The following is a 115,343-nucleotide window of genomic DNA, read 5'->3' as shown; positions in this document are numbered from 1 at the left end:
CGTAAAATAGGCGTAACTTTTAAGCCGAGCGGCCGATTGTGCCTGGGCCAACGTTTCGCATAAGGGAAGATCATGTTTAAATTGCCGGAATCCCCTCAGTAACGTGCCGACTGCTTTGTCAGGCTGTCCGGCTACCAGAAACCCCTGGGCGGAAATCATGATGACCGCGTAATTTTCGGGGTAGTTTGTTTGTAGATTCTGTAATCGTTGCATGGCCGCATCAAATTGTTTATTACCGGTTTCCGCTTCCGCCATAGCCAGTTGAAAATAAACATTTTCAGTATCTTTCCCTAATAACGAACCCAGAAGAGATTGCGCCTCTTTAAATTGATTAATGTGCATCAATGCCAGCGCATGGCCGTATCGGCATGCTGTGTCGCCATTGGTACGTCGGCATTCTTTTTGGTAATAATCAAGAAGTTGCTTGCTGTTTTCAACGGCCGTATTGCGGATTAATTCTTTAAACAGGCGATAATCCGGCGAGTCCGGGTAATGGCGCTTTTTCAGGCGGCTACTGCGGTTTTCAGCTTCCGCAATACGGTCTTCATCCAATGGGTGGGTGCGTAAAATCGCTGGTATATTGGCCGTATAATAATAACGCGAATTACTCTGCATTTTTTTAAAAAAGGCAGCCATGCCGCGTGGGTTGAGTCCGGATTTAATCAGCATGTTAATACCGATACGATCGGCTTGCTTTTCATTCGAACGGGTGAAATTAATGCTGTCCTGGGCAAAACCGTTTAAGGAAGCCATCATGGCGCCGCTCGCGAGGGTGGGATTGATGATCCCAAGGGCGATGGATGCCAGAAGGGAAGCGAGCATGGGGATGCGCATTTGTTTTTGATGCTGAATCATGCTGTAGAGATGATGCAGACGAACATGCGCTATTTCGTGCGCCATGACGGCGGCCAGCTCGTCTTCGTTGTCTGTGGCGAGAATCAGTTGCGTATTAATACCAATATAGCCGCCCGGGCCGGCAAACGCGTTGATTTCATTTGATTTGACAATGAAAAAATAAGGCGTGGGCATTTGTTCAAATTGAGCGAGCCGTTTACCGAGGTGATTAATGTATTGTTTGGCTAATGGTTGACGAACCACGCTGTCTGACTGGTTAATGAGCTCAATAAACTGTTTTTCAAGTTCTTCCAGTTCTTTGGTGGAGTAGGGGTTGTAGGCGTAGGCGGATCCTGCCAACAGATAGGCGCCGATGACAAACAGAATGAATCCATGGCGTGTCATTGTCTTTAAGCGTGTCTTCAGGAAAGAAGCGTAACAACGGATTGACCCGCGAATCATTGGATTATCCCCACAAGAAACTGAAATATGATAAAACAGATTGCATCCGCTTGGCAAAAATTTCGGAACGCACTCTCCTGATCACTCTGCCCTACTACTCTCAAATTGAATAATTTGTTATCATATCCTGATTTTCAGATATTGATTAAACTATGCACAGAAACGGTATGCTGAAGGCGCTGGAACAGGCTTGGCTTGGAAGGGGAAGCTGTTCGCCAAATCCTGGTGTGGGCGCCGTGGCTGTGCGTGATGGTAATATTGTGGCGAGAGCCTGGCATCAGGGGGCCGGTAATCCGCATGCGGAACAAGTCGTATTGCAGCAACTTGCAAAGAACGCGAGAGGCGTTACCTTGTATGTCACCCTGGAACCTTGCAATCACTGGGGCAGAACGCCGCCTTGTGTGGACGCGATTATTAAAGCCGGCGTGTCCACCGTGGTTTACGGATTTCATGATCCGAATCCTGTTGTTGCCGCTAATGACACCCCTTCCCTATTACGTGCTCACGGGATTGAAGTCATTCATTACCCTATGGATGAGATCGATTGTTTTTATCAAAGCTACGCCCATTGGATCAACACCGGAAAACCCTGGGTAACCGCTAAAATGGCGCAGAGCCTGGACGGAAAAATTGCCGGGGTTGATGGGCGGCCTGTGGCATTGTCCAATCCATCATGCGGTGAGTTTACTCATAAGCAACGATTACATACGGATGTGATTGTAACAACGGCCCAAACGGTGATTCGGGATAATCCCCGGCTGAATGTCCGGTTGGGCGACACGCAACGGGGAAAGCCGCTAGCCATTATTGATCGCACGCTGAAACTGCCGGAAAACGCCGCCGTCCTTGAGACGGCAAGCCATTGCCATATTTATCATGATGAACAATATCCGGTGGTTAAGCCGTTGGCCAGGTGCCGTTATCATCCCGTGCCGTCGAGGCATGGTCGTCTGGATTTGGATTTTATTATAACGCATCTGGGGAGGCTGGGCTTTCATGATGTCTGGGTAGAGGCGGGGGGGCGGCTTTTTTCGGCGTTGCACGACGACGGGCTGGTAAATCGAACTTTTTTATATATTGTTCCTGAATTATTAGGTGAAATGGCTACCTCTGGTTATCATGGCGACCAGATTTTCAAAAGAAATCATACCGTTTCATGGCATGCCAGGCAAAATAACATGATATTACGCCTGGATTGGCTGGAGGATGGATGTTTACCGGATTGATTGAACATAGGGCAGAGGTATTGGCTAATAATCCGATTGCAGAGGGTCGGCGGTTGATTATCCGTTCGCCCTGGCCTGCTACGGAGTCGGGGGAGAGCATCGCTGTTAATGGTGTGTGTTTGACCCGGTTGCCATGCCCTGATACGGAGTTGTGGTTTGATCTTTCTCCGGAAACGTTGTACAGAACGACTCTGGGACAGTTAAAAAAAGGAGATGAGGTTAATCTGGAACGAGCCATGACGGCCCATACACGTTTTGGAGGACATTACGTCAGTGGTCACGTTGATACCACAGCCTGTTTGAGCAAGAAGACTTGTGTTGGTGACTATCTGGAACTGGTGGTTGATGATTTTTCCGTAAATGCCGGTTTGTACCTGCTTCCCAAAGGCAGTATCACACTGGACGGGATCAGTTTGACGATTAATCAGGTTGAAAAGGGTTCCATACAATTGATGATAGTACCCCACACGCTTGTCGTGACGACCTTGAAGCAAACTGAAATTGGCCATCGTTTCAATGTGGAGTTTGATTATTTGACCCGAATTGTTGCGCATCAACTCAACATATCGGGACAGTTAAAGAATGAGGTTTATTCATGACCAGCCCTTTTGCCAGTATTGAACTAGCTATCGCTACCCTGAAAGCAGGACGAATGATCATCTTGCTGGATGACGAGAACCGGGAGAACGAAGGTGATTTGGTAATCGCCGCGGAACATGCGACACCGGAAGCCATCAATTTCATGTCTCGATTCGGACGCGGGTTGATTTGCCTGCCGATGTCCGAGGAATTGATTGATAAATTACAGCTTCCCATGATGACCAGCCGCAACCGCTCTCCTTTCGGTACGGGGTTTACCGTGTCCATTGAGGCGGCCAGCGGTGTTGCTACCGGTATATCAGCCGGTGATCGGGCACGAACCATACAAGTCGCCATTGACCCGCAAAGCGGCCCTGACGATGTGATCTCGCCCGGCCATGTTTTTCCCTTGCGTGCCAGAACGGGTGGTGTGTTATGCCGTCAGGGGCAAACCGAAGGCAGCGTGGATCTGGCTCGTTTGTCCGGTTGTATTCCGGCGGCGGTTATTTGTGAAATCATCAATGATGACGGCACTATGAGTCGTCGCGATCAGCTGACTGTGTTTTCCGAAGAACATGATATACCGATGGTTACTATCCATGATTTGATAGAGTACCGCATTCGCCATGAGACATTGATCAGGGCGGAGGCCGTGACGGACATTCCGTTGCAGCAGCATGGACAATTCACCATGACGGTCTTTAATAATGATCTGGACGACGCCGAGCATTTTGCGCTGGTAAAGGCGCCGGTAATACCTGGTAAGGTACCTTTGGTCAGGATTCATTCGGAATGTATTACCGGGGATGTGTTCGGCTCGTGCAAATGCGATTGCGGCGAACAGCTGCAGCGTTCTCTTCATCTTATCGCAAAAGAGGGCGGTGTTTTAGTCTATTTGCGTCAGGAAGGCCGCGGTATCGGCCTGGCCAATAAAGTAAAAGCCTACGCCTTGCAGGAACAAGGTCTCGATACGGTGGATGCCAATATAAAACTGGGTTTTCCGGCTGATAATCGGGATTACGCGGTGGCCTATCAGATCCTGAAGTATCTGGGCATCGACGTGCTTCGTCTGATGACCAATAATCCTCAAAAAGTGAATACGCTGGAAAAATTTGGTTTAAAGGTGAGCGAGCGTGTGCCGTTAGCTATCGAGCCCAGAGAGACCAACAAAAACTATTTAAAAACCAAACAGGTAAAATTAGGTCACTTGATGACTATTGATTAAGGGTTGCTTATTTATGAAATTGATTAACGAAACCACGGCAGAACGCCGTACCTCTTTTCCGATTGCCCTGGTTGTGAGTCAATTTAATAAGGAAATAACCACGGTGTTGCGAGAAGGCGCCTTGCAGCGTCTGCGGGCGTCGGGATTTGATGACAAGGATATTCTGGTGGTGGAAGTGCCGGGCGCTGTTGAAATCCCATTGCTTGCCCGGCGTCTTGCCATGCAGCAAAAAGTGGAAGCCATTATTGCCCTCGGCGCGGTTATCCGGGGGGAAACCAGCCATTATGATTATGTTTGCGAGCAAGTCAGTTCGGGATGTCAGCAAGTGGCTTTGCAATACAATCTCCCGGTTGTTTTTGGTGTGTTAACCACGGAGAATGAAGAGCAGGCCTGGGATCGGTTAGGTGGTCAACATGGTCATAAAGGGGTTGACGCGGCAGATTGCGCCATCGCGATGCACACCATTCTTGGTCAATTATAAACCGGTAAGGGATGGCCTTGCCCACGTTGCCGGAGATTCCTCACCGTGTTCGGGATGATGTTTGCTGGTTACAGTTCCATGGAAACAAACCATAAACCCAAAAGAAATATATAAATATCTGTAAAAAGTGTGTTTTTTATGTTCTTCTTTTGATAAAATTTAATCCCGTTTATGTGAAAATTATTTTAGTCCACCAAAAACCGGGTGGATTTAGCACTTTAAAACGGGGTCACTCATGACAAAATATATTTTTATTACCGGGGGCGTTGTTTCATCCCTGGGTAAAGGCATTGCCGCCGCTTCCCTCGCAGCTATTCTCGAAGCCCGTGGCCTGACGGTTACGCTTATCAAGCTTGATCCCTATATCAACGTTGATCCGGGCACGATGAGTCCTTTTCAACATGGTGAAGTCTTTGTGACCAACGATGGCGCGGAAACGGATCTGGATCTTGGTCATTATGAGCGTTTTGTCCGAACCACCATGACCAAACGTAACAATTTTACCAGTGGAAAAATCTACGAGACCGTTATCAAGAAAGAGCGGCGGGGTGATTATCTGGGTGGAACCGTACAGGTTATTCCGCATATCACCAACGAAATCAGACGTTCCATTAAATTAGGTGCGGATGGCTTTGACGTGGCGATGGTTGAAATCGGCGGCACGGTTGGCGATATAGAATCGCTGCCTTTTCTGGAAGCGATTCGGCAAATGCGTATTGAGTTAGGTACGCAACGTTCCTTGTTTATCCATTTAACCCTGGTTCCCTATATTGCGACGTCCGGAGAAACCAAAACCAAGCCGACCCAACACTCCGTTAAGGAACTACGCTCCATTGGTATCCAGCCGGATATTCTCGTCTGTCGTTCGGAAAAACCGTTATCCATGGCTGACCGCGCTAAAATCGCCCTGTTTACCAATGTGGAAAGGGAAGGGGTGATCTCTCTGGAAGACGCCAAAAGCATTTATCAAATCCCCATGATTCTTCATCAACAAGGATTGGATGACATTGTAGTCAGAAAGCTGGGAATGACGGCGTTAAAGCCCGCCGACCTAAGCGAGTGGCAGGCGGTTGTGGATGCGCAAGCCATACAAACCATGACCATTAAAGTGGGTATGGTCGGAAAATACACGGAACTAAACGACGCTTACAAATCGTTGAACGAGGCGTTGCTGCATGCTGGAATCCATACGCAAACCAAAGTGGAAATCGTGTATATTGATGCGGAACTGGTTGAGAAACACGGTGTGGAGTTACTGAAAAATCTGGATGCCATTTTGGTGCCCGGCGGGTTTGGCGAGCGCGGGATCGAAGGTAAGATACAAGCCATACAATATGCCCGGGAGGAAAAGGTTCCTTTCCTCGGGATCTGCCTTGGCATGCAAACGGCGGTTATTGAATTTGCGCGGCATGTCGCGGGGCTAAAAGAAGCCAATTCCACGGAATTTGATAAAACAACACCCTATCCTGTGATTGCTTTAATCAGTGAATGGGCGGAAGCGGATGGCCGGGTCAATGTTCGTGATGAAAACTCGGATCTGGGCGGGACGATGCGGCTCGGTGCGCAGATTTGTTTGCTGGCTCCGGAATCACAGGCCTTTAACATCTATAAAAAACCGCAAATTATTGAACGTCATCGTCATCGCTATGAGGTGAATAACAGGTATGTGGACAGTTTGATAGGGCATGGTCTGATTGTTTCAGGTCGTTCCGGTGATGAATCGCTGGTTGAAATGATCGAGTTGTCGGATCATCCCTGGTTTATCGCCTGTCAGTTCCATCCCGAATTTACCTCCACGCCTCGTGACGGCCATCCGTTGTTTCAACAGTTTGTCCTGGCGGGACGAACCTATCATCAACAAAAGGATCAAGCATGAATTTATGTGATTTTAGAGTGGGTCTGGATTTACCCTTGTTTTTAATCGCCGGACCCTGTGTGATAGAAAGCGAAAGCATGGCGTTGGAAACAGCCGGTTATCTGAAGGAGTTATGTGCGCAATTAAACATTGCTTTCATTTACAAATCATCCTTTGACAAGGCCAACCGATCATCCATCAACAGTTATCGCGGCCCCGGATTTGAAAAAGGTCTGATGATTCTTGAGAAGGTCAAAGCCGAGGTCGGAGTTCCCGTGCTGACCGATGTGCATGAAGACACGCCTTTACTGGAAGTAGCCAGCGTGGTGGATGTTTTACAGACTCCGGCCTTTTTATGCCGGCAAACCAATTTTATTCAGAAAGTGGCTGCGATGAATAAACCGGTGAATATCAAAAAAGGGCAATTTCTGGCGCCCTGGGAAATGAAGCATGTGGTCGCCAAGGCCAAGGCAACCGGCAATGAGCAGATTATGGTATGCGAGCGTGGTGTCAGCTTTGGATATAACAATCTGGTATCCGATATGCGTTCGCTGCAAATCATGCGTGAAACGCAATGTCCGGTTGTTTATGACGCGACGCATTCCGTGCAATTGCCCGGGGGAAATAACGGCGTATCCGGCGGGCAGCGGGAATTTGTTCCGGCCTTGGCCAGAGCCGCCGTTGCAACGGGTATTTCCGGCCTTTTTATGGAAACGCATCCTGATCCGGACAAGGCGCTCAGTGATGGCCCTAACAGTTGGCCGTTACATCAAATGAAGCCATTACTGGAAACATTGATGGCCATTGACCGTGTTTTTAAAAACAGCCTTAATTCCGATCTGTAAATAAAAGAATCGTAGCCCGTAAGGAGGCCATCGGCCGTATTGCGGGGTATCCTGTTTCAATATTGTGCCGATAGAACAGGTAATTAACCGGGTGAGCGTTAATCACCCAATACAAAAAGTTATCCTATGATGCCTTTTTGTATTAAAGTATTTAACAGACTGGTTCTAAATAGTGTTTGTTTGAGTTTCTTCCGGTTTATAAACATGCAACCAATTGATATTGCCGCCAAGATCATCCATAAGCCCTTTGTTGGATTCCACCATTTTTTTAAAATTCTCCACGTGTTCCTGATACTCAAGCGGGTGCTCTTTCACAAAATCCGGTTGTATACCCAAATCGTTCTGAAACTCGATTATTTCCTCATAATGCTCTGTCATCGTTTCATCTTCATCAGTAGCGAGAAGCGTCGTATTCAGATGCTCGTGCATGACAATGGCAAAAGTACGCCAGATGGGATTGTCAAAACTTAAATCTGAAGCATACAAAAACAATTGAATGGTCTGATAATGGTCTATCGGTTCCTGCTCTTTTGGAATACTTTTCCCCTGCAACCCTAAAAATCCACGGGTATTTAACAGGTTTGATCCTACTTTCAAGCCGATATTTTCATTAAATTTCTTGTTGATTTGGGTATCTTCGTGGATTAAATTGCGATTTTTTAATTCCTTGAGTACATTAAAAAACTGTTGGGCTTTGGGAGTGTAATGCCCACTGTAGTCATCGATGTAATCAAGCCGGCCGTTATTGACTGCAAAAGTACCGCCATAAGCAACATAGCCGCCACTCTGAAAACTGGAGTGATGAAATTTACCCATTTCCGATAATCCGGCAAACAACTCACCTTGTGGCGAAAGCACAAATATCGCTCTCCCTTGTGCGTTGTTATGCGCATGCATTTCGGTGGTATCAAACGGGGCTATAGATAAGGCGGTTTCTTCATCAACAGGTTGATTAAGTTGCCATAAGCGCCCTTCAGAAGGCATTACCCGGAATTCTTCTTTTTCAAGAGGGGTCAGCATTGTAACGTTAAACAATTTATCGTGCACTTTATCTTGTTTGTTGACGTCCAATAGTTTACGGCTTCCCAGTGCTCGAAAATGATCGCTTATCCTGTGAAGTATTTTTTCTTCACGGCTTTGCTCTGTTCTGAATGGTCGCAGATGTTGCAGGGTTGTGTTTGGCAAGTAATTGGGCCATGTCCTCCTCATTGTCCTGCGCTGTTCAATGGTGTTTTCAATATCCGGACTATTACCAATAATTTCAATAAATCTGGCAGCCTGTTCCTGGATTTCAGAAATTTTATTATTGGCCGGCTCATGCGCCTGACAAGCGTCATATAGCGCAATGAGATTATCCAGTCTTTCATAAATGGTTGTATTTTGATACAGACGTCCCAGCGCACTCTGGATTTGAGTGTTTTCGATTCCATTTCCACTACTAAAATTTTCCCACTCCTTAGGTGTAATTATGTTATAAACTGGCATGAACCCACCTGAAAAAAATCACTTTGTTTAATTATAAGGCAATATTATTAAGAAATAATTAAAGAATTTTCTTTGTCATTTAGCCCTTGAAAAATAGATAAAAAAATTATCTTTCTTGCAAAAGCCACTATATTGGCACTTGCATATAAATAAACGAATTAGGTACAATTTGAACAATTTTAAACAAACAGAGAAAAAAATTGAATTCAATTGCAATGCCAACGGTTGATGAAATCAGGGATTCAGGATGGGCTGATTTGCCGCTAATCAATTGCCTGAATCAGTTATATCAGGCAACCGGTCTTCATGAGCGATTGGATTTACTAATTACCATTTATGAGTCTTGTCGAAACGCAGCGCACCCGGAACAAATAAAACTGGGTCATGTAGCCTCGGAAATGATTGGTATAATCTGCAATACCGATGACAGTTATCATGCCTCGCAAGCAAGAAAACGATATAAGGCTATTGATCCATTATATATTCCTAACCAGGATGTTCCTCATTTAAGCTCAACCGATCGGTTTTCCAGCCGTGACGAATTTTTAAAGAAACGACTCATTGAGCACATGGTTGCTAATAAGAAACATTACCTCCATGTACCTGCCCACCTTCAACGGAGTGATAAATTACTAAAAGTAATTCGCCTGAATGAAAAACAGAGAGAAGAATGCCGGGTACTCATAGCCAATGGACATTTGTGGCAATTCAAAATGCCTACCGAAGACAAACCACAGCTTGTTTTGGAAAAATTTGATACAAGCCATCACATTGCCCATTCCAAATACCACGGCAGAGTGATTTTTGTCGTTAGTCCATGGGGGGAATTATTTGCTTCCTCTTCGGAGCTGGGTAAATTTCATCATAGCAGCTTTCTTAATGGCCAGCCGGTGCTCATGGCTGGCATGTTAGAAGCAAGAGAAGGTAGTCTGACTTATATTAATGAACACAGCGGCCATTATTCACCGGGTGTGTTTGCATTCTATAATTTTTTAAAAATGCTGAAATCAAAAGGCGTTATTAACGATGACACCAAAATTCAATTGAAAAGAAATCAGGAGGGCGGGCTTGTTCTTGACGATGGACAGGTTCTAAATACGTCAGGATTTCTTGGCAGAAGAACCCACTCACCAGGACAAACCAATACGGCTCTTATTTCAGCCACGCACAAGATATTAACTCGATACAATGAATTGTTTGAATTAATTATCAGCGATTCCCAAATCGATGAACAATCCCCGCTATTGAGAAGTTTCGCCGTGTCTATGCTTGAATATCTAAGGCAAATTCCAGAGCCTGATGAACAAACTCAGTCTTCAATAGAAGAGCTGCAAGAATTTATTTCCGACGGCATAAAACCAAGTGTTCAAGAGTTAACAACCCATTTAATGACTGTCAAATCATTTTTACTGGGAAAAGGTTTGCCGGATACGGCCTGGATAGATGAGTTTTTGAGCCAGTATCAAAACGATAGAGTCGACGACATGGTGCGTTACTTAGAAAACACTGATTCCGGCTTTATTGAGGCACTTCTTAATGCCTGTATTCATAGCGACTTTGAGCAAACGGATTTGGAAAATATAATAAAAGACAATCACAGTGATCCGGAAACCATAATTATCGCTGTAATGAAGGTACTTTCCAAATGTAAAGTTTCCCCCATGAAACCATTCACCGATATGACTTTAAGTGAATTTTGCGCCTGGACTTTAAGTAAAATCAAACATGGCGATGAGTTAGTTCTTTCAGATTATAATTTAAGCCATTTGAGTATTGCACAGATCAAACTTCTTGATTTAATTACCTGCGTAAAGGGCGTGTCCACACTCAAAATTGCCGGTTGTAAATTAAATGAGTTCTCCTCAGAAAACTGGCTGCCCTGGTGCCAGCTACTCCGAAACCCTAACTACCGAGCGTTACACCTCGCGAGCAACAGCATTGGTACTTTCAATGCTGAGCACCTGCAATCGCTGGTAGATGTTTTTAGTGATAAGGAAAGCAGTATTTTGTCATTGAATCTGGCAGATAACAACCTCAATGGTATGGATGATCAAGCATTTACGCTTTGTGTCGAGTTAATCAACCAATCAACAAATCTAAAAGAACTAAATTTATCGCTATGTGCGGTTCACCGGTTAAGTACCAAGCGCCTGACCCAATTGCTTGATGCTATTTGCAAATCCAATATTCAATTCCTTCACCTGGGGCATTCACCCATGGAGGCTATGAGTAATGAAAATCAAGAGTTGTTCTTTGACAGGCTTTCCAAAAGCAAATTACAGAAAATCCGGATTTCCGGAAAATGGTTAAGTGTTGCATTTATCGATTCACTCCGTGAAAAAATGCAAACCAATTATAACCAATCCTTTCTACAGCCCTGGGGAACAGGCCTACAGGGATTGGCTCTTGCTGAGCTGATGAAAAATAAAACCGCTCTGGAAAATGTTAAGAAAAATAATCCTTTTCTTTACTCAATATTCACAAGAAAAGTTAAGGAGCTAGAAACCAAAGGGGTTGTTTTAACGGAAGAAAGTACATGCCATCGACTTTGAACGATATTTTATTAAATAATAAAAAATTATAACGGCTCGCCATCCCTCGCTTCCCTTGGGATACCCCGGGAAGTTACAAAAATCATTCTGTGAAAATCAAAAGATCATATTGATTTATTGATATTAATAATGACTTAATAAAGATCATATATGATGAGTGCCTGTAGTAGTGGACCGACGAGGTCTTCCCAAAGATTTTTTTAACTCCCCGGGCGTACAAAGCCTGCAGCTTATTTCGGATATGTTATGCGTCGTAAAGATGAAGAAAAGAAACCCTTGATAGATCATGTAACCAAATCCGGTACCGTCAGGCGCTGTACCGATGGCATGGTTCATTCCTTTAAAATTATTATCGCACCCTTGCGGGGCGCGAGTGCCTCGGCTTCCACGTTTAACACGATTGCCGTTCATTACAAACCGGGACTTTGGCTGATTGCCCCTGTAGGGACAGGCGCCATGGTCAGTCTGACTAATGAGGCGGTGTCTGCCCTGACCCGCCGCTACCCGGACAATCGGTTTCTCAAGGCTTTGCATAAAGGTACTTTCTTTACGGATCACGGGATTAACGGTTTTTTTGGTGATTTTGGCTTTGCCTGGTCTATGATCACGACCGTTGCTATTTATGCGGGCGGGGTGAAATATTACAGCAATGACTTCGGTAACATTATCGCACCGGCGCTTGCCGTGTTGCCTGCGGTCATGACCAGACGAAACAATTATACCAACGCTCAAAACAGGCTGACCGAACGAAGCTATGCGAGGCACGCAGCCAGTTTGTTCCGTGGTACCATAGCGCCATCCGGGGTTTTGGGTGTGTTGATGCAACAACAAATCATCGCCGTCAATTCACCAATCCCTACCGCAGTTATGGGAATGACCGGAGTATTAGGTCTGCTGGCGTCTTTATTTAATGAACATTGTCCCGCACTCAGCAAAACACTGTTTGCCATGATTAACATACTTTGTGAAAACCCCTCCCTTGCCGCCGCTTTTTTTCATTTTCCCAACGATATTTACGCCGCCGTTCATCATGATGAAATCAGCGATGAGTTTTTTTTCAGCAATGTTGCCTTAACGAGTACGTTTTTAACGATGTTAACGTTGGTATCATTAATGAATCTGTTTGTTGCTCCGCAAAACAACGAAGAAGCAAGCGTCAGTGAGGTTTATGACGAGGGAAGCGGTCGGGTATTGGAAGACGGATTCGAGACGAAAATCGGTGAGGAAGACAGTGACGAGGAGGAGGATGAGGAAACAATTACTATTGGCTCAGGAATAAGCCCCTCACCTTCGAAAATGTTGCAAAAACACGGTGTGTTTGGCGCCCTTAATATGAGGAGTGATGGTGAGTTGAAAGAAGTCGATCCGGAACTCGGTTTAATAAATTAAATTTGGGGAGAAACCTATGAAAAAAATAATCGCTTTAACCTTATGGTTATGTAGTAGTTTCGCAATGGCGACTACGGACAACAACATGCTTTTTTTACAATCCGCCTCCGCGGGAGAGCTTGTTAAAAATAAAGGCCAGCATTATACGTTGATCTTAAAAAAATCACCGGACTACGTGGGCTATTTTACGGACAGGCCACAGCGTAAGGCCGGGATGGTATCCTTGCGTCAATTTATTGCTTTGTGGCAAAACAAAACCATAAAAAATAATTTTTCCGACGTGCCTCCTAACGCGGCTATCGCGATGAAACTTGCTTCCGGACAACTACAGAATTTTGTCGCGGTCGTTTCCGCACCAGGCTACGACAATAAGACCGTCAGCTACCAGTTGGATGTTATCAGCAAACAACCGTTACAAACCGGAAAAATTGTCCATGCCAATATGTTTTTTGATGATATTCACTGGAATCCGGGTGGCTTTTAAGGCGGTAACTATGGACGCGTCGGGCGAGGCGCCCGTCTCGCCCGACAAATACTATCTTGTTGTATTTGACCCACAAAAAACGGCATAACTGCTCTGTTTTTTATCGGAATAAGCGTTGATGGGGTCGTTGGACGTAGGCTCGTCCTGCGTTACGTTTCATCGGAATTTTAAATCCGTTCAGAAATAACAGGATATGGCACAATTGAAATTTGGCGGAGAGGCAGGGATTCGAACCCTGGGAAGGTTGCCCTTCAACGGTTTTCAAGACCGCCGCAATCGACCGCTCTGCCACCTCTCCGACAGCACGAAATACTAGCGCAAGCCTTTGGTCATTGCAAATAATTTTTTGATATACACGATAAAATGTCATAACTTGCCGTGTAAGTCGAGGCAAGGTTGATTCAACCTTCGTTGTTGGGGCGGTCAAAACTAATCGCCATGATAGTGTTCGCAAATTTCGCATGGATGGGTATAATGGGCGCATTTGCAAAGCATGGCCGTGGTTAGGTGCGGCCGGCGTGTTTTACAGGTAGTTTATATGAAACGATTGAAAGTGTTGCTCCTGCTGAGTTTGTTGATTTCCATGACGGCTTGCTCCTTATGGGGAAATCGCGATGATGAAGACGATAATGGTCCGTATAAGGGTATGACGGCCAAGCAATTGTTTACCGAATCAAAAGACGCGATAGCGAAAGAACAATACCAGAGCGCCATTAAAAAACTGGAAGCGATGGAATCCATGTACCCGTTCAGCGATTATGCGGAACAGGCGCAACTTGATCTGGTGTATGCCTATTATAAAAACAGCGATTACGCGTCCGCGGCTGCCACGTCAGAACGTTTTATCCATCTTTATCCTCGCGCCAAATCGGTGGATTATGCCTATTACATGAAAGGATTGGCCAATTTTCAGCAGACACGCGGTACGTTTGCCCGGCTACTACCTCTCGATGAATCGTGGCGTGATCCCGGTACGCAGTCGCAGGCTTACGCCGATTTTGCGACGTTGATTCAGAAATTTCCCAACAGTCGCTACAAGGCTGATTCCTTGCAACGCATGATTTATTTACGCAATATGTTTGCCGAGCGGGAATTGAACACGTCCAATTATTATTTTGAGCGCAAAATGTTTGTCGCCGCGGCGGAACGGGCGAATTTCCTGATTAAAAATTATCCTCAGGCACCCTCGGTGAAACCGGCACTGGTTCTTCTTTACAAGTCCAACAAAGCCATGGGGCTAAATAAAGCGGCCGAAGACGCCCTGGCCGTATACCGCGCCACTTATCCCAACCAACCGATGGATACGACCGGTTAGGACATAATCGAGAATATTGTCGGGCGAAACGCCCGACGGCTTCCCTTGAGATAAATGAGGGACGTTATCTATCTCAAATAATTTTTAATGCAAACTGCGATCTATTGCCATTTAATGCTATGGTTATTGTCAACCAACAATTGGAGACAAGATATGGCACAATCAGTTAGATTACCTGACGATTTAGTCAATCAAGCCAAAGCTACAGGCAGCGTCATGTCCCGTTCCGGCGCTGGACAAATTGAACACTGGGCGAAGATCGGAAGAATAGCAGAAGAAAACCCCGATCTTACTTATGAATTTATTAAAGACATCTTGCTCGCAAAAGCAGAAGTAGACAACGGAATGGTTGAGGACTATGAATTTGAAAATTAAACAATCAAATTCATTTAAACGAACAATAAAAAAACTTCCAAAGCAGCATAAAACATTATTAGATAATGAGGTGAAGAAACTGACAAAAAATCCATTGTTAGGAGAAAAGAAAAAAGGTGATCTTGATTTTCTTAGAGGCCATACATTTAAATTACATAATCAAGACGTGTTATTAGGATATATGTATGAAGAAGATGTTTTGGTTTTAACGCTGCTTAAATTTGGCTCACATGAAAATTTTTACCGAGATATCAAGAAAGTTTAGCCCCCGTTTTCGTTCAAAAATCCAGGTTCCGTGAACCAATTTTTTTCCGATAGAAAACAAGGCAACTATTGTTGCACACCAACTAATAATGTCTTGTAGCCTTGTAGCCCGTCATGAAGGCTTCGCTGTAATGCGGGAAAACGTTCCTAATTGGCACATGAAACCCGCAATACGGCCGCAGGCCTCCTTACGGGCTACTGTTTTTTCGCAAAAAATGGTGCGAACAAAATTTTTGTCCACGGAACCTAATACTGTTTCCATTTAGTTTTGACAGGTAGCATTACACAAAGTGTGCCATTTCTTGTCATTCCCGCGCAGGCGGGAATTTATGCCTGATATAGCACAGAGCCAATTTAGCCATAGATTCCCGCCTGCGCGGGAATGACAGGTTGGCTTGCACAGAGTGTTTGTCTTTTTGTCATCCCCGCGAAGGCGGGGATCCATACTGAATCAAGCACTGAGCCACATCAGGAATGGTTTCCCGCCTTCGCGGGAATGACAGTTAACCTGTCAAAATTAAATGGAAACAGTACTAGCTAAACGTTGTTCTTAATCAGTTCTGTTGGGTTGCATGATGCAACCCAACACGCTGTTCCATTAAAATACGGGTTCTTCCATATCCCGGGACTGGTTTGACTCGTTCACAGCACTTTCCGTTTCCGTTTCAGTCTGATTCAATCCGGCCAGCAAATCATCGGTTAACGCCCGCAATTCCCCGCACAATAAGGTCAGTGAGGCATCCTGTTGCTGATACTCTTCCTCAAGATGTCGGATGTCATTAAATTCATCGATTAAATAATCCAGACTTTTTATACGTTTGAACGTCAGTTCATGGGTCAGGGTGAATTGAATACGCTCATTCCAGACCAGCGACAACTCCGCCGCGACCAGTCCTTGCGATAACAGACTCAATATTTCTTCCGCCGGCAATTCATAACCTTTGCAGTTCACTCGTTTTTTCTCGTCATTGAGGGAGAAGAGTACACAGTCGGAGGCCAGTTGAAACGGAGCGGGCAGGCAAGCGGGATCGGTTATCCACTGTGCAAAACGCATGGCCAGGTTATCGTTGTGGAACAGGGGTTCCAGATGAATGCCAGGAATGGATTTACGCAATAACGAGGTTAATTGCGAGGCTTGATTATCGCTGGCCGTGTTGACGATCAAACGGTGGCTGCCGGTGTCCAGTATGGCGGACAGACGTTTTTGCACGCAGAACGATTTGGGCAGAAGCTCAAATTCCAGATCTTCGGCCATTTGTGCCTTTTCGGCACGTTTGATGGAACGTCCCTGCTGGGTTTCCAGAGCGTTTATCCGTTCGGCCAGCAGACGGTTTATCACGCCTCTGGGCAGGATGCGCTCTTCCTTACCGAGGCAAATATGGGCACAACCGGCTACTTCATGGACCAGTTCATCCTGACAGGCAGGCAGCCAGCCATAGATGAAACGGGCATGAGGCGGACAGGGTTTCAAGTGTTCTTCAGCCATTAATGCGGCCAGATCCACGTTGTCATCAAGTTCGTAATGATAAATGAGGGCGTTATTGAACCACATGAGTAATCCTTATCGGCAAAATTGCGATGCTATCATGTTTAGGCTCTGTGAACCAAAGTTTTCACAGAGCCTGGGGCGTGTGGACCTATATTTTTTATGGTTGTACATTGAGATGATGTGATTGAGTTTCAGATCAGTAGCCCGTAAGGAGGCCCGCGGCCGTATTGCGGGTTTCACGTCCAACAATATAATCCCGCATTTCGGCTTCGCCTTCATGACGGGCTACAGGAAACGGTAAATCAAGGCACTGGCTTGCCATAATGGAATACAGTAGTGTAGATTAGCCGGCATTTTAATGTGGTGTATAAAATTATGAGCCGATCAGTCATCCTGCAGCAAGCCAAACAGGCGACCATGGTTCGCGGCCATCCCTGGATTTTCCCCAAGGCCATTGCCAGACGCGTCGGTGATCCGGCCACCGGAGAACTGGTTGATATCATCAGTGCGGAGGGTGAAAGGCTGGGGGTTGGTGTTTACAATGACCATTCTCTTTATCAGGTTCGCGTATTAGTCAGGGCGTGGGAGGCAATAGATGGCCGTTCGCTGACATCCATCGTGCGCGCACGTCTTGCCCAGGCCGTGTTACTGCGTCAGGCCTTGAATTTACCCAATAGCCAAACGACGGCGTTTCGATTATGCAACAGCGAAGCCGACGGGTTGTCGGGATTGACCATAGACCGCTTTAACCATCGTTGCGTGGTAGCCAGTTCCGCGTATTGGGTTGAGGCCAACCGATCGATGATCACAGACTGTCTAAAGGAAGTGACAGGCTGTGAGGAAGTACTGTGGCTTTCCCAGGCCAAACCGTTGGCTCAGGATGGCTGGTCAAGTGGTGAGACCGAACTGTTGCCTTCCTTGCAGGATGAGATTCTTGAAGAGGGCATACGGTTTCAGATTGATTTTTCATCGGCGCAAAAAACAGGCCTGTTTCTCGATCAACGCGAAAACCATCAACGCGTGGCCGCGTTATCGCAAGGCAAGCGTGTTCTGGATCTTTACTGCTACAGCGGCGGCTTCGCGCTCCATGCCGCAAAAGCGGGGGCGCTTGAAGTCACAGGGGTAGACAGCTCGAAGCAGGCCATCGAACTGGCTAAACACAACGCGCACCTGAATCATCTGGCAACCGTTGATTTTATAGCCGCGGACGCGAGAGAGTATCTGGTCAGGGCAGGGGAATACGATATGATTATTCTCGATCCGCCGAAACTGGTTCCTTCCAGACGGGATTTGAATCGTGCCAAAAATTATTACCGTTTTCTGCACCGTGAAGTATTCAAAGCGATGAAACCGGGCTCCTTACTGATGACCTGCAATTGCTCAGCCGCGCTCTCCCCGCAGGAGTTCGCCGCGCTGGTCGGCACTCAGGCAGCGATGGTCGGTAAACAATCGCGTATTCTCGGGGTTTACGGCCCGGCAAGTTGTCATCCCACGCTGGCCGCTTTTCCGGAAGGCAATTATTTAACGGCCGTGTTGCTGGGCGTGGTTTGAAACCTGACTTTTTCGGAATCGGAATGCCGTTGTTGCAGGCAAGTCAAAATGTCGTAAAAACTAACTTCGATTGCCTGACAAAGAACAAGCCAGTGATAGAGCAAGTCGGCCGATTCGGCAACATACGCCGATTTATCGTTCTCAACGGCCGCGATAACTGTTTCGACGGCTTCCTCACCCACCTTTTGCGCGCAGCGGGAAATACCGTCCCGTAATAATGCGGCGGTATAGCTTTCACCCGGTTGCAGTCTGGCGCGCTCTGAGATGAGTGTTATCAGCGTTGCCAGAAATGGCCAACCAAAAGATATGGCCGGCTGGAAGCACGTGGTGAAACCAAGGTGACAGGCGGGGCCTTCGGGCAGGACGTGAACAAGCAGGCTGTCGGCATCACAGTCTGTAGCGATGGCCTTCACAGTCATGGTGTGACCGGACGTTTCTCCCTTGCGCCACAATCGTTGTTTACTGCGGCTGTATAGTATCAATTGTCCGACGGACAGGGTTTTTTGCAAGGCTTCTTCATTCATGTAACCCAGCATGAGTACGTCACCGCTATTGACATGCTGGATAACAGCGGGGATCAGGCCATTCATTTTTACCCAGTCCAGGGGTTTTTTTATATTATTTATCATTCTCTTACCTCAATATCTTGTTTGCGAAGCGCCTGTTTCAGTTCCGGAATGCGGATTATCCGGTCATGGAATAAAGTGGCGGCCAGCGCACCGTCAACCCCCGCATCCTGAAATACCGAAACGAAATGGCTGATGCTGCCGGCACCGCCTGACGCGATGAGCGGTACGTCCGTGAGGCTGCGCATGATGGCTAATTGCTCAATGTCATAGCCGCGACGCATGCCGTCCGATTGCATACAGTTTAAAACGATTTCACCGGCGCCCCTGTCCTGAACCTCCCTGATCCAGTCACGGGTTTTGCGCCCGGTATTTCTGGTTTTTCGTTCATCGCCGGTGTATTGAAACACGTAATAATCCTCAACGACCCATTGGCTGTCGATGCCTATAACGACGCATTGACTGCCGAAATGATGGGCCAGGCGATCAATGAAATCAGGGTTTTCCAGAGCAGGGCTGTTCAAAGAGAGCTTGTCGGCACCGGCGTATAACACCGCACGCGCTTTCTCTTCGCTGCGAATACCGCCGGCAACGGTGAATGGAATGGCAAGATCGGAGGCAATTTTAGTAATCCAGCCGGTATCGACGGCGCGTTGCTCGCTGCTGGCGGTAATATCATAAAAAACCAGTTCGTCAGCACCCTCCTGACCATAGCGATTGGCCAGATCAAGTATCTCCCCGATAACCCGGTGATCACGAAATTGCACACCCTTGACAACCTGATTGTCGCGTACGTCCAGACAGGGAATGATGCGTTTCGCTAGCATACCGTGTCTCCCTGCAACGCTGTGATCAGGGAAAAATCCGTTTCATAGAGCAGCCGTCCCAGAATGGCCGCAGACAGTCCGGTGTCTTGCAAGCGGCTGATATCCTCCTGATCCCGAATGCCGCCGGAGGCTTGCCAGCACAGATCGGGAAAGCGGCGAATGGCTTCTTCATACAGGGAAAAATCAGGGCCTTTCATCATCCCGTCACAAGCCACATTGGTACATAATATGGTTTTGACGCCAACGTTTTGATAATACGCCACGATATCCCATAAGGAACAATCGGTTTTTGTCTGCCAGCCGTGAATAACCGGTTTGGGGATCCCTTGTTCCAGACGCACGTCTAAAGCCAGAATGACGCGGTTTATCCCGCAATAGGCCATAATTTCAAGGGTATGTTCGGGATCACTGATGGCAATACTGCCTAAAACCAGTTGATTGATGCCGGCGTTCAAGCAGGATTGCGCACAGGACAGATTGCGAATGCCGCCTCCGGCCTGAACCGTTAATCCAAGAGACTGAATGTCTTTTAACAAGGGAAGCTGTTTGATTTCTCCGGATTTGGCGCCATCCATGTCGACCAGATGGATCCGCCGCACGCCCTGGTCATAATAAGACTGCGCCAGTTCCACCGGTGATGTCTTATAGACGGTAGCCTGATTAAAGTCGCCCTGGCGAAGGCGAACGCATTGGCCTTGTTGTATATCAATGGCGGGGATGAGGATCATGCTCGCTCCTGTTGTAAAAAATTATTCAGTAAGATCAGTCCGGCGTCCGAGGATTTTTCAGGATGAAACTGCATGCCGCAGACGGTTTTGGATTGAACAATGGCGGTGAACGGTTGACTGTAATGGCAAACAGCCAGGGCGTGATCATCGGTAAGCAAGGCGTAACCGTGCACAAAATACACGTATTCCTGACTGGTCAAGCCGCGTTGCAGAGGCGATGGCTGACGCCAGAAAAGCCGATTCCATCCCATGTGGGGAACCGGATGGCAGGGTATCACCGGTAGGCGCCTGATGGTACCCGGGAGAAGCCCCAGACATGCCGTTTGTTGTTCCTCGCTGTATTCAAACAGCAATTGCATCCCTAGACAAATGCCCAGCAATGGCTGCCGGAGTGATTTGAGGGTATCAACCAGACCGTGTTCAATCAAAGCCTGCATCCCGGTATGTGCCGCACCCACTCCGGGCAAGATCACATGGCTTGCCGATTGAATGGTTTTTTTGTCATGGGTTAACTGGTATTCATAACCCAGACGTTTAAGCGCGTAGCCTAACGAGGCCAGATTATTACCACAGACATCGATAACTGCAATCATAAAACACCTTTGGTTGAGGGTAATTCATTGCCCTGGCGGGCAGAGGCCTGGCTCAGCGTTTTTCCCAGCGCCTTGAAACACGCCTCAATCATATGATGGTGATTTTGCCCGGTTACGGAGACGTGGATCCCGGCACCGAGTGCATTGGCGAGCGAGTGGAAAAAATGAGGAATCATTTCCGTGGCCAGACCGCCGACGTATTCCCGGGTAAACGGCGCGTCAAAACGGCAATAGGGGCGCCCGCCAAGATCAATGGCCACACTGGCGAGTGACTCATCCATGGGCAAGGTAAAACCATAGCGCGCTATGCCGAGCTTGTCGCCAAGCGCCTGTTTCAGGACTTCGCCAAGCGTCAGTGCGGTGTCTTCAATGAGATGATGCTCATCCACTTCCGTATCGCCCCGGGCTTCGATGTCCAGATAAAAACCGCCGTGTCTGGCAATCTGTTCCAGCATATGACTGAAAAACGCGATGGGTGTCGTAATGCGGCTGTTTTGTTCACAATCAAGCTCTATAGCCATATCGATTTGCGTTTCACGGGTGTGTCGTTGCACCCGGGCTTTGCGCACCGGCTTGAGAAGATACGAGACAATATCCTGCCAACCGTGCCGGGCGTTAATCGGTAAAAAGGAAACACCCAGATTGTTCGCCAGTTCTTCATCGGTTGTGCGATCGCCTATGACCAGGGAATTGTTTTTATCAAGGTCGTTCTCCGTCATGAACGCGTCCAGCAAACCGGTTTTAGGTTTGCGGCAGCGGCAACCCTCGTCCGCTCGATGCGGACAGATGAACACCTCGCTGAATGCAATACCCTGTGACTGAAAGAGCGTGAGGATAAAATCATGGCATGATTTAAAATCACACTCGGGAAAGTCCGATGTGCCCAGTCCATCCTGATTGCTGACCATCACCAGTTTATACCCCGCTTTGCTTAAAGCAAGCAAGGATGGAATGACATGAGGAATCAAGCGGATTTTATCCAGACTATCCACCTGAAAATCGCCGGGTTCCTCAATGAGTGTGCCGTCGCGGTCAATGAATAATACTTTTTGCATACATCTGTCTCGTCATGTTTTATAGGTGGATAACACAGCCAGCAGGCGGGCGTTTTGCTCAGGATCGCCAACCGTGATGCGAAGCTTGTGGTGTAAATCAGGCGCGCCAGGAAAATGGCGAACGGCTATACCATGTCGCTGGAACAGGTCTTTTAATGCGTGGGCGTGAGCGGTTTGTACCAGCAGGAAATTGGTTCGGCTGGGATAAACCCGCTCTATGAACGGTGACCGGATCAATTGTGCGGCTAGCTGCTCTTTCTGCTGGATGATGTCGTTGATGCGACGCTCATACCAGTCTGCTTCGTTGAGTGCCTGTAACGCCGGTGACAAGACGGCGTTAGATAACAGGTAAGGGGCTGACGTGCGCTGCAACATCTGAATCAGTTGGGGCTGGGCCAGTACGGCGCCCAGGCGCAATCCCGCCATGCCGTAGGCTTTGGACAGGGTGCGCAGTACAACGAGATTATCAAACGAGGACAACAATTGCGCCGCACTGTCGATTTGGGCAAATTCGATATACGCTTCATCGACTACGACCACAGCGCGATGGATGAATTGCTCGCAAATGGTGCGGATAGTTTGTAATTCCAGTAATGTCCCGGTGGGATTATTGGGCTGGCACAACACTATGATCTTGCAATCAGGCTGCCATTGCGCCATGAGTTTTTCCGGCGACAAGGCATAGTCTTTTTTCTCCTCCAGAGGACAGTTGAGGATCCCGGCCTGCTGAAGTTGCGCGTAAAAAGCGTACATGGGAAAGGTTGGCGGGCATTGTAAAATGGCATCCTTACCTGCTCTTAAAAAAAGGCGCATTAAACGGTCAATACCGTCGTCGCTTCCCCGGGTGATTAAAATATGCTCCTGACTAACCTGATAAAGACCGGCCAGTTTTTCCCGCAAGCGGTTTTCCAGGGTGTTATCCGGATAGTGATTGAGGGCAAAATCCGTCACAGCCGGTGGTGCCCAGGGCAGTTCGTTGGCATGCAGTCGGCAGGGTTGCAGGTCGCCGTCCGGCTGGTAGTTTTTTATGTTTCTTAACGCGGGTTGAATGAGATCAAGCACTGACATCATGTTTCTCCTGAATAGATAACCGTTGTTGAACGGCATTGGCGTGCGCGTCCAGTCCTTCCAGTCTGGCCAGGGTACAGGCCGCTTTTCCCAGAGAGGCCAGGCCTTGCGCGGTGATGGCTTGTACGGTCATGGCCGTTAAAAAATCCATTGTGCCCAACCCGCTATGGCTGCGGGCATAACCGCCGGTTGGCAGCACGTGGTTACTGCCGGTGACATAATCACCCAGCGTTTCCGCGCCCCACGGGCCGATAAAAATTGTTCCGGCCGCGGTAATGCCTTTCTCAAGAATATCAGCATCGTTGCGATTGATTATCAAATGTTCAGGTGCATAATCATTGATGAGGCGTGTCGTTTCTTCCCTGTCGTCACAGACGAGAATGACACTGTGTTGCAAGGCCTGCGCAATGACAGGTTTTCTGCTTAAACCGGAAAGCTGTGTGATGAGCGAATCATTAACCCGCTTGGCGAAAGCCTGGCTGTCACAGAGTAAAACGACTTGAGAATCCGGACCATGCTCGGCTTGCGCGAGTAAATCGGCGGCGACCAAATCGGGATTGGCATGGTCATCAGCCGCCACCATGACCTCGGAAGGGCCGGCCGGCATGTCGATGCCTGCGCCATTGGGATCGATGCTCACCAGTGTTTTTGCCGTGGTGACAAAGCGGTTGCCGGGGCCGAAAATTTTGTCGACTTTCGGGATGGTTTCAGTGCCGTAAGCCATGGCGGCAATGGCTTGCGCGCCGCCGACCTTAAACAGGGTATCGATGCCGCATAAACGGGCGGCCACCAGAAGGTGAGGATCAATACCGCCTTGAGAATCGGGTGGTGTGCATACTATTTTCACCGGACAGCCAGCGATAGCGGCGGGTATGGCCTGCATCAGCAGGGAAGAGACCAGAGGGGTGTTACGCCCACCGGGAACGTATAACCCGACGCGTTGTATCGGCTGGTATCGGCGGGTAATGAGCACGCCATCCGTAATTCGTACGGTGGTGGTTTCAGGCCGTGTGGCCTGGTGATAAATACGCAGGTTGTTTATGGCGGTGAGGATGGCCTCTTCGGCTTCGCGATCGATTGCGGCCGATAAAAGTTCCTCCGGCGTTACCCGAACATCACCGATATCCACACCGTCAAACTCACGGGTGAAGGCTCGCATGGCCTTATCGCCACCTTCTTTAACCGCATTAATAATGTTCAGGGTTTGATCTTGCATGGGGTAGGTGTCTTGTGGTCTGGCTAACAATTTGTTTTTTGCAGTCCGGGATAACACGTCACTCTGATAAACGGCTAACATAAAACTCACTCCAGCATTTTTTCAATAGGCAAAACCAGAATGGAACTGGCTCCGAGGGATTGGATCGTTTCCAGGGTGTTCCAGAAAACCCGCTCGCTCGATACCACGTGAACCGCCACTTTGTCGGGATTGGCCGGCAACGGCAGGATGGTCGGGGATTCAGCACCCGGTAATTGGTCACAAATGCGTTGCAAGGCGGTTTGGGGCGCGTGGAAAAGGATGTATTTTCGCTCGGACGCCTGCTGAATCGCCTGAATGCGTCGTTTCAAAAGATCAAACAAGGGCTGCAGGGAATCGGGCAAGGTTGTGGTATTTTGAATGAAGATTGCCTGGCTGGTTAATACGGTATCCACTTCGATGAGTTTGTTTTCCTCAAGCGTTTGCCCGCTGGAGACCAAATCACAAATGGCGTCGGCCATGCCCATGCGCGGCGCCACTTCCACCGAGCCGGACAGGGTTAAAATGTCCGCGCATAGTTTTCGTTCGGATAAATATTGCTTAAGCAATAACGGATAGCTGGTGGCGATGCGTTTGCCGTCCAAACTGCCGCAACCCAGGTAATCAAAGGTGTCCGGTACGGCTATGGATAATCGGCAATAGCAACTGCCCAGGGGAAGAACGGTTTTAAATGATTTGTCCGGCGCGCTCAGAGCCGCTTCTTTCAGCACGTTTTCACCAATGATGCCGCCATCCGCCAGCCCGTCAAAAATCAGAGTGGGGATATCGTCGTCACGTACAAAAAGCAGATCAATCGGGAAATTGTCAACATGGCTGAGCAGAGCGTTGTCCTTGATACGGAACTTTAAGCCGCAGCGTTGCAGAAGCGTGATGGACTCCTGCGCCAGCCGTCCCTTTTTTTGTAAAGCAAGACGTATTCGTGTTTTCAAGATTGCTCCAGACGTTCAGCGATTAAGGCATAGCCGCCACTTCCCATACTCAGGCAACGCGCCACTCTGGTAATGGTGGTGACACTGACGCCGGTCTTGTCGTGGATAGTACGGTAAGGTAAGCCTTCCCTGAGTAACGGCACCACTTGCCAGCGATCGGCCATGGCTTCCAGTTCCGCCGGTGTGCACAAGTCATTAAAGAAAGCCGTCGCTTCCTCTTCGTTCCCCAGTGCACAAATCGCGTGTATCAAATCCTGAATAGATTGATGTGGTTCTCGTCCTTTCATGATAATGTATTAATGTAATGTAACATTATCGCATTGTAAAAGGTTTTTCCTGTTATTGTCAATTCCATTTGACAGAAGGCTTTGTTTGAGATGAGATGTTCCTTTTTAACGGAGAGACCCATGCTTTTAAAAAAGGATGATTCCTGTGTGCTGTTAATTGACGTTCAGGAAAAGCTGGCGCCTTATGTCCTTGAGTCCAAAAAAATGATTGCCCGTTGCCAGTGGCTTATGAAACTGGCCGATGAACTGGGTGTTCCCGTGCTCACCAGTGAACAGTATCCCGGCGGCCTCGGCGCGACGGTGGCGCCGTTGCAACATAGCCGAGCGTCCGTGGCCAAGGTGCATTTTTCCTGCTGGCGGGAACGAAATTACCAGGAAAAGCTGCGCGAGCTTGATAAAAATCAATTGGTGTTAATCGGTATTGAAACCCATGTCTGTGTGTTGCAGACGGCGCTTGATTTACTGGAGGCGGGCTATCAGGTTTATGTTGTGGTGGATGCAGTCAGCAGCCGTCATGAACATGATGTGAAATACGGTCTTAAACGAATGAAACAGGCCGGTGCGGAATTGATTACTTCCGAGATGGTTTTTTTTGAATGGGTGGAGAAGGCGGGAACGCCAGAGTTTAAGGCACTCAGTAAAGCGTATTTACGATAGCATTGGATATGAAATCAGAATAAGGTGAAATCGTTATGAATCTGGATAATCAAGTTGCGGTGGTAACCGGCGGCGCGTCGGGTATGGGAAACGCCTGTGCGCACTGGCTAGGGGAGCGAGGTGTGCGAGTGGTGATCTGGGACAGGGATATTTCCCCCCTCCATGACGGCGACTGTGCCGCGGCGATTGCCTGTGACGTCAGCTCGGAGCAGGAAGTCGGACAAGCCCTGGCAAAAACCATCGCAGAGGTCGGCGTGCCGCGTATCGCGATAAATTGTGCCGGCATCGCACCGGCTAAACGTATGGTCGGCAAGGACGGCCCCATGCCGCTTGCCGATTTCAAAAAGGTGATTGACATTAATCTGATCGGTACGTTTAATGTGATGCGTCTGGTGGCCGCCGCCATGCTGGATCTGGCTATTGATCCCGCCAGTCAGGAGCGGGGGGTGATCATCAACACGGCGTCCATTGCCGCGTACGAGGGGCAGATAGGGCAAATGGCGTACAGCGCCTCCAAGGGCGGGGTGGTGTCCATGACCTTGCCGGCGGCCCGGGAACTGGCCCAACACGCCATTCGTGTCAACACCATAGCTCCCGGACTCATTGCCACACCCCTGCTGCTGAACATGCCGCAAGAGGTGCAGGAGAATCTGGCCGCGACCGTGACGTTTCCCAAACGGTTAGGCCGTCCGGATGAGTTCGCCAGTCTGGCCGCTCATATTATTGAAAATGAACTGATCAACGGCGAGGTGATCCGTCTGGACGGCGCTTTGCGAATGCAGGCTCGTTGAGGCGTTTCAGGTTCCGCGAACAAAATGGTCCCCTACAAACGATCAGTAGCCCGTAAGGAGGCCTCTGGCCGTATTGCGGGTTTGATGTGCCAATTAGGAACGTTACCCCGCATGCAGCGAAGCCCTGAGTGATCCTGACATATTTTTGTTAAAAATACATATCCCTGTATTTTTAACAGTGTTCGCCTGATAAGACCTCTACTTACTATCAGATTACCTTGCTCAGCCCCCTCTCCCCAACCCTCATCCCGCGAAAAAATATCATCGTACTACTCAAATTCCTGGCGCGGGAGAGGGGGCAGATCGAGGTAATCTGAATTTGATCACAAAAACACAGGCACTTCCATTTTTTGTGCAAAAAAATGTCGAGATTCCTCAGGGCTTCGCCTTCATGACGGGCTACAAGAAGGACAAATCACCCGTCTTGTTTTACTTGCCTAATCCACCGATCAATTCCAGTTGGCATTCCATAGATTCGGCTTGACCGTTTGTGAAAAAGCGGTGTGCCATGTGTGCCGGATCTGATGATGGCGCAGTGGCATGTTCATCGCGTTTACTTCTTTGGTGTGCGGCGCGTCCGGCATTATATAATGCCTTGTATTGTTTTTTATGAAAGATCCGGGATTACGGCAGGGGCGCTAACTGGGTTTTTCCCTTGCTGGCCGGAATTATTATCCGGCGCCGGTTGGAAAAACGTGGGGCCGGATTGTTCCGCAAATACGGGTGATGATGCGGTTGTTGGGCTATTATTCTTGTTCGGAAGGTCGTAAAAATAATGCAACGCCTGTTCTATCGTCTCGTATCTTTTTTGCAGAACCCTGTTTTCTTTATCCATTCGGATTAGATCGTTATGTAATTGCTTCACGACGCGTTCGCCTGGTTTCTCGTATTTGAATTGGAAGATGGTGGTACTTATTTTGTTATAAATAGTCCACATGGAGACATAATCTTGCAGATATAGCAGGGCAAACGCCTTGCGAGTCTTTGCATCGGGCAGTTCGGAAAATGTTTTTTTCAACTGCTCGGCTTCTATCAACGCCGGTGATTCCGGCAAATTGGCAAAAAACTTTTTGACGGCGTTTTGTTCCGCTTTTTCCAGATTTGCAAAGAAACTTTTGCTCAGCATCTCTATCCTGACACAGAGCAATTGAATGTCTTTATCTTCCAGCAAATCTTGCGGAAAACCCGTGGTGGGCAGACTGCTCATCCAGCGGGCTTTTGTATTATGTATCACGGCCATCCTGCCTGGGTCTGTGGAAATCAAGCCATTTTGTTCGGCGCGGGATTGATAAAAATCGATATCCCTCATGATGTTTTCTTTTTTGCCTGAGGCCATATCGTTGTGAGTCGAAAGGTAATGGTGCAGGGTGTTTGCCAGTTTCAGATAAAAAGAGCGTGAATCAAGCGTTTTTTCTCTATTCGCTTCAAGCGCCTGGCAAAGCGGATGGTTGGTTGCGGAAGACGACAAGATGTTGTTGACTATCGGCAGGCCGTTCTTGCTTGTCACCATTAATGACGCGTCGTGCTTGATTAACACCGAGAGGCAATCGACCAGGGGGTGTTTTTTGCTATGGTTGGAGAAGCAATAATGCACAGCACTTTTATAACGTTGGCCGTCAATGTCGATAGCCTGACTATTGATGGAGAATTTTCCATACGTCAGCGCAAAATCGAGAAGGGCGGAATTGCCGGTTTTCAGGGCTTCAGCCAGAATGGATTCATCAATGCAGTGATAACTGGTGCCTGTTAAGCCGGCGAGATCATAGCGGTTCTCTGCCAGGAGTTGGGTAAATAATGATTTTCCGTAATGTTTCAGACTCGTTTGCAGGGTAATCAACCGTTCCAGACTGGACGCAGACAGGCGCACGGACGGCTGTTCAAATTCCAGTAAGGCCAGCATTTTCGAGGTTTGATCCTGAATATCAATAAGTTCCGACGGGAGGGATCCCAAATCGTCTTTATCAAGTTCATGAAAGCGCTTAAGTAAATGATGAATGTTTTGTTCGTATTCCTTTGTTGCATTCGATTTAGGGGGTGTTGGTTGTTTTTTTGGGGCGGATTGTTTTCGGCTTGTTGCCTGTGCTTTTCCCGGTTTATCGTTTGTTTTCCCTGGTTTTCCAGGCGATTGTTTCTTGCTGTCCGACGTTGCACTGTCTGCCAAAAGTGCGGCTTTTCTCTGCATAAACGTTTTATTAATCGCTGGATAATGCCTGTCCTCGGTGACATAACCTAAATGATGCGTAATCTTGATTAATATGTCCAGATGGCGTAAGTATTCATCAAAGTTGGTTTTCAAATCAGAAGACAGCGCCGTTGCCTGTTGCTCATAGCGTTCATAGTTTTCTATCAGTTGATTTTTAATGTCACTTTGTTGTGTTTTTAATAATGAGACAGGCCCTTTTACGGATTGTTCCGCCAGCATGGAAAATTGCTGCGCCAGATGGTCGCCTGGTGTAATCGGAATCTCTTTTTGTCTCTTTTCATGGATGTTTTTGCGAGTCATGGTTACAACGGGATCGCCATGTTGGGTATCGTTGTCATTAAAATAAACATGCAGCTTGCAGGTGTTACCCTCATCGTCAAGGAAAGTGGCCGTATAATGATATTGGCTTAACGCCTGGATGCTGTTGTATTGCGCCTGATAGATACTGATATGATGATCTTGCAGGGTATAGGTTTTCTCATCGTCCCTGATGCCTGATTCTTTATGTCCGGGCAGGGCAATTAAAAAATAACGCTTTTCATGTTGGCGGCCTTTTTTTACGACCTTAAAAGGAATATTGGGTTTTTTTGTCGGATCAATGTCAGGATCATGAAGGGAATCAAGGAAATGAAACAGCGAATTTTTAGACATGGTTTTATAGGCTCGTTAATAAGGCCAATAATAATACATTAATTACAAAATAAGATCAATCGCAGATCAGTTGGATAGTATCCGTTGGCGCGCTAGTACCAGGCCATTCATCGGTACCCTCCAAAAAAATATTCAGCGGCTTTCCGCCTGGGCACTCGTTGGTGGTATTTTGCCTGAATTGAAAACAACGACTATGCTTGGAAGAAGCGGTAATGGACTTGCCGAGCCTTCCCATTCGTATCACAGGAGGACGTGATCATGAATAGAATAATTGCTGGTATCGTGGTGCCTTTCCTTTTTATGATCTCTGTTTCTTCGGGTATGGCGCAACAACAATCCGGTGGAAACGGTGATTTACAGGGAGTGTGTCAATTATCCGGCGGACAGTGGATCAGTGGTGAATCCGGAAACTGGGCCTGCTGCTGGGCTGATTGGGGGTGTTACGGCTGCGTAGACGGCGTCTGCAAAATGAAATGCCATACGGTTCGATGCAAAAAAGCCAATGGACAAGCTGTGAAGCCCGGAAATGGTGAAATGAGAGTGAAAGGGTTGGTGCCGGAGGGCATGGTCGCACCCGTTGTTCCTGATAAAGGGAAAGAACAGCCGCAGGTGTCGCCGGGTAATACTTTAAAACAAATTCATTGAGTCCAGGATGGTAGCCCGCAAGGAGGCCGTAAGCCGTATTGCGGGTTTCATGCCAAATATCCTGCTCGGATGTATACAAATGTATATCACCCCGCATTAGGCTCTGTGCACTTATCTTTTATCGGCTGCAAATTGCGATTAATTTGCTCAAAATTTCGCTTGAATTCGTCAAATAGGGCTGGCTATTCTCCTCATTCAAGCGAAATTTTGAGCTAAATTATCTCAATTTTCGCTTCGACAAAAGATAAGTGCACAGAACCTACGGCCTTGCCTTCATGACGGGCTACGTGGAATGTTATTTTTGTTCTGTTTACGCTTTTTGATGGCGGATGGAACCGGCTGTTGGCTTCACATTGCCTGAGGCGGTATACGTATCTGGTTTCCCTGCGTTTTCCTGGCCGGTCAAGGCGCTGACAATCTCTCTGCGGGTTACGAGATTGGATGTGATCACCTGGCCGTTAACGAGGTTAATTTCCCGGCACAGATTGAGTTTTTCAGCAAATTCGTTATTTAGCACATTGATTTTATCGGCGCATTCCTGAGAGCAGGTTATTAGAAAATCATGCAGCGATTGTTTATATCGTGTTATGTCCGTCTGACCTACCAGTTGCATTAACCGCTTTTGCGCGTCTTCCAGTTGACCGGCAAGCGACTGCTTTGTTTCTGACAGGTTTTCGAGTTGTTCAAATTGCCTTTCCGTCAGGGCGATTTTTTCTTCTTCCAGCACCTTGATCAAGGAGTCGGCAAGCGCAATTTCATGCTCCAGTAAACTGATGAAATCCTTTTGTACGTCGGTCATGTAAATTCCTGTTTAGGCCAGTTGAAAGTCGCTATACATGCGTTCGGCAATACGACTGCTTAGAATCTGGTAGCGTCCTGCGTCCAATTGCTCCTTGAGCATTTGAACACGATCGTAATTAATCTCGGAACTGTTTAAAACCATCTCTTTCAGGGCCGAAATCTGTTGCGACACATCGCTCAGGCTAACGGTGCTGGCTTCTGTTGTCACGGACTCTTTGGCCCGGGTATCGGCGCGCGGTAATTTGGTGTCAGGATCTATGAATTTGAAATTACCGGAGTCATTAACAGAATTAACCATAACTTTTCTCTCAAGTACACTCTCCATAGTTATCGGCTCCTTTTGCAAAATCTTTAATATACTTCGGCTAAATTTTAAACTATCACATTATAAATAAAAAGTCACTACCCTGGTTACAGAGTGATGTGTACTTCATTTTTATTAGACACTCTGCCTTCAATAATTCGTTTGGATGACAGATTTTTGACTTTTATCAATTCATCCTGTGCCCCGTCACTCAGGGCAATCCCTTTCATGGAGACCTTGAGATTGTTGCTGATTGCCAGTATGCGTACTTCCTGCCCTTTACGAATAATCCTGGCGGCTTCCAGCGTCGAGGGCATTAAATAACTGCCCTGATTCACGGCCTGTTTGGCAATCTGTCCCGCAACTTGCCCGGGATCTGTGAAATAACCCAGTTTTAGCAGGCTGATATCCATGGGAACCAGATGCAAGTCGTCCTTCTTGATGACCTCGCCCTTTAAAAGGTTATTTTTGGCGACAACGACCGGTTTTTCAATAGTGATGCGAGTGGGTATATAAAGTGTCCAGTGATTGTCAGGCTCCTGACACCGAACCCCTATTGTCGTGGAACCCAGCAGAGCGGTTTGATAGGGGTTGAAGATTTGCAGTTTATCATCGGCGCATTGTTTTAATTGTAATCGGGGATCGGGCGTATCCGCCGTCACTTTAATGGTTCCCTCATATTGTCCGGCAAGCTTGTTTAACAGGTGTTGTTCCACGCGATCTTTCAGTACAATGAGCGATTGAACCGTCCGGGCCTGCAATCCTGACATGGTAAAAAAGAGTAAGGTGGTAAACAATAATCGTTGTAACATCACATCCGTCCTTATATTTTTTCGCGTATCTATCCGCTGCTTTTATAAACGATGATACGCTGCAAGCCCATGCAAGAGACAAGCCAATTTTTTGAGGTGAGTATGTATTTTGTAATTTCAGTGTGGCTGCTGGCGCTGCCGACGTTTTTTTTTAACACTGCAGCCCTGGCCGCTACCCATAATCCCGAGACGTTTCTGGCAAAAATTAAGGGAAGCAAGGATGAGGGGCAACAAATTGTTAAAGAATTTTGCGCCACCTGCCATGCTCCCAAGCCTCTCATCGAGCTCGGGGCTCCCAAAGCCCAGGCGACAAACGACTGGCAGCCGAGGATTAAAAAAGGGCTGAAGCAATTGCTGGCGAACACCAGCGAGGGTATTAATGCGATGCCGTCACGTGGCGGATGTTTTGAATGTACCGACGAGCAGCTTGAACTGGCCATTCTCGTTCTGTTACCCAAAGCGCTTTTGTTAGATAAAAAATGATCAAAAAGAATTTATAAAATTCAACAAGATAAAAAAATAATTAAAAAGTTCTAAACTTATTCAGAATCTTCCCGATAAATAAAAAAAAGAGGGAGGATTGACCAATGAACAAACTATTAATCATTGGACCATGTTGTGTGTTGACTGCAGCTTGTACTTCAATGAACCGCGAGGCCATCGTCGATGATGCGGGCAATACACACTATACTGTGCATCACAGTATGGATAATAAGGGTAGTAGTTATTTTCCTGACAAAAGACAGGCAACCGGGCGCAAGGTTTTTATCTTTGATCCCAAAGCCACGGCCTGGGCTGCTTACGACGCACAAGGCAATCGGGTGAAAACCGGCAGGGCGTCGGGAGGGAAAGATTTTTGTGAAGACATTGGGCGGGGTTGTCATACCGTCACCGGTACCTTCCGTGTTTACTCCAAAAAAGGACCGGATTGCACGTCAAGTCTTTATCCTATAGAGACAGGCGGCGGGGCAAAAATGCCTTACTGTATGCATTTCCACGGCGGTTATTCCATCCATGCCGCTTACGAGGTACCCAACTATAATGCCAGTCACGGCTGTGTTCGGGTTCTACCCAGTGCGGCAAGGTGGTTGAGTCAGAACTTTATCGATGTGGGTACAACCGTGGTTGTGAAACCTTATCATTAATCCATAATTCGATAATACGTAAGCCGCTTGTCAGCGGCTTACTCTTGTAAACGGAAACTTGCCGGGGACAAAGAGCGACCGATTAACGTTCACTTGGGCGCGCCCCTTTTCTCTTGGGACAATATTGAACGATGAAACCCGCAATACGGCCGCTGGCCTCCTTACGGGCTACGGTTCTTTTACAAGAAATATGTAGCCGCCATGAAGGCTTCGCTGTAATGCGGGAAACGCCTGCTCTTTTGTAAAAACATGATGCCCGGACATTTTTGTTCACGAATCCTGGGGTTTATCGCCAGGCCCCAGATAGTGTTTCAATAATTGATTGACTTGTTCCGGATTAGCCTGGCCTTTGGTTTGCTTCATAACCTGCCCTACGAAAAAGGCGAGTATTTTTTCCTTGCCGCCACGATATTCCGCAACCTGTTGCGGATATTGGTTGACAACGGTTTGCACAATAGAATCCAGTAAGATCTCATCGTCAATCTGCCGATAACCTTCTTTGGCAATAATGTCATCAACACGACCTTCCTGACGCCATAATTTATCGAATATCTGGCGGGCTATGGCGTTGGAAATGGTTTTGTTGTGTAAGTGATTTAACAGGCCGGCCATTTCCCTTGCAGGAACAGGTGGTTCGTCAAACGATAGATTATTTTCGTTTAGTGCAGCCGCATAAGGCCCTTTAAGCCAGTTTATAATGGTTTTTTCATCGGCGTCCGTTTGATTGCGGACTTGTTCGAAATAATGGAAATTAGCTGGTGTTGCCAGTATAAACTGGATCTCCTCGTCTTGCAGGCGGACAGACGATTGCTGCAGGTTGTTTTTGATTTCTGCAGGCAATATCGGCATATTGCGTTTTATTTCTTCCAGTTGTTCCTGAGTGATGACTACGGGTAACAAGTCCGGATCGGGGAAATAGCGGTAATCGTTTTCATTTTCCTTGCTGCGTAAAACCTGCGTGGTTTCCGTGACCGGGCAAAACAGGCGGGTTTCCTGAATGATTGGTTGATTCTGTTCCAGCAAATCCTGATGTCTGGCCTGTTCATAAAGAATCGCTTTTTCTATAAAACGAAACGAGTTGAGATTTTTTAGCTCCGTACGTGTGCCTAACTTCTTGGAACCATGGGGTTTTAGAGAAATATTGACGTCACAGCGAAAGGAACCTTCCTGCATATTGCCGTCACAGATCCCGAGGAATCGAACGAGTTGATGAAGCGTTTTAAGATATTGTACGGCCTCTTCGGCAGAATAAATACAGGGTGCCGTCACAATCTCCAAAAGAGGCGTGCCGGCTCTGTTCAGATCAATACCGGAAACATCGTTTTGCAGGTCGTGGAGGGACTTTCCGGCGTCCTCTTCCAGATGAGCCCTTACTATCTCCACCATGGTAACGTTTCCGTTACCCCTGTCGACGGCCAGTTGGCCTTGACTGACTATGGGAGCCTGAAATTGGCTGATTTGATAACCTTTGGGCAAATCGGGATAAAAATAATTTTTACGCTCAAAATAAGAGTGGCTATTGATGCGGGCATTTATAGCCAAACCAAACTGAATCGCCATGGCAACGGCTTTTTGATTGAGAACCGGTAATACACCCGGCAATCCTGCGTCAATAAAACAGGTTTGCGTGTTGGGCTTTGCTCCAAAATCCGTTGCCGCCCCTGAAAATAATTTGGATTTGGTTTTTAGCTGGGCGTGCACTTCCAATCCGATAACAGTGTCCCATTTCATAGATCAACCTCGTTTGTTTGGACAGGCTTTATGCCAGTCAGTCATTTGCTGGAAGCTATGAGCGATATTGAGCAACCGGTCTTCACTGAAATGAGAGCCGATCAGCTGCATGCCTACCGGTAAGCCATCGCTAAATCCGGCCGGTATCGACATGGCCGGCAGGCCGGCGAGGTTGGCGGCGACGGTAAACACGTCGGCGAGGTAATTTTGTACGGGATCGGATATTTTTTCACCGATTTTAAAAGCGCAGGCAGGGGTTGCCGGGCCAAGGATAACATCAACCCCGGACAGGGCGTTCTGCAGTTCGTCTTTGATCAGTCGCCGGATTTTGAGGGCTTGCAGGTAATAATCGTCGAAATACCCGGAGGATAGTACGTAGGTGCCCGTCAGGATTCTTCGTTTGACTTCGACACCAAATCCCTCGCTGCGCGACCGCACGATTAACTCACGAAGAGTGTCGGCAGCGGGGCTTCTATGCCCGAATCGCAGGCCATCGTAACGGGCCAGGTTAGAGGACGCTTCCGCGCAGGCAATCACATAATAACAAGGTACCCAAAGCGGTTGCAGCTTTAAATCCATGTCAATAATGTCCGCTCCGGCCTGACGAAACACCGTAACGGCCTCCCGGATGGCTTTTTGTACGCCGGCATCCACGTTGTCATTAAAAAAACAGCTCGGCAAACCGATGCGCAGTTTTGGGACGGGAGTATCCAGTGCGGCGCAGTAATCAGGAATTGCCCGATTGATGGAGGTTGAATCCCGCTCATCAAAACCGGCCATAGCCTGTAGTACAATGGCCAGATCCTCGGCGCTTCGGGCCATTGGGCCTCCCTGGTCAAGACTGGATGCGAAAGCGACCATACCAAATCTCGAAACAAGGCCATACGTTGGTTTTATGCCGGAAATGCCGCAGAACGACGCCGGTTGTCTGATAGAACCGCCGGTGTCCGAACCTGTCGCAAACGGAATAAGTCCGGCGGCGACGGCGCAGGCTGAACCTCCGGAGGAACCTCCGGGTACGCGAGTGGTGTCCCAGGGATTTTTGACCGGACCGAAATAGCTGTTTTCATTGGAGGAACCCATGGCGAATTCATCCATGTTGGTTTTGCCCACCACGATGGCGCCTTGTTGTTGAATATTGTTGACCACGGCAGCCTGATAGGGCGAACGATAATCGGCCAGCATTTTTGAGCCGCAAGTGGTCGGCAAGGATGTCGTGCAGAAAATATCCTTGTGCGCCATGGGAATTCCGGTCAGCGTACCATGCTGGTTCATGCGCAATTGTTTGTCTGCCACAGCGGCCTGGGCCAGGGCGCTTTCCTCATCTATGGAAATAAAGGCGTTAAGGTGTTTATGCTCGTTGATTTGTTGCAGATAATGCCGGGTCAGTTCGACGCTGGACATGCTGCGTTGCCGTAACTGTGAATGTATCTCGCGCAAGGATAGCATGATGTTATTTTCCTGAATCGATCACTTTGGGGACTAAATAGACCCCATCATCAAAAAGTGGCGCTATTTCAGCCAGCTGGGCCGAGCAATCGCCCTCTGTGACTTCGTCGTTTCGCAATCGCTGATGTTGTTCAAAGGGATGGAACAGGGGGGCTGTTTTACCGGTGTCCATTTGCCGAAGCTGTTGTACAAAATCAATAATGGCATTGATTTCCGCGGTGAGGGAAAGACGGTCCTTTTCTTCGGTGTCAAGGCAGGCCAGCTCTGCAATCGCGTTCAGTTCTTCGCTGGAGATGCTCATTAATACTCCATAAAAATGAAAAATTATAACACCAATTTGTCGCAAACTCGACGTGTATAGCTCTGGTACTTATCTTTGTATCGGCTGCAAAAAAAGGTGGGTGATTTGTCCCTTTTTTGTAGCCGTCATGAAGGCAAAGCCGAAATGCGGGAAAACGTTCATAATTGGCACATCAAACCCGCAATACGGCCGCAGGCCTCCTTGTGGGCTACCGTTCTTTTTTACCGTTTTCACGCGCTGGCATGGAATCAATCTTGCAGAGTATTCGTTTTAAAGTAAAATGATGACATTCTATTTTTTACGGTGAACCGGACGTTGGTATTACAGCAGATAAAAACAGAGGGTGGCGTCTACATCGAGTATGAACAGCAGTCGCTTGCTTACGAAAATGCCATAGAGTCCCTGATTGAACAACTGGATTCACAGAGAGGGGGGTTGTTTGCGTCGAATTTTGAATACCCGGGGCGCTACACCTGTTGGGACATCGGATTTTGCAATCCGCCCCTGGCCATTATTTGCAAACGACAGGATATTTTTTTTCAGGCTCTGAACAAACGCGGCGAGATCGTATTGCAAATGGTATCGGCCGCGCTCACCGACTCAGGACAGTTCACGGTTGTAAGCCGGACCAGGCAACAATTGCAATTGAACGTAGATTCTTCCCGGACAGTGTTCAGTGAAGAGGAACGTAGCCGCCAGCCTTCTGTGTTTACAGTCCTTCGCGCGTTACTGGCGTTTTTTCGATCGCCTGATGAAACGTATTTAAGTCTGTACGGCGCGTTCGGGTATGATTTGATTTTCCAGTTTGAAACGCTGAATGAATGCAAGAAGCGGCAAGACGATCAACGAGATATGGTTCTTTATTTGCCCGATGAAATTTATGTTGTCAATCATCGTAAGGAAGAAGCGTTTATTCGCCGCTATGATTTCCAGTACCAGGGTAAATCAACCCGGGAATTGCCAAGGGAAGGGGTGTTTGTTCCCTATACACCGAAATACAAACCGGAAAATAGCGCTGATCATGCGCCCGGAGAATACGCCGGTATTGTGGAGATAGCCAGGGAGCGGTTTGCCCGGGGGGACTTGTTTGAGGTAGTACCCAGTCAGACGTTCTATACCCATTGCGAGGAGGCGCCATCGGCTATTTTTCGCAAGTTGAGAAAATCCAATCCGTCTCCGTATGGATTTTTTCTGAATCTGGGCGATGAGGAATATCTTGTTGGCGCCTCACCGGAAATGTATGTACGTGTACAGGGCAGGCAAGTGGAGACCTGTCCCATATCGGGAACGATCAAACGCGGCGGTGATGCCATGGAGGATGCGAAAAACATCCAGATTCTTCTCGAGTCGGAAAAGGAAGCGTCGGAACTGACGATGTGTACCGACGTAGATAGAAATGATAAATCAAGGATTTGCGAGGCGGGCAGTGTTCAGGTTATAGGTCGTCGCCAGATAGAAATGTATTCTCGCCTCATCCATACCGTCGATCATGTACGGGGTGTCTTGCGGGAAGGGTTTGACGCGGTAGACGCCTTTTTAACCCATATGTGGGTCGTGACCGTGACCGGCGCTCCCAAGCTGTGGGCCATGAATTTCATTGAGCAGCATGAAAAATCCCCCCGGCGCTGGTATGCCGGGGCGGTAGGCTGGTTCGGTTTTGACGGAAATCTGAATACGGGTCTGGTGTTACGAACGGTACGTATCAAGCAGGGGATAGCTGAAATCAGGGTTGGCGCCACACTTCTCTATGATTCTGATCCCAAGGCGGAAGAAGAGGAAACGCATTTAAAAGCGTCTGCGTTTCTGGACGTTTTACGCCCCGGGCATGGTAAACAAGCGGCGTCTCAAGCGCTTGATCATCCCGGAGCGGGAAAGACGGTGCTTTTGGTGGATCATCAGGATTCTTTTGTGCATACTCTGGCGAACTATATTCGTCAGACCGGCGCTACAGTATTGACCGTACGATCGGAGCACGTTTCCGATTATATGAAGAAGCAGGATTTCGATCTGGTTGTTTTATCTCCAGGCCCCGGCAGGCCGGCTGATTTTAATGTCGCTCGAACCATAGCCCAGGTTCTTGAACGCAATATTCCCCTGTTCGGGGTTTGCCTTGGTTTACAGGGGATCGTGGAATATTTTGGTGGTAAACTGGATGTGTTGTCATATCCTGTGCATGGCAAGGCGTCCGAAATTATTATTAAGGAAGAATCCGGCTTGTTTGCCGGTCTGGGATCTTCCATGACAGCGGGTCGGTATCACTCCTTGTTTGCCCGCTCCGAACAAATGCCGGAATCACTCAAGGTGACGGCAGTAACCAGGGATGGAATAATTATGGCTGTTTCTCACAAGACTTTGCCCGTCAGCGCGGTGCAGTTTCACCCAGAAACAATTTTATCCATGCCCAATCAGGCCGGTTTGCGAATTATTAATAACCTTATGCTCCTGGTTGGTCAATATGGCAAATAAAATTCTTAAAATATACGGGATTTCCATTCTGCTAGGCATACTCACCGGTATAGTCGGTTCGTATTTCAGGGTGGCCATCAAGCTCCTGGATCATGGGTTGCTCCTTGTTTTTGGCTGGGCTACGGCGCATGGCGTTGACAAGGTGTTGCCGTCGGTTTTTTTCTCCACGATCCTGGCTTTTATCGCCTGGTGGATGGTTAAAAAATTCGCGCCTGAAGCTTCCGGAAGCGGGGTACAGGAGATTGAAGGCGTTTTATTGCACGAACGCGGTATTTTCTGGCGGCGCCTGATTCCCGTCAAATTTATCGCAGGGGTTGCCGCCATCAGTGCGAAAATGGTGCTTGGCCGGGAAGGTCCGACTATTCAAATGGGCGGTAATCTTGGGGAAATGCTTGGCGAAATGATGCGGGTTCAGCGTGAAAGGCGCAATACACTGATTGCCGCCGGAGCGGCAGCCGGTCTTGCTACCGCGTTTAACGCGCCTCTGGCCGGTGTTCTTTTTGTTATTGAGGAAATGCGTAACGAATTTAATTTTACCTTTACCAATTTCAAAATGGTCGCCATTGCCTGTGTGATGGCAACCATCACGACTCATCTGATTATCGGGACGGCGCCTGCCATTGCCATGTCCGTGTTTGAGATGCCTGGGTCCAAAGCACTATGGTTGTTTTTTATTTTAGGAATCATTATTGGATTTGCCGGATTGTTTTTCAATGTTTTTCTGATGAAGACCCTTTATCTGAAAGACAAGCTTTCCAACAGGGGGCAGGCGTTGTACGTATCGGGAGCAGGTGCTTTGGTCGGCGCGTTGTTTTGTTACTATCCCGAAGTGGTCGGAGGAGGGTATGAAATCATTCATGAAGCCCTGACCATGTCTCCCACAATGCGTGTATTACTCATCCTCACCGTCATCCGTTTTTTCACAACGATGCTTTGTTACAGTACCAGTGTACCGGGTGGTATTTTTGCACCGATGCTGGCTCTGGGGACATTGTTGGGACTGGCGGTCTATCAGGGGTTGGCCTGGATTTTGCCCGATGCCGAGATTTATCCGGGTATGTTCGCCGTGGCTGGAATGGGAGCCCTGTTTTCCGCCGCGGTGCGTGCGCCGGTTACCGGGATAGTTCTGGTCGTTGAAATGACACAGAATTATTCATTGATTTTACCGATGATGGTCAGTTGCCTGACATCGACAACCATTGTTCAATTGGCGAAAAACCCGCCAATTTATACGCAACTGCTCAAACGGACATTAAAAATGCAGGATGCCAATGAGCTGCGAAGCTCCGAGTGTTGATTAATGCTTAAGTATACACGTAATAAAAAACTGGCATTTTTTTTTATTGTTCCCCAACTCATCGTGACCCTGGCCTTTTTTATCTGGCCTGCGTGTGGTGCGATCATTCAATCCCTGTTTTTTGGTGACGCGTTCGGTTTGCGTGAGCAATTTGCGGGATGGGCCAATTTTACCGATTTACTACGCGATCCGGGCTATGGGAAAGCGGTTCTGGTTACCGGTATTATCGCTTTTTTTGTGACCCTCCTGACGATGGGAAGTGGTTTATTGATGGCAAGTCTTGTTCATGGCCGTTGTAGAAGCCGCAATGTTTACAAAACACTATTATTGTGGCCTTATGCCGTGGCTCCTGCGGTAGCGGCCATCCTCTGGCGATTTCTTTGCCAGCCGTCTCTAGGATGGTTGGCTAATGCCCTGGATTCCCTCGGGATGCCTTTTAATTACCTCATTCATGAGAAACAGGCTATTGCCGTGGTTATTGCAACCGCAAGCTGGCAGCAATTCAGTTATAACTTTCTGTTTTTCTTTGCCGCTCTCCAGGCTGTGCCCCGCTCTCTCGTAGACGCCGCAATTCTGGATGGCGCCTGTGCGTGGCGACGGTTCTGGCAAATTGTTTTTCCCCTCTTGTCTCCGACGACCTTTTTTTTGTTGATCATGAACCTGATTTACGCTTTTTTTGACACATTCGGTATCATTGACGTGATGACCAGCGGCGGGCCTGATAACGGCACGACAACGCTTATCTACAAGGTATACAAGGACGGATTTATCGGTATGGATCCCGGAAGTTCATCGGCGCAATCGGTTTTGCTGATGCTGGTGGTTATCGGTTTGACATTACTGCAGTTTCGTTATGTTGAAAAAAAGGTGCATTACTGATGGCACGGGTAAGACAAGTAGCCGCACATTTACTACTCGTATTTTTCGTGGCGTTGCTCTTTACGCCTTTTTATCTGGCTATTGTCGCGGCAAGCCATGACGCAAAGGCTATGATGCAGGCCCCATTGCCGCGCCTCCCGGGCGGGGAACTGTTTCATAATATCAAAACCGTGTTGCTGGAAGGGGTTGCCGCTACCGGCGGGCAACCGGTCTGGCGTATGCTGCTGAACAGTTTTATCATGGCGACGCTGATAGCCACCGGTAAAATTATTCTGGCTGTTTTTTCAGCTTTTTCACTGGTGTACTTCCGATTGCCCGGTAAAAAATTTTTTTTCGCCCTTATTTTTTCGACTATGATGTTGCCTGTGGAAGTTCGGATCGTGCCTACATTTCAGGTGATTGCCTCGTTTTCCTGGCTCAACACGTATGCGGGATTGACGTTACCGCTCATGGCTTCGGCGACGGCCACGTTTTTGTTTCGCCAGTTTTTCAAGACCATACCCGGTGAGCTGGTTGACGCCTCCAAACTGGACGGCGCCGGCCCCTGGCGTTTTTTTCGTGATATTCTGCTTCCCTTGTCAAAAACCCAGATGGCCGCCTTGTTTATCATTTTATTTATTTACGGCTGGAATCAATACCTCTGGCCCCTGGTTATCACAACAGACAGTAATATGGCAACCGTCGTTATGGGTATACGCTATCTGGCAGGGGTGGCGGATCAGATTCCGCAGTGGCATTATATTATGTCGGTCGCTTTAATTGCCATGCTGCCGCCATGCCTGATTGTTGTAATGATGCAACGCTGGTTTGAAAAGGGGTTAATCCATTAATGGCCACGGTTAATCTGATTAATGTCGGTAAAAAACACGGACAGCACATTATTCTTGACGGGATCAGTCTGCAAATTGAAAAAGGGGAGTTTGTCGCAGTGGTTGGACCGTCCGGTTGCGGAAAATCAACCCTGCTTCGTCTTGTCGCCGGACTGGATACGGTATCACAAGGAAAAATCCTGATTAATGAACAATGCGTTAATGAAATACCACCGTCCCGGCGGGATATGGCTATGGTTTTTCAGAATTACGCCCTGTACCCTCACATGACCGTGTTTCAAAATATGGCCTATGGCTTGAAAATGAGGCGTATGAAAAAAAACGACATTCAACGGCGTGTGCAGGATGTCGCTGATATGCTGCATCTTTCGGACTATCTGCAGCGTAAACCCGGTGAGTTATCCGGGGGACAAAGGCAGCGTGTTGCCATGGGACGGGCCATTGTCCGATCACCGTCTGTTTTTCTGTTTGATGAACCTTTATCCAATCTGGATACCAAACTCCGCACCGAGATGCGCTACGAAATTAAAAAATTACACCGGCAATTACAGACGACTTGCCTGTATGTGACCCATGATCAGACCGAGGCGATGACCATGGCGTCCCGTGTTCTGGTGTTAAATCAGGGGAGGGTGGAGCAGATCGCGGCACCCCAGGATTTATATCGGCAGCCGGCTTCGCTTTTTGTGGCGTCCTTTACCGGACATTACCCGATTAATTTTTTAGACGCGACGGTTGATCTCGCCAATAAACGGATTGTTACGATTATGGGTAACGAATATCCTTTACCTGTCTTGCAGGAAGGAGTTCGCTGCGGTGAGAGGGTCATTCTGGGGGTAAGGCCCGAGCATTTTGAGCTGACCGGCCGAGGTGATCAAAACGCCATTCCCGTACGTATTGAGTTGGTAGATAATATGGGAGCTGATAAACTGATTCATGTGCGAAGTCATTGCGGTCAAACCTATATAGCGGTCAAAACATCCGCAAGCACGGAAGTGAAGGAAGCGGATTTGGCCGTGAAGATGATGATCAATAAAGTTAGTTTGTTTCATAAAGAAACCGGAAAAAGGTTGGGAGGCTGGGATGAGCAGGAAAGGTAAGGCGCTTCGCGAGATTGACAAACCTGTTTATAACTACTGGCAAGCGCTGGTTCTTTCTTTCTACAGCAATCGGTTGTATGTCGATGTCGGTAAGCGCTGGCGTGGATTGGGCTTGCTTTATCTGCTATTGCTGCTGGTAATCATTACGCTCCCGTTTTCCTTGCGTATGACCATCGATTTCAGGGAATATTTCAATACCCAGCTTCTCGACCCCTTGAAAAAACTGCCGAAACTCTACATTCAGAATGGTCAGGTGTCTCTGGATAAACCGATGCCATATATGATACGCAATGAAAACGGCGCGGTGGTCACCATCGTTGATACAACCGGTAAAATCAAGGAAATGACTAACAAATTCCCCGCTTTGTATGTCTTGATTACAAAAGATAAAATTATCTATCGTCTCCCCACGCCCAAATTTTATTTATCCCAGGCCAGTGATGACACCGCCAGTCCTGTTTATGTCCAGCCTATCAGCGACTCGGCCAATCAAGTGTTTGATGGTTCCGAGTGGGCAAATTCCTCCGGAATCAACCGCCTTCTGCTTTTATCGGAACTAACCGTCTATCCAACGATAGTATTGATGTTTTTTGTGATCTATTCCGCATTTTTTCTCGTATTCGCGTTCATGGCGCAACTGATTGCGAAATTATTCATGAAGTTTTCACTTACGTACAGACAGGCCTGTCGCTTGCTGACCGTTTCTTCAACGCCGCAAATTCTTTTGCTGCTTGCCGCGCTGACTTTTAATTTCATGTTTTACGGTTTTGGTCTGCTATTATTAATTTTGTTTGCAGCCTATTTTGGCTTTGCCGTCATTTCCCTGAAACGAGAAAGTCATAAGCTGGCAAGACAGTGAAAGAAATCATTCATTTTGCCCATGGTAACGGTTTTCCTTCCCTGTGCTACAGCCAATTGTTCCATGCGCTGGAGGAGGCTCATTTTACCTGTTGCTTTATTGAGAAAATTGGTCATAATCCCAAATATCCGGTGACTGAAAACTGGCCTTATCTAGTGGATGAAGTGATTGACAGTATTCATAGGCAGTCGAATGAACCGGTCATTGCGGTAGGTCATTCTCTCGGTGGCGTTTTGAGCATGCTTGCCGCCATTAAACAGCCCTCTTTATTTAAAGCGGTCATCATGATCGATTCGCCGTTGTTAGGGCGTCTGAAATCCAATATGGTAAAACTGGCCAAGGTATTGGGTGTTATCGACAGAGTGACACCGGCTCATCGTACCAGAACACGCAGGCAAATCTGGAATGATAAACAACAGTTGATTCAATATCTCAAGAGCAGACCCTTGTTTAAAACATTCAGTGAAGCCTGTTTGCAGGATTATATGGAATTTGGTTTGAAAAAAGGGGATGATGGCCGGTTTCATCTGGTATTTGACAGCCGGATTGAATATTCCATCTATCGTTCCATTCCTCATCATTTATATGAATACGCCGGAAAACTAACGGTGCCGACCGCACTGATTTATGGTTCTCATAGTGATGTGGTCAGCCGGCTTGATGTACATTATATGAAACATAACTTTAATATCAGGTGTTTTAAAATGAAGGGTACGCACATGCTCCCGATGGAAGAACCTGATTTGGTTGCAAACCATATTATTAGGGCACTGGATGCTATACTTTAGACAACATGCTGACAAGAAGTGGATGTGTCCTTTTCCCGAATTTTTAATCTGGTTCATGTAAGAATTAATCTCCCAGGGTGTTCGAGGCTCGGGCGATGGGTGGCTTTTATTATAAAAGGAGAAAACCGTGCTACAGAGTTTGATTATTTTAGCGGTGACAGGGATATCGCTTTGGTTATTGGCAAGGCAAGCATCTATTCTTGTCTGGACAATAAGTTTTGCTATTTTGACGGGTCTGTATATCCGGTATGGATCTCCGGGTTTACCGTCAGAAAGTATTCTTATCATACTTGGAGCGGTGCTTTTACTGGGAGTTATCCGGCCATTGCGCAGGAATCTGCTGTCACGGCGCCTGTTTAAAATAATCAGCAAGGCCATGCCTGCGATGTCTTCCACTGAAAGGGAAGCACTTGAAGCGGGAACGGTAAGCTGGGAAGGCGATTTGTTCAGCGGCGCGCCTGATTTTGAAAAGCTGCTTAAAACACCGCCGGTGTCGTTGTCCTCTGATGAACAGATGTTTATTAATGGTCCCGTCAAGGAATTATGCCGTATGATCGATGACTGGGACATAACCCATAATCGCACGGATATGCCTCCGGAAGTCTGGCAATTTATTAAAGACAAGGGATTTCTTGGCATGATTATCCCTAAACAGTATGGTGGTCTCGGTTTTTCAGCAACGGCTCAAATGACGGTGCTGTCAATTGTTTATGGTCGCTCTGTCACCGTGGCAAGCTCCATTTCCGTACCCAACTCCCTTGGCCCTGCCGAGTTGCTGTTAAAATATGGAACGAAGGAACAGAAAGATTATTATCTTCCCCGCCTTGCCGATGGACGTGAAGTACCCTGTTTCGCCTTGACGGGGCCTAACGCCGGTTCCGATGCCGCATCCATTCCTGATACCGGTATTGTTTGCCGTCAGATGGTTGAGGGCAAGGAAGTGCTGGGTCTTCGTTTAAACTGGAACAAGCGCTACATTACCCTATGCCCGGTAGCGACAGTCATAGGATTGGCTTTTAGAATGTATGATCCGGAAAATATTTTAGGGAAGGGACAGGATATCGGGATTAGTTGTGCGTTGATTCCCGCTAATACACCAGGTGTGGTAAAGGGACGCCGCCATTTCCCTCTGAATACGGGCTTTTTAAATGGGCCAACGCAAGGCAAAGACGTCTTTGTACCTATGGATTGTTTGATTGGTGGTGCGGCCATGGCCGGAACAGGGTGGCGTATGCTGATGGAGTGCCTGAGTGCCGGTCGAGCCATATCTCTTCCCTCAAGCTCAATGGGTGGAACACAGACTGCCGCGCTTGCTTCCGGCGCTTACGCTCGAGTCCGTAAACAGTTTAATACGGCTATCGCCAATTTTGAGGGAATAGAAGAGCCTCTGGCGCGCATCGCGGCCAATACTTATCTGATCGATGCGGCATTGACCATGACGGCCGCGGCTATTGACCACGGCGCCAAACCTTCCGTTGCCGGGGCAATTCTTAAATACCATACGACGGAAAGGGCGAGAAAGGTTTCTTTGGATGCGATGGATATTCACGGTGGTAAAGGGATCTGTCTTGGACCTAAAAATTATTTGGGAAGAGGCTACCAGAATGCGCCCATCAGCATCACGGTGGAAGGTGCTAATATATTAACCCGTAGTTTAATTATTTTTGGCCAGGGCGCTGTGCGTTGTCATCCTTACGTGTTTCATGAAATTGAAAGTGTGCGGGAAAACGATCTTGTGGCGTTTGATCGGGCATTCTGGGGACATGCCGGTTTTGTTCTGGCAAATCTGACCAAATCCCTGCTCTTTATTTTTACGGATGGTCGTCTGACCCGGGCACCTGAAAGCCGCGTGAAGCGATATTACCAATACATCCATCGTTATAGTACCAATCTGGCGTTTATCGCTGATTTTGCAATGGTTGTAATGGGTGGTGAGTTGAAGCGCAAGGAGAAAATATCAGCGCGACTGGGTGATGTCTTGAGCTATCTGTATCTTGCTTCCGCCGTTCTCAAGCGATTCCACGATGATAGGGAACCTGATGCGGATTTGCCTTTGGTGGAGTGGTGCTGCCAGCATCTGTTGCATGAATGTGATTTGGCCATCCAGGGTGTTATGGTTAATTTTAAACCTAAATGGGCCAAAATATTCTTGAAATTAGTGATTAATCCTTTCGGCAATATCAGAAAACAGCCTTCGGACCGTCTTGGCCAGCAATTGGCAAAACTGCTGACTGAACCAAACGAATCCCGGGATCGCTTGACCCGTCTGGTGTTTAAGGAATCATTGGAGAATTGTCCTGTCGGGCAGTTGGAAGCGGCTTTTCATAAAATACATGCCGCAGCCTCTCTGGAGAAAAAAATAACTCATGCGGTGAAGGATGGCATGCTGCAATCATTGACTGTTATTGAGCAGATTGAAGAAGCGGAACAGGCCGGCATTTTGACGAAAGAGGAAGCGAAATGTCTGAAGGAAGCGGAAGAGGCAAGACAGGGTGTGATTGCTGTAGATGATTTCAGCCATGATGAGTTGAGTCGTATGAATCCGTCTATCGTCGCTGAGATAAAAGTTAAGAAAAAAACGGCTGAAAAAGATGATTTGTCCCTGGAGCAAGTCTGATTCTGCTGCTCAATAAAAGACGTGTAGCCCGTAAGAAGGCCTATGGCCGTATTGCGGGTTTTATGCCCATCATCTGAGTATCCATGTGAATGTGAGTCTTATCCCGCATTATGGCGTTGCCTTTTTGACGAGGCACTGGCACTGTTTCCATTTAGTTTTGACAGGTAGCATTGCACAAAGTGTGCCATTTCTTGTCATTCCCGCGCAGGCGGGAATTTATGCCTGATATAGCACAGAGCCAATTTAGCCATAGATTCCCGCCTGCGCGGGAATGACAGGCGCCTGTCAAAACTAATACGCGTTTTTCATACCTTGTTGCGATTCTTCTAAAATGCTTCAATTTATCAAATGAAACGCATTATAATTACCGTGGAATATTCTCTCATGAAAATTTTTATTATCAGCAAATCGATTCCCTGCAACAAAGCCGTCAAGGTTCATGGATATTTTGGTGGACTTCTTGGAGGAATTTATGACAGTAGAAAAATGACTTATACACCTGAAGCGCTTGAAAAATATCTGATTGACGAGGAAAAAATATTGCCTTTTGCTTTTACAAGCCAAGAGAATGCCCAAATGCATATTCAGGATAATGGTTTACATGTTATCACCGATGAATTGTATCGCAGTGGGGCGATACAACAAAAACCAGTCGTTTTTGAGGTGGAAATTGATGATGAATCGTTAGAATCCTGTTTGTTGCCGAGCGGCATGTCATCAGACAAAGAGCATTGTTATGAATTAGCAAGAGTCGATATTAATAATGGAACATTGGTCAGATCGTATTTTAATGATCATGTATACGAGCATAATAAACCAGTCAGCGACGTTAGTACGAAACCCGGATCTTGTTGCTTGAGTTAACGATTGAAATATGAAGCTTATGAAACACCGAATTTGTAATGTTGGAAAACAAGATTATTTACAGTTAATAGAGATATGGGAGAAATCTGTCCGGGCGACACATGAATTTTTACCCGATAAAGCAATCCATGAACTAAAGCCGCTGATCCTGAATCATTATCTTGATGCGGTTTTTCTTCAATGCAGCAAAAATATGGAAGGTGAGATTATTGGATTTATTGGGATTGCTGAACAAAAAATAGAAATGCTTTTTATATCGCCGGATGTACAGGGACATGGTATTGGTTCCGCATTGTGCCAATATGCTATTGAACATCTGGGTGTAACAAAAGTTGATGTTAATGAGCAAAATCCAAGAGCGCGGGAGTTTTATGAGAAAATGGGCTTTAACGTTGTTAATCGCTCGGAATTTGATGGACAGGGGAATCCTTATCCAATTCTGCACATGGAAAAAGAACGGCGTAAGCTTTGACTTAAACTAGGACACGCCCTGGTATTGCCATTCCTGATTGCGATTTGCCGTCTATGAACGGTACTAGTTAACATCAGTGTTGGGCCATGGCCCAACGTATATGTTATTTCGCAATCAATGTCACACGTCTTCCAGTGCTTCTTCCGGCATGGTGACATTTAATTCCAGAACAGCACTGTCGCCCATACGCTCCAGATTGACACTGACTTTGTCACGAGTGATAGGGATGTATTTGGCAATAACGCTGAGAATTTCTTCCTGCAGCTTTGGCAGATAATCCGGCGTATTTCTCTGCGTACGCTCGTGTGAAATAATGATTTGCAACCGTTCCTTGGCAACGGAAGCGGTACTGGTACGCTTTCTCAGATAGCTGAATAGGCTCATGCTGGAACATCCTCCTTGTTTTTGCTGAACAACCGACGCAAAATACCTTTGCGCTCATTGTTTACAAAACGCATGGGCTTGTCTTCACCAAGGAACCGGGTAATGGCGTCTTTGTAGGCAAGGCCGGCGTCACTGGTTTCATCAAGAATAACAGGGGTTCCTGTGTTTGATGCTTTTAAAACCGCTTTGGACTCAGGAATGACGCCAATTAACGGAATGGCAAGTATTTCCTTGACATCATCAACGGACAACATCTCGCCTCTTTCAACACGCTCCGGATCATATCGTGTTACCAGGAGGTGTTCCTGAACAGGTTCTTCGTTATTAATGGCTCGTTTGGTTTTGCTTGCCAGTATGCCGAGAATTCTATCGGAATCCCGGACGGACGAGACTTCGGGATTGGTGACCACTATGGCATGATCGGCAAAGTACATGGCCATCAATGCGCCTGTTTCGATACCTGCCGGGGAGTCGCATACGATGAACTCAAACTCTTCGGCCAGCTCGTTGAGAATTTTCTCAACGCCTTCGATAGTCAGAGCGTCTTTGTCCCGTGTTTGCGAAGCGGGTAAAATGCAGAGATTTGGGATGCGTTTGTCTTTGATTAGCGCCTGATTGAGGTTTGCCTCGCCATTGGTGACATTAATAAAGTCATAAACTACTCGACGCTCGCAGCCCATGATTATATCAAGGTTTCTTAAACCTATATCAAAATCAATAACCACCGTCTTATGTCCGAGCAATGCCAGACCTGATGAAATTGCAGCGGATGAAGTGGTTTTCCCGACACCGCCTTTACCTGAAGTCACTACAATTATTTTAGCCAAAGCCGAACCTTCCTGTAAAAAAAGATATGTTGATTTTTATGGGTTCAGTTTACACGTTATTGATTGTTCAGTTCAAGTACAAAACCATAACAATAATCAGATATTCTCTTTAATTATGTACGGATTTTGCCGGGCAAGATAGTCAGGGCTAATTGATAAATCAATGTGCCGATTAATTGGGCGTTTTTGCAACCGATAAAAAATTAAGTGCGCCGGGCCCGGGTTCTGTAAACAACATTTTTCTCGCACCATTTTTTTACAAAATAGCGGTAGCCGCAAGGAGGCCTGCAGCCGTATTGCGGGTTTTATTCCAAGATTGTGCCGTGAGAACGCGTGAGCGCCTGAGTGAACGTTGTTCCGCATTTCGGCACGGGCTACAGGAAACTATTGTTTTTAACAGTTGTGCGGAATAAACTCGCATTCATGACGAAAAGGAACCTGTAAACTTTGAAGAGTTGTAACATGAATTATCGAAAAATGTTGAAGTCTAAAATCCATCGTGCGCGAGTCACCCATGCTGATTTGGATTACGAAGGCAGTATTACCATTCCGCCGGAATTGCTCACTGCTGCGGATATTCTTCCTTATGAAGCTGTAGCCGTCTGGAACGTTACATCAGGCACCCGCTTTGAAACGTATGCCATTGAGGGGGAGGCAGGCTCCGGTTCTGTCTGTGTCAACGGCGCCGCGGCGCATCTGGTAACCCCAAATGATATAATTATCATAGCGACCTTCATAAAGCTTCATGAGGAATATTGCCGGCAATATAAACCTACGGTGGTTTTTGTAGATAATCAAAATCGCCTTAAAGAAATAAGGCCGGAAGTACGTCCTGTTCTTGACGAGATATGATACATATACCCGTATTCTCGCTCCCCGAGGGAGAATGCGGGTAATATTTCTTGTTACCAACTGCTTGATCCGCAGCATCCCGTAGTGGACATGTAGGTGTTCGTGTAGTCATAGCTGTTGCAACAACTATTAAATCCACAGCCTGAAAGACTTGTTGTTGCAAATATAACAAACGTTATCATTAGCATCTTTTTCATGGGGGCTTCCTTGTCGATACTGTATTGTAAGTATATGACCTGATTTTTAATAATACAAATTGTATTTTTTGAGGGTATATAATAGTAATACGTACTTTGGCGTACCCTGATTGATTTTTGTGACCATGCGATCAAAAAATTAACTTAATGATATTTAATATTCTACGTAATGGTTGTATAATATTCGGTTAATTTAATCGCAGGGGTTTTTATGTCTCTTTCCATTGTGCAACAGGCACTAACTTTTGACGATGTGTTGCTCGTTCCTGCACATTCGCTGGTCCTTCCCAAGGAAGTCTCACTTAAAACCAGACTAACGCGGAATATTGAATTAAATATTCCCCTGGTATCTGCCGCTATGGATACGGTTACTGAAGCAAGGCTTGCCATTGCAATTGCACAGGAGGGCGGCATTGGTATCATTCATAAAAATATGAGTATCCTTGCTCAGGCGGATGAAGTACGGAAAGTTAAAAAGTTTGAAAGCGGTATGGTCAGGGATCCTGTATCAGTCAGTCCTGATACAACTGTAAGGGAATTGCTGGAAGTGATTGCCAAACATAATTTTTCAGGTGTGCCTGTTCTGGACAAGGATTTGCTGGTAGGCATTGTTACGAGTCGGGATATCCGGTTTGAAACGAATTTATCGTTACCCGTTTCAGCGGTTATGACTCCCAAGGAACGTTTGGTCACTGTCAGGGAAGGTGCCGGCAGGGAAGAGGTTCAAGGCTTGCTTCACAAGCACCGTCTGGAAAAACTCCTTGTTGTCAATGACTCGTTCAAGCTGCGTGGTTTGATTACGGTCAAAGACATTCAGAAAGCGAAAGAAAATCCCCTGGCCAGCAAGGACGGCGCCGAGCAGTTGCTGGTTGGCGCGGCAGTCGGTGTCGGGGAGGGAACGGATGAGCGTGTAGAGGCTCTGGTTGACGCCGGTGTTGATGTCATTATTGTTGACACCGCCCATGGTCATTCCCAGGGGGTTCTTGATCGGGTCAGGTGGATGAAGAAACATTTTCCTGATATTGAAGTGATTGGGGGCAATATCGCTACGGCTGCTGCGGCAACAGCTCTGATTGAATCCGGTGTCGACGCCGTGAAAGTGGGTATCGGTCCCGGTTCCATATGCACAACGCGTATTGTGACGGGTGTCGGAGTGCCTCAAATTACCGCGATAGCCAATGTGGCGGATGGGGTACGGGGACAGGTTCCGGTTATCGCCGATGGCGGGATCCGGTTTTCCGGCGATATTTGCAAGGCTTTGGCTGCCGGAGCGAATTCCGTCATGCTGGGAAGCATGTTTGCAGGCACCGAGGAATCACCGGGTGAGATTGAGTTGTATCAGGGACGCACTTATAAAAGCTATCGCGGTATGGGATCGTTGGGAGCCATGTCACAGGCTCAGGGATCGAGCGACAGGTATTTTCAGGATAGTAGCCTGGGCATGGAAAAGCTGGTTCCCGAAGGCATTGAAGGGCGGGTTCCTTACAAAGGACCTGTGCAAACCATCATTCATCAGATGATGGGCGGATTACGATCCTGCATGGGATATACGGGCTGCAATTCTATCGCTGCCTTGCATCAACAAGCACAGTTTGTCCAGGTAACCAATGCCGGCATGCGGGAGTCGCATGTTCACGATGTCAACATTACGAAACAGGCGCCCAATTATCAGGTTGATAACTAGGGCGTGTCCTCATTCTGTTTCGCGAGCTAAAAATTGGGATCATTTAGCGCAAATTGCAGATTGAATGAGGAGAATAGCCAGCCCTGTTTGACGAATTCAAACTGCAATTTGCGCAAATTAGCACAGGTTTTAGCTGTGAAACAGAATGAGGAAACGCCCTAATGGCTAACGATATTAAAAAACATCTGATTATTATTCTTGACTTCGGATCCCAGTACACGCAGCTGATTGCACGTCGTGTCCGCGAGCTTGGTGTTTATTGTGAGATCCATCCGTATGATCTCAATCCGGCAAGTCTGGATGGGCTCGATCTGCGTGGTATTATTTTATCAGGCGGTCCTTCTACGGTGACCCACTCATCCAATCCCAGGGCTCCGGAATGGGTTTTCAGTGCCGGTGTACCGATTCTTGGTATTTGTTATGGCATGCAAACCATGGCCGTTCAGCTAGGCGGCGAGGTGCAGTCGTCCGAACTTCGTGAGTTTGGTTATGCCGAATTACGTCTGCATGGCCATAGCGCGTTGCTAAGTAACATCGAGGATCGTACGGATAGCGATGGTGCCGCTCTTCTGGATGTCTGGATGAGTCATGGTGATAAAGTCACGCGGCTGCCGCCTGATTTTTCAGTGATTTGTGAAACGCGTAACGCGCCTATCGCGGGCATGGCCAATGAAGAACGTCACTGGTATGGCTTGCAGTTTCATCCGGAGGTGACCCACACATTACAGGGAACGCGTATCCTTGAACGCTTTGTGGTTGATATATGCAAGGCCGATACGACGTGGACTGCGGAAAATATTATTAACCAGGCGATACAAAAGGTTCGTGAGCAGGTTGGTGATGATCAGGTACTGCTTGGATTGTCCGGCGGCGTGGATTCCTCGGTGGTTGCGGCTTTACTGCATAAAGCCATAGGGGATAAACTGGTCTGTGTGTTCGTCGATACGGGACTACTCCGATTAAATGAAGCGGAGCAAGTGATGACCATGTTTGGTCAGCATATGGGCATACGAGTGATTGCCGTTAATGGTGAGCAACAATTTCTTGACGCTTTGCAAGGGGTTGATTGTCCAGAGAAAAAGCGCAAAATTATCGGCCGTACCTTTATCGAAATTTTTGACGCCGAAGCGAGCAGGATATCCGGGGTGAAATGGCTGGCTCAGGGAACCATTTATCCGGATGTCATCGAGTCGGCCGCCACCCACACCAATGGCGCTGCGGTCGTCATTAAATCACATCATAACGTCGGTGGTTTGCCGGAAACATTAAATCTCAAGCTTCTTGAACCTGTCCGTGAATTATTTAAGGATGAAGTCCGTAAAATAGGCCTTGAGCTGGGGTTGCCTTACGAAATGGTCTATCGCCATCCATTTCCGGGGCCGGGGCTTGGTGTGCGAATTCTTGGGGAAGTGAAAAAGGAATACGCCGAGATTTTGCGCAAGGCCGACGCAATTTTCCTTGATGAACTGCGCAAGGCTGGCTTGTATCATGAAGTTAGCCAGGCTTTTGCCGTCTTTTTGCCGGTTAAAAGTGTTGGCGTCATGGGGGATGGGCGGCGTTATGATTATGTGATTTGTTTACGAGCCGTTGAAACCGTTGATTTTATGACGGCCCATTGGGCGCAATTACCCTGGGATTTTCTATCGGTCGTGTCTAACCGGATCATTAATGAAGTCAGCGACGTGTCTCGTGTCACTTACGATATTTCCGGAAAACCACCTGCTACTATTGAATGGGAATGAATGACACCTTCTGGATGCAACAAGCCTATCAACTGGCTTTAAAAGCGAAAGACACCGGGGAAGTACCTGTAGGGGCGTTGATCGTTGACCAGCATCAGGCGTTGCTCGGTTCGGGTCATAATCAGGTTATCGGCGCTAATGATCCTACCGCCCACGCGGAAATGATTGCCATTCGAATGGCGGCGGCGAAGCTGGGTAATCACCGCCTCACCAACGCCACGTTGTATGTGACCCTGGAGCCTTGTTCCATGTGCGCCGGAGCCATGGTACAGGCGAGGCTGGCGCGCCTTGTCTTTGCAACCCGGGATTTTAAAGCCGGGGCGGCAGGTTCGGTACATAATTTATTACAGGGGTTTCCGCTTAATCATAAGGTTCTGATTGACGAAGGACCCATGCAATCCGAATGCGCTCACCTGCTGGCGGATTTTTTTATGACACTTCGGGATTAGCGCTTGTCAATTGTGCTATCAGATCATTGGTTAATAATTTTTTTTCCTGTGAGTTTAAGAGCAATCCTTGTTGGGTGGTGATATAGAACATATCTTCAACACGTTCACCGGCGGTTGCAATCTTTGCGTTATGCAAGTGAATGTGGTGCCTCAGAAAAACACGGCTGATAGTGGCCAATAACCCTGGCCTGTCCGTTGTTACCAGAAATAAGCGCGTAAGTTGCTGTTGTTGATCGTCGCTGCAGGTAATTTGCGGTTTTAATTTGAAGTGAGCCTGCCGGCGCGATAAACGACGTTTTGCCGTGACGGGCAATTTCGAGGCATCGGCCAGGTATTTTGCCAGTTCCTGTTGAATGGCCCGTATTCGTTGTTCATCACTGAGTGCGCGGTGCTGCTCGTCCAGAATAATGTAGGTATCCATATCAAAATTATTGTCACAGGTCAGGATGGTGGCTTCCTGAATAGTTGTATGGTGGTTGCTTAACACGGTGGTGGTAATGGTAAATCGTTCATCCCGATGGGGCATATAAATGAAGACTTCCGTACCCCCCTGACTATGGTGAGGCATAATAATAATTAAAGGATACTGCTGGCTGTGAAGGATGGCTTTGGTATGGCGCGCAATCACGGCGGGAGGTTCGTGTAAAAAATATTTTCCCTTGAAATGCAGCCACAGGTTTTGAATGGCGTCGGCAGAAATGCCGTCTTTGGTGAGTATATCCAAAGCCTGCTGTTGTCGCGACCGGATAAAACTATCTTCGTCAATAATGGATTTTTCCTGTTGCATGGCGCGGCGGGCGGAATGATACAATTCCTTTAGCAGGGAGTCTTTCCAGGTATTCCATAATGTGTGGTTAGTGGCGCAAATATCGGCAACCGTGAGCAAGTAAAGGTAATCGAGATATTCCGAAAGAGGCAGGCGCTGGCAAAACAAGGTAATGGTTTTGGGATCGTAAATATCCTGCCTTTGTGCGGTCTGGGACATTAACAGATGATGACGAACCAGCCAGACCAGCAAGGTGCGTTCATATTCATCCAGACCATGTCTTAAAGCGAATGTTTCAGCTTCCTCCGCACCAAGCTCCGAATGATCACCGCCTCTCCCCTTGGCAATATCATGGAAAAGGGCGGCCAGATATAATATTTCCCGTTTTTCAATGTTGGGCATGAGGGTTGCCGCTAATGGAAACGCGTGGTTGTGCTCGGGATCAAGAAATCGCACCAGATTGCGAATGACAAACAAGGTATGTTGATCAACCGTGTAAACATGAAATAAATCGTATTGCATTTGTCCGGTGACAGCGGCAAAACAATCCAGATAATGGCCTAAAACTCCGTAGCGATTCATGTGGCGCAAGGCGTAATAAGGGTTTTTTCCTTCCTTGAATATGGCAATAAAACATTGCGTCGTGGCGGTCGATGTGCGAAATTTTTTATCCATCAGATAGATATTTTGACGAAGAAGCCGTATGGTTCCGGCTCTTACGCCGGAAATATCCGGCCGTTTGGCCAGCCATAGAAACAATTGTAAAAATGTCAGGGGCGCTTGCTGGAATACCCGGGCGTGTCGAACCTCGATAAAATTATTGGAGAGCTGGAAATTCGCGTCTAACGGGGTGATGAATTGTTTCTCATGATGAAGGATGGCTTCGGAAAACCAGTGCAACAACATTTCATTCAGTTCCCGCATGCGTTTGATGTTTTTAAAATACAGTTTCATAAACTGTTCAATGGCTAAAGAGCCTGGTTTATCCTGAAAATCAAATAATTCCGCCAGTTTGATTTGATAGTCAAACAGTAGCCGCTCCTCCTGCTTTCCGGCCAGGACATGGAGTGCAAAACGTACGCGCCATAGAAAATGCTGGCCATTTATAAGTTCTTCGTATTCTTTATCGGCTATAAAACCGCACGCAATGCCATCGGCCAGTTTTTTTATGCCAAAATGACGTTTTCCAAGATAGAGGATCAATTGCAGATCCCGCAATCCTCCGGGGCCTTGCTTGACATTCGGCTCCAGGTTATAGGCCGTTTCGCCGTATTTGATGTCCCGTTGATTTTGCTCTTGCTGCTTGGCGGCAAAAAACTGCGCGCTTGACCACATATGCAGAGGGTGGGTTTGATATTGCAATTCTTCCATCAACGTGCCACGGCCACATAGAAGGTGCATGTCCAGAATGCTGGATATAACGCTTAAATCCTGGCTGGCCAGATCCGCACAGGCTGTGACGGTGGTGATTTGATGACTGATATTCAGTCCGATATCCCAACAATCCTGAATAAAGGCCTGGGCGTGCTGCAATTCGGTTTTGCTGACTTCGTCCGTATGCAGAAGAAGAAGATCGATATCCGAATGCAACTGCAATTCCCGGCGACCATAACTCCCCAGGGCAAGAAGGCAGAATCGGTTATTAATGTGCAGTTTATGTTTTTGAAAGAGGGTTAACAGAAGATTGTCAATAAAACTTACCAGCTTGCGGGTAAGACTGATAATGCTGATTTTATGACAAAACTCATCACACAGCTCATCCTTGAACCGTTTTAGCGACTGTTTTAAAAAAAGGTTATCGTTCTTCATCTCGCAAGGTCAGAATTTCGACCCCTTTCTCGGTAACCAGCAGGGTATGTTCCCATTGGGCTGACAGGCTGTGATCCTTGGTAACCACAGTCCATTTATCGGGTAGTAACCGCGTGTGATGCTTGCCTGTATTAACCATGGGTTCAATGGTAAAGGTCATACCTTCACGCAGGGTTTCGCCGGTTCCCGGAGTGCCATAGTGCAGAACCTGGGGATCTTCATGAAACCCGCGGCCTATGCCGTGGCCGCAATATTCACGGACGACCGAACAACGATTATTTTCAGCGTGTTGCTGAATAGCGTGGCCTATGTCGCCAAGACGCACGCCCGGTTTTACCATGTCAATCCCGATAAAAAGACATTCCTGCGCCAGAGTAACGACATGACTGGCTTTGACGGAAGGTGTGCCTACAAAAAACATCTTGCTTGTGTCACCATGATAACCGTCTTTGATAACGGTGACATCAATATTAATGATGTCGCCGTCCTTGAGGGCTTTTTTGCCGGGAATTCCATGGCAAATCACATGATTTACGGACGTGCAAATCGATTTGGGGAATCCGTTGTAACCCAGCGGTGCGGGAATGGCTTTTTGCACGTTGACAATATAATCATGGCAGATGGTGTTTAATTCATCCGTTGTCACTCCGACCTTTACATGGGGGCCGATCATGGTCAGGACATCCGCTGCCAGGCGACCGGCCACACGCATTTTTTCTATTTCTTCCGGAGTTTTAATCGTTATAGCCATTTTTTAAATCCACAAAAAACACTAATATTAACACAAGGATAGCGTGTTATCATAGTGCCCCATACCCTGTGAGGGATATCCGGTTTGGGATGAAAATAGTCGCGTTAATGGATTTAATCCTGTTCTTTTTTAAAAAACATTTTCTTTTTGGCTTCCCATTTCTGCATCATATCCTGAAAAATTTGTTTTTGTCTGGGATCGAGAAGATTGTATATCTCGTTTTTGGTCATGATGCGTGATTTTAGTGAGGCACGAGTCAAGGCGACCTTTTGATCAATCAATTTGTCAAGAGCGGCCTCGTCCAGTTTTTCACTGGTGATGAGTTGATTCATCTTGAGACGTATCGCCTTGAATTGTTCACGGTTGGCCTGCATCATTTGTCTGCCTTTTGCCTTAATGGCTTTAATTTTGGTTTGCTGGTCATCGGTGAGCTGCAGTTTATTTATCAGCTTGTTCCAACCCGCCTTGCATTGGTGATGGGGTTTCTTGTACGAATCAGCATAGGACATTTGTATCGTTAAAAATGATCCTGCCAGCATGGTAATAAACATTAATCTCCTGATCATTCTATGCTCCTTGCAATTTTTTTGATAGGCAGTCTGGAGTATAGACGATTTATCGGACAATTTCAGATGGAACTTTCCGGATTATTTTTCTTGTCGGGAAGGAGGATGATTGCCGAAAACCCTTGATTGTGTTATAAATACGGCGCTTTTAACGACACACACATTTCGTCACATATCGTAGGGTCCCTCTATCAGGGCTTGTCAACAAGTCCTGGAAGGGTACGGTATGGGAAATGTGGAGGCTTAACCCTGGAGAAATAAAATGAATGTTAGTATGAGAGAATTGCTGGAAGCAGGTGCCCATTTTGGTCACAGAACCCGTTATTGGAACCCTAAAATGGCGCCCTTCATTTTTGGTTCAAGAAATAAAATCCACATTATTAATCTGGAAAAAACCTTGCCGCTAATGAACGACGTTGTTAATTATGTCGGTCGTTTGGCGTCAAACAAGGCCAAAATACTGTTTGTCGGCACTAAAAGAGCGGCTCAGGACAGTATTCGTGAGCACGCAAGACGCTGTGGCATGCCTTACGTGGATCACCGTTGGCTGGGCGGCATGCTGACCAACTACAAAACAGTCCGTCAGTCTATTTTCCGGTTGAAAGAACTGAAGGAAATGCGCGATAAAGGCTTGTTTGCCGGTATGATTAAAAAAGAAGCGTTGATGTTAACCAGAGAGCTTGAAAAACTGGAGCGTGGTTTAGGGGGCATCGAAGACATGGGCGGTTTGCCTGACGCGTTGTTTGTCGTCGACGTTGGTTTTGAAAAAATTGCCGTTGAGGAAGCTCGCCGCTTGAAAATCCCTGTTATTGGTATTGTTGATACGAACAACAGCCCGGACAACATCGACTACATCATTCCCGGTAACGACGATTCCATGCGAGCCGTTGATATTTATGTGCGCTGTATTGCTGATGCTATTTTAGATGGTAAACAGGGTAATACGATCGGTGGTGTATCATCCGATGCTGAATTTGTCGAGGTAGCGACGACTGAGAAAGAGTCCGATAAGGCAGCCGACTGATTTAATTATTGATAGTTCGGGAGCATCTGCGGCGAGGCGGTTCGGTGCTCCTGATATGTGGAGGATATATAATGTCAATTAGCGCGAAGTTAGTAATGCAATTGCGTGAGCGAACGGGCGCCGGTATGATGGAATGTAAAAAATTCCTCGTTGCGACCAATGGTGATATCGAACTGGCTATTTCAGAGATGCGTAAGGCAGGACAGGCCAAGGCGGATAAAAAAGCCGACAGAGTTGCGGCGGAAGGCGTCATTGTTGTTGCCCGCTCCGGCGATCTGCATACGGCGGTAATGCTGGAAATCAACAGTGAAACCGACTTTGTGGCCAGAGATGAAAACTTTACCCGTTTTTCGGATGTTGTTGCCCAGACGGCGTTAAACAGTTCGGCTACGGATGTGGAAGAATTGTCCGCACAAACGATTGCCTCAGGCAATACCCTTGAACAGGCTCGACAAGAGCTGGTCGCCAAAATTGGCGAGAACATTAAAATTCGTCGCATGGTGCGGATGCAATGCGATGGTGTCATAGGATCTTATCTGCACGGCAACCGCATTGGTGTTATGGTGGCTTTGAAAAATGGCGATGAGTCCCTGGCTAAAGATATTGCCATGCATATTGCAGCCAGCCGTCCCATGGTTGTAAACCGGGATCAGGTTCCTGCCGATGCCATAGAAAACGAGCGCGATATTTTTACTGCCCAGGCTCGCGAAAGCGGCAAACCTCAGGAAATTATTGACAAAATGATTGAAGGACGTATCAATAAATTTATTGATGAGGTCAGTTTACTCGGCCAGCCTTTTGTTAAGGATCCGAACATTAAAGTAGGACAACTTTTAAAAGAGAAAAATGCGGAAGTCATTTCTTTTATCCGTTTTGAAGTGGGTGAAGGCATTGAGAAAAAAGAAGACAACTTCGTTGAGGAAGTGATGGCACAGGTTCGCGAATAAAACAATGAATGACAAAACTTCCAAAATAAAATACAGACGCATTTTATTAAAATGCAGTGGCGAGGCGCTGATGGGTAAAGCGCCATTTGGCATTGATCCATCCGTGCTGGATCGTATTGCCGTGGATGTCGATGAACTGATTAAGATGGGTGTGGAAGTAGGCCTGGTGATCGGCGGAGGCAATCTTTTCCGTGGCAAAGCGCTTTCTGAAGCCGGATTGGGACGTGTCACCGGCGATCACATGGGGATGCTGGCCACGGTCATGAACGCGCTTGCTCTGCGCGACGCTCTGGAACGCATTGACTTGCCGGCCCGGATTATGTCTGCCATTCCAATGATGGGGATGGTGGATCCTTATCATCGACGCAAGGCAATAACCCATCTGCGTAATGGCCACGTTGTTATTTTTGCCGCCGGAACCGGAAATCCTTTTTTTACTACTGATTCGGCAGCGTGTCTGAGAGCCATTGAGGTTGGTGCTGATATTGTCCTTAAAGCGACTAAAGTGGATGGCATTTATTCGGATGACCCGATTAAAAATCCGAAAGCCATACGCTATGATTACCTGACTTATAAACAAATATTGCAGGATGGTTTGCAGGTGATGGATGCAACGGCTATTTGCCTATGCCAGGATCATGGTATGCCCTTGCAGGTTTTTAATATGGAAGAACCGCATGCCTTGAAAAAAATCGTTATGGGTGAACGGGTTGGAACTATTGTAGGAGCGAATCATGATCAATGACATCAAACAAGATGCTGAAAAGCGGATGAAAAAAACAGTTGAAACATTGCATAATGATTTAACGAAAATTCGTACGGGTCGTGCAAACACGAGCTTTCTGGATCATATTCATGTCGATTATTATGGAAATCCCACGCCTTTATCGCAAGTGGCTAATGTGACGACCAGTGATTCCAGAACTCTGCTGGTTACTCCCTGGGAAAAAAACATGGTGCCGGTTATTGAAAAAGCCATCCTCACGTCCGATTTGGGCTTGAATCCGGCGACAGCAGGTAGTGCGATTCGTGTTCCCATGCCGCCACTTACGGAAGAGCGGCGCAAGGAATTGATTCGTGTAGTGCGTGCCGAAGGCGAGCAAGGCCGTGTCGCAATTCGCAATATTCGACGAGATGCCAATAATCACCTTAAGGATCTGGTGAAGGAAAAAGAGATTTCAGAAGATGACGAACACCGTGCCGGTGAAGTGATTCAGAAATTAACGGATAAATACATTGCGGAAGTAGACGCCGCTCTTGAAATGAAAGAAAAGGACTTGATGGAAATATAAAGTTCATAGGCATTTCATTGTGATCATGAACTTTGAAATGCTCCTTTCTATGCGGGCATTAATGGTGATTCCATAATTGGCATGAACTTGTCACTAAAATAGTCCGATTCAAAATCAGGAACGGTTTTGGCTATATCCAGCAAGGTATTGTAAGCCTCTGATAATAAAATCCCTTCTTTGGTGCGCATGCCTTTTAGCACACCAAACAGTTTTTTTGTTTGATGGTTATCCAGCCCGGTTACGTGAAATCCCAATGTGAGAGTTTTTCCGTGCAGGTTTCGGAAAAACCGGCCCACCTCATTGTCTGTAAGCTTTACCGATTGATATTTTGATTTTGTATGTGATGGTTCCAGCCAGTTTTTTTTGATTTTTTCATGCTTGCCTTTGGGTAATGTGTCCCAGCGCTTGACCCCCTGGGGGAGCTGTTGGCCGTCGAGAAATAATTGAAACAGGGTGATGCCCAGACTATGGGTGTCGGCTTTTTCTTCCGTTGTCCTGGTTTCGCGAAATATATCCTTGGGATTGTACATGGAATATAATGGCGTTTGAGTAATACCGCCGAGAGATTCATTCCTGCCGGAGGCTCCTCCGTAATCACAATAATCACCAACGTAATCGTCGGATATAATAATGTTGGCAGGCTTGATGTCATTGTGTATATGCACGCCGCCTAACTGATTCGGATCATGCAGTTGCTGTAATTTCCACATCAATGAAAGGGCAATTTTTAATTTTTGCGCAATAGTCAGGTTATCAACCGGATATTTTTCCAGTGATACACCTGCTATTTTTGGGATTACAATCCAATACTCCGTATCGGCTTTGTGATCCATTTGCATGATGGCGTCAAATATGTTTTGAGGTGCTTTTTTTGCAATGATTGCCTGAAATAACCGGGTTTCAGGGTAGATGGCTTTTAAATGGGAAGCCTCCCTGTTTATCAGTTGAGTGAGTTTTTCCGAGGCCATTCCCTGTATATGTTTGATAACATTGCCGGTTTTAATGAAGCGTATGTCGTCTTTGGCCGTATCAATCATCAGGAGACCCGGAGAGTCGGAAATTGACCCGAAAGCGCCGCCGTCAAAAGGCTTTTTGTCCATAAGGTAGCAAAGATAACAACCATCTTCCTTTTGTACCAGCAAATTATGCGACAGGGAGCGGTAACAAGTTATCTTCTCTCGTTGTGTATCGGGGGACTTTTCCCGGGGCGCGGGCGATGGCGTTGCAAAAAAAGACGCGCCGTAATTGATTATTCGCGCGCCCAGTTCCCAGACTGTTGGGAAATAGCCCGCTTCATTGGTGACATCAATTTTCGAGGCTGGTGAGGCTGATTTTTGTTCCATATTCGGGGGGGCATAGGGGGCGGCGGTAACGATATACTCATCTTCCTTGAAGCAACCTGAGCCGTGATGTTTGAAATGTTCGGCTACCAGCAATTTCAGGTAATATTTATCCTCATCAGATAAATTTAATAAATCCATATTTCCGGGCATAATTCCTTACAAGCCTCCGAAAAACCCATAGCACATACATGTGAAAGTCAGCTATCTGTCGTTTTTCACATCCCTGTTTTGTTATGCAATTGAACCGTATTAATTATCGCACCATAAGATACTATGAATCTCGCATAATTTGAAGCGTGTGAAAACAAGGCGACTCTTGTTCAACAACAAATAATAACCTCCTGTCGGGATAAGGTTTGGACGGGTACTCACCCGACGGACGAAGGCCTCTTTTTAATTAGGTGCGTAACCCGTTCAAGCGCCAATTTTTACATATATTGCCCACCGTTAATGTCAAGATTGGCACCGGTAATAAAGCCGGAGTCCGGGGAAGCGAGGAACGTGACGGCTCTGGCGATTTCTTCCGGTTTGCCTAATCTGCCCATGGGAATGACTGTGATAAGGGCTTTAAGGACACTTTCCCTCATGGCGGCAAGCATGGGTGTTTCAATATATCCGGGGGAAATGGTGTTAACCGTGATGCCTTTGTCGGCTGTTTCGAGGGCGAGGCTTTTACTGAAACCAAGTAATGCCGCTTTGGTAGCCGCGTAATTGCATTGACCGGCCTGACCTTTGCGGCCACTGACTGATGAAATGCTGATAATACGACCATACTCCCTCTCTAGCATCAGAGGCAGTACATTGCGTGTCACATTAAAGACACTGTTTAAATTAGCGTCAAGTACAAGCTGCCATTGTTTCGGGGTCATTTTTTTCAGAGTCATGTCACGGGTCACTCCCGCGTTGTTTACCAGCACATCAATACGACCATATTGTTCTTTTATTACCCTCGCGAGTTTTTCGCAGTCCTCAAACTGCCTGACATCGGCGTATTGAATATCAATGTTAAAACCGTCTTTTTTTTGAGACGATTGCCAGAGTTTCGCTTCTTCATGGTTACCATCCTTGAAATAACAGGCAATAACCCGATAATTGCTGGCGGCGAGGCTTCGGCAAATTGCAGTACCGATGCCGCCGGTCCCTCCTGTTACAATAGCTGTCATTTGTTCCATAGATTGATCCCCTGTTTTGGTAGTATTGTCAGGCTGTGCTGTTACAGTCTGATGATGAGCCTATCTTGCCGATGCCGCGTAAACACGTCAAATAATTTTAATGATATTTTGATATGGAAATCAGAGTAGGTTAGAGTATCATCTTCTTTTTTGTCGGGATGGCGGGAGTTTACTCTGAAGGTAGTGGGAGTGTACCTGGCAGAATACCAAATATATACAGGGTTTGTTGAGCAACGGGAGATATGTGGTGAGGATGAACAGGAAGATCGTTTATGGCTATGGGACAGGGGTGTTGCTTGCAGGAATACTCAACAATACGGTTATGGCCGGTGAGCCGGGTAAGACAAATGTCGCCCCGTCGTTATTTCCATGGGTAGTCAGCGTGAGCGCCGGGCCTGTGTGGGCTCGCGGCGGTGAGAGCCAGACTTTTTTTCTCGCTCCGGACATTGAAAAAACCTATGCGGCTGATAAATCCAGTAATGGTTTGTTTTATGGCGAGATTTTTTTAGGGCTGCAAAAATCACTGGTTCGGCAATTTCAAGGTCAGATTGGTGTAGCAGTGGCGGCCACCGGCGATGCGGATCTATCCGGTGAAATATGGGATGACGCCGATCCCCAGTTTAATAATTACGCCTATAACTATAAATTGAGTCACAGCCATATCGCGTTGAAAGGCAAATTACTGGCCGGACAATGGAATACATTGATTCCCTGGATTAGCGGCAGCATCGGCGCGGGATTTAATCGCGCCCACGAATTTCATAACAGGCCAACTATTTTCGAAGCGCTGGCTAACCCCGATTTTGCGTCTCATACCAAAACCGCTTTTACCTACACGGTTGGTGCCGGTGTGCAAAAAGTGCTGAACAATCATTGGCAGGCAGGGGTTGGTTATGAATTTGCCGATTGGGGGAAAAGTGAGCTTTACCGTGCCGAAAGCCAGACTTTAAATTCCGGGCTGGCCATGGATCATCTGAGAACCAATGGTTTGTTATTTAATATCACTTATATCGCGTAGGAATACCTGTCATGAAAATATGGAGATTTTCGCAATTTATTCCGGGAATGGTTTCCTTTTTATTACTCACCTCCGTTCAGGCAGGCGCTCCCTTGTGGACGTTTACTCCATTAACGGCGACCAGTATGATCCTTCCCTTAAACGGCACTGCGACAGTCAATTACCGGGTTACCAATCAATCAGCCAGGCCTCATACGCTGGTTGTGAAGCCGGTACAGGGCATTACGCAAATCACCAATGGCGCAGGTCTTTGCGGCAATCCTTTTGTGCTGCCATCCAGAGGCGCTTCCTGTATTCTGTCGTTGCAGATAAACGCGAGCCAGTTGACGGACAATATTACCGGCGGCCCAATGGTATGCCAGCAAGGCAGTACCCTGCAATGTTATCAGCCCGGCGCCAATGATATTCTTGATATTTCCATTCTGGATCCGAGTACCAGTGCCGCCATCAGCGTCACCGGTTCGCCACTGGTGTTAATCGTTAACGGCGCGGCGGGCGTATTAACCATCCATAACACGTCAACCGATGTCACGGCGACCAATATCAAGTCTGATTTTACTGGTACAGCACTTGCCGGCAAGGTCACCGAAACGGGAAACACCTGTGCCAGTGTTGCGCCGGGAACGAGTTGTCAGCTTACGTTTACTCCGGGAGCAACCGGGGTGGCTCAAACCAGTTTTCCTGTCAAGGGAGATAATACCACTACCATCAACCCAGACATTGCCGTAGTGACGGTGGGTGATCCGTTCCATGGGGGTGTCGTGGCCTGTACCGATGGTGGCCTGGACAACCTCATTGCTGCGACAATGGATATCAGTGCGAATATTATTTGGGGTAACTATATTCTTACTGGTGCAAATAGTAATACCGACGGGGCGACGAACACCACTACCATTGTGGCGGTATTGGGTAATAATGGCGGGATGCCTTACGCGGCGCAGCTTTGTAATGATTTCGCAATTGACTCGCAAGGCAATGCCCCCTGTCAGGTGGGAAATGTGTGTTATAACGACTGGTTTTTGCCGGCCAGGCAGCAATTGCATTGTCTTTTTGTGAATCAGGTGCCTGTCGGCAATTTTTTTCCTGACAATTACTGGACGTCTACAGAAAACAGTAACACGGAAGCCTGGTTCCAGTCTTTTGCCATCGACATCCAATTTGTCGATGATAAATTGCTTAATCCAGATCGGGTGCGCTGTGTCAGGCCTTTGAGTTGATAGTCTTTCATCCGGGCTGCTTCAGGCGGCTCGCATGAACAACATGGCGATTTTTGTTGTGTTTGCGAAATGTTTTATTTGATGGCGGCCATGCAACCCCATCGTGGATCCCAGGCCAGGTGTTTTAGATGGGAGGTGCTTTTTAAAAAATCGGTTAACGTGTTCGCTGTTTCATTTTTTTGCGCCAGAATCACCATGTTGGCGCTTTCAGGTATGGGAAGCACAACCGTGTTGCCGGGGAAGATCCTGCGGATAAAGTCAAAAATGGGCTTGTGTTCCTGTTGATTGGCCAGATTGACGGCGAGCACACCATTTTCCATCAGCAGGCGTTTGCAATGGGCGAAAAATTCGGGATTATGGCAGCTTTCCGGGAATGAGCTGGCATTAAAAAGATCCACAATCACGTGCCGGAATACCGAGTGATTTTCTCGCACGTACTGACTGGCTTCCTGATGTACGATGCTCAGGTTCACCCGTTTATCGATCTGGAAATATCGCGAGGCCAGATGAATGATTTCCGCCTCCATTTCAACGGCGGTTATGGTAAAACGGTTCAGCGGCTTTGCTAATACGTGAGCAACGCCGGCACCGCCCAGACCAAGCAGACAACAATCACCGGGGAGCTGTTGTGCCATGAAGACCAGCGGCTTGATGTAATGAAGTTCCGGGCGATGAGGATACCATTTATTAATGAGCGTCTGAATTGGTCTGGTGTCGAAGGTGAGCCAGCGAAAAAAGAGATTGTCATAAATCCGGATCCCTTCGCTTCGGTAAATACATCGCCCACCCAGGGTTTTCCATCTCATTTAACAGGTGATCTCTTGCTGGAAAGGATAGATGGAACCAAGCTGTAACAACTGGCTGAGTTCATCCAGAGCGGTAAACGATTCGTCAATAAGCCTGGGATCGGTCAGATCGGAGGCATGCAGTCTGGTTCGATAATGTTTTTTAACCCAATCACCTAACCTGTCGAGAAGAGGTGTGGTGATAAGAATTCCCTGGTGCATCGCGGACAATTCCTGCTGGTTTAGCAGGATTCGTAATCGAAGACAGGCGGGGCCACCACCGTTACACATGCTTTGTTTGACATCAATAAAGCGGACTTTTGTTATTGGATTGCTAAAATCGCCCTGCAATTTATCAATGAACAGCCGTACACGCTCATTGCGTTCACACTCCGTTGGCGCGAGCAGCGTCATGGAACCGTCGGGCATGGTCAATAGTTGCGAATTGAATAAATAGGAATCAACGGCTTCGGGTACCGTGACGTCTTGATCACGGACTTCAATAATTGCGAGATTAAAATCGGCCTTGTTTTTAAGTTCCTCATAGACTTTATGCTGATCTGCCAGTGCGCGTTCGTGAATGAAAAGCACCTGTTCGTTGGCAACGGCAATCACGTCATTATGAAAAACCCCCTGATCAATGACGTCAGGATTTTGTCGGGCAAAAACAACTCGTTCCGGATGGAGCAGATGCGCTCTTGCTATCGCTTCCGAGGCTTCAAGCGTTTGCCGGGCCAGATATTTTCGCGGTGCGGCGTCTTTCGTTTGTTGATGTAATCCTTGCTTTCCATAAACAAACAGGTGCATACCGGGGGATTGATGACTGGCAGAGAGGCGGCTGTGATTGGCCGCGCCCTCGTCGCTGGTCACAATGGTTTTGGGTAAAACGGGATGATGTCGGAAAAATTGAAGGTTGTTAAACAATCGTTCCAGCAAGTACCTGGAAAAATCAGCCTCCTGATGACGATGAATATTACTGATTAAATTGGCCGCCGTAAAATGAACGCGCTGATCAACGCTGTCAAGACTTGGAGTGACGGTGGCCGCATTAGCAGCCCACATGCTCGATGCGGAATAGCAGGCACTGAGAAGCCGTGGGGCATATTGCTGTGCTTTCACGAGTTGTTGTTCAGGATCACCTGTAAAACCAAGTTGATGTAACAGATGAAGGTTGGGGCGTTGGTGAGGTGGGAATACAGCCTGTTTCAAACCGGCCTCATGCAGTAATCTCATTTTGGCGAGACCTTGCAAGGCGGCTGCTTGCGGATTGGCTATATTGAACGCGTTGGTTGTGGATGCGATATTGCCCGGGGCGAGTCCGGCGTAATGGTGGGTAGGACCGACCAGGCCGTCTATGTTTAATTCGTAATATTGCATATTAATTTTCCATAACGATACCGGGAAGCATGTTATCCGGCCTGGATAACTGAGCCTGTTCCTGGCTGGCGATAGGGTAGGAACAGTAATCGGCGGCAAAATAAGCGCTTGGCCTATGGTTGCCGCTGCAGCCGATTCCACCGAAAGGCAGGTTGCTTGCCGCTCCGGTCGTGGGTTTGTTCCAGTTGACAAGTCCGGCCCGTATTTCCTGATAGAATTGCCGGTAGTGGTGGGCGTTGTCGCTTAACAAGCCCGCGGACAGGCCATAACGGGTCCGGTTGGCAAGCATTAAAGCCTCCTCGAAATCCTGGTAACGGTATAATTGAATCAAGGGTGCGAAAATTTCCTCGTCCGCCGGATGAGCCACGGAGGTCATATCAATAACGCCCGGAGTCAGCAATCCGGAGTTTTTTTCCATAAGTGACATGGGCAATAAGGCGTTGCCCCCGGATTCCAGTAATTGCTCTTGCGCTTTTAAATGAGCGAGAGCATGATCAAAACTAATGACCGGCCCCATAAATGGTTCCGGGTTACTGTCAAAAGCTCCGATTGCCATTTTCCTGCAGGCGGCCAACAGCTTTTCGAGAAATTGTTCGCCCTTTGAATTATCAGGAATCATAACCCGACGCGCGCAGGTGCATCGTTGGCCGGCTGTGATAAACGCCGATAACAGCGTTTGATAGACTGCGGCATCGAGGTCTTTCACCTCATCAATGACTAATGGGTTATTACCTCCCATTTCCAAAGCCAGGATAACCTCCGGACGATCACTGAAAAGCCGGTGAATTTTTTTCCCGGTTTGGTAACTGCCGGTGAAGTAGACACCCTGTATGTCGGCGGCCAGCAGTCGTTGACCCGTTGCCGCATTGCCTTGCAGGCAATTGATAACACCGGGCGGTAATCCTGCATCATGCCAGCATCGCATGATCATTTCCGCAACTGCGGGAGTCAGTTCGCTGGGTTTTAAAATCACCGTATTTCCGGCAAGCAGGGCAGGTACTATATGACCGTTGCTTAAATGGGCGGGAAAATTAAAAGGGCCGAAAACGGCGGTCACGCCATGCGGTTTATAACGCAGGCAGGATTGACTGTCCGCCATTGTTGAGCATTTTTCAGATGTTCGTTCTTCAAAAGCCTGGATGGACAGATTTACCTTGCCGATGACGGCATTCACTTCCGTTTCAGATTCCCAGTAAGGTTTGCCGTTTTCCAGTGAAATCAATGCCGCCAGCTCATGCCGTTGCCTCTCTACCTGGCGGGCAAATTGATGCAGGTAATGCGCCCGTTCGGAAACGGGCAGCAGACGCCATTTTTTAAAGGCGCTTTGCGCGGCCTCACACGCTTTGCCGATTTCCGCTTCCTCGGCCCGGGTGCCTTGCCATATCGGTTGATTGTTTACCGGATTATAGGAATAGAACACATCACCGGATCCATTTGTCCAGGAGCCGTTGATGTAATGTTGGCCGGATTCAGGCGTGTTTGGGTTCATGGTCATATTGTGCCTCTTGTGAGAATGGGCCGGATTCAATTCGTAACGGTGCGATACGAACGCAGTCGCCGCGTTTGACGTCCAGCAGTTTGGCGGTTTGTTTGCTTAAAATACAGGAGCTATGCCCTTCGTTGAAAATAGCCTGGCTGATGGTTGCCCGAAAATCAAGCCTGGTATTGGCGAGTAAAAAGCGGTTACTGCTGACTTCGTCGCTGATGTTTTTTACGGTCATAACCCGACTGGATGCGATGGTTTGAATTTCTGCAAGAGGCGCCTCAATGGTTGGGCCCGCATCAAAAATATCAACATAGGAATTGTAGCGAAACCCTTCCCGCATGAGGATGTTCATGGCCGGCACCGTGGATTGGTGAGGTTTGCCAATCACCGCCTGTGCTTCCGGGGACAGCAGTTTGACATAGATTGGGTTTCTTGGCATTAAATCAGCAATAAACTGCTTGTTGGTTGACATGGTTAAACGATCCGCTTCGGCAAAGGGCATGTGAAAAAAATGTCTGCCTACGTTTTCCCAAAATGGAGAGCGGCCCCATTCATCTGAAATACCTCTCATTTCCGCGATCACATCCGAGGCGAAGCGATTCGGATAATGAGCCATAAACAAAAAACGGGCGCGGGAGAGTAATAGTCCATTACCGTTTTTGCGAAAGGCCGGCTCCAGAAAAAGCGTGCATATTTCACTTTTCCCCTGGTTGTCATTAACCAGACTTAACACTTCATAATCGCTGCGAATATTTAAGGAATGGCAAATTCGAGTTCGTTTGGACACTTTATAGGAATAAATGGGCAACTCATAACCGGTCGTGGCTTCAATCGCTGAAGTACCAAGGATTTGCCCGGATTCCGGATCCTGTAAAACGAAAAGATAATATTCATCATGAGGATGTTTGATGGTTTTCTTAAATGACTGGCAAGACAGATCCAGTCGTTTTTTAAGTATTTTCCTGTCCTTGGGCAGGGTCGTCATACCGATTCCGCTGTGCTCGGCGAGATGATGTATGGCGTCCAGATCGTTGGCTGTCGCACTTCTAAAGAGCATCATTGCCGGAGTTCCTCCAGTCCGCCTGCCGCCAAATCCTGGAGAAGCAGAGCGCTTAGGGCGGCTCGTTCCGGCAGACTGTCAAGCAGGATATATTCATCCGAACTGTGAATATTACCGCCTCTTACCCCAAGGGTGTCAATTACCGGCAATCCGTGTTTTGCCAAATTATTGCCATCGCAACAGCCTCCGCTGTCTTTCCAGTCTACGGTTAGACCCAGTTTGGAGCCAATGGCCTGTATTCTCCGGAATAATCGTTCGGTACCTTGCGAAACACGTTTAACCGGTCTACCGAAATGGCCATGAATCGATAAGGTATAATCGTCACACTGCAGGCGCTGAATAATCTTTTCCAAGTGTTGACGTACCCAATGCTCATCCTGTGGCTGGCTGATGCGTATATCCAGTTTGGCTACGGCTTTATCAGGCACCATGTTCAAGGCGTCACCACCGGCTACTTTACCCACATTGATGGTCACGCCATCCTGTTGACCGTTAAGGGCGTGAATAGCTGTGATTGCCTCGGCAAGGTGGCATATTGCGTTTCGACCTTCATGGAACGCCCGACCGGCGTGGGCGGCCTTACCGGTTGCGACAAGCGTTAATTTGCCGCTGCCTTTGCGGTTTTTGGCCAGTGTTCCTGATGGCGTCATGGCCGGTTCATAAACGAGGGCGGCCTGGTAATTGGCCGCCATGTCATCGAACAGCGAGCCGGAAGCCGGTGAACCGATTTCCTCATCGCCGTTAATCAGGACATCCCAGCCCAGGTTATTGGCCAGGCCGCTCTCCTCAAGTGCCATGAGCGCATGCAATATAACGATTAGCCCGCCCTTCATATCCGCGACGCCGGGGCCGTTGATTTCGTTATCACTGAGGTAGGTTATGGTTTGAAAGGGGTGTTTTGCTCCGTACACGGTATCCATATGACCGCTTAGTAAAATCCGGCGTTTTAACTCAGGGCGTTTGCGAATCAATAAAGCATCGCCGCAGCGCTGTTGTATCCTGTTTCCGGCCATATCCATGGTTGTGATGGCAGGCAACGGTTTGTTTTCTATCTGATCCGAGAGAGTTCGGAAGCTTTCAGCTAACAGGGTGTGCATAAGTGCGAGGCCCGCCAGGTTGTCGCTGCCGGAATTAATTTCGCAAAACCGGTGCAGTTGCTGCTCCATGGTTTGCCTGCGAGCCTGCAACGATGATAACAAATCCTTGTGAACCGTACTCATTATGTCAATCCAGCTACAAAGCCTATGACATTAGCCTAAAAGAGGGTACTTCGCAATACAGGCAAACAGTTCCCAGGCTCTGTGAACCAATTTTTTTCCGATCGAAAACAAGGCAACTATTGTTGCGCAACAAATAATAATGTCTTGTAGCCCGTCATGAAGGTGCAGCCGAAATGCGGGATAACGTTCCTAATTGACACATCAAACCCGCAATACGGCCGCAGGCCTCCTTACGGGCTACTGCCTTTTCGCAAAAAAATGGTGCCAATTACCCGCATTTTCGCTTTGCGAAAACATTGGTTCACAGAGCCTGGACTATTAATGCACTTTAATGACGGGAAGTGGTGGTTCGTCAAGGTTATCCTTTTCGGGGTCTGCCTCTTTCAGACTGGCTAGTGACGCTTTCATATTTTTCATGTCTTGCGCCATGTTGCCGCGAAGGAAGGCGTGAGAGCCGCTTTGAAAGGTAGATATGCCTGAATCGATCAGGGCATTGCCTTTCTTTTGTGAAAACGGGTACAACAATACGCCGCCCAGAACTTTCATCATTCCGCCGATGATTTTAAGAACAGGATAATTGACAGTGAGTTTATCAGCCAGATCCTCATATTTTTCTATATCACCCGGTTTGGGTGATTGTATAATGTCCGGAGTGCGGGAGACAGTTTCCAGCAATAAACGTTTGCCGCTGGTATCAAGGGACGTTTGCTGACTGATGTTTTGCAGAATTTTAATACCAATTTCGATAGCTGCTTTGTTTTGAGGATCGGTTAATTTCATCTCCTCTAGTAGCTGCAGATTTTGCGCTACCCTGATTTGCAACAATTCGGAGACACGGGTGTGAGGGCAGTTGAAATCCCGCCATGCAATGAGCCAGGCTTTTTGCGGATTATTATAAATGTCCTGGTAATTGGCGTTGACGTAGGCATCCACGGCATTCCAGATCATTTTGAGGTGGTGGTTCATGCCGCGTGCTTTAACCATGGCGGGTGCGGCATGCAAGGCTTTGTCGAATTCTTCCCGGGATAGAGGGGTATCGGTTGCAAAGGATTTCACCAGATTATAATAGGCTGAGGAAACACCACCCCGGTCTATCGCATCCTTACAGGAAAAGTTGATGCTTTCAGGGCGAAGCGTCTGAATAATGTAATTGGGTAATTCAAATTTGTTAAAATGAAACCAGACTGCTTGCCGTTGGGCCGGAGAGATCTGAAGATCAGGATCAGAGAGATCAATGCCTGTTGCTGTAAAGCTTTTATCAAGCAGATCGCAGATCCGTTCTTGTTCATACTCCTCGGAGTAACCCTTGTCTTCCTCGGTAAACAGTAATTTTCTGATGGCCTTGCTGATATAAAAATCCTTGACTTCAGTTTGGGCCTGCCCATCCTGGCTGGCAATATGCAGAAATTCATCATAGACATCCTGCAGTTTTAATGAGGGGTCTGTTTTTTCAAACTCCCCTTTGCTCATTAACCCTTTGTCGGCCGGCAGCGTGATGACGGCAGTATTGGAATGCTGATTTTCCAGTTGATGTAATTGAAGGGTAAGATCTTGTTCTTTTTTCCCTTCCAGATCATCCCGATCCAGTCCCAGGTTGTTGAAATAAACATGGGTGATTTTGGTTGGTTTAACGACAGGCCGTAACCCGTAAGCCTCTCTCATGGGATCGTCGGACAATTTTTCTTCCCATTTGGCAAAAACACGGTTTGTTTCTTCCTCATTGGGAGGTAGTTGTGCCTGACGATGCCGTCTTTTCTGGACTTGCAGCCAATATTCGAACAATGGGGCGGCTCGCGGAACGTCGTTATGTCGTTGTCCCTGGGTTCCAAAACGGTATTCGGTCGGTATGTGATCCTTGCCATGCTGCTGATATTCGTATTTTCTCACGGTCGCCAGGCTGGTGGTGTGCTGAGGTTTAAAATTATCAGCTACCATGGCTGTAAAGCGGCCTCTCATTGATCCGGCGCCCGATGGTGAAACCCCTTTGTTGATATTGGAGCCTTTGTCTTGCAGAAGAGAGGCCACTGATTTTTCAATCCCGCTATCGGAAGGGGTGTGGCTTAAGGGTATATGTTTGATGGCTTGAAAGGATTGATCCAGAATATCGTTGTCGTTGTGGTAAAACGAGAAAATAAAGTCATCAAGCGCTTGCAGATCGGAGTCAATTTGACGGATTTTTTCTTCAGGATCACCGGGTTCCTGGAGCGAACGAAACATGGCCCCGTGTTTTTCCATCACCTCAGGGTTATTCATTAGTTCCATCTGGTGTTCAATTTGTGCGAGTCGTCTCAATAAGGCCTCGCGCTTTTGTTCAATCAGTGGCTCGAGATGGTCTTCTGTATAACTCAATAAATCAGTGTAAAGATCGCCGTAAGCAAAATTCCGCTTGTAAGCACCATTGTTTTGCGTGAACTGTCGTATGCTGTTTTGCAGTTTTTCAGGCAATGCCGACAGAACCGATGGTGGGATGCCGGGAATAATGTGATTTAGGTAGCTGTAACAATTTTTATTGTGTAGTTGATCGCTTGTAATCGTCTTGCTACTGTTTCGAAGTTTATCATTCATGATAATTTCAACATCATATTGTTTAATTTAATTATACCAGTTGTTAACTTAATAAAATATTAAGTGACGCGAACGCTGGATAATTTCCTATTATTTTACTTAAAATAATCATCTTGTTGTTCAATATCCCGGGTATAGGCGATAAAATGCAAGCTCGACGAATAAAAGGATTGCTTGTGCAGGAACTACTTGAAAAAACCCATCCACAATGGCATGACGTGCTTGAAAAGGCGTTGAACTCTATGGATGAGCAGTATGTTATCCAGTTAAAGGGTGATCGAAACTGGCTTCCCGGTTGGGAGTTAATGCTCGCGGCGTTTAGCCAACCCTTGCTTCACACCCGATATCTCCTGTTGGGAGAATCGCCTTATCCTCGCCGGCAATCCGCCAATGGATACGCTTTTTGGGATAATGCGGTGGCGTCTTTGTGGAGCGACAAGGGGTTGAGTAAGGAAGTGAATCGAGCTACTTCGTTGCGTAATATGATGAAAATGCTATTGGTAGCCAGAGGTGATCTGGGCGAGGATCATTCTCAGGCGGCTATCGCCCGGCTTGATAAATCACATTACTGGCGTACGGCTTCGGAGTTGTTTCACGGGATGATCCGAAAGGGATTTATATTACTTAACGCCTCACTGGTTTATAGTGACAACAGGGTGCCTTACCATGCCAGGCAATGGCAGCCGTTTATTAGCAGTTTATTTAATCAACTGGCATTACGAGACCATAAAGTGACGTTGCTGTTATTTGGAAAAATTGCGGCCAGGGTACAAAATTCGAACCGTTTTCCCTGCCTCATTGCCGAGCATCCCTATAATTTGTCTTTTATCAGCAATAAGGATGTGCTGGCCTTTTTTAAACCGTTGGATCTGTTGAGTTGCCATGAATAATAAAACAACCGTTGACACGCTGGAAATCGCCAGATTTTCCCAACTTGCCGGACATTGGTGGGATAAAAATGGTCCGCTTAAAACACTGCATGACATTAATCCGGTGCGTCTGGATTTTATAGAGCAATACGTCAAACTGGAACAAAAATCGGTACTGGATGTCGGATGCGGTGGCGGCATATTAAGCGAGGCCATGGCTCAAAAACATGCTGTGGTCCATGGTATCGACGCAGAAGCCGAGAGTATCGAGACGGCAAGAACGCATGCGCAGAAAAACAATTTATCCGTGACTTACAGTTGTGTCCCCATAGAGGATTTTACGGCGCCGGCATTTGACGTGATCACTTGTATGGAAATGCTGGAGCACGTTCTTCAACCCGGGGTGGTTGTGAATCACTGTGCCCGACTGTTGCAATCGGGTGGCTATCTGTTTCTCTCTACAATAAACCGCACGCCCAGGGCTTATGCGGAGGCGGTTATAGCGGCGGAATATCTGTTGGGCCTGTTACCTCGCCAGACCCATGACTATCACAAATTTATCAAACCAAGCGAGCTTGCTGCCATGAGCCGCAATGCCGGCCTGGAAGTGATTGGCCTGCAAGGGATTCATTATAATCCCTTTACTCGCCTGGCGGGCCTAAAAGAATCCGTGCACGTCAATTATCTGATGGCTTGTCGTAAACCCTAGGTTCTGTCCCTAAAGTTTTTATAATTATCTCAGACTGAATTTGAACACAGATTTTTGAGATCACCTTGATCTACCCCCTCTCCCGCGCCAGGAATTTGAGTAGTATGATGATGTTTTTTGCGGGAGAGGGTTGGGGAGAGGGTGTGGAAAAATCGGTGTTAAGGCAACGAGCCCGCGATTTAAGGAAAAACAGTACGGATGTTGAGCGGCATCTATGGTACTATCTTCGAGCGAATAGACTTGGATTTAAATTCAAGAGACAAGTACCAATAGGCGACTACATCGTTGATTTTGCCTGTCTTGAAAAACGACTGATTATCGAGCTTGATGGTGGTCAACACCTGCACAATCAAATTTACGATACGAAGCGTACTGATTGGCTAAAGACACATGGTTTTAAAGTGATCCGCTTTTGGAATCATGATATCTTTCAGCACACGCCAACAGTCCTCGACGCCATCATGACTGCTTTAAAGTAAAGCCGTTTGAAGCATCCCGCCTATTGCCTCCATAAACACCCTCTCATCCTTACCATGACGTCCCTTAGGTTTTGGAAGCAACGTTTCTAAACGACACCATATCTCATCGTCAATGACCATCCGTGACAAGCCCTCTCCCCAACCCTCATCCCGCGAAAAAACATCATCCTGTTACTCAAATTCCTGGCGCGGGAGAGGGGGCAGATCGAGGTAATCTGAATTTGATCACAAAAACATAGGCGCTTCCATTTTTTGTGCAAAAAAATGCCGAGATTTCTCAGGACGTAGCCGTAATGTGGAATTATGATAGTAAGGCATCAAACCCCGCAATACGGCCGCAGGCCTCCTTGCGGGCTACAACTAATACTCCGTTAAAAATGTTTGATTTTAAATCGTTCGCCGCTCTGGTACCGATGCCATTATTTTGCAATCTGTCGTTGCGGTTGGGGCCGACTTTACTGTGAAGAGGCTTGAGGTTGTTTTTTGTTACCATAGCGTTGCTGGTAGCGCTGGTGTGCGTATTTCGCCTGATCTTCCGTGACCACATCCACTTCGTTACCATACAGATCAACGCGGGCGGTATCCGGTTTTTGGCATTTCAAATAGGCCGGAGAGGAACTGTAGTAACTTAAGGCCTCCCTTAATGATTTCTTACTGAAAGGCGGTGTATCCAGACGCTCGTAAAAATCAACGATTTCATCAAATATTCCGATTTGCAGAGGCTTAATCTGGTTAGCCTTCTTAAAAAACGCATTGGGAAAATATTCTATTAACCAGTCAATAATTTGCAGTTTGTCTTTTTTTGTACTGTTAATCTGTTGGTTCATGAGCAAACTCTGGGTAAGTAAAAATCCATTTAAACTATCATAACTGTTTTATTTGGCAAGACGATTTATTGTGTATGACAGGGCAAAGTATGATTTTCCCCGCTGTGTATTATGTTGAAATTGTGAAAACCCGGGTAATTATAACGCCTGTTTCGTCTTTATTTACTTGTCAGGTTGTAAGAAATATCTCAATCTGATTTGAGAATAGGGTGGATTGTCAGAAAGAAATCATCGTTATTTTCATATAATATTATGAATATTATAATAATTTTTATTTTTTTGTTTTTTTATTGTTGATATTAGTCAGGAAAAGGCATCTTGCGTAGGTTGTGAACAATTGCTACATTTTACTTAAGACTTCAATGGACGGAAGTCAATTCAGATGGATTCTGAGATTATAAGGACATAATGGTAAACATGGATGGTTTTCAGGGCTGGACGTCCTGATTTTAGGAAGACTGCGAAAGCCAGGGCATGCCCTGGCTTTACTCGTTTAAGCAAGGACAAATCCGGAATGGGTTAAATAATATTTATCAGGGTAATAGGCAAATACGACAGAGCCGCCCTTGATGGTATTGATTACAGGTTTGGCAAGCGTTCTGGCAATGGACGGGCATCCCCAGCTTCGTCCGGCACGTCCCGCGCGTTTAATGAACGCAGGTTCAACGTACCATGCGCCATGAATAACAACACGTCGGTTATAGGCGTTGTCATTAAATCCTTTTTCCAGGCCTTGCAGATTCAGGGAAAGTCCTTTGGAGCCAAAATAAGTGTCTCTGGTGACGTAAGTACCGAGGCTGCTTTCCTTGCTGGATGATTTATTGGAAAAATGATGGGGAACATCCGTGCCGGAATTTCTGCCATGCGCTACGTAAGTGTTGTATAGCAGGCGTTCTTTACGAAGATCAAATACCCACATTCGTTGCTTGTAAGAGGGTAGGGAATAATCAATAACGGTGAGTACCGGTTTTTTAACTGCGCCCCTCGCTGAAGCCTTGTTGTAAGCGTTTAAGGCCAGTTTCAATACTTTTTTATTAAGTTCAGGCGCTTTTTGACTTAAATGTAATAGTCTATGGCTGGTCGTCGGGCTTGCTATTTTTGTTGTTGGTAATGCGCTGGACGGTAGACTGCTTGAAAATAAGATAGTCGAAATTATGGTAAACAAATAATTCATAATGCTCCTTTTTTTTCTAATTAACGCATAAAACCTTATGGTCAAAAGGCTGTTGATTATATTTACAACAGATGCAAATGTAAACTTTTTAGATCATCAGTTTCTCAATTGGTTGAATAATTAATCAATTCAAGGGCTTAAAAAAATCAGAGCAACTCTATGTGATTAAATATTAATCAATTAGTTTAAATTCTCGACGCAAATAAAGGTAGTCGCATTCGTTTTTAGAGCAATATTTATTCAAATAGTTCTGAATTAGATCTAAAAAACGGGGTATCCGGGGTTTAAAGGCGATAGAAAGCAGTCCTTTTACTAGAGAAAGCCTGTTACATACGGAACAGTTCTTTCCATTTACAACCGTAAAAAATTTTGTTCATGGAACCTAATAGATGACACCTTTGACATTCTACTTTATTATCGCTTCATATTTTTAACTGATTGCCGTGGAGGAAAGATGCTGGAGCGATATTCTTCAAAATTATCGCAGGATGCTCGTAGCTCTATTAATAATGCTTATCGTCAGGATGAATTAACCACAGTAAGCGAACTCATTATGAAGGCCGCCATCTCTGATGATCAGGTAGACGCTATAAAAAATGAGGCGACTCGTCTGGTAGAGCAGGTGCGTTTTGAGCGAAAAAACAGTACGGGGATAGACTCTTTTTTAACGGAATATTCCTTATCCAGCGATGAAGGTATCGCATTGATGTGTCTGGCTGAAGCGTTATTGCGAGTACCCGACAACGCGACGATAAACAGCTTGATTAAGGACAAGCTGAGTGCCGCGGACTGGAAATCGCATCGTGGTCAAAGCAGTTCCTTTTTTGTCAATGCAACGACCTGGGCGTTGATGCTGACCGGGCGGGTACTGAATCCGGAAACGGCCGAATCTGCTTTGAGTAAAGCAATGATGAAGCTGGTTAATCGCAGCGGCGAAGGTGTGGTGCGCAAGGCGGTCGATAAAGCCATGCGCATTATGAGTAAACAGTTTGTAATGGGACGTACAATCGACGAAGCCCTGACAAGAGCCAGGAAAAAAGAAAAAATCGGATACACCTATTCTTATGACATGCTGGGTGAGGCCGCTCTGACCAAAACGGATGCCGCCCGTTATTTTCTGGCCTACAAGGAAGCGATAGAAACGATTGGATCCCGATCCGATAAAGAGTTGACCGTTTATCAACGTCCCGGTATTTCAATCAAATTATCCGCCTTGCATCCGCGTTATCAGGAATCACAGCGAGACAGGGTGCTGGATGAGTTGCCGCCGAAGCTTTTAACACTGGCGCAACTGGCAAAACAATATGATATTGCCCTGACCATCGATGCGGAAGAATCCGAGCGTCTGGAATTGTCGCTGGATGTGATTGAAAGGGTATTCTGTGATGACAGTCTGAGTGGGTGGCAGGGATTTGGGATGGCGGTGCAATCCTATCAAAAAAGAGCGTTTTATCTGCTGGACTGGATTGCTGATTTGGCCAGAAGTAAACAGCGCCGCATGATGGTTCGCCTTATTAAGGGCGCCTATTGGGATAGTGAAATTAAAAAAACCCAGATGCAGGGGTTGGCGGAGTATCCGGTGTTTACCCGCAAGGTTTTTACGGATGTCTCATTTCAGGCGTGCGCCAAAAAATTATTGACCATGACGGATGCCGTTTATCCGCAATTTGCAACACATAACGCGTATTCCGTAGCCATGATTCTGAATCTGGTGGGTGATTACCGTGATTTTGAATTTCAGTGTCTGCATGGTATGGGCAATGAATTGTACGAACAGGTTGTTCCGGCGGAGCGTCTGGGTATACCCTGCCGTATTTATGCTCCGGTAGGCAGCCATGAGGATTTGTTGCCCTATCTGGTGCGAAGATTACTGGAAAATGGCGCCAACTCATCCTTTGTCAATAGAATTGTTGATGAAAAGGCGCCAATCAGCACGCTGGTAGAAGATCCGGTCAGTAAAGCGAATCATCTGTTAGGAAAAATGAATCGGAATATTCCATTGCCATCGGCCATTTTTTCATCCGACAGAAAGAATTCGTCAGGTTTTGATCTGACGGATCGGAAAGAGGTGGCTAATCTGCAACAGCAATATGCTGAAATGGATTTGTCGCATTGGCAGGCGAAACCCATAATAGCCGGACGTGAGGGTGGACGGGTTGATCGCAGCGTGACGTCGCCGCAAAATACGGCCCAGTCGGTAGGCCGGGTCAGTGATGCGACCAATGATGATATTGAATGGGCTCTTGCCAGGGGAGAACAGGCATTTGCAGCCTGGAGTAACAAACCGGTAACGGAACGGGCAGCCTGTGTGGAGCGGTTTGCCGATTTATTGGAAGAAAATCTTGCAACCTTACTTGCCATGGCGTGTCTGGAAGCAGGAAAAACATGGAATGACGGTATAGCGGAAGTCAGGGAGGCGGTTGATTTCTGTCGCTACTATGCCATGATGGCCGTAAAACTGATGGGCAAACCCATACGCCTGCACGGTTATACCGGTGAATTAAATGAGCTTGGTTTGCATGGTCGCGGCCTGGCGCTTTGCATCAGCCCATGGAATTTTCCATTGGCTATTTTCACCGGCCAGATTGTGGCGGCACTGGTTACCGGAAATTGCGTGATTGCCAAACCGGCGGAACAAACGCCGATTATTGCGACGTTTGCGGTGCAGTTAATGCATCAGGCCGGGATCCCCGACGCGGTTATTCAGTTGTTAACCGGCAACGGCGAATCGGTCGGTGCGCCTCTTGTGGCGGATAGACGTATTAAAGCCGTGTTATTTACCGGTTCTACCCAAACAGCAAACAGGATTAACCAGACTCTGGCCACCCGCGGCGGTGAAATTATACCTTTAATTGCGGAGACGGGTGGTCAAAACGCTATGATCGTTGATTCTTCCGCTCTCCTTGAGCAAGTGACGGTTGATGTGCTGACTTCCGCGTTCGGCAGCGCAGGCCAGCGTTGCTCGGCCTTGCGGGTACTTTATATTCAGGATGAGATTTACCCGCGTATGATTGAATTATTGCAAGGCGCCATGGCGGAATTAAGAGTCGGTGATCCCCGCTGGCTGGCGACGGACGTGGGGCCTGTTATTGATCAGGACGCCCTGTCAGTTTTGAAGTCTCATGTGAGCGTTATGGAACAGAAGCATGAGATTTTATACCAGAGCCGTTTATCCGATGATGAGTGTGATTCCGGTTATTTCATGCCTCCAACCGCTATTGCGATAGATTCGATTCGATCTCTGGAACGTGAAGTGTTTGGGCCGATATTGCATGTCATACGTTACAAGCGTAAGGATTTGGATCAAATCATTCATGAAATAAATCAAACCGGTTATGGTTTGACACTGGGTATTCATAGCAGGATTAACAGTATGGTGGAGTATATCCGCCAACGCGTCCATGTCGGGAACTGTTATGTCAATCGTAATATGACCGGAGCGGTGGTAGGGCTTCAGCCTTTTGGAGGAGAGGGGCTGTCCGGCACCGGGCCGAAAGCCGGAGGGCCGCATTATCTGCTCAGATTGTGCCATGAACGCACGTACACGGTGGATACTACGGCAGCCGGTGGCAATGCGAGTCTGATGTCTCTGCCGGAAGAAGGGTATTAATTGAGCAATCTAAGCCCGGCTGTGAGTGCCGGGCTATCTCTGCCGAGCGGGTATTGTTTTCCATGTGCCGGGGAGTATCAGCGATTTGTTCAACCAGGAATTCCTGATTCAAATTCAGGATTTCCTGATATAAGTCTGCAAAATTATTATCGTGTTTCAGTATTGCCGGAATGATACTTAAGTAATCGCCACGTTGATATTCATTAAACCGTAAAGTACCTTTTTTGCTGCCCATGATAAATGTTTCATCAATTGAATGCCCTCCAAATCCTACCGTATATAACGACATGATAAAGGAATACAAAGAACGTGCTTCCTGCGACAACTCAGTTTGAGCGGCTAAAGCCAAATACATGGCAGTCATTCCGGAAGGGCCGCACAGTTGGGGCATGGAATATGTATAGGAACCTGAAGAAGTAAAATCACCTAGAGTGGTTATAGAAAATATATAACCACCAACTTCATGCTCCGGCACTTTATTTATTAATAATTCTCGATGTGTTTTACTCAGTGTATTGTAGGCATAGGGCGGGAGATAACCTATATTTCTTGATAAAAAATCACCCACGATATACAAAGGTCGGTTTTTTCTTACATTCCGCAAAAACCAGTCATCTCGTAAAGTTACTGTATCACCAAGCATCCTCTTTAAATCGATATGGGGTTCCCAATCGTTTTTTATTGCTCCTTCACCGTGAGGGCTTAGTTGGCCTTTGCCCATAAAAAAAGTAAGGTAGGCACGGCAAATAGCCAGTTTTTTAAAAAACGTGTCTGGATCCTCGCTTTGCAAATCCATAATCATCTGGTGAAAAAACGTTGCGGGTTCTTGCGTCACATTGTGATACAAGGAAGGCAAGGCATGTTTCTGGATAAACGTGTTATACATCTCTTCACAAAGAAAGCGGTGCTCTTTATTCTTGTTTCCGCCGGTTTGCATGTAATATTGCCATACTTTGGTCAATCCCGGAATCATCACAGCAAAAACCTGATTTAACAAAGGAATGTATAATTGTCTGTATTTAAAAAATATTGCGGCCAATAATGCTTCATAAAGCGCTTTATCTTTAGGGTTGAAAAAGCAATCGTGATAAGGTGGAGTTACATTCTTTACAGCAGAAAAAAAGGTTGTACTTGAATGAGTATGGATGTCGTCTGTGCTGGTTGGCTGTGGAAGTGGTTTTTTGTGCGACAAACCCCAGAATGAATTTCGCCGTTTTAAAACAGGCAGCATTAATTTTTTTTGCTTTTGCATAATGAGCAAAACGGTTGATTATATTTTCTATGAAAAATAGAACTATAATTTTCAAATTTCTAAAATGCAATATAAATCACATATGGTGTCGCCGTTGCAAAAATTGCAATGCACAGAACCTGGGTTCCGTGAACCTAATGCTTTTTGGCAAATTTCCACGGCAGCACCACGAACAGAACCAGACCGCCAATCAGAAAAAATTCAAAAAATACGATATTTTCAACAGGAATTTGCGTCGGCGGGATAAATCCTATCCCCATGGCGGCAAGACAACACAGGGAACCGGCGCCAGCTACCAGCCATAAGACGATTTTTCCGCCGGGTATCATAAAACTGCGCGGTTTATCGGGTTGGCTGTAGCGTAATTTGATCACTGCAGCGAACATAAAGAGATAGACCATTAAAGCCATTTGCGCACACAAGTCACTTAACAGCCAATAGGCGGCATTGATGGAATCAAACAGAATAAAAACACTGCTCAGTAAGGTAAAGATGATACCTTGTGTCATTAATATGGCGACAGGCGCGCCGAACCGATTTATTTTTCCGAAGACGGCGGGTAAGGAGCCGTCCTGAGCGGAAACCAGCAGTCCTTTGGTTGGGCCGATAATCCAGGCGGAAACGCCGCTTAAGCCACCGATAATGATCATGAGAGCAATGATACCCGTCATCCAGGACAGGTTATAATTCTTGAAAAAGGAGGCATAAGCGTCTATCAAGCCTGAGACCACGCTCAATTGCCCATTGGGCACAACGATAACGATGGCTAATGAGCTCAAGACAAGGGTGAAGAAAATAATAAGCGTGGAGTACAAAATAGCGCGGGGGTAATCCCGTTGTGGATTTTTAACGTCACCGGCGTGTACGGCCGACATTTCCATTCCCAAAAGACCAAATAATACCGCTGAAAACAAGGATAAATTCCCCAATGAGCTGAAATCAGGCAGCCAGGAGGTGTTCGCATCGACGGCAACAGGCCTGCCTTGAATAATCCAGATGGCACCTAATAAAATAATGCCCAGCATAGGCAGTATGGTGCCTAAAATAGCGCCAATCGTGCTGACGATACTGGATACGCGCATGCCTAAACAGTTGAGCAGGGTAAAAACCCAGAATAAACCGAACGACGAACCCAGAAGATAAAATTTATTGTTGGCGAGATCAGGGGCGAACAGATAGGAAAACGTTGCGGCAATAAATGCCAGAATGGTAGGGTACCAGACCACATTATAAATCCATTGCAGCCAGATGGTTATAAAACCGGCACGTCTGCCAAACGCCTCGCGAACCCAGACGTAAAGTCCGCCTGTGTTGGGATAGGCTGTGGCCAGTTCTGCCGCAACCAGGGCGACCGGGATAAAAAAAGCAAAGGCGGCAACCATATAATAAGAGACTAACGGTAGCCCGAGTTTGGCGCTGATGGGTAGCGTGCGAAGACTGTCAACGGCGATGACGTTAATCATGACCAAAGAAAAAACAGACAAAACTTTTTTTGATTGGTTCATGAAAAATCCTTAGTGAGCAATATCAAGAGCATGGCAGGTCAGCTTTTTTGATAGGTAGGACGCCATTGTTCACCAGTCTGCACCCGAATGCTTTGCGGAATCTAGCAGTTTAACCATATAAAATCAATGAAAAATAAAGCAGTCGGCAAGTCCCGGAGAAAGGCTTGCCCGGAAATGTGGTCATTTTTGGGTTCCGTGAACCAATTTTTCTTCGCACCATTTTTTGCGAAAAAACAGTAGCCCGTAAGGAGGCCTGCGGCCGTATTGCGGGTTTCATGTGCCAATTAGGAACGTTATCCCGCATTACAGCGAAGCCTTCATGACGGGCTACAGGCAATTATCATTTGTTGTGCAACAATAATTGCCTTGTTTCCGATCGGAAAAAAATTGGTTCACAGAAGCCAGGCATTTAAATAATTATCAGGTGTCCGGCTATCCGAGCATTTGACGAAGCACATACTGCAATATGCCGCCGTGGCGATAATATTCCAGTTCGTTAGCCGTATCAATGCGGCAGAGAACTTTAACGGTGCTCTCATCACCGCCTGCTCGACGGATAACCATGGACAATTCCGCCCCTGGTTTCAACGAGTCGTCTACCGCGATACTGATTTGTTCGCTACCGTCCAGCTTGAGCGTTTTTCGGGTCACCCCTTCCTTGAACTGTAACGGCAGAATGCCCATGCCAATCAGATTGGAGCGGTGAATTCGTTCAAAGCTTTCAGTGATGACCGCCTTGACACCTAGAAGGTTTGTTCCCTTGGCTGCCCAGTCACGGGAGGAACCGGTACCGTATTCCTTGCCTGCGATGACCACAAGCTGTTGCTGCTTGTCCTGGTAGAGCATGGCCGCATCATAGATTGGCATGACTTTTCCGCTGGGAATATGACGTGTCATGCCGCCTTCAATCTCCGGAGTCATTTCGTTACGAATGCGGATATTGGCAAAGGTGCCTCTCATCATCACTTCATGATTCCCGCGACGTGAACCGTAGGAGTTGAAATCAGCTTCCTTGACGCCCTTGGATTTCAGATAAAGACCGGCCGGTGAATTGGCTTTGATGGAGCCGGCCGGAGAAATGTGATCGGTTGTTATTGAATCACCGAGCAAGGCCAGTACGTAAGCGTTGCTGATGGGTTTCATCGCTTGCGGCTGGCGTGTCAGGTTTTCAAAAAATGGCGGGTGCTGGATATACGTGGAATCAGGGTTCCAGTCGTAAGTAATGCCGCTGCCGGTTTTAATGGCCTGCCAGTGTTCGTCTCCCTGAAAGACTTCGGCGTATTCCTTACGGAACATGGAACCAGTTACCTTGGCCACTTCAATCGCCACTTCGTCGTTAGACGGCCAGATATCTTTCAGGTAGACGTTATTGCCGTCTTTGTCCTTGCCGATGGGATCGTTACTTAAGTCTACGGTGGTCGTTCCGACCAGGGCATAGGCAACGACCAACGGTGGCGAGGCGAGCCAGTTGGCACGAACCTGGGGATGAACCCGGCCTTCAAAATTACGGTTACCGGACAATACCGAACAAACAACCAGATCATGATCAGATACGGCGGCGGCAATCGGATCGGGAAGCGGGCCTGAATTGCCGATACAGGTGGTACAGCCGTAACCCACCAGGTTGAACCCGAGCTGATCCAGGTAAGTTTGCAATCCGGCGTATTTCAAATAATCGGTGACTACCTTGGAACCAGGGGCCAGAGACGACTTCACCCATGGTTTGCGGGTCAACCCCTTTTCAACGGCTTTTTTGGCCACCAGTCCCGCCGCCATGAGTACGCTGGGGTTAGAGGTATTGGTACAACTGGTAATGGCTGCGATGACGACATGGCCATGTTGCATGGCATAGTTTTCATGCTTGACCGGAAAGGATTTTGTTTTTTCGGCCTCTTTACCGGATTGCTGCATAAATGTGTCAAATTCCCGGGGCAAGGTAGTTAAATTAACCTTATCCTGCGGTCGTTTGGGGCCGGCGAGGGAGGGTTCCACGGAGGTCAGATCCAGGGCCAGGGTATCTGTAAAGACAGGATCCGGTGAGTCGGATTCATACCACATGCCTTGTGCCTTGCAATACGCCTCCACCAGCGCGATGGTTTGTTCGTCACGGCCGGTTAAGGTCAGATAACGGATGGTTTCCCTGTCAACAGGGAAAAAGCCGCAGGTTGCACCGTATTCCGGCGCCATATTGGAGATGGTCGCACGATCGGCCAAGGGTAGATCAGTCAGTCCCGGGCCATAGAATTCCACAAATTTACCTACCACCCCTTTTTTACGCAACATTTGCGTTACCGTGAGCACCAAATCGGTTGCGGTAATCCCTTCACGCAGTTTGCCGGTTAATTTAAAACCAATCACTTCCGGAATAAGCATGGATATGGGTTGGCCAAGCATGGCTGCTTCCGCCTCAATGCCGCCGACTCCCCAGCCCAGAATCCCGAGTCCGTTGATCATGGTCGTATGGGAGTCCGTGCCGACGAGCGTGTCGGGGTAGGCGTAGCGCTTGCCGTCCTGTTCGCTGTGCCAGACGGTCTTGCCCAGGTATTCCAGGTTCACCTGATGGCATATGCCGGTACCGGGTGGTACAACCTGAAAATTGGCAAACGCTTTTTGTCCCCAACGTAGAAATTCGTAGCGCTCCCTGTTACGGGTGATTTCAATTTCGGTGTTAATTTCCAGGGAGTCCGGACTGCCAAATTTATCAACCATGACGGAGTGATCGATAACCAGATCAACCGGAGATAAAGGCGAAATTTTCCTGGCGTCTCCACCCAGTTTTTCCAGTGCGTCGCGCATGGCGGCCAAATCCACAACGGCGGGTACCCCTGTGAAATCCTGCATCAGGACACGAGCGGGGCGGTAGGCGATTTCATGTTGGGAAGATTTGGTGGTCAGCCAGTCTGAAAGCGCCTTGATGTCGTTGGTTTTGACCGTGTTGCCGTCTTCAAAACGTAATAAATTTTCAAACAACACTTTCAGGGAATAGGGCAGGCGGCTTATACCGCTGAAGTGATTTTTTTCCGCTTCCCTAAGGCTGTAGTAATGATAGGTTTTATCACCAACCTGTAACTCACGTTGTGTTGAAAGACTGTCTTGACCTAATCTCATGCAAGCACTCCTGCGTTCAAAAGTGCTAATCATAGCCGAAAAAGAACAATTTTTCATGGTTCATGAACCACGACGGAAAATTATTTTTAACAGATGTTATGCTTTGATCTAACTGGTCAAAAAAACCACCTGCAAAAATTACAGCCCCAGGTTCTGTGAACAAAAATTTTCTTCGCACCATTTTTTGCGAAAAAACAGTAGCCCGTAAGGAGGCCTGCGGCCGTATTGCGGGTTTGATGTGCCACTTATGAACGTTTTCCCGCATTACGGCTTCGCCTTCATGACGGGCTACAAGACATTATTAGTTGTTGCGCAACAATAGTTGCCTTGTTTTCGATCGGAAAAAATTGGTTCACAGAGCCTGGTCACAAAACCTTAATCATTAGCAAAGGATCGGAGAATTGCCTGTTGGCATATCTTCCATGACCTCCATGCCGCAAGTTGTTTTCATGGGATTGATGACGGTTTCAAGTTCCTGAAACAGCGTCTTTTCCTCTTTCTGAATCGCTGATTCGTTAGGTCTTGTTTCCGCATAGTGGTAATACAGACTGGGGGCGGCAAACGTTGCTCCGATAGTCAGGATTATGATAGCCGCCAGGGGATTGAAAAGGAGAGCAAAGCCACCAATAGTCATCATGACTACACTGGCTGTCAAGATACCTGTGGCAATATCGTCGTAGATGGTATGGGAATAATCGCCGTCCGGGCCTCCGGTCGCGATATAATCCGATGAGTCAAAGTAACTCTCTATATAGTCTGAACATTGTTGCGGTCTGAGAAGGCAGTACTCTACGGTTTTAGCGAACTCGTAGTAACCGGCCGTAAACGCTTGTCTGGATGATTCGCCGTCAAGACGCGCTATCTGGGATTCAAAGGCAGCCTCGCGTTCGTTCAACAACAGCAAAAGAGAATGAAAGTGTTCGTGTTCCTGGTATGGAGTCAAGCGTTTGTTTTTCACCCTGGCCATTATTTTTCGCGCATTTTCAATGGATTGTTGTTTGGCGCGTTGTTCGGATTGAAAAAAAGTAATCATGATTTAACTCCCTTAAAAACAATTGTGTTCAAGGCTAGCATGGTCAAAATGTTCCCAGAAGACCAACGTGGCCAGTTTTACTTCAATGTAATAATTGTTAACAATTAATTGATAAGTGCACAGAATCCAACATTCTGGTATGTTTTTTGCAGAATCCTGACTAATATCACTAGGCCGGATAAAGGAACTTTCATGATCGATTTAAGCCTCTTAACGTTAAAAAATCCGATCATCAATGCGGAAGAGCCTGTTACGGTGTCCGGTGACGGCGAGAGTGAACCCGTACTGGAGAGTGATTCGTTTCTCGAAATGATTTCAGCATTACTGACTGACAAGGAAGTAAAAAAGCCAGTTGAGGATTTGTCCACCGCAAACAACACCGCTGAAAAGCCTGATAGTAATTCCGAAGCGGATTCCGATAAGCAATATGTTATTGCGCCTTTCCTGCTTGTTGAAACACCGGTTACGCCGGTGTCTGATGAAGATATGTTGACTTCGCAACAGTCCGAAATAATCCCGGCGCAACCGGATGCTTTTGTATTGACCAAAGACGTTGTCACGCAGGATGCTCAATATCTTGATGACATGATTCGGGATGACGAATTACCAGACGCGTCGACTAACCAGTCGTCCTCAAATCGGGTGCGAGGCGCGGATATTGCCGTTATCCGGCAATTGACTAAAACAGAGGCCGCTATGGAGGCACCACAGAAGGAGATAAAAATTCCGGAGCATGTGACGGACGACGATCAAATCAACACGGATAAAAAAACGACCGGACTCATTGATTTTGACCGTGCCTACGGGAAAATCAACCGTTTTGATTCGGATATGAAACAACGTGACGATAGGTTGAATATCATTGAGGGCGTTACTGAGAATAATAATGGTAATCAGGAACAACACGAGCCTGTCTCATCTGTAAATTCGTTTACCAGCGGGTTGCGTGCGTCGGAGATGTCTTTACATAATCCGCCGGCTAAAAACATGGAATTACCCGCTCATGTGTTCAAACCGGAATGGAGCGAGCAATTTAACCAACAGATTGTCTGGCTTGGCCAACAGAAAATTAACAGTGCGCATATCAGGCTTAATCCCCAGGATTTCGGGCCACTGGAAGTCAATATCAGCATTAATAAAGAAGACGCGTCGTTATCCATCGCCACGCATAGTACGCATGTCCGTGATTTGATAGAGCAGGCGATTCCTCGCCTCAAAGACATGTTGGCGGAGCAAGGTGTGAATCTGACGGAGGTTACTATTGAATCCAGCGATCATCGACAACGTCAGTCGGCCAATCAGGATTCTTCATCCCCAACCCTGGAACAGTCCGGGCCGGATTCCGACGCAGTGTCGTCTCAGGAGCCTGTTCCGATTAAAAAAACAAACGGACTTATTGATTATTTTGCGTGAACAGCAGGGTAGTACCATTTCCATTTAGTTTTGACAGGTTGGCTTGCACAGAATGTTTGTCTTTTTGTCATCCCCGCGAAGGCGGGGATCCATACTGAATCAAGCACTGAGCCACATCAGGAATGGTTTCCCGCCTTCGCGGGAATGACAGTTAACCTGGCAAAATTAAATGGAAACAGTAGTAGTTCCTGTTGTTTTTCTCCCTGCTCTGTTGGGTTTTCCTTCACTGGAAACAAGAAGGCTTGACGCGGGGTAAAATAAATTGAATAGTGAGGTCTGGAATAAATTTGCAAAGGGTGTTTGGGATGGTTGCGACAGGTAATAATGTTTTTTTGGCCTGGCTTAAAAAGCATGAAAAATTAAATAAGGAAGATTCTTTTCCGTTAACATGGGACACCATGATTGCCGACCCCTCTATGCAAAAGGCCATTGCCGGAAGCAGTAAGGCGCGTATTTTGTACAGTTATGTGGAAAACGCCATCGCTCGTGATCATGCCACGTTAATAGATAGAAAACTCAGGGAGGCTATTGAGGGCTTTGGTTATGAAGATTATGTCAACACCGAAGGTTTTGCCAAAGCAAACAAGAGAACTGCAAAACAGCAGCAGTATGCTGCTGTGTATGGGGTTTTAGAGTGGTACATCAAAAACGATATTCTGCAACATACCAACAGGGATTCCCGGTTAAATGCGTTTCGCCGCTGGATAACCGTCGCGGAACTGTTACTGAAGCGGCATAATTACGACGGTGCGGCTCTGGTTGGTTTTTACCTTGTCGCGCTGAATACCGATTTGAAATGTGATAATGAGCTTCCTGCCGCCTGTAAGAAAAAATACGATGATCTCTTAACGCTGATATCGCCATGCGGCAATTACAAAATGTTAAATCAACGCATGGCTGCTTATAAACATCCCGATGATCTAATGCCCATGTTTCTGGTATCAAGACAAATCACACCGCTAAATGACGTTTTAGGCGAGGAAGCTAATCGTGATATAAACGATGTAAGGCCGAAAGAGAAGTTATACAGGTGCCATAAATCAAGACATGAACTCATCAAAAAATTCATCAGGAAGGAAAGCAATAAGGATTTCTCCTTGCCGGAGCATTTGAATAAGACATTTCATCGAGCACAATACTATTGGAAAACATCGTCCAAGGTGGAGATTCCCGCTGCTGCCTGTGGCCGTCAGGATTCGTCCAATTCGGTGAAATCCCTTAAAAACAGTGTTTTTTCCCTGTTCAGGATAAACACGCAGGTAGCTGATCGTCCAGTGACTTCTTCGCAATTATATAGCAAGGGGTTGCTGCCTTCGTTTTGGTCCAGGGGCGGCCGCAGCCCCGAGAATTATTGGGACAGGATGTTTTCAATAGACAGCCAAAATAAAATTTTGCCTTAGGTTCACAGAGCCCGGGTTCTGTGTACAAAAATATCCTGCCACCATTTTTTTTACAAAAAAGCAGTAGCCCGTAAGGAGGCCTGCGGCCGTATTGCGGGTTTCATGCCTCCCAATATTGTGGCATGAGTCAGATGAGTGCCTAAGTGAACATTATCCCGCATTACGTCTTCGCCTTCATGACGGGCTACAGGAAATATTACAAAAAAGGGACAAATCACACACCTTTTTACAGCCGTAATTAATTTGGTGCACAGAACCTAGTAACAACGTCTTACGCAGCGTACGACAACGCCATTCCAGCGGTTCACCAGGCATCGCCGCTGACAACGCAGGCCATGACGATAATACACTCGCCCTCCGGTCCAGTAATACCTGGAACGATATCGCGGGCCATAATAGATGTAACCACGGGGACGGTACCCATAGCCGTAATAATACGCATACTGGTTAGGTGCCGCCGTTTGCAAAACGGAACGTTGTAATTCCGAACGATTTTCTCCGGCATTCACCTGGTTGCTAAAGCAGAGCGTTATCAAAAAGAGAATGGATGAGAGAAAAACAGGCAGACTTTTAAACTCACAAACGCCTTGTTTGTCCATAATTTCTTCCTTATGTCAGGCCACCATAATAAATTATAGACAATAATAAATACAAATTGCATAAAAATAATACTAAAAGGTCGTTTCAAATGATAGAAGATGGTTACCGGATATATCAAAGTCCTAACTTGCAATACAATAGCTTTTTATTACGATTTCAGTTAATTCGTGATTATTACTGGTGAGGTAAAAGACGGTTATGATAAATTTTCAGGGGTTGGACGTAAACGAATTTCTGACTCACTATTGGCAGAAAAAGCCTCTGGTTATTCGCAAAGCCATTCCGGCTTTTGTCAGTCCGATCAACGGCGATGAACTGGCTGGCCTGGCGTTGGAGGACGAAGTGGAAAGTCGTCTGGTGATGTATGTGGCGGATAAAAAACCATTCTGGCATTTAAAGCGCGGCCCATTCAATGAGGATGATTTTAAAACATTGCCCGCGACGCACTGGACCCTGCTTGTTCAGGGGGTTGATCGTTTTATTCCGGAGGTCGCGTCGCTGCTTGATCATTTTGATTTCATACCGCAATGGCGTGTGGACGATGTGATGGTAAGTTACGCGGTTGAGCAAGGGGGCGTCGGTCCTCATTACGACCATTACGATGTGTTTCTGTTTCAGGCCCAAGGCCGTAGAAAGTGGTCATTAACGTCGCGACATTGTAATCCTGACAATTATCTGCCGGATGTGACTTTACGGATTATGGATAATTTTCTGGTGGAAGAAGAATTTATCCTTGAAGAAGGAGATATGCTTTATCTGCCACCCCATATCGGTCATAACGGCGTTTCCCTGTCGCCGGACTGTATCACCTATTCATTTGGTTATCGCAGCTATCCGGCCCGGGAACTATGGGAGGGTTTCGGAGAATATCTGGCGGAACATCACATCAGGCATCTTTATCAGGATCCTTGCTGGGCCGGGATGAAAGGTGCGTCGGAAATACCTGTTCAAGCCATTGACCAGGCTAAAAATACGTTACTGACCTTACTCTCGGACGATAAAAAATTGCGGGAATGGTTCGGGTGTTTTGTGACCCGGCTTGATGAGCAAGCCGAGCAGTTATTGTCGCTTGAGGAAGAAGGTTCGGCCGATATGGAACAATTCGTTATGCAATTGCACAAAAGTAAGGGTTTCATTCGTAATTCCCTTTGCCGTTTTGCCTATCAACAGAGTGACACCTCGCCCAACGTAATTTTGTTTGTTAACGGCCAATGCCGGGATTCGGTCGGTGCCGATAGGGAATTGGTACGGTTGGTGGCTGATCATCGGTTCGTGACGAAAACGCAATTAGCGCCGTTTCTTGACCACCAGGAAAATCGGTTATTTTTATTTAAATTATGGCAGTCGCAATGGATCTTTTTTCAGGAATCCTCCTTGAAAAATAAATGATACTAACCGGGATGGTCTTGCAAGATAAGCGATTTTTAACCGGTTAGTTCCGGGAGATGGGGAATGGTGTGGCGTGGCAGGAGCAGCCAGTAATGACCGTCATTTTTCATTTTTCCGGCAATATTCGTGGCGTTTTGTCCAGCGCCCCAAAAGACGTCTCCCCGCACGATACCTTTAATAGCTCCCCCGGTATCCTGGGCAATCATCAGACGTCGCAAGGATTGTTTATCCTGATGCTGCTCATCGGGTCTTGTCGTGTTCAGCCAAAGGGGAGCGCCTAACGGGATCCATTTTCTGTCTATGGCAAGGGAATAGCCCGGTGTTAAGGCGACGCCTTGTGCGCCCAGAGCGGCGGATTGTTTTAAAATTCTGAAAAAGACGAACGATTTATTTTGATTGATGACGGTTTCTATTTCTTCCGGGTGTTCTTCAAGATAAGCCCTGATGGTTTGCATGGATGTCGTTTTTCGAGTCATGGCGCCCCGTTTAATCAAAACGCTGCCAATCGGGGTGTAGGCGGCACCGTTTTCGCCGGCATAGCCAAGGTAAAGGCGGCGGCCATCCGGTAACTGCACGACACCGGATCCCTGAATTTCAAGGAATAATCGATCAATAGGGCTCTTGACCCAAACCAGGACTTCGGCATGATTTAAAATGGCGCCCTGGTTAATTTGTTTTCTGGTATGGTAGGGAACAAGTTGATTGCCCTTGAGTCGTCCTGTTAGCCGCCTGTGTTGATAGTCCTGGCCAAACTCATCTAAATTGACGCTGACAAGATTATCGGGTAGCGCGTAAATCGGTACGTTATACTCATTGGTTTTGACTATACTGCCCTGCAGCAACGGCATGTAATAGCCGGTAAAAAGTCCTTTGACCGTGCGATTGTCCCTGAATTCAACCGGCGTAAACCAGGTCTGGAAATAGGATCTGGCCGATTCGTCGGTTATGGAATCCATGGCCAGAGCGGCTTTGCAAGCCGGTTGCCAGTCTCTGACCTTTAAGGGGATCTTGTGACTGCCTGCCTGGTTGTCCGGGTTTTGCCGCATGAACGTTCGGCAGGAGATTTTGAACGCCTGCAAGGATTTTTTTAAGTCGGCTTCTTTCCAGCCAGGAAGCTGCTTAAACAAAATCGGATGCAACTTGACAGGTTCAGGCCTGGCAAACCATAGTGACAGACCGACCAGCAAGATGGCCAGACCGAAAATGATGTAGATGCGTTTTGATTTCATGATTGCGTAAATATTACACCAAATGAAATTTATTGCAACAATTTTGCGGCGTTTCCCTCGTGCGCGACCAAAAAGGTATCCGGTGATTTGAGGTACACAACTCGTAATAAATACTTACACAATAAAAAAACAAGTAGAATTCAAACTAATTTAATAGTATAATAATTGATCTTATTGGTGTCACAATAGTATGGGTCGAAATGAGAAAAAAAACCGAATTCAATGATCTTCTTGATAATTTTGGGAGTCCTGGAAATATCAGCGAGGATATTGTCGCCTTTGCGCTTCATCTTAAAGGGTTACGCCGGCAACAAATAGAAAAGCCGTTTCACGCGTTTGCGATGAACAGCAATGAAATTGATCAGCTTGATGAAATTATACGTACCATTATACAGTGTAATACAAACGATGTTCGCTTCCAGATCGCTTTTTCCAAATTGAATCCTGTTCTGAATCACTGGTCTTTTCTGGAGTTTGCCTTCAAGGCTGACGAAGACAAACCCAAACTTGATATTTTAATTTGCGATCCGTTAGGAATTCAAAAATCGTTTGTTCTGGCGATGGCGCTAAGCAATATCATCAAATTCGGGGAATTGAGTCATTTTTGTGAGCTTACCGTGTATTTGCCCGTTGAAACGTTGCAGGAAAGGGGCAGGGGATGCGCTTATTTTGCCCTGGATAACATTAGCATGTTATCTAATCAAGACGAATACCAGGATTTGTATACCTATATGCAGGCTCATCGCTGTATGAATAGTGAGCAGCGAATCCAATCAGAACTTGAAAATACTATGGAAAATATGAAAGATGTCTATGAAGACGATCCGGTTGAGTCAAAAAGGATTTTCAATTTTCGGGTGGTGGCTGGCTCCCTGCCTGTTCGGCTATTGCGGACGATGCAATCGCAGAAAAATCTGGAGAAATTAGCCGATAGCCAGAACGGTAATGATATTGTGAACAAAAAGCAGGAAACATTGTCCAAATCGCTTGGTAAATATTGCTTTGTTGTTGAAGCTCGGGATCATTCGCAACACAAGCGAAACCAGAGAGTTAATGAGAAAATGGAAAAAATGAGGAAGGATGCCGAAATTTCTTTATCGGGTACGTTGTCAGACAGTTCGGTAAACCAGACTACATTGAGTTTTCAGCAAGGGGCGCAGGCAAGGAGGCTGGATGGTTTGGCTGAATGGGTTAATGAGGTTCTGGATTTGGCGGCCTCGGAAGATGAGATTGGCTATAATTGCTAGTACTACTGTGGTAAGTTCTGAGTCTGTAAAATTTTCTGTGTAACTAGCCATTCCATTATTCAGTAACTCTATCACCGAATTCGATCATAAACCGATTCATAGCTGGCTTCCAGTTGTGGATCGGCATTGTCCATTTCCGAGCAATTCGTTCAATCGCAAGATAGAGCAATTTAAAAACTGATTCGTCAGATGGGAACATTCTTTTATTTTTAATTACCTTTCGCAAAGTCATATTCAACGATTCGATGGCATTTGTCGTATATATGGCTCGACGGATGTCAGCTGGATAATCAAAAAATGGGGTAATACGTATCCAGTCTCTGCGCCATGAGGAGCTTATGGATGGGTATTGGTCGTCCCATTTCTCAGAAAATGCTTCCAGCGCCATTTCAGCCTCAATGAGTGTTTTGGCACTGTAGATTGTTTTTAAATCAGCAGCAAGGATTTTACGGTCTTTCCAGCTGACATAAGCCAATGAATTTCGAATTTTGTGTACAATGCAAAGCTGAACTTTAGCGTGTGGATATACTGTTTCAATGGCTTCTGGAAATCCAGTAAGTCCATCAACACACGCAATAAATATTTCATCCAGGCCACGATTTTTTATATCTGTCAGTACGTTTAGCCAAAATTTTGCGCCTTCATTTTGGCTAATCCACATGCCCAGAAGTTCTTTGTAGCCATCTGTATTAACACCCAATGCCAAATAGACGGATTTGTTAATAATACCTTTGTCAGTCTTTACTTTAACGACAATACAATCCAAATAAACAATGGGGAAGCAACTATCCAGAGGCCTTGCCTGCCAGGCACGTACATCTGATAAAACCGCGTCTGTCACGCTTGAAATCAATGTGGGTGATATGGTTGTACCATAGATTTCTTCAAGCTCGCTTTGGATGTCGCGTGTACTTAAACCTCGGGCATAAAATGAAATGATTTTTTCATCAAGACCATCAAAGCGGGTAGCGTATTTAGGGATAATATGAGGTTCAAATGTGCCTGTTCGGTCACGTGGCACCGCAATTTCCATTTCGCCTTCATTAACCTGAATAGTCTTCTTGCTGTACCCATTACGACTGTTGCTCTTGCGTTCAACAGCCTTGGCATGCTTGTCATAGCCTAAATGATGCGTAAGTTCTCCGGATAGCGCAGCCTCTAAGCCTCGACGCTTTAGCTGTTTAAAAAACTCAGTGAAGTCTTCTTGCGTTTTACACGTCTTGGCTATTTCCTTGGCCAATTCATCTATATCATGAGTCATAGTTTGTCTCTTCTTCAATGCCTGTCTGAAAATAGGCAGATTATATACTATGACCAATTACACAAAATTATTTACAGACCCTAAGTTCTGTCATTCCCGAGAAATCGGGAATCCATTCACGTTAAAATAGATCTCCGCCTGCGCGAAGATGACAATAGACCTCTTCGGAAACTTTCATTCAGCTAACTCCATGTTATAAATTGCAGCTATCAGGTTAAATCTCAATCCAAATCGTTTTCGCCTATTTCGGTAACGATCAGAAACAATTTTAAATCTTTTAATCATGCCTATAACATTTTCATTTAATACCCGTTCGCTCGATAACGCTCGGTTTTTAATCTTATCTTCTTTTGTTAATGTTTTTTTCTTTGTCTTTTTCTTAGGCAACTCTGAGTTAGGATGAATCTTACCTATTCCTTGATATCCAGTATCTGTAAGCGTTTTAATTTCAGGATGTATTCGAACTCCCGATTCTTTAAACAGCCTGAAATCATGTTGTTTCCCATTACTGAAACTTGTACAGATTACACGCTTGCTTTTCTTATCAACTATTAGTTGAGTTTTTAACGTGTGGCGTTTCTTTTTACCTGAATAGAAATGTTTTTGTCTTTTTTTGGTCGTTCAATCGGTGTTTCCGTTGCATCGATAAGCACCAACTCATCTTCCAGTCCCTTTATTCCTACATATTTCATTACTGCTCCTTATTTTGGAGCTTTTTAACAGATTTTTCCTATGGATGATAGTTTCCGAAGAGGTCTAATGTTTCCTTAGTACCTGCACCGGTGATGATAAACAAGACGTCACCTTTTTTAAGTCTATTAACCAGACCATCTGCAGCAGCCATGGTAACCGATCGCTTGCCGACTAGGTTACGGGCAGCATCCATTAATGGTTTTAGTACGTTTTGGGCCAGTACTGGTACTCTTGCTTCAAGGCTGATTAGCTGATCAACTGTGTTACCAAATTCCTCGTTGGTGGTCATAGAATAGTCCTTGCTTCTTAATGTTGGAAATGTATCGAATTTTTCTTCACATAAACAGTTTATTAGAATATAAAGGCGGGAAAAGAGCGCCGAAGTTCATTCTATATTTCATGGTATGATATCATTATTTTTTATCTCATATGCTTTAAACATTCCTAGTCAATATGCCAGTTACCATCTATTTACGTAAACCTTGCGCCCAAGATGAAACGCGGTTTCTTAAAGCCATGCATAAAAGCAAAGCATTTCATTCTCCTTTTGTCATAGCCCCTCAGAATCTGGAAGAATTTCATCATTATCTGAGCAAAAGCCACAAGAAGAACCATAAAAGTTTTATTGCGTTTGATCAAAATGAAAACATAATTGGTGTATTTAACATCAACGAAATAATTAGAGGGGTGTTTAAAAGCGCCTATCTTGGTTATTATGCTTCCGTTGAGTTTGCCGGTAAAGGCCTGATGAGTCAGGCTCTAAAGCTTCTTTTGCATGAAATTTTTGAAAACCTGAAACTTCATCGCATAGAAGCCAATATCCAGCCAACCAACACCGCATCGATCTATCTTGTAACAAAAAACGGTTTTTTAAAGGAAGGGTTTTCCCCAAGATATTTAAACATTAATGGGATATAGCAAGATCATTTTCGCTTTGCCCTGACTTATGAAGACTGGTTGTCCACTCAAAAAACGGTCGATATATAGGATGATTTTTATAGTAATTTCAACTCGATCTTTACCTATTGCCTTTGAACAGCTTAATTTTTTTAAATTTATCTTTAATGATCATATAAACCGTGTGTCGAACTAATCAATAAAACAACCCGACTTAGTCAACGTGAAAAAACCTTCGCTTAGAGTAATTAAATCCATTTTAAATTTACTACGAACATCTCCACCAAAAAATTCAATGATTTATTTAGCATCACTAAGTGCTTTGTCACTCTCTGTTATTTATGACCATTCCCCCTTATTAGATAAGATAAAAATCTCCTACTATACTATATAAGTAAATAGGCCTGAAAACAGCCAATTATAACAGGTTTATATAGGTACATTTATTAGGTTAATAATGGTTGCAACGACAGTTATATGTCAATGATTTCGGATTTGATATGCGCAAAATAAAAGCTCGCTTCATAAAATTTGAAATCAAGAATAAACGATTTGAAAAAAAAGTTAATGAGGCTGTATTAAAAATACAAAAACAATTAAGCCATCATAATAAACTTGTTGAAGATTATAATTACTTTGGTAAAGGAAAAAGTGAAAGGAAACGACTGTTTATAGAACTAAAAAAAAGCTCGGAGTCGATCAGCTTGTTACTAGACCCTCAAATATTTCTTAAATACTCAAATTATCCTGAAATAACCAGTTACTATTATGACTTACAAAATAAACTGATTGATTTCAATAATGAGCTATCCGGAAGAATCAGGAAGTATAATGTTGGATTTGATGAGATTTATGGCACAAATATTTCTAATTACACATGCAAGAATTTATTTGAATTTTTGTTTTTTAAAGCAAATAGAAATCATATTATTGACTTTTACATGGCCTTAAAAAACCAAGCATATTTATATAAATCATATAAGAAAGGATGGGAAAATTTAGCAGAATTTATAAAATATACTCCGGATATACCTGATGATTGCAAAAGATACATAAGAGATAAAATGGATAAGGAAGAGTTTAATATCGACGATTGGAGCCTTGATTTAGCAGACAAATTCCATCTATCTGATGAAGTATATAATCTAATAAAAAACATAATGAATGATTTCAATTTTCTCAAACAAGAAAATATAATATTAAAAGAACGATTGACTGAAAACCTTTTCCAAGATATCCCCTTTATCATGAAAACACTAGGTAATAGTGAAATTAAGTTCCTTGGTGGAGGCAATGCCTTTAATTTTAAAGTAACAAATTTAGATAATAATGAAAGTTTTGTTATTAAATTGAACCCTGACCAGAAGTCGACTCTAATCAGCCAAAAATTGTTGGAAACAGATGCAAAAAAATATATATCTAAACCCTATTATAGAGACTATATTGGAATAGAATTCGAGGATTTTGATATTAGCCATACCAGTAGCAATTTAGAGTTACTGGACTATTATGAAAACGGTGATATTGCTAGTTATGGAATTCATCAAGATGAGATTAATATTGATGAAGCATGTTTTATATTTACCCAGTTGGCGGATTTTATATCTATTTTAGAGCGTGAAGATATATTTTTTCCAGATATGAAAATTGCCAACTTCTTACTTGATAAAAATATGCTAATTAATGTCTCAGATACAAAATCATTTGTTAAAACTGATTCAACTGATTACGATCTTTGCAAAACGGAGGGCTATGTGCCTCCAGAGTTTATTTATAATGACGAAATAAATATTCCTGGTTGGCATTCCTATTGCCTGGGGATTGGTCTTTATTGTTATCTTACTCAAACCCCAACAAAAGATATAGTTATAAGTAAATTTGATTTCAACAGCTTATTGGATGAAAATGGAAAATTAAAGTTTAATGCCAAACATTCATCATTTAAAGGTGCTATAGGTCAGCAATTTAAGGATTTAATTGAAAGATTACTTAATGAAGATCCCCGTTTAAGACCCACAATGAGTCAAGTGAAATCTGAATTGGAAAGTTTACATGTACTTGTTAATCGGTGGCATCATAAAGTTAAGCACCGCGTAAATGCGCCATCTATCATAATTGGAACTGAATACCGCTTATTTAATCAGAAGAAAGTGCCCGATGATGAAGATCAAGAAATTAACATGGTTTCTGATAGTTCTGATATTAACAATTCGCTAATTTATAAAAAGCAATTTAAAAGCATGATGCGGCGCTATTCTAATATACAATCAGATTTAAAAGAAAATAATATTGAAGCGATGCTTAGAAACTTTGAATACTTACGAGACGATATTGAAAAATTACAAACAGCTATTCATGATGATTTTCAATGTAAAGTCTCTCAAGATATTGATTCAGATATAAATTCCCTACTAGTGCCTTATCCGCATTCAATGCGTGGGTAAATTGATTTCAGTTTGTGACGTGCATTATCGATGCTGAATTGCCAGTTAACCCCTTTCTGCTTCTGATTTGTTTTTTGTGCCCAAGCGCGTGTTTCTTCTGCCAAAAGCTCAATACTGCCAAACCGTCTGTTATTGATACACTGACTGGTCATGGCGCTGAGCTCGCATTCTGCAATATTCAACCAGCTACCATGTTTTGGGGTATGGTGAAACTCGATTTTCCGCACAATTTCGCGTGCTTTTTCCGCAGGGAATGCCTCATAGAATGCACCGCGTGTATGCGTATTCAAGTTGTCGCAAACCAGAATAATTTTGTCAGCACTTGCATATTGGGTACGTATCAACTGTTCCATTTCTATAGCCCAATCTATCTTTGTGCGGCGAGAACGCACGCTAACCGTCCGGGTTCCAGCAAGGGGTTCTGTAAACATGAATATGGATGCCGTTCCTGCCCGCTCATATTCATAGTCAACGCGTTTTGGATGATGTCTTGTTGCTGAAATCGGTGTTCTTGTTTCATTCAGAAGCTGGATAGGTTGTTCATCCATGCAAATTACCGGTACCAGTGGATTGAAAGAGCGTGAGTAAATTTCAAGAACATCCTCCATGCCTGCCGCAAATTCACCGTCCGATTCTGGCGGAATAACCCAGTACTCAAGTTTCTTGCGGGTCAGACCGTTTTTTTTAGAATGCCCCTGATCGTTTCTCTGCCTATGGTATCCACTATCTCGAGTCTTATCATTTCATCCCTGAGAAGACTCAGAGTCCAGCTTCCATACCCACCAGGTGGCGTTCCAAGACGCATCGCTATTAATTGCGCTTCCTGTTCTCCAGATAGCCGTCTTGCCCGGGGTGGATTCTTTGGTTTTTTTCCATTGAGCGCAGTGTCAAATCCTTCCAATACAAGACGCTTGCGTACATCCTCAACAGTTTGTATGCGACAGTCAAATGCTTCGGCTATCTTGGCGTCAGGCCAGTTGACCCCATTAACATCTGCTTTCAACAATATCTGTGCGCGCTTTACTTTCTGCGGACTACCTCTCAGTTTCTTCACTACTCCTTCAAGCTCAACCCTTTCTTCTGGCGACAGGCGCACTATATATTTTTTCATAACTTCCTGTACTGATAAAAAACATCAGCACGAAAAGTATCTCTTCAGATTGCACAATTCAAGATGTTTATCCATTTCTGCTAATATTTCTTTTAGAATAGTATTATTTTACCCACGTGTTGAATGCGGATAAGGCACTAGATAATATTGCCAAATTGCAGCAGGATATCGTGTCGTTGCAACAAGACAATGATATCATTGAATCCAATACAATCAATCAGACTTATAAAGAAATTGATGAGTTAGAAAATTCACTTAAACAATTAAAATGTGATTTTAAATTGCTATATACCGGCTCAGCAAATTTATCTTTATAAGTAATAGACCTCTTCGGAAACTATCATCCATAGGAAAAATCTGTTAAAAAGCTCCAAAATAAGGAGCAGTAATGAAATATGTAGGAATAAAGGGACTGGAAGATGAAAAGTTCCGTCGCCTAACAGGTGTGAAGCGGTCTACCTTTGAAAAAATGGTAGAGATACTGAGAGAGCGCAAGGCCGTCGTAAGCCTAAATTAATTATAGAAGATCGGCTGTTAATGGCCCTAGGCTCTGCTCACGGAACCTGGCTCTTGTTGATATGTCATCTTGGACACAAAAAAAATAGTTTGAATTATCAATAGATAACCGCACGCATCATTGCGCCATCCCCTTGACTTTCCTATATTGAGGTGTTTTGATCGAGGTACCTCAAGGAGAGTAAATCCACCAATTTTGTATATATGGGCAAAGGAGATGCGTTTTGTAATGAATAATGGAAAAGTTGTTATTATTATTCCTACCTATAATGAAGCACTCGTTATTGAAGAAACGCTGCACCGTGTTTTTGAAGCCATCATTGATATACCCAAAACGGTTCAGGTACTGGTGTTTGATAGCGGTTCGACCGACAAAACCCAGGCTATAGTCAAAACCTTGCAACGGACTTATCAATCATTATTATTAAAAACGGAACCGCAAAAATCCGGTTTGGGAGCGGCCTATTTGCAAGCCATGCGCTATGCCCTTGATGAATTATCAGCGGATATTGTCATGGAGTATGACGCCGATTTATCACATCAGCCCAAATATATAGCACCGATGCTTGAAACACTGGACACCTGCGATGTCGTAGTGGGTAGTCGCTATGTCAAGGGAGGTTGTATACCGGATGATTGGGGGGTGCATCGTAAATTCTTGTCAGTGATGGGTAATCTTGTGGCGCGTTTTTTTCTGACGCCAAGGTATAGGGATTTTACGTCCGGTTTCAGGGCCAGCAGAAGAGAAGTATTACTAAAAACGCTTCCGACGCAATTTTTATCGAACCATTATGCTTACAAATTACAGTTGTTGTGGTCGTTGCATAAAAACAAAGCCAAAATAGCGGAATACCCTATTGTGTTCGTAGACAGGGCAAAAGGTCATAGCAAATTACCGGCTAACAGCATCCTTGATTCCCTGAGGGTATTGATGCTTTTACGCCTCCATGAATTACAGCGTTATTTCAGCATGTGTGCGGTAGGTGCGTCGGGTATGATGATTCAGTGCCTGGTTTATAATGTCTTGCGCCATAATATAAGCCCTGTCAATGCGACGCAATTCGCGGTTCTGGCAGCCATAGTCAATAATTTCACGCTCAATAACCGTTTTACGTTCAAAAGAAAATCGCCTGCCAAATCCGGCAGGAAAATCAAATCGTTTTTTTCATTTGCGGGGTATACTCTGGTAATGATCGGCTTGCAAAGCTACTGGCTGCAATTAGGGTTGAGGTATCTGGGTTCCGGTTATCTCAGGGAAAATATTTGTATACTGACCGGGATTGCGGTGGGATCTATTTTTAATTATCTCATTTATTCCCGGCTGATATGGACGGATAAAAACGCGTATCTGACCTTAGGAGCCAACAAGTCCCAGGTTCCGTGAACAAAAATGTCCTGGCACCATTTTTTTGTAAAAAATCCGTAGCCCGTAAGGAGGCCTGTGGCCGTATTGCGGGTTTCATGTCTAACTGCCTTAATCCCGCATTACGGCTTTGCCTTCATGGCGGGCTACAAGAAATATTACAAAAAAAGGGTAAATCACACACCTTTTGCAGCCTTAATTAATTTCGTTAACGGAACCCGGAGTACTTATCTCCTCCGGAAATTGGCAGGAAAGTTTATCGGAAATATTCATGGCGTGCTTTTCTGTAGCGTGTTCTGCTTCATTCGCACGATTTGATAATAATAAGGTTTGAGTGGGGTATGGTGATTCGGATTGTGCGACCAAATCATTGTTAAAGGGGATTTCACAAGAATTTGCCTTGTGAGGTTGGGGTTGTCAAAATGATCGCGATCCTGTGAAACTAAAATCAGATTTTTCCCGGCAAGATTGGGAAATCCGTCCCAATAAGAATACATTAAGCTGCCTTCACCGAAAATATGGCGACTGATAATCGGATACGCATGATTTAAGCGTCCATCGGCCTGTAATCTGGCCTGATAAAAAGACAGTTCGCTGCTGATATGGTAACGTTCCAGAGGAACAAAAACAGGACGTGCCTCCGCTTTGCTTTCAACCTGCTTTGCTATGGCATGTAACTGCTGCGTGAGATCATCCCAGGCAATAAATTTTCGGAATAACTGTTGATAAACCATTGTCGGCGAACCTATGGTTATCATGCTAATCAGGATAGCGTAAATCAAAAGCATGCCTGTGCTGCCGTAAAACCAGATTGCCCTGATTTTTGAATGTCGGGCAATGAGCAACGCCATCCAGGGGATTAAAGCCAGAATCACCGGTCCTATCCAGTTAAATTTTATTTCATGGCGGATACTGAAAAAGGCAAAAAACAACAACGGTGAGAAAGTATAAATCCTTAAGAACTGTAAGGTGTTTTCATGATGACGTTTCGTGTCTGGTAGATTGCTTTTTAACAGCTGCCATAAATGAACAACGCCGGGCGGTAATAAAAAAAGGGCCAATAATCCAATAAATGACAAAAAAGAAAAATGGTTGATGTCTTCGATACGGCGATTGAACTGAAAGACAAAAGACATCCATTCATGCGTGGCATTCCAGTATATAACAGGGGTAAACAGCAGCCCGGCAATGAGTGCGCAAAGGTAAGGTTCCCTGCGGAAAAACCAGAAGCGGGCGGATGGCGTGATAACCATGTAAAGCAAGGTAACAGGCCCAAGTAATACGATGGTGTATTTGGACAACAACCCCAATCCGATCCAGATCCCCGCCGCATACCAGGAACGGGTATCCTCCATAACCAATGCGCCATAGAGGTAATAGAGTGCGGCAGACCAGCATAAAATCAAGGGTGCGTCCGGTGTTATGATTAAGGATTGCAGGAAGAAAAATGGCAATATAGCCACTACGAGGAGCGCGTAGAGTCCGGATTGCCCGGCTATCCTGTCAGACCATTTAAAACTGAATAAGGCCGTAAAAAACCAGCAAACGAGCGTTGTGATCCGCACGGAAAGTTCATTGATCCCGAAAAGAGTGGTTGATAGTTTGATGAGGAAAGCAACCATGGGAGGATGATCGAGATAACCGATATCAAGATGATTGGCATAATTCCAGTAATAGGCTTCCTCAGGAAGCAGGTTTTTTTCAGAAAGAAAGAAAAGGTGCAATAACAGGGATATCAATAAAATAAAACAGATAAACCACAAGTCTTTCCGATGATGGATAAACCTGTTGTTTTTTATCCGAACAGGTGTTTTGTCTGCCGCGTTTGACATCATGTTATTTCATCCGGGATTTAAAATCCTTTCACCCATTTTAAAGGCAGAACCTGTGGCCAATGATAGATTGGCAGGCATTTTAGCAATATTCGACGCGTATTGCATTGTTCCATGCTGTTCAACCTTTTTTACAGAGTTGATTTTAAAATATCAGTAGCCCGCAAGGAGGCGGCAAGCCGTATTGCGGGGCAGATCCGGACAGAAAAAGTACGATGAGTCATTATATTGCTATAAGTAAACCTATTTCTATTAAAAAATAAAAATTGTAGGAATATGAATTCATTGACTTTTTAACAAGCAATGTGGCTTAATCACAAGCAGATATATTAATAATTCCTTAAGTTGCATATCATATAGTAGCGCCAATTAAACAGAACGGTAGAAATTTTATGGGACGTGACTCCAATACCCGATATACAACGTTTGCTGACAGTCCTTTAAACGGTTGGTTGAATCGATTGCATTTGAAAATTCTGGATCTTCAAAATGAGTATCCAGAAGAGCCGGGTTCACTGGAGCTTACCTATTCCAGAGCTCAAACAGACAAGTTACTGGAAATAGTAAATACAATAAAAGACGATTTAATTCCTTTGTATGAAAACGGCAAAAAACCGGGACTTTGGGACTTAAAGTCCAAACTTGGTAAATTCAGGGAACTTCTCGCTAATATTGACTATTTTTCAACAATTGAATCCAGGTTTTACAATGCAATAGAGACGCATTTTAGTCAAATTATCACCGATGCCATAGCTACCATTGCAATCAGGGAGTTTACCTGCGAAGAGGACATTGGCAAATTAAAGACACAAATGAAAATTGAGCTTCACAAGAATAGTGAAGAACGTTTTGCCGCCGTAATGGAGATCCCTAATGCCCCGCTAGAGGAATTATTTGTAATAGTGGAACAATTGATTGACGATTATGATTTTAATGCTTTTCTGGATAAGAAAACGCACAAAATAGATCAGAAAAAACTGGCGAAAGATTTGTTGTCGTGCGTTAACTCGCAATTGTTGCGTGATCGGTTTCCGCTGGATTTTCTTGTCTGTCATCCCATAATGTATAAGTGGGTTATGGATTTGCTATCCGTTTTGCAGGACATGCCGGATGAGTTAGCCCGGATGCTCACTTTTCTCGATCCAGAAGCGCCCGATATAGATACTCGTTTTTTCCCCCTGGTTTTTACTTACGCCGGAACAAAAGACGCGCCTTATACTTATAAATCAGGATTTCGGGGTTTTACAAAAGTTCGTAATCTGGAAAATACTTATCGTGAATTGAAACCGACACTTAAAAATATCCTCTTTAAGCAATTGAAACGTTACCTGACTTTTTATAAAGAGACCTCTCATGTGCAAGATGAAATAAAAAAGGGAAGGGTGATGCGAGCGTTTGCGACGCTTGAATTGCAGCAACAAACCAATACTTTGTCCAGTCACGAATCTGCAATCATTCGCTTGTCTGAAGAGCGGATTGCAGAAGGTATGGTGCTGTCAGAAAAACAGGAGGTTCTGGGCAAGCATATTGACGATATTGACAAACAGATAAAAGCGGTCAGAGAAGATATTATTTCGTTTAAGCAAAGAATGACAAGCTATGACGAGCGGACGCTGAATGACTTAATCTCTGTTTATCCGGAATTAAAAGAGGAAAGTCATAGCGAATCGTCCCCGGACAGTTCTTATTTAAACGAAGGTTTGCCGAAATACCTGATCGTTTATGATGACGGCAAGAACGACATGGAGGAGATGACGGTGCACGCCGATCTGAATCAGGTGTTAACCGAAACTATTCAAAAAGCCGGGGAAATCAAGAAACAGCTGGTGTCTGCCCGTGCCAAACTCATCGAGGAAGCAAGACAACTCTGGCAAGAGGACTACGACGAGATTGCCAGACAAGTTAAAGAACTTGCCTCATCAAAAAAGGCAACAGTCTTGCCCGAGTCCGGGGAGGAACAAATAGAAGCAATTGCTCGGGAGATAGAAGAAAACAATCGTAAAAAATCAGTGCTGCAAAGCAGCGCAGAAATGGTCGAAACGCGGCGAGGCAAAATGAGCGAGACGCCTTACAGCAAGGATGTTTCCGAGCCGGACTGGACTTTATTGGCGTGTGAGATAAACGATCAGCTGCAACAGATATTCCTTCATAACCAATCGCTGCACTCGCTGCAACAAAAAATAGAAGAGGGCAGACGATTTGCCGAGGAAATGAGTGCGGTGAATCCGGAGGGTATCAACGAAATTGTTGAAAAGAAACAAAGCGAGTTAAGCGAAAAGCAGCGTGAACTGGAAGAAAATCAAGGGCAATTAACGCACATTGCCCTGGAGCAGCATAGGAAAGAACTAAAATTACAGCAATGCGGTCAAATTCTGGAAGAGTCACCACGTCTTATTTCCGAAAAAGAAAAGAATATTATGGATAAGGCTAATCGGATGGTCGCTCTGTTTATGGCAATGAGCGACTTAAAGCCTCTCTTTACCGATTATACCATCCGTTTCACAGGCAGCTTGCAAGCTTCAGGTATTCAAGAGCACTTGGGATACCATCTCAACAGATGGGAGTGTGCGTGGGAAACCATGTCTTCTGTTTTCGCAACCGTTGATTTTGAAATCGTCAGAGGCCGGCATGACTGGCTTAGGCAAATCCTGATAGCTTGTGAAGCGCACAAGGAAGGTATTCCTTTTTCCTCCATTGCTGAAAGCTATCCGTTTCAAAGTCGTGTCAGCCGAGTCAAGGCAATATTCAATAAAACAGGCAAAAGTGAAGAGGAAATATGGTACGAGCTTTTGCAACTTCTCGATGTGGATCCTGAAGAAATCCCGGGTTGGGTAGCGTTTCGCAAACAACAGGCGGTTTTATTGAAAAAAGGTTCCACGGCAGAAGTTAGCCAAAAAATGCTTGCGTTTGAGGAATTGGTAAAAAAACGAATAGGGGCATGTGATTTCATAAAAGATATCACAAGTCTCCGGCAATACGGTGAAATTCGTGGGGAGCTTACGGCAGAGCATGAGGCGCTATCCAGATCTTGCGGCGAATTAAAATTACTGGACTCTTCCATTGATACGGCCAGGAGAGAGCAGACACCGCTTGAGGAAACGGTTAAACGGCTTGTTGAACAAAAGAAAAGAATAGTATCAGACATTGACGAACAAACAATGGAGATCAGGGCGTTGCGTGACAACGTAGACATACTGACGTTGCTGGCATCCTGGCAGACCGATTATCAAGCCTTGAATAAAGATATACTCTCGTTTGGCACAGACAGTGACAGACTTGTGGAATCATCGTCCTCTGCCGGAATAAGTCATTTTTATAATCGCTTCCGAAAATTGCGGCAAGCTTTTGAACTAGTAAGCAGAAAAGTGTCGGACTCTGGAAACGACAAAAATTTTGCAGAGACGTTACGGAAACTGACAGAAGGCATGAAGCAAACTCTCGAGCGGATGAGAGGCGCCGCCGGAAGGTATTATAACTCGCAGTTTCAGGTGATTTCTGAAAAGTTGGTCGAGATACAAAAAGAACTCCAGCGCATGGAAGATTTCCCCCCTGCGATTGAATTCATGGCAATCAGGAACGGTCTGGATGCTTTTTTCAAGGCGGATCAGGATTTTACCGATGAGGAAGAGCAGTTCGATACCCTGGTTGACCAGATTAAGGAACTGGGTGATGCTGAAATGATTCCCGAACAACAGGCGGTAACGAACAAGCAGATGCTTACTATCGCCTCACATCGTAATACCCTGCGAGTTTCACTGTTTGAAGAGACAACGCGGGTATTTGGGACAATGTCCGAAACGTTGGACGAACATGCGCAACGATTGCGTGATCTTGAATTTAATGAAGATCAGGCCACTCTGCAAGCCAATGGTGAGGTTACTGACAACATCGCTAAGTTTCTGAACGCCATTACGACAGAACAGTGGCGCCAGATGCAATTTTCTCTGGAACAACTCAAACCGGCCAGTGACGATAGCTTGGAAGAACTTGCCACCATACAAGTGAATTTACAGGAGTTACGTGACAGCTACGACAGGAAACAAGGCATTCTGGATGGTGTTGCCGAGCGTTACCTGGCAAGAAAGGAGTGGGCTATTCAGTGTAAATCTTCACTGGATGCTTATCTGACGGAGCGTAAAAACAAGTATGGCGTAAAAGACATGGTCAATGCTTCCGATAGTACGCGTCGTCTGGAACTTGTTCGTGAACTAAAAGGCAAGCTGGATGAGTACTCGGCTCATGGCGACAGTACGGTGGTATCGAGTTGGATAAACGATCACTATGCCATGGTGCCCGGCCGTCGATTACAGTCGCTGTTAAGCCGTATTATGGTTGGATTGTACGCGAATGAGCAGGCTGTTCCCGAAGATTATCTTGCGCCTGAACATATTCTCCCTCTGCCTGATCATAATGAGGCACTGGGGATTAAAGCAAGGATCTCCAATGAACAACTCAAAGGTTGTATGAGGAATTTATACGATAAAATCGACTTGCTGAAAACATATGGAGAAACTATAAGTAACGACGATCACGAAGCGGGACAAACCGCAATCGATTTATCAGAGCAATTGCAACGCCGCGTTGATGCGTTTGTCATCACTCATCAAGAGACGCTGCAAGACGAGGATCCCGGCATTACCCAAAAGGATTTTGATCTTTTCCGCAACGGATTTCGTCATCTTCTCCACAGTCAGGACGACAACATGTCTCATCACCGCACCTGGGGGCCGCTGATTGGTAATGTTTTTTTAGCGGTGTCGACGCTGGGTATTGCGCTTGGTGTGCAATTGCTTGTTTCCAAATGGCGCCATGGTCACGCGTCATGCTTCTTTTCGGATACCCACCGCAATAAACTGGTTGATGACGTGGACAAGGCGTTAACGAATATTCCCCTTTCCGTCTGTGTATAATATAAGCTTCCTGTAGCCCGCCATGAAGGCTTCGCCGTAATGCGGGAAAACGTTTACTTGGGTGTTCACCGGTTTTCCCGGGACAATATTGGATCATGAAACCCGCAATACGGCCTCAGGCCTCCTTGCGGGCTACGGTATTTAAAAACTTGTAGCCGCCATGAAGGCTTCGCTGTAATGCGGGAAAACGTTTACTTGGGTGCTCACCGGTTTTCCCGGGACAATGTTGGATTATGAACCCCGCAATACGGCCACAGGCCTCCTTGCGGGCTACGGGTCTTTTGCAAAAATTTGTTTACGGAACCTGGGGCTTTTGCAACGAGGCAATCACCGCGCCCAGAAAACGGGTCGCTTCACCGCCGGTGACTGCGCGATGGTCGAAACTTAATGACAAGGGTAACAGGCGATGGGGCTTAACCGCGCCGTTATCGACCACGGCACCCTGGTACAAACGCCCTACCGCGAGGATGGCTACCATCGGAGGCACGATGATGGGGCTTGCGAAACGGCCGGAAAACTTGCCGAAATTGGATAAGGTGATGGTTGCTCCCTTTAATTTTTCCGGCGCCACGGCACGATCTTTAACCGCCTGCTTGTACTCATTAATGACCGTTCTTAACTCGGCAGGGGATTTTTTATCCGCATCGTGGATAACCGGTACGAACAAGCCTTCCTCGCTGTCCATGGCCAGGCCTAAATGAACTTCCTTGAAACACTTGCGGGCGCCATGCTCCGTATTGAACCAGGCATTGAGTGCCGGTTCTATCCGACAGGCTTCGCATATGGCTTTGACAAGACGGGCGGTAATGTCATTACCCGGTTGCCAGCACTCGATATCCGCTTCATCAAAAATACTGACCGGAACAACTTCCTGATGGGATTGCACCATGCTGCCCAGCATGGCGCGGCGCACGCCCCGCAATGGTTCAAAGCCTTCCGGTAAGACGGCTTTCGGGTTGGCGGCCGCTTCCACATCCTTGCGGGTGATCACGCCATGCTCGCCGGTCGCGGTGATCGATTGCAAGTCAACGCCCAGCTTTTTAGCCAGCAGCCGTACAGCCGGGGTGGCTTTGGGCCGTTGTCCGGTTTTACCGGTTGGGGTGCCAATGGTGAAATTATCGTCACTGGTTTCCGTGCTTTCCTCAAGATTACCAACGACGGTTCCCTTGTCTTCCCTGGCGGATTGTTCGGCGGCAAAACCGACCAGCGGTTCACCGGTTTTGATGACATCGCCTGGTTTACCAAATAATTTAACAATAGTGCCACCCTGAGGGCAGGGAACATCGACAACCGCTTTGGCGGTTTCCATAGAGGCCAATGGTTGATCCGCTTTGACCACGTCCCCTTCCTTGACAAACCATTCATGTATTTCTGCGTCCGGGAGACCTTCTCCCAAATCGGGTAAATTAAAAATATTCATGGTCACTCCATTATGCTTAAGACACTGTCTTTAATACGGTTAACACTGGGGATATAATGTTTCTCCAGCTGAAAATAGGGCATGACGACGTCATAACCGGTCACCCGCTGTACGGGGGCAAGCAGGCTGCCCATCACGTGCTCCATGATTTGCGCGGAAATTTCAGCGCCCACGCCGCAGGTTTTGGCACCCTCATGAATGACGACACAACGCCCTGTTTTTTCAACGGAAGCAATGATTGTTTCAATGTCCAGCGGTTTGATGCTGGCTACGTCAATAATTTCACAGGAAACGCCTTCTTCTTCAAGTTGCCGGGCTGCCTGCGTGGTTTCATGAATACTGGCGCCCCAGCTGACCAGCGTGACATCATCGCCTTCCTGAAGCGTAAAGCATTTGCCGATGGGCAGGGCCTGACCATCGTCTTCCACCGGTTGCTTGACCAGGCGGTAAATACGTTTGGGTTCGAGAAAAATAACCGGATCCGGGTTGCGAATAGCAGCCAGCAGCAGGCCGTAGGCCCGTTTGGGGGAGGAGGGGATAACGACCTGCAAGCCGGGTATGTGGGCAAACAACGCTTCCGTACTTTCCGAATGATGTTCCGGTGCGCGAATACCGCCGCCGAATGGTGCTCTGAATACCAGAGGACAGTGCAGGCGGCCGCGGGTACGATTTCGCATTCTGGCCGCGTGAGAAATAATCTGGTTCATCGCGGGATAGATAAAACCCATGAATTGAAATTCGGCAACGGGTTTTAATCCTTGTACCGACATGCCTATGGCAAGACCCGCTATCATGGATTCAGCCAGTGGGGAATCAAAAACGCGATCGTCACCGAATCGCTCCTGAAGTCCCTGGGTGGCCCGAAAGACCCCGCCGTTTTTTCCGACGTCTTCACCAAAAACTACGACATCGTCATCATGACTCAATTCATAGGCCAATGCTTGAGTCACGGCTTCAATCAGGGTTATATCAGGCATGGCTGGCTTCCTCCATAGCGATAGCGCGTTGTTCAACCAGATACTCCGGTAACTCGGCGTAATGAAAATCAAAGGCGCTGCTGACAGGTTGTTTTGTGGCTTGCAGATACTCATCCACCGCTTGTTGTACCATGTCCGCCGCTTCTTTGCTTAACTGTTCT

The 115,343-nt window shown here is 46.3% G+C and carries 98 protein-coding genes, 1 tRNA gene and 2 pseudogenes (2 of these 101 cut by a window edge); 51 read left to right on the top strand and 50 right to left on the bottom strand.

From position 1 onward, the window contains the following. Nucleotides 1-1,239, bottom strand: partial view of a M48 family metalloprotease gene (locus CKW05_RS09610; protein ID WP_058482937.1) — the 5' portion only. The gene continues 147 nt to the left of window position 1, outside the view; the window shows 1,239 of its 1,386 coding nt (coding positions 1-1,239); the start codon lies at nucleotides 1,237-1,239; its stop codon lies beyond the left edge, outside the window. Nucleotides 1,240-1,448: 209 nt separating this feature from the next. Here CKW05_RS09610 and ribD point away from each other — a divergent pair, with 209 nt between their 5' ends. The 6 genes from ribD to kdsA all read left to right on the top strand — a co-directional run bounded on the left by ribD (nucleotide 1,449) and on the right by kdsA (nucleotide 7,507). Then, nucleotides 1,449-2,522 carry a bifunctional diaminohydroxyphosphoribosylaminopyrimidine deaminase/5-amino-6-(5-phosphoribosylamino)uracil reductase RibD gene (ribD, locus tag CKW05_RS09605; protein ID WP_058482936.1) on the top strand — a complete coding sequence of 358 codons (1,074 nt, stop codon included), beginning with the start codon at nucleotides 1,449-1,451 and terminating at the stop codon, nucleotides 2,520-2,522. After that, the gene (locus tag CKW05_RS09600) at nucleotides 2,507-3,121 is read left to right on the top strand and encodes a riboflavin synthase (protein ID WP_058482935.1); all 615 of its coding nucleotides are present in this window, start codon (nucleotides 2,507-2,509) and stop codon (nucleotides 3,119-3,121) included. The genes ribD and CKW05_RS09600 overlap by 16 nt, the downstream gene beginning before the upstream one ends. After that, nucleotides 3,118-4,326 carry a bifunctional 3,4-dihydroxy-2-butanone-4-phosphate synthase/GTP cyclohydrolase II gene (locus CKW05_RS09595; protein WP_058482934.1) on the top strand — a complete coding sequence of 403 codons (1,209 nt, stop codon included), beginning with the start codon at nucleotides 3,118-3,120 and terminating at the stop codon, nucleotides 4,324-4,326. Before CKW05_RS09600 ends, CKW05_RS09595 begins: the two co-directional genes overlap by 4 nt. 13 nt (nucleotides 4,327-4,339) lie before the next feature. Further along, a complete protein-coding gene (ribH, locus tag CKW05_RS09590; RefSeq protein ID WP_058482933.1) occupies nucleotides 4,340-4,807 on the top strand; it encodes a 6,7-dimethyl-8-ribityllumazine synthase in 468 nt (155 codons plus the stop codon). A 235-nt stretch (nucleotides 4,808-5,042) separates the two neighbouring features. Continuing rightward, entirely contained in the window at nucleotides 5,043-6,683 is a 1,641-nt protein-coding gene (locus CKW05_RS09585; protein WP_058482932.1) for a CTP synthase, read from the top strand. Continuing rightward, nucleotides 6,680-7,507 carry a 3-deoxy-8-phosphooctulonate synthase gene (gene kdsA, locus CKW05_RS09580; protein WP_058482931.1) on the top strand — a complete coding sequence of 276 codons (828 nt, stop codon included), beginning with the start codon at nucleotides 6,680-6,682 and terminating at the stop codon, nucleotides 7,505-7,507. The genes CKW05_RS09585 and kdsA overlap by 4 nt, the downstream gene beginning before the upstream one ends. Before the next feature lie 165 nt (nucleotides 7,508-7,672). Here kdsA and CKW05_RS09575 read toward each other — a convergent pair whose 3' ends face one another. Beyond that, entirely contained in the window at nucleotides 7,673-8,992 is a 1,320-nt protein-coding gene (locus CKW05_RS09575) for a hypothetical protein (RefSeq protein WP_058482930.1), read from the bottom strand. 215 nt (nucleotides 8,993-9,207) lie between these two features. Here CKW05_RS09575 and CKW05_RS09570 point away from each other — a divergent pair, with 215 nt between their 5' ends. The 3 genes from CKW05_RS09570 (at nucleotide 9,208) to CKW05_RS09560 (ending at nucleotide 13,417) form a co-directional block, all read left to right on the top strand. Beyond that, nucleotides 9,208-11,544 (top strand): leucine-rich repeat domain-containing protein, encoded by a 2,337-nt coding sequence (locus CKW05_RS09570; protein ID WP_058482929.1) that lies wholly within the window; start codon nucleotides 9,208-9,210, stop codon nucleotides 11,542-11,544. A 246-nt stretch (nucleotides 11,545-11,790) separates the two neighbouring features. Next, nucleotides 11,791-12,933, top strand: coding sequence for a hypothetical protein (locus tag CKW05_RS09565; protein WP_058482928.1), 1,143 nt, complete (start codon nucleotides 11,791-11,793; stop codon nucleotides 12,931-12,933). Between the two features lie 16 nt (nucleotides 12,934-12,949). Then, nucleotides 12,950-13,417, top strand: a complete 468-nt coding sequence (locus CKW05_RS09560) for a hypothetical protein (protein ID WP_058482927.1) — start codon at nucleotides 12,950-12,952, stop codon at nucleotides 13,415-13,417. A 210-nt stretch (nucleotides 13,418-13,627) separates the two neighbouring features. Here CKW05_RS09560 and CKW05_RS09555 read toward each other — a convergent pair. Next, nucleotides 13,628-13,715 (bottom strand) — tRNA-Ser (locus tag CKW05_RS09555). A 240-nt stretch (nucleotides 13,716-13,955) separates the two neighbouring features. Between CKW05_RS09555 and CKW05_RS09550 the strand changes: the two genes are divergently transcribed. The 3 genes from CKW05_RS09550 to CKW05_RS09540 all read left to right on the top strand — a co-directional run bounded on the left by CKW05_RS09550 (nucleotide 13,956) and on the right by CKW05_RS09540 (nucleotide 15,372). Next, a complete protein-coding gene (locus CKW05_RS09550) occupies nucleotides 13,956-14,732 on the top strand; it encodes an outer membrane protein assembly factor BamD (protein WP_058482926.1) in 777 nt (258 codons plus the stop codon). Between the two features lie 153 nt (nucleotides 14,733-14,885). Beyond that, entirely contained in the window at nucleotides 14,886-15,107 is a 222-nt protein-coding gene (locus CKW05_RS09545; protein WP_058483008.1) for a ParD-like family protein, read from the top strand. Beyond that, nucleotides 15,091-15,372, top strand: coding sequence for a type II toxin-antitoxin system RelE/ParE family toxin (locus CKW05_RS09540; protein WP_058482925.1), 282 nt, complete (start codon nucleotides 15,091-15,093; stop codon nucleotides 15,370-15,372). The genes CKW05_RS09545 and CKW05_RS09540 overlap by 17 nt, the downstream gene beginning before the upstream one ends. A 597-nt stretch (nucleotides 15,373-15,969) precedes the next feature. Here the strand turns inward: CKW05_RS09540 and CKW05_RS09535 are convergent. Then, nucleotides 15,970-16,923 carry a recombination-associated protein RdgC gene (locus tag CKW05_RS09535; protein WP_058482924.1) on the bottom strand — a complete coding sequence of 318 codons (954 nt, stop codon included), beginning with the start codon at nucleotides 16,921-16,923 and terminating at the stop codon, nucleotides 15,970-15,972. A gap of 312 nt (nucleotides 16,924-17,235) precedes the next feature. Here CKW05_RS09535 and CKW05_RS09530 point away from each other — a divergent pair, with 312 nt between their 5' ends. Beyond that, the gene (locus CKW05_RS09530) at nucleotides 17,236-18,411 is read left to right on the top strand and encodes a class I SAM-dependent rRNA methyltransferase (protein WP_058483007.1); all 1,176 of its coding nucleotides are present in this window, start codon (nucleotides 17,236-17,238) and stop codon (nucleotides 18,409-18,411) included. Here the strand turns inward: CKW05_RS09530 and hisIE are convergent. Genes hisIE through CKW05_RS09485 form a run of 9 tightly spaced genes read right to left on the bottom strand, consistent with a single transcriptional unit; the run spans nucleotide 18,378 to nucleotide 25,719 of the window. Beyond that, the gene (gene hisIE, locus CKW05_RS09525) at nucleotides 18,378-19,040 is read right to left on the bottom strand and encodes a bifunctional phosphoribosyl-AMP cyclohydrolase/phosphoribosyl-ATP diphosphatase HisIE (RefSeq protein ID WP_058482923.1); all 663 of its coding nucleotides are present in this window, start codon (nucleotides 19,038-19,040) and stop codon (nucleotides 18,378-18,380) included. The genes CKW05_RS09530 and hisIE overlap by 34 nt on opposite strands. Continuing rightward, nucleotides 19,037-19,804: an imidazole glycerol phosphate synthase subunit HisF gene (gene hisF / locus CKW05_RS09520; protein WP_058482922.1), complete on the bottom strand. Its 768-nt coding sequence runs from the start codon at nucleotides 19,802-19,804 to the stop codon at nucleotides 19,037-19,039. The genes hisIE and hisF overlap by 4 nt, the downstream gene beginning before the upstream one ends. Next, the gene (locus CKW05_RS09515; protein WP_058482921.1) at nucleotides 19,798-20,532 is read right to left on the bottom strand and encodes a 1-(5-phosphoribosyl)-5-[(5-phosphoribosylamino)methylideneamino] imidazole-4-carboxamide isomerase; all 735 of its coding nucleotides are present in this window, start codon (nucleotides 20,530-20,532) and stop codon (nucleotides 19,798-19,800) included. The genes hisF and CKW05_RS09515 overlap by 7 nt, the downstream gene beginning before the upstream one ends. Further along, nucleotides 20,529-21,125 (bottom strand): imidazole glycerol phosphate synthase subunit HisH, encoded by a 597-nt coding sequence (gene hisH, locus CKW05_RS09510; protein ID WP_058482920.1) that lies wholly within the window; start codon nucleotides 21,123-21,125, stop codon nucleotides 20,529-20,531. The genes CKW05_RS09515 and hisH overlap by 4 nt, the downstream gene beginning before the upstream one ends. Next, the gene (hisB, locus tag CKW05_RS09505; protein WP_058482919.1) at nucleotides 21,122-22,180 is read right to left on the bottom strand and encodes a bifunctional histidinol-phosphatase/imidazoleglycerol-phosphate dehydratase HisB; all 1,059 of its coding nucleotides are present in this window, start codon (nucleotides 22,178-22,180) and stop codon (nucleotides 21,122-21,124) included. Before hisB ends, hisH begins: the two co-directional genes overlap by 4 nt. A 12-nt stretch (nucleotides 22,181-22,192) precedes the next feature. Further along, a complete protein-coding gene (gene hisC, locus CKW05_RS09500) occupies nucleotides 22,193-23,251 on the bottom strand; it encodes a histidinol-phosphate transaminase (protein ID WP_231950434.1) in 1,059 nt (352 codons plus the stop codon). Beyond that, nucleotides 23,235-24,545 carry a histidinol dehydrogenase gene (gene hisD, locus CKW05_RS09495; RefSeq protein ID WP_058482917.1) on the bottom strand — a complete coding sequence of 437 codons (1,311 nt, stop codon included), beginning with the start codon at nucleotides 24,543-24,545 and terminating at the stop codon, nucleotides 23,235-23,237. The genes hisC and hisD overlap by 17 nt, the downstream gene beginning before the upstream one ends. 5 nt (nucleotides 24,546-24,550) lie before the next feature. Then, nucleotides 24,551-25,432 carry an ATP phosphoribosyltransferase gene (gene hisG, locus CKW05_RS09490; protein WP_058482916.1) on the bottom strand — a complete coding sequence of 294 codons (882 nt, stop codon included), beginning with the start codon at nucleotides 25,430-25,432 and terminating at the stop codon, nucleotides 24,551-24,553. Then, nucleotides 25,429-25,719 (bottom strand): YerC/YecD family TrpR-related protein, encoded by a 291-nt coding sequence (locus CKW05_RS09485; RefSeq protein WP_058482915.1) that lies wholly within the window; start codon nucleotides 25,717-25,719, stop codon nucleotides 25,429-25,431. Before CKW05_RS09485 ends, hisG begins: the two co-directional genes overlap by 4 nt. Before the next feature lie 120 nt (nucleotides 25,720-25,839). Between CKW05_RS09485 and CKW05_RS09480 the strand changes: the two genes are divergently transcribed. Together CKW05_RS09480 and CKW05_RS09475 are read left to right on the top strand one after the other, a co-directional pair. Continuing rightward, nucleotides 25,840-26,376: a hydrolase gene (locus CKW05_RS09480; RefSeq protein WP_058482914.1), complete on the top strand. Its 537-nt coding sequence runs from the start codon at nucleotides 25,840-25,842 to the stop codon at nucleotides 26,374-26,376. 35 nt (nucleotides 26,377-26,411) lie between these two features. Further along, complete coding sequence (locus CKW05_RS09475) at nucleotides 26,412-27,167, top strand: SDR family NAD(P)-dependent oxidoreductase (RefSeq protein ID WP_058482913.1); 756 nt, start codon at nucleotides 26,412-26,414, stop codon at nucleotides 27,165-27,167. A gap of 607 nt (nucleotides 27,168-27,774) precedes the next feature. Here CKW05_RS09475 and CKW05_RS09470 read toward each other — a convergent pair. Further along, nucleotides 27,775-30,021 (bottom strand): hypothetical protein, encoded by a 2,247-nt coding sequence (locus CKW05_RS09470; protein WP_058482912.1) that lies wholly within the window; start codon nucleotides 30,019-30,021, stop codon nucleotides 27,775-27,777. A gap of 258 nt (nucleotides 30,022-30,279) precedes the next feature. Between CKW05_RS09470 and CKW05_RS09465 the strand changes: the two genes are divergently transcribed. After that, nucleotides 30,280-30,666 (top strand): hypothetical protein, encoded by a 387-nt coding sequence (locus tag CKW05_RS09465; protein WP_058482911.1) that lies wholly within the window; start codon nucleotides 30,280-30,282, stop codon nucleotides 30,664-30,666. 310 nt (nucleotides 30,667-30,976) lie between these two features. Here the strand turns inward: CKW05_RS09465 and CKW05_RS09460 are convergent, their stop codons facing one another. From CKW05_RS09460 to flgA, 3 genes are all read right to left on the bottom strand, one after another. Continuing rightward, complete coding sequence (locus CKW05_RS09460; RefSeq protein WP_058482910.1) at nucleotides 30,977-31,465, bottom strand: flagella synthesis protein FlgN; 489 nt, start codon at nucleotides 31,463-31,465, stop codon at nucleotides 30,977-30,979. A 12-nt stretch (nucleotides 31,466-31,477) separates the two neighbouring features. Beyond that, a complete protein-coding gene (flgM, locus tag CKW05_RS09455) occupies nucleotides 31,478-31,792 on the bottom strand; it encodes a flagellar biosynthesis anti-sigma factor FlgM (protein WP_058482909.1) in 315 nt (104 codons plus the stop codon). Nucleotides 31,793-31,878: 86 nt separating this feature from the next. Continuing rightward, on the bottom strand, nucleotides 31,879-32,583 hold the full coding sequence (flgA, locus tag CKW05_RS09450) for a flagellar basal body P-ring formation chaperone FlgA (protein WP_058482908.1): 705 nt from the start codon (nucleotides 32,581-32,583) through the stop codon (nucleotides 31,879-31,881). A gap of 102 nt (nucleotides 32,584-32,685) precedes the next feature. On the opposite strand from flgA, the gene CKW05_RS09445 reads away from it, so the two are divergent. Together CKW05_RS09445 and CKW05_RS09440 are read left to right on the top strand one after the other, a co-directional pair. After that, nucleotides 32,686-33,066, top strand: a complete 381-nt coding sequence (locus CKW05_RS09445; protein ID WP_058482907.1) for a c-type cytochrome — start codon at nucleotides 32,686-32,688, stop codon at nucleotides 33,064-33,066. A gap of 104 nt (nucleotides 33,067-33,170) precedes the next feature. Then, nucleotides 33,171-33,728, top strand: coding sequence for a L,D-transpeptidase (locus tag CKW05_RS09440; RefSeq protein WP_058482906.1), 558 nt, complete (start codon nucleotides 33,171-33,173; stop codon nucleotides 33,726-33,728). A 270-nt stretch (nucleotides 33,729-33,998) separates the two neighbouring features. Here CKW05_RS09440 and gatB read toward each other — a convergent pair whose 3' ends face one another. From gatB to gatC, 3 genes are read right to left on the bottom strand one after another with little or no spacing between them, the layout of a single operon-like run. Beyond that, nucleotides 33,999-35,459, bottom strand: a complete 1,461-nt coding sequence (gatB, locus tag CKW05_RS09435; protein WP_058482905.1) for an Asp-tRNA(Asn)/Glu-tRNA(Gln) amidotransferase subunit GatB — start codon at nucleotides 35,457-35,459, stop codon at nucleotides 33,999-34,001. Nucleotides 35,460-35,462: 3 nt separating this feature from the next. After that, nucleotides 35,463-36,908: an Asp-tRNA(Asn)/Glu-tRNA(Gln) amidotransferase subunit GatA gene (gene gatA, locus CKW05_RS09430; RefSeq protein WP_058482904.1), complete on the bottom strand. Its 1,446-nt coding sequence runs from the start codon at nucleotides 36,906-36,908 to the stop codon at nucleotides 35,463-35,465. 4 nt (nucleotides 36,909-36,912) lie between these two features. Further along, the gene (gene gatC, locus CKW05_RS09425) at nucleotides 36,913-37,209 is read right to left on the bottom strand and encodes an Asp-tRNA(Asn)/Glu-tRNA(Gln) amidotransferase subunit GatC (RefSeq protein ID WP_058482903.1); all 297 of its coding nucleotides are present in this window, start codon (nucleotides 37,207-37,209) and stop codon (nucleotides 36,913-36,915) included. Between the two features lie 315 nt (nucleotides 37,210-37,524). On the opposite strand from gatC, the gene CKW05_RS09415 reads away from it, so the two are divergent. From CKW05_RS09415 to CKW05_RS09370, 10 genes are all read left to right on the top strand, one after another. Then, nucleotides 37,525-39,675, top strand: coding sequence for an anthranilate synthase component I (locus CKW05_RS09415; RefSeq protein ID WP_058483006.1), 2,151 nt, complete (start codon nucleotides 37,525-37,527; stop codon nucleotides 39,673-39,675). Next, the gene (clcA, locus tag CKW05_RS09410) at nucleotides 39,665-40,972 is read left to right on the top strand and encodes a H(+)/Cl(-) exchange transporter ClcA (RefSeq protein WP_058482901.1); all 1,308 of its coding nucleotides are present in this window, start codon (nucleotides 39,665-39,667) and stop codon (nucleotides 40,970-40,972) included. Before CKW05_RS09415 ends, clcA begins: the two co-directional genes overlap by 11 nt. Nucleotides 40,973-40,975: 3 nt before the next feature. After that, nucleotides 40,976-41,851 (top strand): ABC transporter permease subunit, encoded by an 876-nt coding sequence (locus tag CKW05_RS09405; RefSeq protein WP_058482900.1) that lies wholly within the window; start codon nucleotides 40,976-40,978, stop codon nucleotides 41,849-41,851. Beyond that, on the top strand, nucleotides 41,851-42,681 hold the full coding sequence (ugpE, locus tag CKW05_RS09400; RefSeq protein WP_058482899.1) for a sn-glycerol-3-phosphate ABC transporter permease UgpE: 831 nt from the start codon (nucleotides 41,851-41,853) through the stop codon (nucleotides 42,679-42,681). The genes CKW05_RS09405 and ugpE overlap by 1 nt, the downstream gene beginning before the upstream one ends. After that, nucleotides 42,681-43,781 (top strand): ABC transporter ATP-binding protein, encoded by a 1,101-nt coding sequence (locus CKW05_RS09395; RefSeq protein WP_058482898.1) that lies wholly within the window; start codon nucleotides 42,681-42,683, stop codon nucleotides 43,779-43,781. The genes ugpE and CKW05_RS09395 overlap by 1 nt, the downstream gene beginning before the upstream one ends. Further along, entirely contained in the window at nucleotides 43,765-44,640 is an 876-nt protein-coding gene (locus tag CKW05_RS09390; protein ID WP_058482897.1) for a DUF1189 family protein, read from the top strand. Before CKW05_RS09395 ends, CKW05_RS09390 begins: the two co-directional genes overlap by 17 nt. After that, nucleotides 44,637-45,428, top strand: coding sequence for an alpha/beta fold hydrolase (locus tag CKW05_RS09385; protein WP_058482896.1), 792 nt, complete (start codon nucleotides 44,637-44,639; stop codon nucleotides 45,426-45,428). The genes CKW05_RS09390 and CKW05_RS09385 overlap by 4 nt, the downstream gene beginning before the upstream one ends. Before the next feature lie 127 nt (nucleotides 45,429-45,555). Then, on the top strand, nucleotides 45,556-48,045 hold the full coding sequence (locus CKW05_RS09380; RefSeq protein WP_058482895.1) for an acyl-CoA dehydrogenase: 2,490 nt from the start codon (nucleotides 45,556-45,558) through the stop codon (nucleotides 48,043-48,045). A 384-nt stretch (nucleotides 48,046-48,429) separates the two neighbouring features. After that, nucleotides 48,430-48,909, top strand: a complete 480-nt coding sequence (locus tag CKW05_RS09375; RefSeq protein WP_133141156.1) for a hypothetical protein — start codon at nucleotides 48,430-48,432, stop codon at nucleotides 48,907-48,909. Nucleotides 48,910-48,919: 10 nt separating this feature from the next. Next, the gene (locus CKW05_RS09370; protein WP_231950432.1) at nucleotides 48,920-49,381 is read left to right on the top strand and encodes a GNAT family N-acetyltransferase; all 462 of its coding nucleotides are present in this window, start codon (nucleotides 48,920-48,922) and stop codon (nucleotides 49,379-49,381) included. Nucleotides 49,382-49,501: 120 nt separating this feature from the next. Here the strand turns inward: CKW05_RS09370 and minE are convergent, their stop codons facing one another. Then, a complete protein-coding gene (minE, locus tag CKW05_RS09365; protein WP_058482893.1) occupies nucleotides 49,502-49,765 on the bottom strand; it encodes a cell division topological specificity factor MinE in 264 nt (87 codons plus the stop codon). After that, entirely contained in the window at nucleotides 49,762-50,592 is an 831-nt protein-coding gene (gene minD, locus CKW05_RS09360; RefSeq protein ID WP_058482892.1) for a septum site-determining protein MinD, read from the bottom strand. Before minD ends, minE begins: the two co-directional genes overlap by 4 nt. A gap of 462 nt (nucleotides 50,593-51,054) precedes the next feature. Between minD and panD the strand changes: the two genes are divergently transcribed. From panD to tadA, 4 genes are all read left to right on the top strand, one after another. Continuing rightward, the gene (gene panD, locus CKW05_RS09355; protein WP_058482891.1) at nucleotides 51,055-51,444 is read left to right on the top strand and encodes an aspartate 1-decarboxylase; all 390 of its coding nucleotides are present in this window, start codon (nucleotides 51,055-51,057) and stop codon (nucleotides 51,442-51,444) included. Nucleotides 51,445-51,852: 408 nt separating this feature from the next. Beyond that, a complete protein-coding gene (guaB, locus tag CKW05_RS09350) occupies nucleotides 51,853-53,325 on the top strand; it encodes an IMP dehydrogenase (RefSeq protein WP_058482890.1) in 1,473 nt (490 codons plus the stop codon). 161 nt (nucleotides 53,326-53,486) lie between these two features. After that, nucleotides 53,487-55,067, top strand: coding sequence for a glutamine-hydrolyzing GMP synthase (gene guaA / locus CKW05_RS09345; RefSeq protein WP_058482889.1), 1,581 nt, complete (start codon nucleotides 53,487-53,489; stop codon nucleotides 55,065-55,067). After that, nucleotides 55,064-55,516, top strand: a complete 453-nt coding sequence (gene tadA, locus CKW05_RS09340; RefSeq protein ID WP_058482888.1) for a tRNA adenosine(34) deaminase TadA — start codon at nucleotides 55,064-55,066, stop codon at nucleotides 55,514-55,516. Before guaA ends, tadA begins: the two co-directional genes overlap by 4 nt. Here tadA and glnD read toward each other — a convergent pair. From glnD to CKW05_RS09325, 3 genes are all read right to left on the bottom strand, one after another. Then, nucleotides 55,497-58,091, bottom strand: a complete 2,595-nt coding sequence (gene glnD, locus CKW05_RS09335) for a [protein-PII] uridylyltransferase (RefSeq protein ID WP_058482887.1) — start codon at nucleotides 58,089-58,091, stop codon at nucleotides 55,497-55,499. The two genes, tadA and glnD, sit on opposite strands and share 20 nt — an antisense overlap. Next, entirely contained in the window at nucleotides 58,078-58,842 is a 765-nt protein-coding gene (map, locus tag CKW05_RS09330) for a type I methionyl aminopeptidase (protein WP_058482886.1), read from the bottom strand. The genes glnD and map overlap by 14 nt, the downstream gene beginning before the upstream one ends. A gap of 113 nt (nucleotides 58,843-58,955) precedes the next feature. After that, a complete protein-coding gene (locus tag CKW05_RS09325) occupies nucleotides 58,956-59,408 on the bottom strand; it encodes a Spy/CpxP family protein refolding chaperone (RefSeq protein WP_065238382.1) in 453 nt (150 codons plus the stop codon). A gap of 262 nt (nucleotides 59,409-59,670) precedes the next feature. Between CKW05_RS09325 and rpsB the strand changes: the two genes are divergently transcribed. The 4 genes from rpsB (at nucleotide 59,671) to frr (ending at nucleotide 62,671) form a co-directional block, all read left to right on the top strand. Further along, nucleotides 59,671-60,432 carry a 30S ribosomal protein S2 gene (gene rpsB / locus CKW05_RS09320; RefSeq protein WP_058482884.1) on the top strand — a complete coding sequence of 254 codons (762 nt, stop codon included), beginning with the start codon at nucleotides 59,671-59,673 and terminating at the stop codon, nucleotides 60,430-60,432. Between the two features lie 68 nt (nucleotides 60,433-60,500). Continuing rightward, on the top strand, nucleotides 60,501-61,379 hold the full coding sequence (tsf, locus tag CKW05_RS09315; RefSeq protein ID WP_095140733.1) for a translation elongation factor Ts: 879 nt from the start codon (nucleotides 60,501-60,503) through the stop codon (nucleotides 61,377-61,379). Between the two features lie 4 nt (nucleotides 61,380-61,383). Further along, nucleotides 61,384-62,124 (top strand): UMP kinase, encoded by a 741-nt coding sequence (gene pyrH / locus CKW05_RS09310; protein ID WP_058482882.1) that lies wholly within the window; start codon nucleotides 61,384-61,386, stop codon nucleotides 62,122-62,124. After that, on the top strand, nucleotides 62,114-62,671 hold the full coding sequence (gene frr / locus CKW05_RS09305) for a ribosome recycling factor (RefSeq protein WP_058482881.1): 558 nt from the start codon (nucleotides 62,114-62,116) through the stop codon (nucleotides 62,669-62,671). The genes pyrH and frr overlap by 11 nt, the downstream gene beginning before the upstream one ends. Before the next feature lie 47 nt (nucleotides 62,672-62,718). On the opposite strand, the gene CKW05_RS09300 is transcribed toward frr, so the two are convergent. Further along, on the bottom strand, nucleotides 62,719-64,152 hold the full coding sequence (locus CKW05_RS09300; protein ID WP_157737720.1) for a protein kinase domain-containing protein: 1,434 nt from the start codon (nucleotides 64,150-64,152) through the stop codon (nucleotides 62,719-62,721). 290 nt (nucleotides 64,153-64,442) lie between these two features. After that, nucleotides 64,443-65,186 (bottom strand): acetoacetyl-CoA reductase, encoded by a 744-nt coding sequence (gene phbB, locus CKW05_RS09295; protein WP_058482879.1) that lies wholly within the window; start codon nucleotides 65,184-65,186, stop codon nucleotides 64,443-64,445. A gap of 253 nt (nucleotides 65,187-65,439) precedes the next feature. Between phbB and CKW05_RS09290 the strand changes: the two genes are divergently transcribed. Together CKW05_RS09290 and CKW05_RS09285 are read left to right on the top strand one after the other, a co-directional pair. Beyond that, nucleotides 65,440-66,204 carry an outer membrane protein gene (locus CKW05_RS09290; RefSeq protein WP_058482878.1) on the top strand — a complete coding sequence of 255 codons (765 nt, stop codon included), beginning with the start codon at nucleotides 65,440-65,442 and terminating at the stop codon, nucleotides 66,202-66,204. 11 nt (nucleotides 66,205-66,215) lie between these two features. Beyond that, nucleotides 66,216-67,421: a hypothetical protein gene (locus CKW05_RS09285; RefSeq protein WP_058482877.1), complete on the top strand. Its 1,206-nt coding sequence runs from the start codon at nucleotides 66,216-66,218 to the stop codon at nucleotides 67,419-67,421. Nucleotides 67,422-67,495: 74 nt separating this feature from the next. Here CKW05_RS09285 and CKW05_RS09280 read toward each other — a convergent pair whose 3' ends face one another. The 6 genes from CKW05_RS09280 to CKW05_RS09255 all read right to left on the bottom strand — a co-directional run bounded on the left by CKW05_RS09280 (nucleotide 67,496) and on the right by CKW05_RS09255 (nucleotide 75,914). Continuing rightward, the gene (locus tag CKW05_RS09280; RefSeq protein ID WP_058482876.1) at nucleotides 67,496-68,227 is read right to left on the bottom strand and encodes a spermidine synthase; all 732 of its coding nucleotides are present in this window, start codon (nucleotides 68,225-68,227) and stop codon (nucleotides 67,496-67,498) included. Then, nucleotides 68,228-69,583 (bottom strand): N-succinylarginine dihydrolase, encoded by a 1,356-nt coding sequence (astB, locus tag CKW05_RS09275; RefSeq protein WP_058482875.1) that lies wholly within the window; start codon nucleotides 69,581-69,583, stop codon nucleotides 68,228-68,230. It lies immediately after the preceding gene. 1 nt (nucleotide 69,584) lies between these two features. Beyond that, a complete protein-coding gene (astD, locus tag CKW05_RS09270; RefSeq protein WP_058482874.1) occupies nucleotides 69,585-71,078 on the bottom strand; it encodes a succinylglutamate-semialdehyde dehydrogenase in 1,494 nt (497 codons plus the stop codon). Then, nucleotides 71,053-72,129: an arginine N-succinyltransferase gene (locus tag CKW05_RS09265; RefSeq protein WP_058482873.1), complete on the bottom strand. Its 1,077-nt coding sequence runs from the start codon at nucleotides 72,127-72,129 to the stop codon at nucleotides 71,053-71,055. The genes astD and CKW05_RS09265 overlap by 26 nt, the downstream gene beginning before the upstream one ends. After that, entirely contained in the window at nucleotides 72,126-73,349 is a 1,224-nt protein-coding gene (locus CKW05_RS09260) for a hydrolase (protein WP_082642735.1), read from the bottom strand. The genes CKW05_RS09265 and CKW05_RS09260 overlap by 4 nt, the downstream gene beginning before the upstream one ends. 318 nt (nucleotides 73,350-73,667) lie before the next feature. Further along, nucleotides 73,668-75,914 carry a hypothetical protein gene (locus CKW05_RS09255; protein WP_058482872.1) on the bottom strand — a complete coding sequence of 749 codons (2,247 nt, stop codon included), beginning with the start codon at nucleotides 75,912-75,914 and terminating at the stop codon, nucleotides 73,668-73,670. A 146-nt stretch (nucleotides 75,915-76,060) separates the two neighbouring features. Here CKW05_RS09255 and CKW05_RS09250 point away from each other — a divergent pair, with 146 nt between their 5' ends. From CKW05_RS09250 to CKW05_RS09240, 3 genes are all read left to right on the top strand, one after another. Next, nucleotides 76,061-76,804, top strand: a complete 744-nt coding sequence (locus CKW05_RS09250; protein WP_058482871.1) for a uracil-DNA glycosylase family protein — start codon at nucleotides 76,061-76,063, stop codon at nucleotides 76,802-76,804. After that, the gene (ubiG, locus tag CKW05_RS09245; protein WP_058482870.1) at nucleotides 76,797-77,492 is read left to right on the top strand and encodes a bifunctional 2-polyprenyl-6-hydroxyphenol methylase/3-demethylubiquinol 3-O-methyltransferase UbiG; all 696 of its coding nucleotides are present in this window, start codon (nucleotides 76,797-76,799) and stop codon (nucleotides 77,490-77,492) included. The genes CKW05_RS09250 and ubiG overlap by 8 nt, the downstream gene beginning before the upstream one ends. Before the next feature lie 104 nt (nucleotides 77,493-77,596). Beyond that, nucleotides 77,597-77,971: an endonuclease domain-containing protein gene (locus CKW05_RS09240; RefSeq protein ID WP_408606973.1), complete on the top strand. Its 375-nt coding sequence runs from the start codon at nucleotides 77,597-77,599 to the stop codon at nucleotides 77,969-77,971. A gap of 455 nt (nucleotides 77,972-78,426) precedes the next feature. Here CKW05_RS09240 and CKW05_RS09235 read toward each other — a convergent pair whose 3' ends face one another. Continuing rightward, nucleotides 78,427-78,798, bottom strand: a complete 372-nt coding sequence (locus CKW05_RS09235) for a ProQ/FINO family protein (RefSeq protein WP_058482733.1) — start codon at nucleotides 78,796-78,798, stop codon at nucleotides 78,427-78,429. Between the two features lie 493 nt (nucleotides 78,799-79,291). After that, entirely contained in the window at nucleotides 79,292-79,972 is a 681-nt protein-coding gene (locus CKW05_RS09230) for a murein L,D-transpeptidase catalytic domain family protein (protein WP_058482732.1), read from the bottom strand. A gap of 454 nt (nucleotides 79,973-80,426) precedes the next feature. Here CKW05_RS09230 and putA point away from each other — a divergent pair, with 454 nt between their 5' ends. After that, complete coding sequence (gene putA, locus CKW05_RS09225; protein ID WP_058482731.1) at nucleotides 80,427-83,582, top strand: bifunctional proline dehydrogenase/L-glutamate gamma-semialdehyde dehydrogenase PutA; 3,156 nt, start codon at nucleotides 80,427-80,429, stop codon at nucleotides 83,580-83,582. Here putA and CKW05_RS09220 read toward each other — a convergent pair. The 4 genes from CKW05_RS09220 to CKW05_RS09195 form a co-directional block, all read right to left on the bottom strand. Then, the gene (locus CKW05_RS09220; protein ID WP_058482730.1) at nucleotides 83,527-84,834 is read right to left on the bottom strand and encodes a hypothetical protein; all 1,308 of its coding nucleotides are present in this window, start codon (nucleotides 84,832-84,834) and stop codon (nucleotides 83,527-83,529) included. The two genes, putA and CKW05_RS09220, sit on opposite strands and share 56 nt — an antisense overlap. 134 nt (nucleotides 84,835-84,968) lie before the next feature. After that, nucleotides 84,969-86,339, bottom strand: coding sequence for an APC family permease (locus tag CKW05_RS09215; protein WP_058482729.1), 1,371 nt, complete (start codon nucleotides 86,337-86,339; stop codon nucleotides 84,969-84,971). A gap of 432 nt (nucleotides 86,340-86,771) precedes the next feature. After that, nucleotides 86,772-89,447 carry an aconitate hydratase AcnA gene (gene acnA / locus CKW05_RS09205; RefSeq protein WP_058482727.1) on the bottom strand — a complete coding sequence of 892 codons (2,676 nt, stop codon included), beginning with the start codon at nucleotides 89,445-89,447 and terminating at the stop codon, nucleotides 86,772-86,774. Between the two features lie 382 nt (nucleotides 89,448-89,829). Then, complete coding sequence (locus CKW05_RS09195) at nucleotides 89,830-90,480, bottom strand: lpg1689 family Dot/Icm T4SS effector (protein ID WP_058482720.1); 651 nt, start codon at nucleotides 90,478-90,480, stop codon at nucleotides 89,830-89,832. A 192-nt stretch (nucleotides 90,481-90,672) separates the two neighbouring features. Here CKW05_RS09195 and CKW05_RS09190 point away from each other — a divergent pair, with 192 nt between their 5' ends. Both CKW05_RS09190 and CKW05_RS09185 read left to right on the top strand, forming a co-directional pair. Beyond that, on the top strand, nucleotides 90,673-91,893 hold the full coding sequence (locus CKW05_RS09190) for a flagellar hook-length control protein FliK (RefSeq protein WP_058482721.1): 1,221 nt from the start codon (nucleotides 90,673-90,675) through the stop codon (nucleotides 91,891-91,893). Between the two features lie 305 nt (nucleotides 91,894-92,198). Beyond that, nucleotides 92,199-93,293, top strand: coding sequence for a RasGEF domain-containing protein (locus CKW05_RS09185; protein ID WP_058482722.1), 1,095 nt, complete (start codon nucleotides 92,199-92,201; stop codon nucleotides 93,291-93,293). A gap of 257 nt (nucleotides 93,294-93,550) precedes the next feature. Here CKW05_RS09185 and CKW05_RS09180 read toward each other — a convergent pair whose 3' ends face one another. Next, a complete protein-coding gene (locus tag CKW05_RS09180) occupies nucleotides 93,551-93,892 on the bottom strand; it encodes a hypothetical protein (RefSeq protein ID WP_058482723.1) in 342 nt (113 codons plus the stop codon). Nucleotides 93,893-94,091: 199 nt separating this feature from the next. Between CKW05_RS09180 and CKW05_RS09175 the strand changes: the two genes are divergently transcribed. Next, the gene (locus CKW05_RS09175) at nucleotides 94,092-95,282 is read left to right on the top strand and encodes a cupin domain-containing protein (protein WP_058482724.1); all 1,191 of its coding nucleotides are present in this window, start codon (nucleotides 94,092-94,094) and stop codon (nucleotides 95,280-95,282) included. 35 nt (nucleotides 95,283-95,317) lie between these two features. Here the strand turns inward: CKW05_RS09175 and mltA are convergent, their stop codons facing one another. Beyond that, nucleotides 95,318-96,511: a murein transglycosylase A gene (gene mltA / locus CKW05_RS09170; RefSeq protein ID WP_058482725.1), complete on the bottom strand. Its 1,194-nt coding sequence runs from the start codon at nucleotides 96,509-96,511 to the stop codon at nucleotides 95,318-95,320. Nucleotides 96,512-96,711: 200 nt separating this feature from the next. Here mltA and CKW05_RS09165 point away from each other — a divergent pair, with 200 nt between their 5' ends. Continuing rightward, nucleotides 96,712-97,758, top strand: coding sequence for a hypothetical protein (locus tag CKW05_RS09165; protein WP_058482726.1), 1,047 nt, complete (start codon nucleotides 96,712-96,714; stop codon nucleotides 97,756-97,758). Nucleotides 97,759-97,813: 55 nt separating this feature from the next. On the opposite strand, the gene CKW05_RS09160 is transcribed toward CKW05_RS09165, so the two are convergent. The 3 genes and pseudogenes from CKW05_RS09160 to CKW05_RS09150 all read right to left on the bottom strand — a co-directional run bounded on the left by CKW05_RS09160 (nucleotide 97,814) and on the right by CKW05_RS09150 (nucleotide 100,001). Then, complete coding sequence (locus CKW05_RS09160) at nucleotides 97,814-99,019, bottom strand: IS256 family transposase (protein ID WP_095140585.1); 1,206 nt, start codon at nucleotides 99,017-99,019, stop codon at nucleotides 97,814-97,816. A 174-nt stretch (nucleotides 99,020-99,193) separates the two neighbouring features. Beyond that, nucleotides 99,194-99,678 (bottom strand): annotated as a pseudogene (locus CKW05_RS09155) (IS5 family transposase); the annotation flags it as partial. 71 nt (nucleotides 99,679-99,749) lie between these two features. After that, nucleotides 99,750-100,001, bottom strand: a complete 252-nt coding sequence (locus tag CKW05_RS09150; protein WP_058483855.1) for a hypothetical protein — start codon at nucleotides 99,999-100,001, stop codon at nucleotides 99,750-99,752. Nucleotides 100,002-100,228: 227 nt separating this feature from the next. On the opposite strand from CKW05_RS09150, the gene CKW05_RS09145 reads away from it, so the two are divergent. Continuing rightward, a complete protein-coding gene (locus tag CKW05_RS09145; protein WP_231950430.1) occupies nucleotides 100,229-100,630 on the top strand; it encodes a GNAT family N-acetyltransferase in 402 nt (133 codons plus the stop codon). A 479-nt stretch (nucleotides 100,631-101,109) separates the two neighbouring features. Beyond that, a complete protein-coding gene (locus tag CKW05_RS09140) occupies nucleotides 101,110-103,053 on the top strand; it encodes a protein kinase domain-containing protein (RefSeq protein ID WP_095140621.1) in 1,944 nt (647 codons plus the stop codon). Here CKW05_RS09140 and CKW05_RS09135 read toward each other — a convergent pair. Next, nucleotides 103,029-103,697, bottom strand: coding sequence for an IS630 family transposase (locus tag CKW05_RS09135; RefSeq protein ID WP_231950738.1), 669 nt, complete (start codon nucleotides 103,695-103,697; stop codon nucleotides 103,029-103,031). The two genes, CKW05_RS09140 and CKW05_RS09135, sit on opposite strands and share 25 nt — an antisense overlap. 26 nt (nucleotides 103,698-103,723) lie before the next feature. Then, nucleotides 103,724-104,164 (bottom strand): helix-turn-helix domain-containing protein, encoded by a 441-nt coding sequence (locus CKW05_RS09130; RefSeq protein ID WP_058484135.1) that lies wholly within the window; start codon nucleotides 104,162-104,164, stop codon nucleotides 103,724-103,726. A 388-nt stretch (nucleotides 104,165-104,552) separates the two neighbouring features. On the opposite strand from CKW05_RS09130, the pseudogene CKW05_RS15555 reads away from it, so the two are divergent. Together CKW05_RS15555 and CKW05_RS09120 are read left to right on the top strand one after the other, a co-directional pair. Continuing rightward, nucleotides 104,553-104,710 (top strand): annotated as a pseudogene (locus tag CKW05_RS15555) (IS5/IS1182 family transposase); the annotation flags it as partial. A gap of 199 nt (nucleotides 104,711-104,909) precedes the next feature. Beyond that, nucleotides 104,910-106,064 (top strand): glycosyltransferase family 2 protein, encoded by a 1,155-nt coding sequence (locus CKW05_RS09120; protein ID WP_058484136.1) that lies wholly within the window; start codon nucleotides 104,910-104,912, stop codon nucleotides 106,062-106,064. Nucleotides 106,065-106,312: 248 nt separating this feature from the next. Here CKW05_RS09120 and CKW05_RS09115 read toward each other — a convergent pair whose 3' ends face one another. Beyond that, nucleotides 106,313-107,878 (bottom strand): glycosyltransferase family 39 protein, encoded by a 1,566-nt coding sequence (locus tag CKW05_RS09115; RefSeq protein ID WP_058484137.1) that lies wholly within the window; start codon nucleotides 107,876-107,878, stop codon nucleotides 106,313-106,315. 389 nt (nucleotides 107,879-108,267) lie between these two features. On the opposite strand from CKW05_RS09115, the gene CKW05_RS09110 reads away from it, so the two are divergent. Then, the gene (locus CKW05_RS09110; RefSeq protein ID WP_058484138.1) at nucleotides 108,268-112,785 is read left to right on the top strand and encodes a hypothetical protein; all 4,518 of its coding nucleotides are present in this window, start codon (nucleotides 108,268-108,270) and stop codon (nucleotides 112,783-112,785) included. A gap of 295 nt (nucleotides 112,786-113,080) precedes the next feature. Here CKW05_RS09110 and CKW05_RS09105 read toward each other — a convergent pair whose 3' ends face one another. The 3 genes in view from CKW05_RS09105 to pdhA are tightly spaced (at most 2 nt apart) and all read right to left on the bottom strand, a layout consistent with a single transcriptional unit that may run on beyond the window. After that, nucleotides 113,081-114,205 carry a dihydrolipoamide acetyltransferase family protein gene (locus CKW05_RS09105; protein WP_058484139.1) on the bottom strand — a complete coding sequence of 375 codons (1,125 nt, stop codon included), beginning with the start codon at nucleotides 114,203-114,205 and terminating at the stop codon, nucleotides 113,081-113,083. A 2-nt stretch (nucleotides 114,206-114,207) separates the two neighbouring features. After that, nucleotides 114,208-115,182, bottom strand: coding sequence for an alpha-ketoacid dehydrogenase subunit beta (locus CKW05_RS09100; RefSeq protein WP_058484140.1), 975 nt, complete (start codon nucleotides 115,180-115,182; stop codon nucleotides 114,208-114,210). Next, nucleotides 115,175-115,343 carry the end of a pyruvate dehydrogenase (acetyl-transferring) E1 component subunit alpha gene (gene pdhA / locus CKW05_RS09095; protein WP_058484141.1) on the bottom strand. Its footprint extends 905 nt past the window's final position, so only the last 169 of its 1,074 coding nucleotides appear in the window; its start codon lies beyond the right edge, outside the window; the stop codon is at nucleotides 115,175-115,177. Before pdhA ends, CKW05_RS09100 begins: the two co-directional genes overlap by 8 nt.

Origin of the sequence: Legionella spiritensis (assembly GCF_900186965.1) — a bacterium.
Classification (GTDB): Bacteria; Pseudomonadota; Gammaproteobacteria; order Legionellales; family Legionellaceae; genus Legionella_C; species Legionella_C spiritensis.
This window is presented reverse-complemented; position numbering and strand designations above follow the sequence as displayed.

What these genes read in the sequence shown, in the direction of transcription:
- CKW05_RS09585 (WP_058482932.1), top strand. Translation starts at nt 5,043, where the DNA reads ATGACAAAATATATTTTTATTACCGGGGGCGTTGTTTCATCCCTGGGT.
- CKW05_RS09515 (WP_058482921.1), bottom strand. Translation starts at nt 20,532, where the DNA reads ATGATCCTCATCCCCGCCATTGATATACAACAAGGCCAATGCGTTCGC.
- ubiG (WP_058482870.1), top strand. Translation starts at nt 76,797, where the DNA reads ATGAATAATAAAACAACCGTTGACACGCTGGAAATCGCCAGATTTTCC.
- astB (WP_058482875.1), bottom strand. Translation starts at nt 69,583, where the DNA reads ATGCAATATTACGAATTAAACATAGACGGCCTGGTCGGTCCTACCCAC.
- CKW05_RS09230 (WP_058482732.1), bottom strand. Translation starts at nt 79,972, where the DNA reads ATGAATTATTTGTTTACCATAATTTCGACTATCTTATTTTCAAGCAGT.
- CKW05_RS09540 (WP_058482925.1), top strand. Translation starts at nt 15,091, where the DNA reads ATGAATTTGAAAATTAAACAATCAAATTCATTTAAACGAACAATAAAA.
- CKW05_RS09265 (WP_058482873.1), bottom strand. Translation starts at nt 72,129, where the DNA reads ATGATGCTCTTTAGAAGTGCGACAGCCAACGATCTGGACGCCATACAT.
- CKW05_RS09370 (WP_231950432.1), top strand. Translation starts at nt 48,920, where the DNA reads ATGAAGCTTATGAAACACCGAATTTGTAATGTTGGAAAACAAGATTAT.
- CKW05_RS09545 (WP_058483008.1), top strand. Translation starts at nt 14,886, where the DNA reads ATGGCACAATCAGTTAGATTACCTGACGATTTAGTCAATCAAGCCAAA.
- CKW05_RS09260 (WP_082642735.1), bottom strand. Translation starts at nt 73,349, where the DNA reads ATGAGTACGGTTCACAAGGATTTGTTATCATCGTTGCAGGCTCGCAGG.
- CKW05_RS09150 (WP_058483855.1), bottom strand. Translation starts at nt 100,001, where the DNA reads ATGACCACCAACGAGGAATTTGGTAACACAGTTGATCAGCTAATCAGC.
- CKW05_RS09100 (WP_058484140.1), bottom strand. Translation starts at nt 115,182, where the DNA reads ATGCCTGATATAACCCTGATTGAAGCCGTGACTCAAGCATTGGCCTAT.
- CKW05_RS09250 (WP_058482871.1), top strand. Translation starts at nt 76,061, where the DNA reads ATGCAAGCTCGACGAATAAAAGGATTGCTTGTGCAGGAACTACTTGAA.
- CKW05_RS09105 (WP_058484139.1), bottom strand. Translation starts at nt 114,205, where the DNA reads ATGAATATTTTTAATTTACCCGATTTGGGAGAAGGTCTCCCGGACGCA.
- CKW05_RS09290 (WP_058482878.1), top strand. Translation starts at nt 65,440, where the DNA reads ATGAACAGGAAGATCGTTTATGGCTATGGGACAGGGGTGTTGCTTGCA.
- ribH (WP_058482933.1), top strand. Translation starts at nt 4,340, where the DNA reads ATGAAATTGATTAACGAAACCACGGCAGAACGCCGTACCTCTTTTCCG.
- CKW05_RS09325 (WP_065238382.1), bottom strand. Translation starts at nt 59,408, where the DNA reads ATGATCAGGAGATTAATGTTTATTACCATGCTGGCAGGATCATTTTTA.
- flgM (WP_058482909.1), bottom strand. Translation starts at nt 31,792, where the DNA reads ATGGAGAGTGTACTTGAGAGAAAAGTTATGGTTAATTCTGTTAATGAC.
- hisIE (WP_058482923.1), bottom strand. Translation starts at nt 19,040, where the DNA reads ATGATAAATAATATAAAAAAACCCCTGGACTGGGTAAAAATGAATGGC.
- CKW05_RS09445 (WP_058482907.1), top strand. Translation starts at nt 32,686, where the DNA reads ATGTATTTTGTAATTTCAGTGTGGCTGCTGGCGCTGCCGACGTTTTTT.
- putA (WP_058482731.1), top strand. Translation starts at nt 80,427, where the DNA reads ATGCTGGAGCGATATTCTTCAAAATTATCGCAGGATGCTCGTAGCTCT.
- CKW05_RS09195 (WP_058482720.1), bottom strand. Translation starts at nt 90,480, where the DNA reads ATGATTACTTTTTTTCAATCCGAACAACGCGCCAAACAACAATCCATT.
- CKW05_RS09160 (WP_095140585.1), bottom strand. Translation starts at nt 99,019, where the DNA reads ATGACTCATGATATAGATGAATTGGCCAAGGAAATAGCCAAGACGTGT.
- CKW05_RS09460 (WP_058482910.1), bottom strand. Translation starts at nt 31,465, where the DNA reads ATGACCGACGTACAAAAGGATTTCATCAGTTTACTGGAGCATGAAATT.
- gatB (WP_058482905.1), bottom strand. Translation starts at nt 35,459, where the DNA reads ATGAAATGGGACACTGTTATCGGATTGGAAGTGCACGCCCAGCTAAAA.
- glnD (WP_058482887.1), bottom strand. Translation starts at nt 58,091, where the DNA reads ATGAAGAACGATAACCTTTTTTTAAAACAGTCGCTAAAACGGTTCAAG.
- CKW05_RS09240 (WP_408606973.1), top strand. Translation starts at nt 77,597, where the DNA reads ATGATGATGTTTTTTGCGGGAGAGGGTTGGGGAGAGGGTGTGGAAAAA.
- hisB (WP_058482919.1), bottom strand. Translation starts at nt 22,180, where the DNA reads ATGCAAAAAGTATTATTCATTGACCGCGACGGCACACTCATTGAGGAA.
- mltA (WP_058482725.1), bottom strand. Translation starts at nt 96,511, where the DNA reads ATGAAATCAAAACGCATCTACATCATTTTCGGTCTGGCCATCTTGCTG.
- kdsA (WP_058482931.1), top strand. Translation starts at nt 6,680, where the DNA reads ATGAATTTATGTGATTTTAGAGTGGGTCTGGATTTACCCTTGTTTTTA.
- CKW05_RS09375 (WP_133141156.1), top strand. Translation starts at nt 48,430, where the DNA reads ATGAAAATTTTTATTATCAGCAAATCGATTCCCTGCAACAAAGCCGTC.
- gatA (WP_058482904.1), bottom strand. Translation starts at nt 36,908, where the DNA reads ATGCTATCCTTGCGCGAGATACATTCACAGTTACGGCAACGCAGCATG.
- frr (WP_058482881.1), top strand. Translation starts at nt 62,114, where the DNA reads ATGATCAATGACATCAAACAAGATGCTGAAAAGCGGATGAAAAAAACA.
- CKW05_RS09550 (WP_058482926.1), top strand. Translation starts at nt 13,956, where the DNA reads ATGAAACGATTGAAAGTGTTGCTCCTGCTGAGTTTGTTGATTTCCATG.
- CKW05_RS09190 (WP_058482721.1), top strand. Translation starts at nt 90,673, where the DNA reads ATGATCGATTTAAGCCTCTTAACGTTAAAAAATCCGATCATCAATGCG.
- CKW05_RS09130 (WP_058484135.1), bottom strand. Translation starts at nt 104,164, where the DNA reads ATGAAAAAATATATAGTGCGCCTGTCGCCAGAAGAAAGGGTTGAGCTT.
- hisF (WP_058482922.1), bottom strand. Translation starts at nt 19,804, where the DNA reads ATGCTAGCGAAACGCATCATTCCCTGTCTGGACGTACGCGACAATCAG.
- CKW05_RS09180 (WP_058482723.1), bottom strand. Translation starts at nt 93,892, where the DNA reads ATGGACAAACAAGGCGTTTGTGAGTTTAAAAGTCTGCCTGTTTTTCTC.
- CKW05_RS09565 (WP_058482928.1), top strand. Translation starts at nt 11,791, where the DNA reads ATGCGTCGTAAAGATGAAGAAAAGAAACCCTTGATAGATCATGTAACC.
- CKW05_RS09530 (WP_058483007.1), top strand. Translation starts at nt 17,236, where the DNA reads ATGAGCCGATCAGTCATCCTGCAGCAAGCCAAACAGGCGACCATGGTT.
- hisH (WP_058482920.1), bottom strand. Translation starts at nt 21,125, where the DNA reads ATGATTGCAGTTATCGATGTCTGTGGTAATAATCTGGCCTCGTTAGGC.
- CKW05_RS09600 (WP_058482935.1), top strand. Translation starts at nt 2,507, where the DNA reads ATGTTTACCGGATTGATTGAACATAGGGCAGAGGTATTGGCTAATAAT.
- CKW05_RS09220 (WP_058482730.1), bottom strand. Translation starts at nt 84,834, where the DNA reads ATGCAAAAGCAAAAAAAATTAATGCTGCCTGTTTTAAAACGGCGAAAT.
- hisD (WP_058482917.1), bottom strand. Translation starts at nt 24,545, where the DNA reads ATGTTAGCCGTTTATCAGAGTGACGTGTTATCCCGGACTGCAAAAAAC.
- CKW05_RS09280 (WP_058482876.1), bottom strand. Translation starts at nt 68,227, where the DNA reads ATGAGATGGAAAACCCTGGGTGGGCGATGTATTTACCGAAGCGAAGGG.
- phbB (WP_058482879.1), bottom strand. Translation starts at nt 65,186, where the DNA reads ATGGAACAAATGACAGCTATTGTAACAGGAGGGACCGGCGGCATCGGT.
- CKW05_RS09575 (WP_058482930.1), bottom strand. Translation starts at nt 8,992, where the DNA reads ATGCCAGTTTATAACATAATTACACCTAAGGAGTGGGAAAATTTTAGT.
- CKW05_RS09185 (WP_058482722.1), top strand. Translation starts at nt 92,199, where the DNA reads ATGGTTGCGACAGGTAATAATGTTTTTTTGGCCTGGCTTAAAAAGCAT.
- CKW05_RS09470 (WP_058482912.1), bottom strand. Translation starts at nt 30,021, where the DNA reads ATGTCTAAAAATTCGCTGTTTCATTTCCTTGATTCCCTTCATGATCCT.
- CKW05_RS09165 (WP_058482726.1), top strand. Translation starts at nt 96,712, where the DNA reads ATGAGAAAAAAAACCGAATTCAATGATCTTCTTGATAATTTTGGGAGT.
- CKW05_RS09140 (WP_095140621.1), top strand. Translation starts at nt 101,110, where the DNA reads ATGCGCAAAATAAAAGCTCGCTTCATAAAATTTGAAATCAAGAATAAA.
- CKW05_RS09285 (WP_058482877.1), top strand. Translation starts at nt 66,216, where the DNA reads ATGAAAATATGGAGATTTTCGCAATTTATTCCGGGAATGGTTTCCTTT.
- map (WP_058482886.1), bottom strand. Translation starts at nt 58,842, where the DNA reads ATGGCTATAACGATTAAAACTCCGGAAGAAATAGAAAAAATGCGTGTG.
- ribD (WP_058482936.1), top strand. Translation starts at nt 1,449, where the DNA reads ATGCACAGAAACGGTATGCTGAAGGCGCTGGAACAGGCTTGGCTTGGA.
- minE (WP_058482893.1), bottom strand. Translation starts at nt 49,765, where the DNA reads ATGAGCCTATTCAGCTATCTGAGAAAGCGTACCAGTACCGCTTCCGTT.
- panD (WP_058482891.1), top strand. Translation starts at nt 51,055, where the DNA reads ATGAATTATCGAAAAATGTTGAAGTCTAAAATCCATCGTGCGCGAGTC.
- astD (WP_058482874.1), bottom strand. Translation starts at nt 71,078, where the DNA reads ATGACCATGAACCCAAACACGCCTGAATCCGGCCAACATTACATCAAC.
- acnA (WP_058482727.1), bottom strand. Translation starts at nt 89,447, where the DNA reads ATGAGATTAGGTCAAGACAGTCTTTCAACACAACGTGAGTTACAGGTT.
- CKW05_RS09405 (WP_058482900.1), top strand. Translation starts at nt 40,976, where the DNA reads ATGCTTAAGTATACACGTAATAAAAAACTGGCATTTTTTTTTATTGTT.
- tadA (WP_058482888.1), top strand. Translation starts at nt 55,064, where the DNA reads ATGAATGACACCTTCTGGATGCAACAAGCCTATCAACTGGCTTTAAAA.
- CKW05_RS09300 (WP_157737720.1), bottom strand. Translation starts at nt 64,152, where the DNA reads ATGGATTTATTAAATTTATCTGATGAGGATAAATATTACCTGAAATTG.
- guaA (WP_058482889.1), top strand. Translation starts at nt 53,487, where the DNA reads ATGGCTAACGATATTAAAAAACATCTGATTATTATTCTTGACTTCGGA.
- CKW05_RS09485 (WP_058482915.1), bottom strand. Translation starts at nt 25,719, where the DNA reads ATGAAAGGACGAGAACCACATCAATCTATTCAGGATTTGATACACGCG.
- CKW05_RS09235 (WP_058482733.1), bottom strand. Translation starts at nt 78,798, where the DNA reads ATGAACCAACAGATTAACAGTACAAAAAAAGACAAACTGCAAATTATT.
- CKW05_RS09390 (WP_058482897.1), top strand. Translation starts at nt 43,765, where the DNA reads ATGAGCAGGAAAGGTAAGGCGCTTCGCGAGATTGACAAACCTGTTTAT.
- CKW05_RS09215 (WP_058482729.1), bottom strand. Translation starts at nt 86,339, where the DNA reads ATGAACCAATCAAAAAAAGTTTTGTCTGTTTTTTCTTTGGTCATGATT.
- CKW05_RS09475 (WP_058482913.1), top strand. Translation starts at nt 26,412, where the DNA reads ATGAATCTGGATAATCAAGTTGCGGTGGTAACCGGCGGCGCGTCGGGT.
- CKW05_RS09595 (WP_058482934.1), top strand. Translation starts at nt 3,118, where the DNA reads ATGACCAGCCCTTTTGCCAGTATTGAACTAGCTATCGCTACCCTGAAA.
- pyrH (WP_058482882.1), top strand. Translation starts at nt 61,384, where the DNA reads ATGAATGACAAAACTTCCAAAATAAAATACAGACGCATTTTATTAAAA.
- CKW05_RS09560 (WP_058482927.1), top strand. Translation starts at nt 12,950, where the DNA reads ATGAAAAAAATAATCGCTTTAACCTTATGGTTATGTAGTAGTTTCGCA.
- CKW05_RS09465 (WP_058482911.1), top strand. Translation starts at nt 30,280, where the DNA reads ATGAATAGAATAATTGCTGGTATCGTGGTGCCTTTCCTTTTTATGATC.
- hisC (WP_231950434.1), bottom strand. Translation starts at nt 23,251, where the DNA reads ATGATGTCAGTGCTTGATCTCATTCAACCCGCGTTAAGAAACATAAAA.
- guaB (WP_058482890.1), top strand. Translation starts at nt 51,853, where the DNA reads ATGTCTCTTTCCATTGTGCAACAGGCACTAACTTTTGACGATGTGTTG.
- CKW05_RS09570 (WP_058482929.1), top strand. Translation starts at nt 9,208, where the DNA reads ATGCCAACGGTTGATGAAATCAGGGATTCAGGATGGGCTGATTTGCCG.
- flgA (WP_058482908.1), bottom strand. Translation starts at nt 32,583, where the DNA reads ATGTTACAACGATTATTGTTTACCACCTTACTCTTTTTTACCATGTCA.
- CKW05_RS09480 (WP_058482914.1), top strand. Translation starts at nt 25,840, where the DNA reads ATGCTTTTAAAAAAGGATGATTCCTGTGTGCTGTTAATTGACGTTCAG.
- gatC (WP_058482903.1), bottom strand. Translation starts at nt 37,209, where the DNA reads ATGAGCATCTCCAGCGAAGAACTGAACGCGATTGCAGAGCTGGCCTGC.
- CKW05_RS09110 (WP_058484138.1), top strand. Translation starts at nt 108,268, where the DNA reads ATGGGACGTGACTCCAATACCCGATATACAACGTTTGCTGACAGTCCT.
- rpsB (WP_058482884.1), top strand. Translation starts at nt 59,671, where the DNA reads ATGAATGTTAGTATGAGAGAATTGCTGGAAGCAGGTGCCCATTTTGGT.
- CKW05_RS09255 (WP_058482872.1), bottom strand. Translation starts at nt 75,914, where the DNA reads ATGAATGATAAACTTCGAAACAGTAGCAAGACGATTACAAGCGATCAA.
- CKW05_RS09120 (WP_058484136.1), top strand. Translation starts at nt 104,910, where the DNA reads ATGAATAATGGAAAAGTTGTTATTATTATTCCTACCTATAATGAAGCA.
- CKW05_RS09145 (WP_231950430.1), top strand. Translation starts at nt 100,229, where the DNA reads ATGCATAAAAGCAAAGCATTTCATTCTCCTTTTGTCATAGCCCCTCAG.
- CKW05_RS09395 (WP_058482898.1), top strand. Translation starts at nt 42,681, where the DNA reads ATGGCCACGGTTAATCTGATTAATGTCGGTAAAAAACACGGACAGCAC.
- clcA (WP_058482901.1), top strand. Translation starts at nt 39,665, where the DNA reads ATGGCAAATAAAATTCTTAAAATATACGGGATTTCCATTCTGCTAGGC.
- ugpE (WP_058482899.1), top strand. Translation starts at nt 41,851, where the DNA reads ATGGCACGGGTAAGACAAGTAGCCGCACATTTACTACTCGTATTTTTC.
- CKW05_RS09440 (WP_058482906.1), top strand. Translation starts at nt 33,171, where the DNA reads ATGAACAAACTATTAATCATTGGACCATGTTGTGTGTTGACTGCAGCT.
- CKW05_RS09535 (WP_058482924.1), bottom strand. Translation starts at nt 16,923, where the DNA reads ATGTGGTTCAATAACGCCCTCATTTATCATTACGAACTTGATGACAAC.
- CKW05_RS09115 (WP_058484137.1), bottom strand. Translation starts at nt 107,878, where the DNA reads ATGATGTCAAACGCGGCAGACAAAACACCTGTTCGGATAAAAAACAAC.
- CKW05_RS09175 (WP_058482724.1), top strand. Translation starts at nt 94,092, where the DNA reads ATGATAAATTTTCAGGGGTTGGACGTAAACGAATTTCTGACTCACTAT.